General features: G+C 58.6%; 110 protein-coding genes, 1 tRNA gene and 2 riboswitches (2 of these 113 cut by a window edge). Of the genes, 58 read left to right on the forward strand and 53 right to left on the reverse strand.

Features of this window, described 5'->3' with window-relative positions:
* The 5 genes in view from gspD to gspG are tightly spaced (at most 20 nt apart) and all read right to left on the reverse strand, a layout consistent with a single transcriptional unit that may run on beyond the window.
* Positions 1-1867, reverse strand: the 5' portion of a protein-coding gene (gspD, locus tag Z945_RS0101430; protein ID WP_025050341.1) for a type II secretion system secretin GspD. Its footprint begins 53 nt before the window's first position; only the first 1867 of its 1920 coding nucleotides appear in the window; its start codon is at positions 1865-1867; its stop codon lies beyond the left edge, outside the window.
* A 20-nt stretch (positions 1868-1887) separates the two neighbouring features.
* Positions 1888-2772 (reverse strand): type II secretion system protein N, encoded by an 885-nt coding sequence (locus tag Z945_RS0101435; protein WP_025050342.1) that lies wholly within the window; start codon positions 2770-2772, stop codon positions 1888-1890.
* A complete protein-coding gene (gene gspI, locus Z945_RS0101440) occupies positions 2769-3146 on the reverse strand; it encodes a type II secretion system minor pseudopilin GspI (RefSeq protein ID WP_025050343.1) in 378 nt (125 codons plus the stop codon). The genes Z945_RS0101435 and gspI overlap by 4 nt, the downstream gene beginning before the upstream one ends.
* Positions 3143-3613, reverse strand: coding sequence for a prepilin-type N-terminal cleavage/methylation domain-containing protein (locus Z945_RS19930; RefSeq protein ID WP_025050344.1), 471 nt, complete (start codon positions 3611-3613; stop codon positions 3143-3145). Before Z945_RS19930 ends, gspI begins: the two co-directional genes overlap by 4 nt.
* Positions 3606-4085, reverse strand: coding sequence for a type II secretion system major pseudopilin GspG (gspG, locus tag Z945_RS0101450; RefSeq protein ID WP_025050345.1), 480 nt, complete (start codon positions 4083-4085; stop codon positions 3606-3608). The genes Z945_RS19930 and gspG overlap by 8 nt, the downstream gene beginning before the upstream one ends.
* Positions 4086-4188: 103 nt before the next feature.
* On the opposite strand from gspG, the gene gspL reads away from it, so the two are divergent.
* From gspL to Z945_RS0101470, 4 genes are read left to right on the forward strand one after another with little or no spacing between them, the layout of a single operon-like run.
* On the forward strand, positions 4189-5337 hold the full coding sequence (gene gspL / locus Z945_RS0101455; protein WP_152541016.1) for a type II secretion system protein GspL: 1149 nt from the start codon (positions 4189-4191) through the stop codon (positions 5335-5337).
* Entirely contained in the window at positions 5334-5792 is a 459-nt protein-coding gene (gspM, locus tag Z945_RS0101460; RefSeq protein WP_025050347.1) for a type II secretion system protein GspM, read from the forward strand. The genes gspL and gspM overlap by 4 nt, the downstream gene beginning before the upstream one ends.
* Entirely contained in the window at positions 5789-7267 is a 1479-nt protein-coding gene (locus Z945_RS0101465) for a GspE/PulE family protein (protein ID WP_025050348.1), read from the forward strand. The genes gspM and Z945_RS0101465 overlap by 4 nt, the downstream gene beginning before the upstream one ends.
* A gap of 2 nt (positions 7268-7269) precedes the next feature.
* On the forward strand, positions 7270-8478 hold the full coding sequence (locus Z945_RS0101470; RefSeq protein WP_025050349.1) for a type II secretion system F family protein: 1209 nt from the start codon (positions 7270-7272) through the stop codon (positions 8476-8478).
* Here the strand turns inward: Z945_RS0101470 and Z945_RS0101475 are convergent, their stop codons facing one another.
* Entirely contained in the window at positions 8479-9147 is a 669-nt protein-coding gene (locus Z945_RS0101475) for a hypothetical protein (RefSeq protein ID WP_025050350.1), read from the reverse strand.
* Here Z945_RS0101475 and Z945_RS0101480 point away from each other — a divergent pair.
* The 3 genes from Z945_RS0101480 to Z945_RS0101490 are packed head-to-tail and all read left to right on the forward strand — an operon-like array spanning position 9126 to position 11646.
* Positions 9126-10241: an ABC transporter substrate-binding protein gene (locus tag Z945_RS0101480; RefSeq protein WP_161634068.1), complete on the forward strand. Its 1116-nt coding sequence runs from the start codon at positions 9126-9128 to the stop codon at positions 10239-10241. The two genes, Z945_RS0101475 and Z945_RS0101480, sit on opposite strands and share 22 nt — an antisense overlap.
* Positions 10238-10789, forward strand: coding sequence for a prepilin-type N-terminal cleavage/methylation domain-containing protein (locus Z945_RS19935; protein ID WP_025050352.1), 552 nt, complete (start codon positions 10238-10240; stop codon positions 10787-10789). Before Z945_RS0101480 ends, Z945_RS19935 begins: the two co-directional genes overlap by 4 nt.
* On the forward strand, positions 10786-11646 hold the full coding sequence (locus Z945_RS0101490) for a type II secretion system minor pseudopilin (protein ID WP_025050353.1): 861 nt from the start codon (positions 10786-10788) through the stop codon (positions 11644-11646). Before Z945_RS19935 ends, Z945_RS0101490 begins: the two co-directional genes overlap by 4 nt.
* A 51-nt stretch (positions 11647-11697) precedes the next feature.
* Here Z945_RS0101490 and Z945_RS0101495 read toward each other — a convergent pair whose 3' ends face one another.
* A complete protein-coding gene (locus Z945_RS0101495) occupies positions 11698-11916 on the reverse strand; it encodes a hypothetical protein (RefSeq protein WP_025050354.1) in 219 nt (72 codons plus the stop codon).
* Between the two features lie 12 nt (positions 11917-11928).
* The gene (locus Z945_RS0101500) at positions 11929-13515 is read right to left on the reverse strand and encodes a DUF4331 domain-containing protein (RefSeq protein WP_241434448.1); all 1587 of its coding nucleotides are present in this window, start codon (positions 13513-13515) and stop codon (positions 11929-11931) included.
* Between the two features lie 113 nt (positions 13516-13628).
* On the opposite strand from Z945_RS0101500, the gene Z945_RS0101505 reads away from it, so the two are divergent.
* The 10 genes from Z945_RS0101505 to Z945_RS20425 all read left to right on the forward strand — a co-directional run bounded on the left by Z945_RS0101505 (position 13629) and on the right by Z945_RS20425 (position 22005).
* The gene (locus tag Z945_RS0101505) at positions 13629-14087 is read left to right on the forward strand and encodes a prepilin peptidase (RefSeq protein ID WP_025050356.1); all 459 of its coding nucleotides are present in this window, start codon (positions 13629-13631) and stop codon (positions 14085-14087) included.
* 751 nt (positions 14088-14838) lie between these two features.
* The gene (locus tag Z945_RS0101510; protein ID WP_025050357.1) at positions 14839-15774 is read left to right on the forward strand and encodes a class II glutamine amidotransferase; all 936 of its coding nucleotides are present in this window, start codon (positions 14839-14841) and stop codon (positions 15772-15774) included.
* Positions 15775-15832: 58 nt separating this feature from the next.
* Positions 15833-16417 carry a poly-gamma-glutamate hydrolase family protein gene (locus tag Z945_RS0101515; RefSeq protein WP_025050358.1) on the forward strand — a complete coding sequence of 195 codons (585 nt, stop codon included), beginning with the start codon at positions 15833-15835 and terminating at the stop codon, positions 16415-16417.
* Between the two features lie 424 nt (positions 16418-16841).
* Complete coding sequence (locus tag Z945_RS0101520) at positions 16842-17408, forward strand: hypothetical protein (RefSeq protein ID WP_152541020.1); 567 nt, start codon at positions 16842-16844, stop codon at positions 17406-17408.
* A complete protein-coding gene (locus Z945_RS0101525) occupies positions 17405-18076 on the forward strand; it encodes an ABC transporter ATP-binding protein (protein WP_025050360.1) in 672 nt (223 codons plus the stop codon). Before Z945_RS0101520 ends, Z945_RS0101525 begins: the two co-directional genes overlap by 4 nt.
* Positions 18073-19230 (forward strand): ABC transporter permease, encoded by a 1158-nt coding sequence (locus Z945_RS0101530; protein ID WP_025050361.1) that lies wholly within the window; start codon positions 18073-18075, stop codon positions 19228-19230. The genes Z945_RS0101525 and Z945_RS0101530 overlap by 4 nt, the downstream gene beginning before the upstream one ends.
* A gap of 24 nt (positions 19231-19254) precedes the next feature.
* On the forward strand, positions 19255-20025 hold the full coding sequence (locus Z945_RS0101535; RefSeq protein ID WP_025050362.1) for a DUF4198 domain-containing protein: 771 nt from the start codon (positions 19255-19257) through the stop codon (positions 20023-20025).
* Positions 20022-20357 (forward strand): hypothetical protein, encoded by a 336-nt coding sequence (locus Z945_RS0101540; RefSeq protein WP_025050363.1) that lies wholly within the window; start codon positions 20022-20024, stop codon positions 20355-20357. Before Z945_RS0101535 ends, Z945_RS0101540 begins: the two co-directional genes overlap by 4 nt.
* Before the next feature lie 3 nt (positions 20358-20360).
* Positions 20361-21272 (forward strand): metal ABC transporter substrate-binding protein, encoded by a 912-nt coding sequence (locus Z945_RS0101545; RefSeq protein WP_025050364.1) that lies wholly within the window; start codon positions 20361-20363, stop codon positions 21270-21272.
* Between the two features lie 400 nt (positions 21273-21672).
* Positions 21673-22005: a hypothetical protein gene (locus tag Z945_RS20425; RefSeq protein WP_152541021.1), complete on the forward strand. Its 333-nt coding sequence runs from the start codon at positions 21673-21675 to the stop codon at positions 22003-22005.
* Between the two features lie 525 nt (positions 22006-22530).
* On the opposite strand, the gene Z945_RS20985 is transcribed toward Z945_RS20425, so the two are convergent.
* The 5 genes from Z945_RS20985 to Z945_RS0101570 all read right to left on the reverse strand — a co-directional run bounded on the left by Z945_RS20985 (position 22531) and on the right by Z945_RS0101570 (position 26979).
* The gene (locus tag Z945_RS20985) at positions 22531-22917 is read right to left on the reverse strand and encodes a PfkB family carbohydrate kinase (RefSeq protein WP_338152097.1); all 387 of its coding nucleotides are present in this window, start codon (positions 22915-22917) and stop codon (positions 22531-22533) included.
* A 447-nt stretch (positions 22918-23364) separates the two neighbouring features.
* On the reverse strand, positions 23365-23997 hold the full coding sequence (locus tag Z945_RS0101555; protein ID WP_025050365.1) for an AAA family ATPase: 633 nt from the start codon (positions 23995-23997) through the stop codon (positions 23365-23367).
* A gap of 32 nt (positions 23998-24029) precedes the next feature.
* On the reverse strand, positions 24030-24794 hold the full coding sequence (locus Z945_RS0101560; RefSeq protein ID WP_025050366.1) for an ATP-binding cassette domain-containing protein: 765 nt from the start codon (positions 24792-24794) through the stop codon (positions 24030-24032).
* Positions 24794-25855 carry an ABC transporter permease gene (locus Z945_RS0101565; RefSeq protein WP_025050367.1) on the reverse strand — a complete coding sequence of 354 codons (1062 nt, stop codon included), beginning with the start codon at positions 25853-25855 and terminating at the stop codon, positions 24794-24796. The genes Z945_RS0101560 and Z945_RS0101565 overlap by 1 nt, the downstream gene beginning before the upstream one ends.
* 104 nt (positions 25856-25959) lie before the next feature.
* On the reverse strand, positions 25960-26979 hold the full coding sequence (locus Z945_RS0101570) for a sugar ABC transporter substrate-binding protein (protein ID WP_025050368.1): 1020 nt from the start codon (positions 26977-26979) through the stop codon (positions 25960-25962).
* Between the two features lie 165 nt (positions 26980-27144).
* On the opposite strand from Z945_RS0101570, the gene Z945_RS0101575 reads away from it, so the two are divergent.
* The 4 genes from Z945_RS0101575 to Z945_RS0101595 all read left to right on the forward strand — a co-directional run bounded on the left by Z945_RS0101575 (position 27145) and on the right by Z945_RS0101595 (position 31231).
* Positions 27145-28332 (forward strand): ROK family transcriptional regulator, encoded by a 1188-nt coding sequence (locus Z945_RS0101575; RefSeq protein WP_025050369.1) that lies wholly within the window; start codon positions 27145-27147, stop codon positions 28330-28332.
* A 19-nt stretch (positions 28333-28351) separates the two neighbouring features.
* Entirely contained in the window at positions 28352-29041 is a 690-nt protein-coding gene (locus Z945_RS0101580) for a D-lyxose/D-mannose family sugar isomerase (RefSeq protein ID WP_025050370.1), read from the forward strand.
* 541 nt (positions 29042-29582) lie between these two features.
* Positions 29583-30653 carry a TniQ family protein gene (locus tag Z945_RS0101590; RefSeq protein WP_277618908.1) on the forward strand — a complete coding sequence of 357 codons (1071 nt, stop codon included), beginning with the start codon at positions 29583-29585 and terminating at the stop codon, positions 30651-30653.
* Positions 30629-31231, forward strand: a complete 603-nt coding sequence (locus Z945_RS0101595) for a hypothetical protein (protein WP_025050373.1) — start codon at positions 30629-30631, stop codon at positions 31229-31231. The genes Z945_RS0101590 and Z945_RS0101595 overlap by 25 nt, the downstream gene beginning before the upstream one ends.
* 70 nt (positions 31232-31301) lie before the next feature.
* Here Z945_RS0101595 and Z945_RS0101600 read toward each other — a convergent pair whose 3' ends face one another.
* The 3 genes from Z945_RS0101600 to Z945_RS0101615 all read right to left on the reverse strand — a co-directional run bounded on the left by Z945_RS0101600 (position 31302) and on the right by Z945_RS0101615 (position 33213).
* Positions 31302-32405 carry an AAA family ATPase gene (locus Z945_RS0101600; protein ID WP_025050374.1) on the reverse strand — a complete coding sequence of 368 codons (1104 nt, stop codon included), beginning with the start codon at positions 32403-32405 and terminating at the stop codon, positions 31302-31304.
* Between the two features lie 314 nt (positions 32406-32719).
* Positions 32720-32796 (reverse strand) — tRNA-Arg (locus Z945_RS0101610).
* A 105-nt stretch (positions 32797-32901) separates the two neighbouring features.
* On the reverse strand, positions 32902-33213 hold the full coding sequence (locus Z945_RS0101615) for an ETC complex I subunit (RefSeq protein WP_025050376.1): 312 nt from the start codon (positions 33211-33213) through the stop codon (positions 32902-32904).
* A 155-nt stretch (positions 33214-33368) separates the two neighbouring features.
* Between Z945_RS0101615 and Z945_RS0101620 the strand changes: the two genes are divergently transcribed.
* From Z945_RS0101620 to Z945_RS0101635, 4 genes are all read left to right on the forward strand, one after another.
* Positions 33369-33653 (forward strand): hypothetical protein, encoded by a 285-nt coding sequence (locus Z945_RS0101620; protein ID WP_025050377.1) that lies wholly within the window; start codon positions 33369-33371, stop codon positions 33651-33653.
* A 108-nt stretch (positions 33654-33761) separates the two neighbouring features.
* Entirely contained in the window at positions 33762-35966 is a 2205-nt protein-coding gene (gene uvrB / locus Z945_RS0101625) for an excinuclease ABC subunit UvrB (protein ID WP_025050378.1), read from the forward strand.
* 229 nt (positions 35967-36195) lie between these two features.
* Positions 36196-36381 (forward strand): PLDc N-terminal domain-containing protein, encoded by a 186-nt coding sequence (locus tag Z945_RS0101630; protein WP_025050379.1) that lies wholly within the window; start codon positions 36196-36198, stop codon positions 36379-36381.
* Positions 36382-36528: 147 nt separating this feature from the next.
* The gene (locus Z945_RS0101635) at positions 36529-37200 is read left to right on the forward strand and encodes a hypothetical protein (protein WP_152541023.1); all 672 of its coding nucleotides are present in this window, start codon (positions 36529-36531) and stop codon (positions 37198-37200) included.
* A 38-nt stretch (positions 37201-37238) separates the two neighbouring features.
* Here Z945_RS0101635 and Z945_RS0101640 read toward each other — a convergent pair whose 3' ends face one another.
* From Z945_RS0101640 to Z945_RS0101650, 3 genes are all read right to left on the reverse strand, one after another.
* A complete protein-coding gene (locus Z945_RS0101640) occupies positions 37239-39527 on the reverse strand; it encodes a right-handed parallel beta-helix repeat-containing protein (protein WP_025050381.1) in 2289 nt (762 codons plus the stop codon).
* A gap of 222 nt (positions 39528-39749) precedes the next feature.
* A complete protein-coding gene (locus tag Z945_RS0101645) occupies positions 39750-40163 on the reverse strand; it encodes a DUF4864 domain-containing protein (protein WP_025050382.1) in 414 nt (137 codons plus the stop codon).
* A 60-nt stretch (positions 40164-40223) separates the two neighbouring features.
* Complete coding sequence (locus tag Z945_RS0101650) at positions 40224-41804, reverse strand: lysine--tRNA ligase (protein WP_025050383.1); 1581 nt, start codon at positions 41802-41804, stop codon at positions 40224-40226.
* A gap of 121 nt (positions 41805-41925) precedes the next feature.
* Between Z945_RS0101650 and Z945_RS0101655 the strand changes: the two genes are divergently transcribed.
* Positions 41926-42348, forward strand: coding sequence for a tellurite resistance TerB family protein (locus Z945_RS0101655; RefSeq protein WP_025050384.1), 423 nt, complete (start codon positions 41926-41928; stop codon positions 42346-42348).
* Here the strand turns inward: Z945_RS0101655 and dacB are convergent.
* Positions 42345-43847 (reverse strand): D-alanyl-D-alanine carboxypeptidase/D-alanyl-D-alanine endopeptidase, encoded by a 1503-nt coding sequence (dacB, locus tag Z945_RS0101660; RefSeq protein ID WP_025050385.1) that lies wholly within the window; start codon positions 43845-43847, stop codon positions 42345-42347. The two genes, Z945_RS0101655 and dacB, sit on opposite strands and share 4 nt — an antisense overlap.
* Before the next feature lie 88 nt (positions 43848-43935).
* On the opposite strand from dacB, the gene Z945_RS0101665 reads away from it, so the two are divergent.
* Positions 43936-44760 carry a DMT family transporter gene (locus tag Z945_RS0101665; RefSeq protein WP_025050386.1) on the forward strand — a complete coding sequence of 275 codons (825 nt, stop codon included), beginning with the start codon at positions 43936-43938 and terminating at the stop codon, positions 44758-44760.
* Here the strand turns inward: Z945_RS0101665 and Z945_RS0101670 are convergent.
* Entirely contained in the window at positions 44743-45354 is a 612-nt protein-coding gene (locus tag Z945_RS0101670; RefSeq protein ID WP_025050387.1) for a nicotinate-nucleotide adenylyltransferase, read from the reverse strand. The two genes, Z945_RS0101665 and Z945_RS0101670, sit on opposite strands and share 18 nt — an antisense overlap.
* Before the next feature lie 219 nt (positions 45355-45573).
* On the opposite strand from Z945_RS0101670, the gene ettA reads away from it, so the two are divergent.
* The 3 genes from ettA (at position 45574) to Z945_RS0101690 (ending at position 48941) form a co-directional block, all read left to right on the forward strand.
* Positions 45574-47229, forward strand: a complete 1656-nt coding sequence (ettA, locus tag Z945_RS0101675) for an energy-dependent translational throttle protein EttA (protein WP_025050388.1) — start codon at positions 45574-45576, stop codon at positions 47227-47229.
* 803 nt (positions 47230-48032) lie between these two features.
* Positions 48033-48239, forward strand: a complete 207-nt coding sequence (locus Z945_RS0101685; RefSeq protein WP_007117950.1) for a cold-shock protein — start codon at positions 48033-48035, stop codon at positions 48237-48239.
* Between the two features lie 150 nt (positions 48240-48389).
* Positions 48390-48941, forward strand: a complete 552-nt coding sequence (locus tag Z945_RS0101690) for a L,D-transpeptidase (RefSeq protein WP_025050389.1) — start codon at positions 48390-48392, stop codon at positions 48939-48941.
* A gap of 87 nt (positions 48942-49028) precedes the next feature.
* Here the strand turns inward: Z945_RS0101690 and Z945_RS0101695 are convergent, their stop codons facing one another.
* The 8 genes from Z945_RS0101695 to Z945_RS0101730 all read right to left on the reverse strand — a co-directional run bounded on the left by Z945_RS0101695 (position 49029) and on the right by Z945_RS0101730 (position 57303).
* Positions 49029-50186 carry a hypothetical protein gene (locus Z945_RS0101695; protein WP_025050390.1) on the reverse strand — a complete coding sequence of 386 codons (1158 nt, stop codon included), beginning with the start codon at positions 50184-50186 and terminating at the stop codon, positions 49029-49031.
* Positions 50187-50426: 240 nt separating this feature from the next.
* The gene (locus Z945_RS0101700; RefSeq protein WP_025050391.1) at positions 50427-51419 is read right to left on the reverse strand and encodes an ABC transporter substrate-binding protein; all 993 of its coding nucleotides are present in this window, start codon (positions 51417-51419) and stop codon (positions 50427-50429) included.
* Between the two features lie 70 nt (positions 51420-51489).
* Positions 51490-52332 carry an ABC transporter permease gene (locus Z945_RS0101705; RefSeq protein WP_025050392.1) on the reverse strand — a complete coding sequence of 281 codons (843 nt, stop codon included), beginning with the start codon at positions 52330-52332 and terminating at the stop codon, positions 51490-51492.
* Positions 52329-53249 carry an ABC transporter permease gene (locus Z945_RS0101710; RefSeq protein ID WP_025050393.1) on the reverse strand — a complete coding sequence of 307 codons (921 nt, stop codon included), beginning with the start codon at positions 53247-53249 and terminating at the stop codon, positions 52329-52331. Before Z945_RS0101710 ends, Z945_RS0101705 begins: the two co-directional genes overlap by 4 nt.
* 63 nt (positions 53250-53312) lie before the next feature.
* Positions 53313-54131, reverse strand: coding sequence for an ABC transporter ATP-binding protein (locus Z945_RS0101715; RefSeq protein ID WP_025050394.1), 819 nt, complete (start codon positions 54129-54131; stop codon positions 53313-53315).
* Entirely contained in the window at positions 54131-55591 is a 1461-nt protein-coding gene (hydA, locus tag Z945_RS0101720; protein WP_025050395.1) for a dihydropyrimidinase, read from the reverse strand. Before hydA ends, Z945_RS0101715 begins: the two co-directional genes overlap by 1 nt.
* An 82-nt stretch (positions 55592-55673) precedes the next feature.
* Positions 55674-55997 carry a hypothetical protein gene (locus tag Z945_RS0101725; protein WP_152541025.1) on the reverse strand — a complete coding sequence of 108 codons (324 nt, stop codon included), beginning with the start codon at positions 55995-55997 and terminating at the stop codon, positions 55674-55676.
* 55 nt (positions 55998-56052) lie between these two features.
* Positions 56053-57303: a Zn-dependent hydrolase gene (locus Z945_RS0101730; protein WP_025050397.1), complete on the reverse strand. Its 1251-nt coding sequence runs from the start codon at positions 57301-57303 to the stop codon at positions 56053-56055.
* A 155-nt stretch (positions 57304-57458) separates the two neighbouring features.
* On the opposite strand from Z945_RS0101730, the gene Z945_RS0101735 reads away from it, so the two are divergent.
* Complete coding sequence (locus Z945_RS0101735) at positions 57459-58079, forward strand: TetR family transcriptional regulator C-terminal domain-containing protein (RefSeq protein ID WP_025050398.1); 621 nt, start codon at positions 57459-57461, stop codon at positions 58077-58079.
* A gap of 112 nt (positions 58080-58191) precedes the next feature.
* Entirely contained in the window at positions 58192-58692 is a 501-nt protein-coding gene (locus Z945_RS0101740; protein WP_025050399.1) for a hypothetical protein, read from the forward strand.
* A 2-nt stretch (positions 58693-58694) separates the two neighbouring features.
* Here the strand turns inward: Z945_RS0101740 and preA are convergent, their stop codons facing one another.
* Genes preA through Z945_RS0101755 form a run of 3 tightly spaced genes read right to left on the reverse strand, consistent with a single transcriptional unit; the run spans position 58695 to position 61712 of the window.
* The gene (gene preA, locus Z945_RS0101745; protein WP_025050400.1) at positions 58695-59999 is read right to left on the reverse strand and encodes an NAD-dependent dihydropyrimidine dehydrogenase subunit PreA; all 1305 of its coding nucleotides are present in this window, start codon (positions 59997-59999) and stop codon (positions 58695-58697) included.
* 11 nt (positions 60000-60010) lie between these two features.
* The gene (locus tag Z945_RS0101750) at positions 60011-60355 is read right to left on the reverse strand and encodes a DUF1428 domain-containing protein (protein WP_241434449.1); all 345 of its coding nucleotides are present in this window, start codon (positions 60353-60355) and stop codon (positions 60011-60013) included.
* A gap of 25 nt (positions 60356-60380) precedes the next feature.
* Complete coding sequence (locus Z945_RS0101755) at positions 60381-61712, reverse strand: NAD(P)-dependent oxidoreductase (RefSeq protein ID WP_025050402.1); 1332 nt, start codon at positions 61710-61712, stop codon at positions 60381-60383.
* A gap of 282 nt (positions 61713-61994) precedes the next feature.
* Here Z945_RS0101755 and Z945_RS0101760 point away from each other — a divergent pair, with 282 nt between their 5' ends.
* Positions 61995-62201 (forward strand): cold-shock protein, encoded by a 207-nt coding sequence (locus tag Z945_RS0101760; protein ID WP_025050403.1) that lies wholly within the window; start codon positions 61995-61997, stop codon positions 62199-62201.
* A gap of 30 nt (positions 62202-62231) precedes the next feature.
* Here the strand turns inward: Z945_RS0101760 and Z945_RS0101765 are convergent, their stop codons facing one another.
* The gene (locus Z945_RS0101765) at positions 62232-62894 is read right to left on the reverse strand and encodes an arylesterase (RefSeq protein WP_025050404.1); all 663 of its coding nucleotides are present in this window, start codon (positions 62892-62894) and stop codon (positions 62232-62234) included.
* Positions 62895-62942: 48 nt separating this feature from the next.
* Between Z945_RS0101765 and Z945_RS0101770 the strand changes: the two genes are divergently transcribed.
* From Z945_RS0101770 to Z945_RS0101780, 3 genes are read left to right on the forward strand one after another with little or no spacing between them, the layout of a single operon-like run.
* Positions 62943-63611 carry an ABC transporter ATP-binding protein gene (locus Z945_RS0101770; RefSeq protein ID WP_025050405.1) on the forward strand — a complete coding sequence of 223 codons (669 nt, stop codon included), beginning with the start codon at positions 62943-62945 and terminating at the stop codon, positions 63609-63611.
* On the forward strand, positions 63608-66124 hold the full coding sequence (locus tag Z945_RS0101775) for an ABC transporter permease (protein WP_025050406.1): 2517 nt from the start codon (positions 63608-63610) through the stop codon (positions 66122-66124). Before Z945_RS0101770 ends, Z945_RS0101775 begins: the two co-directional genes overlap by 4 nt.
* Positions 66125-66141: 17 nt before the next feature.
* Entirely contained in the window at positions 66142-67035 is an 894-nt protein-coding gene (locus Z945_RS0101780; RefSeq protein ID WP_025050407.1) for an inositol monophosphatase family protein, read from the forward strand.
* 47 nt (positions 67036-67082) lie between these two features.
* Here Z945_RS0101780 and gcvP read toward each other — a convergent pair whose 3' ends face one another.
* From gcvP to gcvT, 3 genes are all read right to left on the reverse strand, one after another.
* A complete protein-coding gene (gcvP, locus tag Z945_RS0101785; RefSeq protein ID WP_025050408.1) occupies positions 67083-69929 on the reverse strand; it encodes an aminomethyl-transferring glycine dehydrogenase in 2847 nt (948 codons plus the stop codon).
* A 63-nt stretch (positions 69930-69992) separates the two neighbouring features.
* Entirely contained in the window at positions 69993-70352 is a 360-nt protein-coding gene (gcvH, locus tag Z945_RS0101790) for a glycine cleavage system protein GcvH (protein ID WP_025050409.1), read from the reverse strand.
* Positions 70353-70371: 19 nt separating this feature from the next.
* Entirely contained in the window at positions 70372-71496 is a 1125-nt protein-coding gene (gcvT, locus tag Z945_RS0101795) for a glycine cleavage system aminomethyltransferase GcvT (protein ID WP_025050410.1), read from the reverse strand.
* A gap of 68 nt (positions 71497-71564) precedes the next feature.
* A riboswitch (glycine riboswitch) is annotated at positions 71565-71643 on the reverse strand.
* Positions 71644-71732, reverse strand: a riboswitch (glycine riboswitch). It abuts the riboswitch before it with no gap.
* A 93-nt stretch (positions 71733-71825) separates the two neighbouring features.
* Here gcvT and Z945_RS0101800 point away from each other — a divergent pair.
* Positions 71826-72380: a gamma-glutamylcyclotransferase family protein gene (locus Z945_RS0101800; protein ID WP_025050411.1), complete on the forward strand. Its 555-nt coding sequence runs from the start codon at positions 71826-71828 to the stop codon at positions 72378-72380.
* Here Z945_RS0101800 and Z945_RS0101805 read toward each other — a convergent pair.
* Both Z945_RS0101805 and gltX read right to left on the reverse strand, forming a co-directional pair.
* Positions 72360-73754: an MATE family efflux transporter gene (locus Z945_RS0101805; RefSeq protein WP_025050412.1), complete on the reverse strand. Its 1395-nt coding sequence runs from the start codon at positions 73752-73754 to the stop codon at positions 72360-72362. The genes Z945_RS0101800 and Z945_RS0101805 overlap by 21 nt on opposite strands.
* A 110-nt stretch (positions 73755-73864) precedes the next feature.
* A complete protein-coding gene (gene gltX / locus Z945_RS0101810; RefSeq protein WP_025050413.1) occupies positions 73865-75196 on the reverse strand; it encodes a glutamate--tRNA ligase in 1332 nt (443 codons plus the stop codon).
* Between the two features lie 234 nt (positions 75197-75430).
* On the opposite strand from gltX, the gene Z945_RS0101815 reads away from it, so the two are divergent.
* Positions 75431-76357, forward strand: coding sequence for an MBL fold metallo-hydrolase (locus Z945_RS0101815; RefSeq protein ID WP_025050414.1), 927 nt, complete (start codon positions 75431-75433; stop codon positions 76355-76357).
* 123 nt (positions 76358-76480) lie between these two features.
* Here the strand turns inward: Z945_RS0101815 and Z945_RS0101820 are convergent, their stop codons facing one another.
* The gene (locus Z945_RS0101820) at positions 76481-77869 is read right to left on the reverse strand and encodes an MORN repeat-containing protein (protein WP_025050415.1); all 1389 of its coding nucleotides are present in this window, start codon (positions 77867-77869) and stop codon (positions 76481-76483) included.
* A 267-nt stretch (positions 77870-78136) separates the two neighbouring features.
* On the opposite strand from Z945_RS0101820, the gene Z945_RS0101825 reads away from it, so the two are divergent.
* The 5 genes from Z945_RS0101825 (at position 78137) to Z945_RS0101850 (ending at position 83213) form a co-directional block, all read left to right on the forward strand.
* Complete coding sequence (locus Z945_RS0101825; RefSeq protein ID WP_025050416.1) at positions 78137-79795, forward strand: NAD+ synthase; 1659 nt, start codon at positions 78137-78139, stop codon at positions 79793-79795.
* 155 nt (positions 79796-79950) lie between these two features.
* Entirely contained in the window at positions 79951-80469 is a 519-nt protein-coding gene (locus Z945_RS0101830; protein WP_025050417.1) for a hypothetical protein, read from the forward strand.
* A 76-nt stretch (positions 80470-80545) separates the two neighbouring features.
* Positions 80546-81346 carry a CE1 family esterase gene (locus Z945_RS0101835; RefSeq protein ID WP_025050418.1) on the forward strand — a complete coding sequence of 267 codons (801 nt, stop codon included), beginning with the start codon at positions 80546-80548 and terminating at the stop codon, positions 81344-81346.
* A 125-nt stretch (positions 81347-81471) separates the two neighbouring features.
* Positions 81472-81888 carry an acyl-CoA thioesterase gene (locus Z945_RS0101840; RefSeq protein WP_025050419.1) on the forward strand — a complete coding sequence of 139 codons (417 nt, stop codon included), beginning with the start codon at positions 81472-81474 and terminating at the stop codon, positions 81886-81888.
* Between the two features lie 188 nt (positions 81889-82076).
* Complete coding sequence (locus Z945_RS0101850) at positions 82077-83213, forward strand: aromatic ring-hydroxylating oxygenase subunit alpha (protein ID WP_025050420.1); 1137 nt, start codon at positions 82077-82079, stop codon at positions 83211-83213.
* Between the two features lie 34 nt (positions 83214-83247).
* Here the strand turns inward: Z945_RS0101850 and Z945_RS0101855 are convergent, their stop codons facing one another.
* Positions 83248-84774, reverse strand: a complete 1527-nt coding sequence (locus tag Z945_RS0101855) for a cryptochrome/photolyase family protein (RefSeq protein ID WP_025050421.1) — start codon at positions 84772-84774, stop codon at positions 83248-83250.
* A complete protein-coding gene (locus tag Z945_RS0101860; RefSeq protein ID WP_025050422.1) occupies positions 84771-85436 on the reverse strand; it encodes an SDR family NAD(P)-dependent oxidoreductase in 666 nt (221 codons plus the stop codon). The genes Z945_RS0101855 and Z945_RS0101860 overlap by 4 nt, the downstream gene beginning before the upstream one ends.
* Positions 85437-85725: 289 nt before the next feature.
* On the opposite strand from Z945_RS0101860, the gene Z945_RS0101865 reads away from it, so the two are divergent.
* Positions 85726-87294, forward strand: a complete 1569-nt coding sequence (locus Z945_RS0101865; protein ID WP_025050423.1) for a 2-isopropylmalate synthase — start codon at positions 85726-85728, stop codon at positions 87292-87294.
* Between the two features lie 32 nt (positions 87295-87326).
* On the opposite strand, the gene Z945_RS0101870 is transcribed toward Z945_RS0101865, so the two are convergent.
* Positions 87327-87911, reverse strand: coding sequence for a VOC family protein (locus Z945_RS0101870; protein WP_025050424.1), 585 nt, complete (start codon positions 87909-87911; stop codon positions 87327-87329).
* 171 nt (positions 87912-88082) lie between these two features.
* On the opposite strand from Z945_RS0101870, the gene Z945_RS0101875 reads away from it, so the two are divergent.
* Genes Z945_RS0101875 through Z945_RS0101900 form a run of 6 tightly spaced genes read left to right on the forward strand, consistent with a single transcriptional unit; the run spans position 88083 to position 94639 of the window.
* Positions 88083-89129 carry a rod shape-determining protein gene (locus tag Z945_RS0101875; protein ID WP_025050425.1) on the forward strand — a complete coding sequence of 349 codons (1047 nt, stop codon included), beginning with the start codon at positions 88083-88085 and terminating at the stop codon, positions 89127-89129.
* Positions 89130-89178: 49 nt separating this feature from the next.
* On the forward strand, positions 89179-90075 hold the full coding sequence (mreC, locus tag Z945_RS0101880; RefSeq protein ID WP_025050426.1) for a rod shape-determining protein MreC: 897 nt from the start codon (positions 89179-89181) through the stop codon (positions 90073-90075).
* Positions 90072-90611: a hypothetical protein gene (locus Z945_RS0101885; RefSeq protein WP_025050427.1), complete on the forward strand. Its 540-nt coding sequence runs from the start codon at positions 90072-90074 to the stop codon at positions 90609-90611. Before mreC ends, Z945_RS0101885 begins: the two co-directional genes overlap by 4 nt.
* Before the next feature lie 12 nt (positions 90612-90623).
* Positions 90624-92567, forward strand: coding sequence for a penicillin-binding protein 2 (gene mrdA, locus Z945_RS0101890; RefSeq protein ID WP_025050428.1), 1944 nt, complete (start codon positions 90624-90626; stop codon positions 92565-92567).
* Positions 92564-93703: a rod shape-determining protein RodA gene (gene rodA, locus Z945_RS0101895; protein WP_025050429.1), complete on the forward strand. Its 1140-nt coding sequence runs from the start codon at positions 92564-92566 to the stop codon at positions 93701-93703. Before mrdA ends, rodA begins: the two co-directional genes overlap by 4 nt.
* A gap of 3 nt (positions 93704-93706) precedes the next feature.
* Complete coding sequence (locus Z945_RS0101900) at positions 93707-94639, forward strand: 2-hydroxyacid dehydrogenase (RefSeq protein WP_025050430.1); 933 nt, start codon at positions 93707-93709, stop codon at positions 94637-94639.
* 97 nt (positions 94640-94736) lie between these two features.
* On the opposite strand, the gene Z945_RS0101905 is transcribed toward Z945_RS0101900, so the two are convergent.
* The 5 genes from Z945_RS0101905 to Z945_RS0101925 all read right to left on the reverse strand — a co-directional run bounded on the left by Z945_RS0101905 (position 94737) and on the right by Z945_RS0101925 (position 100479).
* Complete coding sequence (locus Z945_RS0101905) at positions 94737-96749, reverse strand: M3 family metallopeptidase (protein WP_025050431.1); 2013 nt, start codon at positions 96747-96749, stop codon at positions 94737-94739.
* Positions 96750-96819: 70 nt separating this feature from the next.
* Positions 96820-97863, reverse strand: a complete 1044-nt coding sequence (locus tag Z945_RS0101910) for a HesA/MoeB/ThiF family protein (RefSeq protein WP_025050432.1) — start codon at positions 97861-97863, stop codon at positions 96820-96822.
* Positions 97863-98315, reverse strand: coding sequence for a dUTP diphosphatase (dut, locus tag Z945_RS0101915; protein ID WP_025050433.1), 453 nt, complete (start codon positions 98313-98315; stop codon positions 97863-97865). The genes Z945_RS0101910 and dut overlap by 1 nt, the downstream gene beginning before the upstream one ends.
* The gene (gene coaBC, locus Z945_RS0101920) at positions 98312-99511 is read right to left on the reverse strand and encodes a bifunctional phosphopantothenoylcysteine decarboxylase/phosphopantothenate--cysteine ligase CoaBC (protein ID WP_025050434.1); all 1200 of its coding nucleotides are present in this window, start codon (positions 99509-99511) and stop codon (positions 98312-98314) included. The genes dut and coaBC overlap by 4 nt, the downstream gene beginning before the upstream one ends.
* A gap of 89 nt (positions 99512-99600) precedes the next feature.
* A complete protein-coding gene (locus tag Z945_RS0101925) occupies positions 99601-100479 on the reverse strand; it encodes an RNA polymerase factor sigma-32 (protein ID WP_025050435.1) in 879 nt (292 codons plus the stop codon).
* A 99-nt stretch (positions 100480-100578) separates the two neighbouring features.
* Here Z945_RS0101925 and cobU point away from each other — a divergent pair, with 99 nt between their 5' ends.
* From cobU to Z945_RS0101945, 4 genes are all read left to right on the forward strand, one after another.
* Positions 100579-101097, forward strand: coding sequence for a bifunctional adenosylcobinamide kinase/adenosylcobinamide-phosphate guanylyltransferase (gene cobU, locus Z945_RS0101930; RefSeq protein ID WP_338152098.1), 519 nt, complete (start codon positions 100579-100581; stop codon positions 101095-101097).
* The gene (locus Z945_RS0101935) at positions 101094-101675 is read left to right on the forward strand and encodes a histidine phosphatase family protein (RefSeq protein WP_025050437.1); all 582 of its coding nucleotides are present in this window, start codon (positions 101094-101096) and stop codon (positions 101673-101675) included. The genes cobU and Z945_RS0101935 overlap by 4 nt, the downstream gene beginning before the upstream one ends.
* A gap of 60 nt (positions 101676-101735) precedes the next feature.
* Positions 101736-102419 carry a glutathione S-transferase gene (locus tag Z945_RS0101940; protein WP_025050438.1) on the forward strand — a complete coding sequence of 228 codons (684 nt, stop codon included), beginning with the start codon at positions 101736-101738 and terminating at the stop codon, positions 102417-102419.
* 80 nt (positions 102420-102499) lie between these two features.
* Positions 102500-104014, forward strand: a complete 1515-nt coding sequence (locus Z945_RS0101945) for a YifB family Mg chelatase-like AAA ATPase (RefSeq protein ID WP_025050439.1) — start codon at positions 102500-102502, stop codon at positions 104012-104014.
* Here Z945_RS0101945 and Z945_RS0101950 read toward each other — a convergent pair.
* The 4 genes from Z945_RS0101950 to rsmI are packed head-to-tail and all read right to left on the reverse strand — an operon-like array spanning position 103980 to position 107136.
* Positions 103980-104906, reverse strand: a complete 927-nt coding sequence (locus Z945_RS0101950) for an alpha/beta hydrolase (protein WP_025050440.1) — start codon at positions 104904-104906, stop codon at positions 103980-103982. The genes Z945_RS0101945 and Z945_RS0101950 overlap by 35 nt on opposite strands.
* The gene (gene gshB, locus Z945_RS0101955; RefSeq protein ID WP_025050441.1) at positions 104906-105838 is read right to left on the reverse strand and encodes a glutathione synthase; all 933 of its coding nucleotides are present in this window, start codon (positions 105836-105838) and stop codon (positions 104906-104908) included. Before gshB ends, Z945_RS0101950 begins: the two co-directional genes overlap by 1 nt.
* Before the next feature lie 58 nt (positions 105839-105896).
* A complete protein-coding gene (locus Z945_RS0101960; protein ID WP_025050442.1) occupies positions 105897-106277 on the reverse strand; it encodes a YraN family protein in 381 nt (126 codons plus the stop codon).
* Positions 106261-107136, reverse strand: a complete 876-nt coding sequence (gene rsmI / locus Z945_RS0101965) for a 16S rRNA (cytidine(1402)-2'-O)-methyltransferase (RefSeq protein WP_025050443.1) — start codon at positions 107134-107136, stop codon at positions 106261-106263. The genes Z945_RS0101960 and rsmI overlap by 17 nt, the downstream gene beginning before the upstream one ends.
* An 89-nt stretch (positions 107137-107225) precedes the next feature.
* Here rsmI and Z945_RS0101970 point away from each other — a divergent pair, with 89 nt between their 5' ends.
* Both Z945_RS0101970 and Z945_RS0101975 read left to right on the forward strand, forming a co-directional pair.
* On the forward strand, positions 107226-108410 hold the full coding sequence (locus Z945_RS0101970; protein ID WP_025050444.1) for a penicillin-binding protein activator: 1185 nt from the start codon (positions 107226-107228) through the stop codon (positions 108408-108410).
* 2 nt (positions 108411-108412) lie between these two features.
* The gene (locus Z945_RS0101975; RefSeq protein WP_152541026.1) at positions 108413-111196 is read left to right on the forward strand and encodes a [protein-PII] uridylyltransferase; all 2784 of its coding nucleotides are present in this window, start codon (positions 108413-108415) and stop codon (positions 111194-111196) included.
* 20 nt (positions 111197-111216) lie between these two features.
* Here the strand turns inward: Z945_RS0101975 and Z945_RS0101980 are convergent, their stop codons facing one another.
* The gene (locus Z945_RS0101980) at positions 111217-112275 is read right to left on the reverse strand and encodes a sodium-dependent bicarbonate transport family permease (RefSeq protein ID WP_025050446.1); all 1059 of its coding nucleotides are present in this window, start codon (positions 112273-112275) and stop codon (positions 111217-111219) included.
* A gap of 98 nt (positions 112276-112373) precedes the next feature.
* Here Z945_RS0101980 and Z945_RS0101985 point away from each other — a divergent pair, with 98 nt between their 5' ends.
* Positions 112374-113237, forward strand: a complete 864-nt coding sequence (locus tag Z945_RS0101985) for a LysR family transcriptional regulator (RefSeq protein WP_025050447.1) — start codon at positions 112374-112376, stop codon at positions 113235-113237.
* A gap of 64 nt (positions 113238-113301) precedes the next feature.
* Positions 113302-114843 carry a murein biosynthesis integral membrane protein MurJ gene (gene murJ / locus Z945_RS0101990; RefSeq protein ID WP_025050448.1) on the forward strand — a complete coding sequence of 514 codons (1542 nt, stop codon included), beginning with the start codon at positions 113302-113304 and terminating at the stop codon, positions 114841-114843.
* 55 nt (positions 114844-114898) lie between these two features.
* Here murJ and Z945_RS0101995 read toward each other — a convergent pair whose 3' ends face one another.
* Positions 114899-115343 carry the 3' portion of a rhomboid family intramembrane serine protease gene (locus Z945_RS0101995; protein WP_025050449.1) on the reverse strand. The gene runs 242 nt beyond the window's last position, so only the last 445 of its 687 coding nucleotides appear in the window; its start codon lies beyond the right edge, outside the window; it ends in the stop codon at positions 114899-114901.

Raw genomic sequence — 115343 nt, forward strand, 5'->3', positions numbered from 1 at the left:
GCAGATTGCGTGGTGGCTCGGACGCGTCTGCCTTGCGTAGGCGTTTGAACTGACGTTGTGCAACGGCCTTGGCTTTGTGCTGCGTGTCGATGACGGTGGGCCGCAGAAACACAAATAGCGTGCGCCGCGTCTGATCCTTGCTGCGCGAACGGAAGAGCCCGCCGATGATCGGCGCATCGCCCAAGCCCGGTACTTTGCCCTGAACAGAGCGGTTGTCATCGGTGATCAAGCCGCCCAGTACTACTGTTCCACCGTCTTGCGCCTGCACCGTCGTCTCGATGACGCGGCGATTGGTGATCAGATCGGCGGCACCTTCGATATTGGCATTCACAAGACTTGATACCTCTTGCGCGATTTCAAGCCGCACTACCCCATTCTTTGTCACACGAGGCAAAACTTGCATTGTGATGCCCACATCGCGCCTTTCAATGGTGGTAAAAGGGGTTGCTGTGTTGCCGTCTGTCGCAAATGACCCAGTGCGGAAAGGCACGTTTTGGCCCACAACGATGGTTGCAGCCTTGTTATCGGTCGTGGTGATCGACGGGGTGGACAGCAGATTAGCCTGCGTTGACTGAGATAGCGCCTGCACAAGTATGCCGAAGTTATCGACCGCACCGCCCAGCGTCAGACCGCTAGCCAGACCCGATGCCTGATTGACACCCAACGCCGCCAGCACATTGCCCAGCGACGCACCACCGTTGCTGAAGCTCGTGGCAGCGATGCCGCCTTGAGGGATCTGATCGGCGATGCCCAGCTGCACGCCCAGTCGCTCCGCCACTTCGCCTGACACCTCGACAATTGCCGCTTCGATCATCACCTGACGCGGACGTTGATCCAATGCTGCGATCAGGCTGGAAGCCTCGGCAATCTGGCTGTTTGTGCCACGGATCACAATGGAATTCGTCTCGGTGGAGGCCTGTACGGAAACTTCTGGCGCAACCTCGGGTGCCAAGCGCGCTTGCCCGTCTACATCTTCGGCCACGGGGTTGGTGATGTCCGTTCCGCCTTGCAGGGTATTGGCAACGATTTCGGCCACAACCTCGGCATCGGCAAATTCGAGCGCGTAAATGTGGGTGCGTTTCTGAACCTGCGGTGAGGTGCGCGGGGCCACATCCAGATCACGGGCGAGTTGCCTGATCTGGCTGATGTCTCTTTCGTTCCCGCGTACCAATAGAACGTTTGACGCGGCATCGACGGAAATACGCGCGCCGGTGCCCGAAGTGCCAAGCACTTCTGTCATGGCCTGTGCCACGGTCTGGGCGTCGGCAAATGCAAATCGGATAACCTCCGTGCGTTGTTCTTCTGGCAAGTCAAAGGTACGCGCAATGTTTACGATGCGGTCCACATTTGCCTGCGTATCGGTGATAATGATTGAGTTTGGGTCGCTTAATGCTTCGATAAACCCGGTTTGTGCCACAAGCGGGCGCAGCACGCGTACCGCTTCGGCGGATGGGAGACGATCAAGTGGCACCAGCTTGGTTATGACGTCCTGATCACCGGCGCGGCCACCCGGCGGTGTCGTGCCTGCTTTGGCCACGGATTCGGCTTCCGGCACGATTTCCCAAATGACGCCGGTCTCAACAGCCACGAAACCACGCACGCGCAGCATGGATTGAAAAAGCGACCAGACACCCGCCTGTGTCAGGGGTCTGGCGGAAATGACGGTTACACTGCCTGACAAGCTGGGATTGATTACCAGCGTGCGTTCGGTGATCTCGGACACCTGTTCGGCCAGAACAGAAATTTCGGTATTGCGCAAATTGATAGTGAAAGCGGCGTCGCTGTCATCGAGGGCGGCGTTCTGCGCCATCAACGCTGAGGGCAGCGAAAAAAGAAAAATCAGCGCAATGCCGACAAGTTTGCTCATGCGGTGCCCTGCCATGCTCGTTACCTCAGTGGGAAGGTCAGCAATAGTGCCTTCCCCTCCCGTACCACTTCCAACCGCGCGATGCCCGACGCTGCCACCTCATCGTAGAGCAGGCGGTCACCATCCAGATCGCCAAGTGTCTGCCCGTTCAACCGCGTTACCACATCACCGGCGCGTAGCCCAGCCAAAGTCACACCGATGTTGGGGTCTTGTTTGACCCTGTATCCGTTTTCCACCAGTTCCACGCCCACTCTGTCCATCGCAGCCTGCGGGTTCTGGGTGATCCGGTCACGCCAGAAAGAGATATACTCCTCTGTCGTCTCGGGCGGTGGTGCATCACGCAGGTCGATGGAGCCTTGGCCGGGTACAATCGCAGCGGCAAGCCGGGCAAAAGCATCGTCGGGGTTTTCCGCCACGGTCGAGTTGGTCTGTGCTACCGCGGTAGTGTCTGCATTCTCCACCCCGTCAAACCCGACAATCACCAAACCGTCTGCGGATCTCAGTGTGACTGTATCGGTATTGATCGCCACCAGTTCTGCCGCATCAACCGGATCACCCAGACGGTAGACCGCCGTTTGGCCGCCCACCAGCACGAATGCGCGGGACGCGGAAGGGTCCGGGTCCACCAAGACGCCACGCAGCGTTGCGCTGATCTGGCTGCGGGCTTGCGTATCGCGTGCAGCCTCTGGCGCGGCGGCCCGTCCGAAGGGCGCAAGAGCGATGATGGCACCTGTGACGCGTGGGGCGATGTCTGGCCGTTCAATGGCAAGGGGCGGCAACGAGTGTGGAAGCACCGATGTATGGCCCTGCGTATGCCAGATCAGTTGCGCAGCGGCAAAGATCAGCGACGCGAGCAGTGCCAGTATAACCACCGCCGTCAGCATCCAAAGCCGTGCGGCGGTCATTGGGTCGTCTCCGTCAGCGTGGTGTACCCTGTCAACGAGACAAGCTCTGCATCCGGCCCCTCCGCGGCATCGGCCACACGCGCGGTGACTGCACTCAGTCCGGTGTCAGGCAGCCCTCGCGCCTCCAGCCTGACGGCCCAATCGATCCCCATGGCGCTGCGCCAGCGCGGAGCAACGTCAAGGCCCAGCGTCGTGGCGGCAAGCGCGTTTTCAGCAACCCACCGCGCGACAATCCTGTCTGCCAACATGCGCGACGCGCTCGCGTGGCGTTCCACCGCTGTCAGCAGTGTCATGGCACCCACCGACAAGACCGTCAGCGCCACCAGCGTTTCGATCAGCGTAAAGCCCGCATCCCTGTTGCGGTGTGCATTCATGGCATCACGCGCGCCCGCGCGCCGTCAAAAACCACCTCTTGTTGGCGCGTGCCGTTGCCCAGCCGCAATATCTGCGAACCCGTGGCCATGGGCATCAAATCAGCGGTGATGGATATCTCTCCATCACGCCTGCCATTTTGGTCACTCAAGGTGATGCCATCTTCCAATGCGTGCCGCCCGGCTAGTGGCAGCAGCGTTGGCGGCATCCATGCCGCGCCGTCCCACCGTTCAAACCCGTAGGCCCCGTCACGCCAATCCATCCGAAGCGGCTCTCCCGTGGTCAGGCTGCGCTCGGCGGCGAGGTTCAGGCGCACGCTGAGCAAATCAGCCTCCTGCGTCACAGCGCGCGGCGGTGCGTCGCCCGGCAAGGCCAGCGTGACAATCCCTGCGGCAATGGCGATCAGCACCAAGACGATCAACGTCTCGATTAGGGTCACACCACTGTCGCTGTGCCGAGTATCAGCCATTGCTGGCCTGCGCTGTGCCGTGGGTGATGTCCGCATTCACCCCTTCGCCTCCCGGCTGTCCGTCTGCACCCAGTGTGGTCAGGTCAAACGGCCCCGTCTCTCCGGGCGAACGATATACATAAGGTGCGCCCCATGGATCTTGCGGCATGACACCAAGATAACCACCACTGGCCCAGTTCACCGGTTCTGGCGGCAGGGTGGGGCGCTGAACAAGTGCGGAAAGCCCCTGCCCCGTGCTGGGATAGGTGCGGTTGTCCAGACGGTAGATTTCCAGCGCACCTGCGATGGTCCGAAGATCGGTTTTGGCAACGGTAACCCGTGCCTCATCGGGGCGACCGATGACGTTTGGCACCACCATGGCTGCAACAACCGCAATGATTACCAGAACCACCATCATTTCGATCAGCGTCACACCCGCCTCTGCATCGCGGCAGGCGTGTAGGTGACGCGGTTTTGTATTTTTACGCTTCATGAAACTCAACTCCTAGTCGGACCGTGTGTTTTGTGCGACCTTAAACACAGCAGGAGAAAACAGCCACTTAAGTGTGACCCAGATCAAGCGCCAGAGCAAGTCCGTGAATCGCGAAAATATCGCTTCAAATCAAAAGAATAAGCCATCCGGTGCTGCGCAGGCACCGGCACCTCAAGACGTGGGAAGCGGGTCGAAGAGCGGCGCTGATTTCACGATTTTCGATGCACTGATCCCGAATGGGATGCAGGATGCGATCACGATCATCCCCGCCGAATTGGTTGCCCTGCACAGGCTGACACTGCCGATGCGCAGCGCACGCCGGAAAGCTGCCGCACTTCCTTTCGCCATCGAAGGGGAACTGGGCGACGGTCTCGAGGGGACACATGTGGCTCTATGCGGTCAGGTGGGAGGGACAGGCGGCACCCTAGCAGCTGCGGTTTCGACTGAGGTGATGGAGAACATCATCGCGCATGAACCGGGTGCGAGATGCGTTCCCGAGCAGCTTCTCCTCAGGTGCCCCGATGCCAGCGACAGCGCCTCTGCACGTTGGGTCGTCTTTACTCAATCGGGCCGCGCGTTGGTCCGCGCCTCGGACGGAACGGGTTTTGCCGCACGCAGTGATATGCTGCCGACCCTGTGGCAGATCGCCGGGCAACCCAGTGTCGACAGCTATGGCACGGTTTTGCCAGATGGTGTTCCTGCGCAGCACATGCCTGACGCTTTGCCTCCGCTGACCGATCCCGCTCAATTACCGGACCTAAGGCAGGGAAAGCTCCGCCCGGAACTCGGGCTTGGCAAACCTCTCAAATGGCTCGCTGCCGCCTGCGTTCTGGGTATCGTCTGCCACCTTGGCATCGCTGCCGCCGACGCGCGCGCGCAGCGCGGCATCGCCGATGATCTGCAAAAGGTGGCGGAGGCCGCCCTTACCCCCAGGTTGCCAGATGCCACGGCAGAACAGCCTCCCGCCCTGATCCAGCGCCAGCTTGCGGCCCATAACCAGCCTCAGCGCGGATCGGGCTTTGTGCCGCTGATGAACCGCGTCTCGACCGCGCTTGCAGGTCTGCCTGATGCCGTGCAGTTCCGTCAACTCAGCTGGTCATCGGACGCCCTGCGCATCACGATTGAGACCACTGATCTGGACGCTCTTCAGCGTGCCGAGGCGATGCTGGGCGACGCTGGATTGCGTGTCTCGAGCGGGTCGGCGACGGCCGAGGCCGGGGCCGCCCGCGCTGATCTGACGGTGCGGCCATGAAGGTGCTTGCGTCCCTTACCCCGCGCGAACGGGTTCTGATCCTTGGCGGCGGTACACTGCTGCTGGTCTTCGCTGTGTGGTTCTATGTCTGGCAACCGATTGCCGCAGCACAGAATGTGCAAACAGAGCGCATCGCGCGCTATCTGTCGGTGATCGATCTTGCGGGCCAGATGGGTGACCCGGTGACACAGGTCGCTGCAACCTCCGCACCTGACACGCCCCTTGCGCAGCGGATCACGCGGAGCGGCGAAGCGGCTGGCATCGCGCTGGCACGGCTCGACCCCGAAGGCCGGCGCCTGCGCGTCACGGTGGCCGAGGCACCCTATGCTGATCTGATTGGATGGATCGCAACGCTTGAAGCCGAAAGCGGCGTGCGTGCCCTTTCGGTCGAGATGTCGCGGCTGACGGGGCCCGGCATGGTTTCCCTGCGGATGACAGTGGAGGATGCTGTATGACGGCGCTCAGTTATAGTTTTGCGAAGGCCAATGGGGTGCTGATTGAAACGGATGGGGAGGCCGCGCCGCTTTGCCGCCATCTGCCGGGCGCAAAGCTGCCCGCGCTGCTCGAAGCGCAGCGCGTCGCAGGGGGGCAGATGCAATTTGAACCCATTGATCCCGACGCTTTCGATCAAGCGCTTTCTGCCACCTACCGTGACAGCGCCTCTCAAGCCGCGAGCATGGCGGACGACGACAGCGACGACCTGAGTGCTCTTGCCGAAACCGCAGCCTCCGTTGATGACTTGCTGGACCAGAAAGACGATGCTCCGGTGGTGCGTTTGATCAACGCGCTGTTGCTGGAGGCCGTCAAGGACGGCGCGTCGGACATTCATATCGAGGTGGAGGAAAAGCGCCTTGTCGTTCGGTTCCGCGTGGACGGCGTGCTGCGCGAAGTTCTGACCCCGCGACGGGCGTTGGCCGCACAGCTGTCCAGCCGGCTCAAGGTGATGGGCAAGCTTGATATCGCAGAAAAACGTCTGCCGCAGGACGGGCGCGTCAGCCTGCGGGTTGGAAGTTACGAACTGGATGTGCGCATCTCAACCCTGCCGTCGCAATTTGGCGAACGTGTCGTGCTGCGTCTGCTGGACCGGGGACAGACCCAAACAGGAATTGACAATTTGGGCCTTTCCGAGCGCGATCGCGGGGTTTTCGAGGGGATCATTCACGCGCCAGAGGGGCTGGTGCTGGTCACCGGACCTACCGGATCGGGCAAGACGACATCGCTTTATGCTGCACTCCACGCGCTGAATGACCGGGAAAGGAACATCCTTACGGTCGAAGACCCCATTGAATATTCGATGGAAGGTGTGGGCCAGATACAGGTGAATGCCAAGACCGACATGACCTTTGCGCGTGGGTTGCGTGCCATTCTGCGGCAGGACCCGGACGTGATCATGGTGGGCGAAATACGCGACGGCGAAACGGCCCGCATCGCTGTGGAAAGCGCGATGACAGGGCATCTTGTTTTGTCCACGCTGCACACGAACACGGCCATTGGCGCGGTGTCGCGGTTGATCGACATGGGTGTTGAACGCTACCTTCTGGCCCCGATGCTGCGCGGGTTGGTCGCACAACGCCTGGTCCGCAAGCTGTGTCCCGACTGCCGCACGGAACGGGCACTGACACCGGCGGAGGCCGCTATGCTGTCAGGTGCAATGACGCCGGGAATGCAGGTTTTCGACGCAGTTGGATGTGACACCTGTGCCGATACCGGCTATCGCGGGCGGCTGCCGATTTACGAAATCATCGCAATGACCGCGAAGCTGGAGACGATGATCCACGAGGGCGCGTCGGAGGCCGATTTGTCAGCGGAAGCCCGCGCCTCTGCACCCAGCATCCTGAAGGATGGCGTGGCAAAAATCCAAGCTGGTCTGACAACCGTATCCGAAGTCGCCCGCGCGGTGCGCGAGGATGCCGCGGTCGAAGGGGGCTGAGGATGCCCGCATTCCAATATCAGGCGGTCGATCCGTCCGGCAAGAAAACCAAGGGGTTGCTGGAAGCGGCCAGCGCCGCCGCCGCCCGCGCCGAGTTGCGCGCGCGCGATCTTCTGCCCTTGTCTGTGGAGGCGACGCGGCAGCGTGCAGGTGCATCGCGCGGCGTGGGATCGCATCGGCTGTCCTTCAAGAAACAGGTGTTGGTGACGCGGCAACTGGCAACGCTCGTGGGGGCGCAGGTGCGGATCGAGGATGCGCTCAAGATCGTGACGGAACAGATGTCGGGCACCCGCGACGTGTCGCTTTTGCTGAACCTGCGCAGTGCCATCGTGGATGGGCGCAGTTTTGCCGAGGCTTTGGAGGACGTGCCGGGGTCTTTCGACGAATACTACCGCGCCTCCGTGCGGGCGGCAGAAAGCGCGGGTAAGCTGCCGGAGGTTCTGGAGCATCTGGCACTCCATATCGAGGATCGCGCCCGCAATCGGCAAAGCCTGCAACTGGCGCTGATATACCCGGCACTTCTAGCACTGGTGTCCGTCGGCGTGATAGTCGCACTGCTGACCTTCGTCGTACCCGACATCGTGCGCGTCTTCACAGCACGCGGTGCCGACCTGCCAGGGCTGACGCGTGGTCTGATCGCCGTGTCGGACTGGATGACACGTTGGGGATTGATGGTGGGTGGCGCTTTGGCGCTTGGGCTTCTCGCCGGGCTTGCCCTGCTGCGCCAACCCGCTTTGCGGCTACAATGGGACGGCTGGCTTATCCGCGCGCCGCTGATTGGCCCACTGGTGTTGCGCATGAACGCGGCGCAATTTTCGGGCACGCTGGCCACGCTGGTGCAATCAGGTGTGCCGCTGGCCGAAGCGCTGCGCGCAGCATCGGGCACTGTTCCCAACCGGTTCATGCGCAAGCGCGTGGGCGAGATCACACAGGCCGTACAGGACGGGGCGGCATTGTCGCGCGCGGTGACGGCGGCGAAGGTATTTCCGCCGATGCTGATCGCCATGATCGCAAGTGGTGAGGCAAGCGGCAAGCTGGGCGAAAGTTTGAACAAGGCCGCGATAGATCAAGCGGCAGGATTGAAAGCGACGGTCAGCACGATTGTCGCGCTGGTCGAACCGGCAGTTCTGTTGGTGATGGGAGGCGTCGTGATGCTTTTGGTGATGGCGATACTGATGCCGATCGTGGGGTTGAATGGTCTGGCGGGGTGATCAGAACGGCAGTTGCAAAGTGATCGGGCCACCACGCGGCAGGGCCGTAAAAATCTCTGCCGCAGTGGGCTCAATGGCAATGTCGATGATCCTGTCGCGGCCCAAGCGTATCCGCGCCATGGGAGGTTGGCCATCGCTTGAAAGTGTCGCGAGCCCATCTTTGCCGACCTGTGACAGGTTAATCTGCAAAGACGGTATGTTCGCCTGCCGCGTGCCTTCCGTGCAAATCCCCGCCGGTGTGGCGACGTTGCCGCCTGCGGCCGCATCGCGCCAGCCCCAGCGAAGCGATACGTCCCGCACCGTCGCTGACATTTCACAGGTCCACGCACCGGGAATCAGCCGCGCCAGCCCAGGACCTGCGCGGCCCGAAAGGTCGACTACAGCAAAACCGCGAAGCCCCGCAGATGCCCAACCGGTCAGCCGCGTATCTCCTCCTTCAAGCACCGTATCGCTACGGAGATGAGGCAAAGGCAGCATCAGCAAACGGCTATCCCAGCGCAGCGCATAGCCGCCTTCGAGCAAAGCGCGCCCATCGCCTACAGAGCCTTGCACCGCAAGCACCGCTGGCGGCATGTCTATGTTTCGGGTAAGCAAGCTTATCGGTACACGCAGGGCCAATGTGCCGGCCAGCAACAGCAGGATCGCCAATGTCACAGCCAGTAAAACCATCCAAAGCCCGACCCGTAGAGCCGTCGCACGGCCTGTCACGGCGGCGGGTGCTGGCGGGGGCCTCTGCTGCATCCTTGGTCTCGCTTTCTGCGGGTTGCGGGGAGCTTGTGCTGCCCGGTTCAGGGTCGGGGTCCACTACGGGCGGGCCGCGCCGGTCGGCGGTGCTGTTGCCGCTATCGGGGCAATCGGCAGAACTAGGCCAGAGATTGCGCACCGCCGCAACCCTCGGCGGCGGTCCCGGCATCGGAATCGAGATTATCGACAGCGGATCAACGGCTGAAAGCGCCGTGGCGGCAGCTACCGCAGCGGTGGCGGCGGGGGCCGAAATGCTGGTCGGTCCGGTGTTCAGCGCCCAGACCGAAGCGGTCAGTCAAGCGGTGCGCGTGCCGATCGTGAGCCTGTCGAACAACGCAAGCCTTGCGGGGCGGCGCACCTTTGTGTTTGGCGTCACCCCTGCTCAATCCGCGCAGGCGATCCTTTCAATTGCAGCACAGCGCGGGCTGGGAGACGTGGCTACGGTCGTCCCCCCCGGAACATTCGGCGCTCAATCGGCGGCTGCCGCAGAACGTGTAGGAACAGCTCTAGGTCTGCGCGTGCGGCCCACGCTGGTGCGCTCAAGCGCCGAGGGACTCGTGGCAGCTTTGCAAGCCAGCGGGCCGCTGCCGAAAGCGGTCTATCTGCCCGCCGCCGATGCGACCCTCGCGGGATTTGCAGAAGCTTTACGGGGTCAGGGCGTCCAGCTTCTGGGCTCAACCCAGTGGTCCTCACTTGACCTTTCGGGCCGACCTGCGTTCCGCGATGCGTGGTTCGCGGCACCCGATCCGCTGCGCTTTGCCGCCTTTGACGAGACCTACAGCCAAGTAGCCGGATCACCCGGTGGGATCATCACCGGTCTGGCCTTCGACGGAGTGGAGCTTTTGCGCATCCTGGGACAAGCCGGCCAGCTTTCCGTAAGAGGTCTGACACGCGACAATGGATTTACCGGCGTTGTCGGTCCCTACCGGTTCCTGCGCTCGGGTCTGTGCGAACGCGGGCTTGGCGTGTTGAAGGTTGGCGCAGGAGAGTTCAGCCTGATCGGCAGCACATCCGTATGAGCCAGCCGCAGCGTGCCGGGGATGCGGGCGTCAGCCTAATTGAAGTCCTGGTATCACTGGCCATCTTCGCGGTGATTGGCGTGGCCGGTTTGGCCGTTCTTAACACCGTTTCACGCACGGGCGAACGCACGGAAGGGCGGCTAGAGCGGCTCGCCGACATAGACCGAAGCTTTGTGATCCTGCGCCGTGATCTGATGCAGATGCGTGGGCTGACTGCGACATTGGAGGCAGGGGCCCTGCGGTTCCTGCGCCCGGTGGAGGGTACAGCCGTCGAAATCACTTATCTGACAAATGAGGATGTTTTACTGCGGCGCATTGATCGGGTGGGGACTGATAATGTGGATCAGCATCTGCTCGACGATGTTGCCTCAGCTGAGTGGAAGTTGATGGATCGATCGGGCCGCTGGTATGGCACTTGGCCCCCCGCCAGCGCGACAGACGCGGTGCGGCCACACGCTGCTGAACTGGTGCTGAACGTGCGGGCGGACGGGGGCCGGACAGAATTTATCACCCGCCTTTTCCCGCTGGCCGCAGGACAGGGCCGATGAGTGGCCGCACGCAGGACAGCGGCGTTGTGCTTGTCAATGTACTGGTGTTGCTGGCGATTGCGGGCGGCTTGATGGTGCTGCTGATCTCAGGGCAGGAACGCACACTGGATCGGATTTCGGCGTCCAGCGATGCCGCCATCGCCGAACAGATCGCGCTTGGGGCCGAAGCATCGGTGGTGGATGCCTTGCGCCGCGATATGGATACTGCGCCAGAGACGGATCATCTGAACGAACCTTGGGCGCTCAGCGTCGTGCAGCAGGAAACGCAGCTTCCGACAGGGCGGTTTTCGGTCGCTGTTGAGGATTTGCAGGCGAAATTCGATATCAATCAACTGGGTGATTTATCGGCGGGCACGCAGGCCTTCGGCACGCGGCTGATGACAGCACTTGATCAGCCGCCGGGTACGGTGAACCAGATCGTGCGCATCCTTCAGGCCGTGGGCCGCATCTCTGCGCTTGAGGATTTAACGGATTACGGTGTGGCAACGGAAACTGTCGCAGCTCTCGCACCGCATGTGACGGCGCTGCCTGTGCCGGGTACGGTGAACCTCAATTCGGTCGAGCCATTTCTGTTGTCAGTGATGATGCAGAACCCAAGCCAATCCGCGCAATTGCTGCGCCTGCGCGAAGGGCGCGTAATGCTGTCTTTGGACATGTTGCAGGGTGTTGGTGCGCTGCGCCCGCAAAATAGCGGATTTACCTCAAACGTGTACCGGGTAGATATTCTGGCTGAGGCGGGCAGTGCCAGCATAGCCTTGCGAACGGTACTGGTCCGGCGCAATGCAGCGGGGATCAAGGCCGTGGACGTACTGGAACGGCAACTCCGACCGTCCGCGAATTTGCCCCCCGAAAAGTAGAAAGCCCCCGACACGCGGGGGCTTTCTGGTCTTTTTCGTGTCAGCCGGCGTTCAGGGATTGAACGGGTCGGCTGTGCTATTGACCGAGATGTTGATGCTTTGCGCATCTACCGGCTCGGCGTTGGCGTCCGCATCGAACATGGCGCGGAATGCCGCCCCGAATGTGTCGATGCCTGTCGCTTCCTCGCCGCCCGCATTGTCTGAGTCGTCGCATGCGGCGATCAGAAGGACGCTGGTCATCAAGGCTGCTGTTGTAAACTTCAGTTTCATGAATGCTCCCGTTTAGTTGGTTGCGCCGGGCAGTGGCGTGTTCAGGTAGGGGAACGCGTTCTGCAACTCGGCTGCGGAGATCGGCGCACCATCGATGAAGGGCGCATTGCCAACCGGTGCGTCTTCAGGTGCACACAGACCAAGGTTCACTAGATCGGTGTCCGTGTCTTCCACAGCGCCTTCGATGCCAAGCTCGGCACCCAATGGAACTGGGTGACAAAGAGCACCCATAACAACGCGCAAGGCGATGTCGACCGTGTCGTCACCCGGACGGCGTCCATTTGGGAAACCTGCAAGGTCTTCTGCGACAACACCAAATGGGCTTTGCGCATCACGCGGTGTCACCGGAATGGCTGTGTTCAGGCGCATCATTTCTGAAGGCGTCACGGTTGCCAGTTGGTTCACACCCGGGAAACCGGTGAGGAATGCAGTAACAAGATCCTGACGCGGCAGGTTTGATGGCGCGATATTGCTTGTCGCACCCAAAGCGTCGCGGAACAGGATGTCAATCAGTGCAGGCAAAGTCGGGTTGGTCACATAGGTGGCCAATGCGCTGTCCTGTGTTGGTTCTGCTGCGTTAAAGAGATCCTTGTCCGGAAGGCCGATCACGACTTCGTTCACCAGTGGGTTGGACAAACGCGACTGCTGCACAAACGCACCACCGTAAACGGAGGTAGACGCGTATGTAGGCGAGGGATCTTCGACTTCGCCCTGTGGCAGGCTGGCCGTTGTCCATGCGCCGATCACGCCGTTGCCATCACCCGTGACACAGGAAATCGGCACTTCAAGCGCCAGTGATGTCACGTTGAACCGGTCCACAAGATCGTCGTTGGAACGGTCGTTTTCGATCGAGCCTTCCAGCGGTACGAGATTCACAAGGTCAAAAATTTCGCCAAGATTGACGGCAAAGGCTTCGGCACGCTGGCCGACAAACACCTTGCCGGGTGCTTCGCAGCCGGGGATCGAAACGTCGTGGATCAGGCTGTTTGCATAACCCTCGTAATCCGGCAGTGTCTTGGTGCCGACATAGTCAAGCGGTTTGGTAAAGCTGGTGTTGCCACCGTCGCCTGTGACCATTGAGGCTTCACCCGAACGGCGATCACCCATGATCTTCTTCAGCGTGTAGCTTTCCATTTCGTTCAGCGGATCATCGGCGGCACCAGTGATTGGGCCAGCCGTCCGTAGCGGGATCGCGACGGTTGCATCACCGATTTCCAGCGCAATGCCCGCACCGTCCATTGCGAGAGTATTCTCGAAATCGAACTGGAACGTGACGTCTTCAACCGCGTCACCGTCATTGTCGATGTGGATCTCGTAGATCGCATCGGGGTCCATCGTGAAATAATTCGGACCGCCGTAGGGGGCCTGCAATGGAATATAATTGGCGATGAAAGTAACGTAGTCTTCACGCCCCGGCTCGTAACTGCGGAACATGTAAAAATCTGTTGCGTCCACTTTAGGCTGCTCGGTGATCCCCGGTGCCTCGCGGTGGGACGAAGCCCCCGCAGTGGAGGCGACGAGGGCGGCAACACTGGCCGTCATCGCGAATTTTGTAGCTGTCTTGGTAAATGGCATCCGTTTCTCCTGATTAGATGGCATGCCGGTCCTCCCGGATTATGCCTGTTCGGCTCGCTTTTATAATTCAAGCACTGGTACTCACGGATTGGTTTCGGCAAAGTTTCAAAGCATTTGAAAATTAGGAGGGTTGGCACATGCCGGAGCTGTTGTGGTTCGTTTCGACTTGCGTTCTCGCAGCAGTATTGGTGCGGCTCTCATGGATCGACATCCAAACACAGCGCTTGCCTGATCGTTTCACCTTTCCTCTGATCGCCGCGGGGCTGGCCTTTGCGGCTGTAGGGGGCTGGTCAACCTTGGTCACTTCGATCATCGGCGGCACGGTCGGTTTCGCCTTGCTCGCCCTTCTTGGACAATATTATTTCAGTCGCAAAGGCCGCGAAGGGTTGGGACTGGGAGATGCCAAACTCTTTGCCGCTGCGGGCACGTGGTTGGGCTGGCCCGCGCTGCCTGTCACGATGTTAATCGCAGCGACCAGCGCGCTTGTTTTCGTATTAATCACTCGGCGCACCGCGACCCAGGTTCCGTTTGGACCGTGGTTGTCTTTGGGGTTTTTCGCCGTGTGGCTCGCTCAGTTTGTCGGGTGGGTCAACTGAGAGCTAATTGACGGAGTGCCAACTCGGAACCAAGACACCAGCGGAAGTTACGCGTAACATGCCCTCGATCGGTACTTCAAAGCCGGTGGTACCCGTCATGCCAAAAATCGGTAAGAAGGATCACAGCCTTGGTTTCAAGATTGATGCTTTACCGGTTGTCTTCAGACTTCCCGCATTATTCGCGAGTTTGACCGGCGCGCGAGTGGGCGCTTCCAGCGCAAATTGAAAGGTACCGCCAATTGGGGCATCGTGGATCGCGTGAGCATAAATCAGTGTTCCGACTGCGCTGCGATGAAATATGTACTGAAATCGCGAACAGGTGCTGTGTCAGCAAAGTACGAAAAACGAATATCGGCAAAGTCCGCCTTTCGATAGGATTGACACTGTGCGGCGATGGCCAAGTCCGGATGTAATGTCATTGAGGCGGGTCCAATTACTGCATCGGCACCTTTAGCTGCAATGCGGCGACTAGCATGCCGCGGTTGCAAAGTAATCCTCCGTCAGAGAGTATGCAAAATTCGAGGTCGATTTTGTCCGCATCTGTTGAGTTCACACACGATGCACCGATAGGCGGGGCGTGTTTAGGGTGCCGTTCGTGGAATACGTGGCGAAGTTTGCTGGGGAGCCCATATTGCGTGGCGCTGCACCAGTGGGCAAAATCTGATGCGCGCGGAAAGCGACTTTGCAAGGTTCGTGTCCAGTGCGTCACGGACCTGTTCGGGTTACGTTCAACTGAGAGGTTAGTAATATTATGTGCCGTGTCTTTGCTTATATTGGGCCGGAAATACCGCTCGCGAGTTTGCTCTTGGAACCGAAGAACAGCTTGGTCAATCAGAGCCTGGACCCTGAGCTTCATCCACATCTTCAGTTGGCCGGTTGGGGATTTGGAGCCTGGAGCGAACACCTTCTGAAACCAGAGGATCCATTGCTCTATCGCAGGCCTAAGGCGGCGTTCTATGACGACAACGCCACAGGCATCATTCCAAGCCTACAAGGCAGCACTCTGCTGGCTCACGTGCGCGCATCGGGATACGATTCCGGCGTTGTCCAAACCGACGAAAATTGTCACCCGTTTTCCTTCGACGAAACGCCTTGGATTATAGCCCAGAACGGTGCCTTGCCGAACTGGAGGCTGCTGCAAAGGGAATTGCTGGCCCACTGCAATGATCGCTATCTCGAACAGATGCGCGGCACAACTGACACGGAATTTCTTTATACATTGCTTTTGTCGTTGCTAAAGGGAGATAGCGACGAAGACGTCAAGCAGGGGTTCGAAAAACTGCTTGAGGTCATACTTGAGGCGATGCGCAAGCTCGATCTGGTCGCGCTTACGAAACTGAAAATTGCTTTGGTCGGGCAGGACCGGATCATCGGCGTCAATTATGGCTGCGGCCACAAGGGCGAAACGGACGTGACCGGGGACTGGAAGAAACTACGCGAGGAGGACATGTCTCTCTCGATGTTGCTGGAGCCGATGTACCTTCTTACTGGCAAGAACTTCCAGAATTACGAGAGTTCTTACGAAGTCGATGTGTGCCCGGAAGGCGAGGCGACATCCGCCATTTTCGCGTCCGAGCCCCTGACCGACGATGGTGACGAATGGCTGAACATCGAATTCGGTGAAATCGTGGCGCTCCAAAATAAGGGCGGTTTCATTTCGAAAAAGGTAAGCAGGTTGAATGTGTGAATTGGCAGTTCCGCCGCGAGATGCAGTCCGCCTTTCAATAAGAGCAGGACAATGATGTATGGCTGATCGTTTCCAAAATTTTGAAGAACTGGCCGCCGTGTCACAGCTCGACGTCGACTACAAAATACGGTGCGAAGATCGCGGCTCATCTGTAGTGATCCTCGCGCCACACGGCGGCACCATAGAGCCTGAAACCGCAGAAATAGCTGAGGCGATTGCGGGAGCCGACTTGTCATTTTATACGTTCGAGGCACTGGCAGTCGGGGCCCATGGCGACTTCCACATTACCTCCCACCGCTTCGATGAACCCCTTGCCCTCGACCTTGTCGGTAGGACATACACCGCAGTTGCGATCCACGGACGAAAAGATGACGGAACTGATGCCGTATGGATGGGTGGCCGGGCGACCGATCTGCGGGATACCATAGCTGCATCGCTGCGAGCGGCCGGTTTCAAGGCTGAACCAAACAAGACGCTGCCGGGCGAACATGAATTCAACATCTGCAACCGGACGCGTTCCGGCAAAGGGGTACAACTTGAGCTTTCACGATCGTTCCGTAGCAGGCTCGCGGTCGAACAGACTGTCCTGCAAGATTTCTGCACGGCCATCCGAAACGCCATCCGAGTGGCGCGCGCTGATTGAAGAGAAACAACCGTCCGGAGCCGGGTCACGCGCGCCTTTTGGTCCGCACAGTTCACGCAAGCGAACGACTGTAGCGGGCCGCCAGCCGACGCATACAAGAGTTGCGGAAATGGCAGCTTTGTCTCTCGACTTAATTTTAAAGCCCGCGCGCAGCGAATGCTGCGCTGCATCCGATGACTGCTTCGAGCTCAAAGTTTCAGATGCTGCGCCGCGCTTGCACGTCCGCTAACGCGAAAAATACGAAACCCTTGAACAAAAGGGCAAGTTCGGAACGGGGATTTTTGGAGGCGTCAACGGATGGGGTTTGGGCCTGTGTCGAAAAGGAACACTTTTGGGCACCCAGCTCCGCTTGAATTACCCAAAGGCCAATGTGAAACTATATCTAATCATTGTACGTTCTTAATTGTGAACGACGGAGTGGAACTTGAGTAGTAGATTGAAATTGGGGCTTTTTTTAATCGGGGCGATCATTGCGGCTGCCCTGTTAGCCGTCGTCATTTTCCTGCGGCCCGGTGAGGCGCGTACGTATGCCACTCCGGGTTTTGAAAACATGACCGCGCATGAGCTTTCCAGTAAATCCTATCAGGTCGTGCCAGAAATGTTATCCGTCGTATATCTCGCCTTTGGAGAGACTAATGAGGTAGTAATCTACGACAAACTGGCTGAAGTCTCCGCCGAAGATGCTCTCGAAACGCTCTATCTGGAACGCGTCGGCGCGATGGTCGGTGGCGGTCTGGATGAAGCAGACCAGACCCTGCACGCGATGGAACTGACGAGCCTGTCATCGTGGCAATCAGGCAATACCGTTACGATGGATGTAAAATGGCATGTCGTCGGTACTGTCGGGCACGCCACCCATCTGCATGTGCGCGGCAACACCTATTCGGCAAACCTGACTGTTGAGCCAGTAGGCGGTGCGTGGCGGATGACAGCGTTTGTTCTTACAGATGTAGACCGCAGCGATGCAGGTACAATGGTAGCGGCAGAATGATCGAAATATCTGATTTATCATTTGCCTATCCGGGCGGCGATTTCCGACTGACGATCCCGTCTTTACGTTTGGACGCAGGTGAAAAAGTCGCCGTGGTCGGACCCAGCGGCACCGGCAAGACGACGCTTTTGAACTTGATTGCGGGGATAACCGTGCCAGACAACGGCACTGTGCATCTGGGCGAAACAGAAATTTCTAAGCTGGGGGATTCAGCCCGCCGTGCGGTGCGTGCATCACAGATCGGCTTTGTCTTTCAAGACTTTGCACTTCTGGACTATCTGAACGCACGCGAAAATATTCTTTATCCCTATCGCATCACATCCGGCGCGAAGCTGGACGGCGCGGCCCGCACTCGCGCCGCAAATCTGGCAACATCCTGCGGGCTTGGTGACAAACTGGATCGTCATCCTGGCGCACTCAGCCAAGGCGAACAACAACGTGTCGCCCTATGCCGTGCGCTGGTGATGCGACCGAAACTGATTTTAGCAGACGAGGCGACCGGTAACTTAGACCCGGAAAATAAATCTGCCATTCTCGATCTGCTATTTGAACGGACCGCAGAACATGGGGCGTCCTTACTGGCCGTCACCCACGATCACGATCTGTTGCCACGCTTTGACAGGATTATCGACTTTGCCGCGTTCCGGCAAAAAGAGGTGGCGCTTTGAACGCATTCCATCTTGCCTTCGCGTATCTGCGGTTCAACTGGATCAGGTCATTGGTGCTTGTTCTTGTCACGGCACTGATCCTTGCGGTGCCGATCATCAGTCAAGTGCTGTTGAACGGATCACGCGCCGCTTTGACTGACCGGGCTGACGCAACACCGCTGGTTTTGGGCAGTCGCGGCAGCCAGCTCGATCTAGTGATGAACGCGCTTTATTTTTCTGAAGACCGCGCAGAACCTGTGACTATGGCCGTGACGGATACGGTCTGGAACACGGGGCTGGGCCTGCCGATCCCAATGAACACGGCGTTCGAGACGAACGGCTCACGTATTATCGGCACCTCTTTGGATTACTTTGATTTTCGCGGGCTGGAGGTTGCGGACGGACGCGGCATTGCCGTTTTGGGCGAGGCTGTGCTGGGCGCGGATGTGGCTGCACGTCTTGCTCTTGGTCCTGGCGACACGGTCGTGTCATCACCGGAAAACCTGTTTGATCTTGACGGGGTATACCCACTTGAACTGAACGTCGTTGGTGTGTTTGCCCCAACTGGAACGCCGGACGACGAGGCGGTGTTCGTCGATATAAAAACTTCATGGGTGATTTCAGGCATCGGACACGGCCATGATGGTGTCATGGCGACAGGGGCGGAAGGCGAAGACATCGTTGCAGCGGCCAGTATTCTTGAGTTCAACCGGATTACGGACGAAAACATCGACAGCTTTCATTTCCACGGCGACCCCGCGAGCTATCCGGTGTCAGCCATCATCCTTGTGCCCAGTGATGAACGGGCGGGGACGATCCTGCGTGGGCGCTACCTCGACCCTGAAAACCCCGTTCAGGTGATCGTTCCTAAAGACGTGGTTGGCGATCTCGTAGACCGTATTTTCCGCATCAAAACACTGCTCGATGCTGTGTCATTAATCATTGGAACGGCGGCGCTGGCTGCCATCGGACTTGCGATTTTTCTATCCTATCGCCTTCGCGCGCGGGAAATGCAGACTGCATTCAAGCTCGGGGCGAGGCGCGGCATGATTGTGCGCCTTCTGGCTGCCGAGACATTCATATTACTGAGCATTGCCGGAGTCATATCTTTAGGCATCGTCCTTGCCGTGCAATCGCGCGGCGATACCATTGTGGCCTGGCTACTGGCGACATGATCTCAACCTCACAGGGAGACTTCAATGAAAAAGACTTTTGCGACCGTACTTACACTTGCCGCCCTCACCGGCACGACAGCACTTGCCCACTATGGAATGATCATCCCATCTGACAGCATGATCAGCCAAGAAGATGGCCGGTCTGTCGGTCTGACCCTGTCGTTCTCGCACCCGTTTGAGGGCAACGGTATGGTTCTGGACGCCCCAGTGTCGTTCAGCGTGACCCACGAGGGTGAAACAACCGACCTGATGGGTGATCTTGCGGACACCGAAGTAATGGGCCAGCCCGCTTTCATGCTGGATTATCCGCTGGAACGACCCGGCACCTATGTCTTCGCGATGGAGCCCCAGCCATATTGGGAACCGGTCGAGGACAGCTTCATAATTCATTACACTAAAACCTACGTGAGCGCGTTTGGCGATGATGAAGGCTGGGATGCTGAACTGGGACTGCGCACCGAAATCGTGCCGCTGTCCAAGCCATTTGGCCTTTGGGAAGGCAACGTATTCCAAGGCGTTGTGATGCTTGATGGCGCGGCCGTGCCGAGGGCGGAGGTCGAAGTTGAATATTATAATGAAGATATGTCCGCGACAGCGCCCAGCGATCTGATGATCACCCAAACGATCAAGGCAGATGCAAATGGCGTGTTCACATATGCGGCCCCATCTGACGGTTGGTGGGGCTTCGCCGCACTTAACACTGCCCCGGAAACGATGGACTACGAAGGCAAGGACAAAGCTGTCGAACTGGGGGCCGTCATCTGGGTGAACTTCGAGGAATGGACCGGCGAATGAGAACTCTAATTATCGCTTTGGCGGTAATCGGGTGGGCCACAGCGAGCGTGGCCCATCAACTTATCGTTTTCGCCTTTGTGGAAGATGGCGCTGTAATTGTTGAAACGAAATTCTCCACTGGAAAAATTCCAATTTCTGGTGAAGTACGCATTTTTGACGCCGAAAACACATTGTTGCTGACCTTACCATTGGAAAAAGATGGGACAGTGCGCTTTCCCCTCGATCCCGACGCATCAACGCAAGGTCTGTCCATTGAAGTTGAAACCAGTGAAGGGCATGACAATTACTGGGTTCTCACGCCTGACGACATTGAACGTGGCACGGAGAACTGAACGATGAACCTATTCAATCCCAACCGGCGGGCAATGTCCTTACTGTTGCTGTCCATTGCCACCGCGCCGTTCGCAGGTCCGGCTTTAGCACAAGACAGAGCAGTCATCGCGACCGTCAATTATCCGTTGGCCTATTTTGCTGAACGGTTGGTCGGCGACACTGCCGATGTTCTGTTTCCCGTCCCTGCAGGCGTTGATCCATCGTTTTGGCGTCCCGGTATTGTTGAAATTTCTGCCATGCAGGCAGCGGATGTAATTGCATTTAATGGCGCAGGGTTTGCGACATGGACAACCAAAGTGTCGTTATCCCGATCCCGGATTGTGGATACCTCTGCCGGTTTTTCCGACCACTATATCTCGACCGAGACGATCACACACTCGCACGGGGAAGACGGCGCACATTCCCACACAGGCACCGCAAACTACTTTTGGCTGGATTTCTCTCTCGCCGCGCGTCAGGCAGAAACCCTGGCCGCAGGATTGATCCGCCGCATGCCAGACGCAGAGGCCAGCATCACCTTGAACCTTGAAGCTCTGACCAACGACCTTGCAGCACTTGATGCATCGGCCAAAGACCTGAACGCACTTGTCGCGGGTGCAGCGGCCATCTCGTCCCACCCAAGATACCAGTATTTCGGGCGTGCTTATGGTCTGGATATTACGCCGATGGAATGGGACGCAAACGAAGCTGTGACCGAAGAGCAATGGAAAAACCTTGAAGCCGTCGTAGCCGAGACGGGAGCGAAGCTGTTCATTTGGGAGGCAACTCCTGCGCCAGAAGCAAGGGCCCGCATCAAAGATATGGGTTTGGTGGACATAGTCTTCCCGCCTCTCTCCAACCGACCAGCGTCGGGTGATTTTCTGAATGGGATGATCACGTCAGTTGAACAGGTCAAAAAGATCATTTTGGAATAGACTTCAAAACCACTTTTTGTCGAACGGTTCGCCGAACCCGACGTTGGCGCTCCTGCAGCGAAGGTCCGAAAAGTCCGCGAAGCTGTCATCGTCGCGTCGCGCGGCTAATGGCTGCTGTGAGCCCACCTTTCCGGATGCTGCACGTTGCGCTAATGTCGGGCTTTGAAGTTACGACTAACCCCAAGCTATCAATCTTTCGAAATCAACTGGAAAGCTCAATACATGTCAAACGAAGACACTGAAATTTCGGAACTTACCGAAATTTTTCGGTCACTGGGTGCTCAGGAGCTAGGCCAGTTCTTAAGCTCAAGAGAAAAAACCTCAGCTTCATAGGTTCCTTTTCCTGCGGCAAGCGTGGGCTCAAGTCGTCGACGAAGCAGATGATAGCTGGATTGAAAGAGTGATTGAAGCCGCAAATCGTAATCCGGCGGAGCCGTTTTCCGGCCAAGGTCAAGCGATAGAACGCATGTTGTCACTGGGCGTCAGCCGTTCTGACATTGTAGATTTGGTTCGCAGTTCGCAAGTCGAAGCGATCTCCCGGCTTTGCTACTTTTTAGATGACCCATCGTTGTGCAATGAAGAGAATGAGCGCGTCCGATCTGTGGGTTGGGCTCTTGTTGTAACGAATGAAGACTTTGAGCCGACCGACAAAGTCATTGGTGGCCTGCATGAATCAGTTTTGGAGACAGACCCAACTGGTCGAGAAATGCGGCCTCGAAAAAAACTCCAATAAGACAGATCAACGATGCGTGGTCGCCGGTTTTCTTTTTGCATCGGTCATGGAGAGCGGACACCGTTGCATTGGAGACGAAATACGGCTTTGTGCCGCAGTGCGGTCATCTGGACGCCCTGAAATGCTGCGGTCTCGACCAAAGTCTGCAATGTGGACTGCGGCCTCAGCAATTCGGCGGTGAGGTGAACGGCAGGTTTGGACCGCTCGTGTCGATCGACATAAGGGCGGGGTGCGGACGTTCGCTGCGAGTTTAAAGCTCACCGTCAATCCAGTAGAAATCGGGGTGTCTGAACCGATGGCGCACTTTGGCCAACAGTGGAAAATGAACCATTTCAGCAACCGCTTGGCCTTGTCGATGGACTTCTCCTAAAATTGAATTTCTTGTAAAAGGAACGCTTTGGTCGAGGTAGCTGCAGCAGTACACGGCAAAAGGCACTCTCAGTCGACTTCACTCCGCCAAGGTGGATCTGCTCCCGCGCGGGATACCGTGATCCCCGCTATATTCGCGCCAAACCTGATCGCGCGCTACAGCGTGCGGGCCGATATGTTCGAAATACCTGCTTCAATCAGATTTCCGGTCCCGTAAAGGTTTGCAAGAACGCCCGCATTGAACGTATCACCCGCGCTTACAGTGTCCACAACCTCCGCGCGGGTTGCAGATACATGAACTTCAGTTCCTGTATTGAGATAGCCGATTGCACCCTCTCCGCCGCACGTCTTGATCACCGCTGCAGGTCTCATTGCAAGTACAACGCTTGCTTTGCTTTTCAACGTTGAAGGTCCTGAAAACAGCCATTCAAGGTCATCATCAGAAACCTTGATAAGGCCCGCAAGGGCCATGGCGGTCTCAAGGCGCGACCGACAAGCTGCAACATCCTTGACAAATCCTGGTCGTATATTCGGATCGATCATGACCGGGCGGCGGGGTCCTTCGTTTTCGAGAAGCGAGATATAGGCATTGCCACCCGGTTAACAAGCCAGGCTGATCCCCCCAAGTAAAGAGCCCTCACGCCTGCGTGCAGCTGTGGGATCTCCTCGGGTTCCAACATGTGCCCCGCTAAGTTTTCGTCGAAGAAGGTATAGGTCGCGTGCCCGTCTACGAGATGTACAAAGGCCAAGGTTGTTGGACGATTGGACGTGATGATTTAAGACGTATCTACTTGGCTGGCAGTAAGTTCTACCGCAAGTGGTTGACCAAACATATCTGTCGAAAGGCCGGTCGAAATTCCGAGCCGACCCAATGCGATCGCCGCGTTGAATATGGCCCCGCTGACATGAAGAATGAACCCCTTCGAACCCGCTACTGTCGGGGCGGGGATCATATCAATCAAAGCTTCACCGCAGCATAAAATCATAGGATCATTCGTTCTGGATGATAGCCGACGGAGCAGCTGGCGATGCCATCAGGATTTGGTCACCAGCGATGACGACATCGCATGGCAAACTGTTTTCATGCACTAATTTCGCATTTGGCAGATCGCTATCGTTCGTTTTTTTTGCTGCCTCTACTTGGCTTAGGCCGTGATCCGCCCAACGTTGCAGCAAACGCCGCCGTAATACCTGGAGCTCGACATCGATACTGATGGAAAGGTCCCACAGGCGGGCAAGCTCCTGCCAGTGGGGCTGATCCAGCATTAGATAGTTACCTTCTACAATTATCGTCTCGGTGGCCGGTTGAATTGCCCCCGCACCTGCGATGGACAGGTCGCGGGATCGGTCGAAGGTGGGAAATATAACGTCATCCTCTGTTCTGAGCCTTCGGACCAGATGCAGAAAACCCGCAACATCAAAGGTGTCAGGCGCACCTTTGCAGTGCAACATCCTGCGATCAGACAGAAGGTTATTGTCCAGATGAAAACCATCCATTGGAATGACCTGTATGTGCTGGTCCCTCTTGGCAAGAGCCTCTGCCAGTGTTGATTTTCCACTTGCAGGAGCGCCGACCAAGGCGACCAAACGCCGCTTGCCGGTAAATGGCGCGGCGTTGATCATCTCGTGCAGATCTGTATGTAGGGCCACCTGTTTTATGCCGCTTCAGGAATGGCGGCACCCGTCATATATGCTACTGCGTCCGACATTGAATGGTCCTTTGGGTCAATAAGGCAAAGCCGTTTGCCAAGACGGTGCACATGGATGCGGTCTGCTACTTCAAAGACGTGCGGCATGTTGTGGCTGATCAAGATAATTGGAATGCCGCGGCTTTTGACTTCGAGGATGAGCTCAAGGACCTTGCGGCTCTCTTTGACGCCAAGGGCGGCCGTCGGTTCATCAAGAATAATGACCTTGGAGCCAAAAGCCGCCGCGCGTGCGACAGCCACGCCCTGACGCTGCCCCCCTGACAGTGTTTCCACAGCCTGATTGATGTTCTGGATTGTCATCAGGCCAAGCTCGGACAGCTTTTCGCGGGCGACTTCTTCCATGCGTTTGCGGTCAAGCTGGCGCAAGACAGTCCCTAGAAAACCGGGTTTGCGCAGTTCTCTCCCCATGAACATGTTGTCCGCAATGGAAAGCGCGGGCGACATGGCCAGTGTTTGGTAAACTGTTTCAATGCCTGCGTTGCGCGCATCGATCGGCGTGCGGAAATGGATTTCTTTGCCTTCCAAAGTGACAGTCCCCGCATCGGGGATGACGGCACCGGAGATCGCCTTGATCAACGAGCTTTTGCCAGCACCGTTGTCACCGATGATAGCAAGAATCTCACCCGGCATCAGATCGAAATCGCAATGATCGAGTGCAGTAACCTTGCCGTAGCGTTTGACCAGTCCACGGGCTTTCAACATCGGTTCCATCAGGCTGCTACCTTTCTAATCCATTGGTCCACTGCGACCGCGGCGATGATCAGCACGCCGATCAAGAGATATGTCCATTGTGCGTCAGCGCCTGCAAGGCGGAGCCCCAGTGTAAAGACCCCGACGATCAAAGCACCGAAGAATGTACCCAAGATCGAGCCGCGGCCCCCGAAGAGAGATATGCCGCCGATCACGACCGCCGTGATGCTCTCAATATTCAGCAGCTGACCGGAGGTGGGAGAGACCGACCCTATCCGCCCGATCAAGGCCCATCCCGCAAAGGCGCAAATCAGGCCCGCGATGGCGTAAACCGATATGATCGTTTTCTTCACATCTACTCCCGACAGCTCCGCTGCATCGGGATCGTCACCGACGGCGTAGACATGCCTGCCCCAGGCAGTGTGCTTCAGCGCATAGGCGAGCAGGATAACCAGAACCAACAGGAAGATTACGCCGAGCGTGAAGATCGCACCGCCCACATTGAATTTGGTGCCCAGAAGTTGAAGCAAGGGCGCCTCTGTAGCGATTTCCTGACTGCGGATTGTCTCATTTTGGGAATAGAGGAAGTTAGCTGCAAGCACGATCTGCCACATACCGAGCGTTACAATAAAAGGAGGTAGCTTCATCACTGCGACGAGCCAGCCATTAATCGTCCCGATCAAAGTACCGAAGGCAAGACCGCAAGCGACGGCGATTTCAGGTGGCAAGCCATAGCGGAAGGTGAATTGCCCCATGACCACGGAAGAGATGACGGCAATCGCACCGACGCTCAGATCAATGCCGGCGGTTAAAATGACAAGGCTTTGCGCAGCGGCAACAATGCCGACGATCTGGACCTGCTGCAAAATGAGAGTCAGAGCGAAGGGAGAAAAGAATTTAGACCCCAGTAACAGCCCAAAGACGATAATTGAGGCCACAAGAACGATCAATGGCACCAAGGCGGGTGTCACATGTAAAGCGTGATGTATCTTTCCAACAATCCCCGAAGAGGTTTCGTCGAAACGCGCGACATCGGTGGCGCTGTTCGAGGCCGCCGCCTCATAATTATCTCCGGTGGACATTGCCCGCTCCCGTTAGGTTGACTGTGCTGTGAGGCCTCGCGTGCGAGGGTGTTGCCGGGCGAGGATACCCACCCGGCAGCGTTCGTGCATAGGACTGCTGAGGGTTAACCCCAGCACAGTTCCTTGCCTTCAGCGACGCTGATGCTGTCAACGCCATCCACTGCTTTGTCGGTCACAAGCGCTACGCCGGTGTCAAAGAAATCTTTGCCTTCGGTTGCCTGAGGTTTCGTGCCGTCCTTAGCAAACGCGGCAATCGCCTCGATCCCTTTGGATGCCATCAACAGCGGATACTGCTGCGATGTGGCACCAATAACGCCATCCTCAATGTTCTGGACACCGGGGCACCCGCCATCGACGGAAACGATCAGCACATCGTTCTCACGACCGATGTCTTTCAGCGCTTCATAGGCACCCGCTGCGGCAGGTTCGTTGATTGTGTAAACAACGTTGATGTCCTGATCCTGCGCCAGAAGGTTCTCCATCGCCTTGCGGCCACCTTCTTCGTTACCGGCTGTTACGTCGTTGCCCACAATACGCGGATCGGTTTCATCGCCCCATTTGCTTGCATCACCAAGGTCGATACCAAAGCCTTGCAAGAAACCCTGATCGCGCAGAACGCCAACGGTCGGCTGGCTGACGGCAAGGTCAAGCATAGCAATTTTCGCGTTCGCGGCATCATCACCCAAAGAAGCGGCAGCCCATTGACCGATTAACTCACCTGCAAGGAAGTTGTCGGTTGCAAAGGTCATGTCGGCGGCATCAATCGGATCGAGCGGTGTATCAAGTGCTATCACAAGGATACCTGCATCGCGGGCCTGCTGCACGGCCGGTACGATAGAGGATGTGTCAGATGGCGTCAAAAGGATGCCTTTCGCGCCATTGGCAATGCAAGTTTCAATCGCGGCCACCTGTGTCTCATGGTCACCGTCAATTTTGCCGGCATATGTGTTCAGCTCCATCTCAAGCTCTTCTGCCTTAGCCTGAGCGCCTTCGCGCATCTTGACAAAGAAGGGGTTTGTGTCGGTTTTCGTAATCAGGCAGGCCGATACCGAATGCGCATCAGCCGATGCCGTGCTCGTCATTGCGATCAGACCAAGCGCGGTCCCTGCGATAAGTTTTTTCATCATTTTCTCCTCCCAGAAAGATTTGATCAACGTCACGAATCGCAGCGTTGCCATGGTGTCAAAATTTACAAAAACTCGAGGTCTGTCAATTAATAAATCATGTTGACTTATTAATTGGATCATACGAGAGTCTGCCGATATAGTTGCAAGGTGTGAGTGCAGTTGATGAACCAGGTTAACGCCATAGGCGCGGGTGGGCGCCCACATCACGAACCGCATCTCAACCCGAACGAGCGCGCTATTCTATCCCTTCTGCAACGCAATGGATCGATGCCAGGCAGTGATCTGGCTCGGCAGACCGGGCTGTCCGCCCAAACGATTTCGGTCATCCTGCGAAAGCTGAAGAGCAACGGTTTGACGCAACAAGGTAAGCCGGTGCGCGGAAAAGTCGGCAAGCCTTCGGTTCCGATCACGCTTGATCCGCTTGGGGCACTCTCTGTCGGGTGCAAACTGGGGCGCCGTAGCTGTGATCTGATCGTTATGGATTTTTGCGGCAAGAAGCTGTTCGAGCGCAACCTGACCTACGATATTGCGATTCCACAGACCGTTTTCACCTTTCTTGAGGAAAGCTTTGCGGATGCTCTTGGAGAAATTGGTGCGAAAGCTGCGGAACGACTATGCGGTTTCGGCATCGCAGCCCCTTTCGAAATCTGGAAATGGGGTGCCTCGGACGGCAATACGCCCGAAGAGTTCCTCTCTTGGAAGGATTTGTCATTCGAACGTGAAATTGCCCGGTTCACCGATCTGCCGGTCTTCATGCTGAACGACGCGACAAGCGCATGCTGGGCCGAGCAGCTTTATGGCGGGGGACGGCAATTCAATGATTATGCCTATTTCTTCGTCTCGACCTTTATCGGGGGCGGTATCGTCCTGAACCAGTCCGTGTACGAAGGCACCAGAGGCAATGCCGGGGCGTTCGCCCCTCTACGCGTCGGGGACCGCGCCGGCCGAACGCAACAACTGCTCGATGTAGCATCTGTTCATGTTCTTGAGACCGCGCTTGCCAAGTCAGGAAAAGACTACCGCGACCTCTGGAAAATCCCGCAGGACTGGTCTGGTTTTGAGGATGAGGTCAAAGATTGGATCGACGGGGCGGCACACGCAATCGCACAAGCATGCATGTCGGCCTGCGCTGTCATCGACTTTGAAGCGGTCATTATCGATGGTGCGCTTCCGAGAGATGTGCGCAAAAGGCTGGTCGAAGCCGTTCGCGCAAAACTTTTGAACGAAGACAGCCGCGGTTTGCTCGTGCCGGACGTAGCCGAGGGCGTTATCGGCGGCGGTGCGCGTGCGCTCGGCGCTGCCTGCGATCCGATATACAACCAGTTTTTCGTAACATCGCAGCTCGTCTGACTGACAGGGAATATTCGGTATGAAGCGGTCTGAGATAAATAGACTTCTCGAAGACGCAGGCGAGATGTTTGAACGGTACGGTTTTAGCCTACCGCCCTTTGCGCATTGGAGCCCGACCGATTTTGTCGCGCATCAAAGTAGTGCCGCGCATCTGATCCAATCACGCTGCGGCTGGGATGTCACAGATTACGGTGCTGGGCGTTTTTACGAAATGGGTTTGGTTCTGTTCACATTACGCAATGGTGTTTTAAGTGACCTGAATGCCGGTCAGGGTATGTGCTATGCCGAGAAACTTCTGATATCGCGGCAGGACCAACTTTCTCCAATGCACACGCACATTATCAAAGCCGAAGATATCATCAATCGCGGAGGCGGTACTTTGGTGGTTGAGCTCTTTGGCTCGGACGCCAAAGGAGGCTTGGACCTTCACGGCGGTGGCAACGTGATGTGCGACGGCCTATTGTTTCCCTTCAAAGCAGGCGACAAGCTTAAGCTTGCACCGGGCGAGAGCATCACGTTACGCCCCGGCGACTGGCACGCGTTTTGGGCCGAAGGCGCAGATGTGTTGATCGGCGAAGTCAGCACCGTCAACGATGACGAGAGCGACAATATATTCTATGAACCAATCACGCGCTTTTCCCAGATTGCAGAGGATGCAGAGCCAGAGCGGCTTTTGGTAAGTGACTACGCTACCCATTTTCTCGCATAGTCTACTGAACACGATCAATCTCTGCTGCTCGCCTATCTTGAAGCGAGTTGCTGCTACTTGCTTTGAGCGAGTGACTTAGTATGGGACCGTCACCGAACGTGAACACGAATGTGCTAATTTAATTGGGCGGTCGCAGCACACTTATAAAAAAGTGATCGGACACGTCCTGATAACAAAAGTCTTATGGTCGTTAGATGGGCCAGTTTTCGTATTTTTCACTCGTCGTGGCCATCCTAAGAACTTGGCCGCACCGCAGCGTACCGATCTGTAGATGAATGACCGCTATGGGCCGTAAGTGCCAGACCATCGACACATAGTTGCACTTCATCCATATATACGCATTCTCCTCCAAATTATCCCGTGTGCTGCAGCCGATGAAACCACTTCCACTTAGACCCACGTTGCCCCATCGCGAAACAATGCCGTCATTTGTTTCACGGATGGCCGCGATGAACCGTGTCGGCGTCGCGGATTTCTGCTTTGACATGGGTTTTTTTCCATCAAGAGGATAATCAATCTTGAACCCGAGGCCGTAGGGCGTATCGCGCAACTCGCAGGGCTGGATACAGCGGCCTACTCCAGCCTACTTTCATGGACCGGCGAACGATCAGGTAATGTCCGGATGGGCTTTAGAAATGAGACCTTCGTCTCCCGAGCGCTGAAAAATCCAAAGATGAGAGGCTGTCCTGTTTGCCTGAGAGAGGACGCACAAACCAGTACAGGGGCGCCCTTGGAGGAAATGGCGATGCGAGGGGATTGGCAACTGCGCGAGGTTTCTATCTGCGTGAAGCATCAACATCCTTTGGTAGTTCTTTGGGAAAGAACAAGCCCGACGGAGCGCTTCAATATAAGCACTCGGCTGGGTAATATTTTGCCGCAATTGCTTGACGGCAGTTTTGAAATGCCGCCGATCATACCATCGGCATATGACATTTGGCTTGATAAGAGGCTTGAGGACGGCAGTGATGCATCTTGGCTGGCCGAGTACTCAATTTATGCAGCATCAACGTTCTGTCGGCTATTGGGCGCTGAGCTTTTGCGGCTGCCGGAAAACGCTGGCTTTGATTCCCATGATCGGATCAGAGCGGCTCAGTCTGCTGGGTTTGATGTGGCAATCGGGGGCGAAACCTCGATTAATTACGCACTTGATGAACTTGCTGCCCACGCGTCTTCGCACAACGACCTACCTAACAAAGCATTCGGGGGTTTATACAAAGCCCTTGCGAGACCATATCTTCACGAAGAGTGCTTTGACGCGTTTCGTCGTATTCTTTGGGAACGTATCGTGGCGATTTGGCCCGTTGCTGCTGACGAAGTGATCCTTGGGCACTCTTTGCCAGAACGTAGGCTGCATTCGTTGCAATCCGCTGTTAAGGAAACTGGCCTTGGTACATTCCTGTTGGATCAGTTTCTGATTGAGGCAGGTGCATATAGCAAAGAAGACGATAGGTCAGCGCCCCGCAAAACGTTTGACGTCAACAAGTACGCGTCCTTACTCGCCGAAGTGCCCGACCTTGTTGGTCCAATAGAAATGAGCAAGGCGATGGGTGCGACGCTTAAACAACTCAAGAGGCTTGCGGAAGATGGTTGCTTGTCCCCAGGACAGAAATAGCTACCATCAAGGCACCTTGGCGTCTGGAAGATGGCGTCAGCCTTATCAACGAGCTGAATGCCAAGGTCATAGTGATTTCCGTGACCGATTGTGATTGGGAACTCATTCAGAAGGCCAGATCACGCACGCAGATAAGCGTTGGGACGATCATCCAGTGTATCCGCGAAGGCGCACTGCGGATTTCATCAAGAGAAGGAATGCAGGGGTATAAGAATTTCTGCGTCAACAAAAAAGAAGTCGATCAGCTGGTCGCAGATAATTCGGAGGGTTTAAAAAAGAAGCCCCAGTATCCTGACGGCGTTGTGAGTACGGCATCTGCGTTTGGACGTTCCATTGGGATGAGAGAGAACGAAGCATTTATAAGGTTGGTGCGCGCAGGACATACGCCTGCAAGTCATGTCGATATCTCGACGGCTGGCAAAAAAAGATTTTATGTAACAGAGGACGATATTGCCGCGTTTCATCGAGATTATCTCACCCAAAATACGATGGCAGTTGAGTTTAACGGGTTCTGGCGAACACTTATTGCGCGACTGCAGGCAGCAGGGGTGAAACCGTTTACCTCAGGAAGAGAATAGTACGGTCACCTATACCTGCGTGCCGATGTGGAAGAGTTATTCCGCAATCCGTGATTGTTGAGATGACTCTCTAATGTAGCAGTGGCCGAGTATAAGCAATTTCTGCTCGCGTGATCATTCGCTTGACAGTCCTAAGGCTCGGCCCTCCGATACTTCTCTGACAAGACATAATGATCTCTTCGATACCTGCGATCGCTTCATCAGGAAGATCGTGTGCTCTACCCAGGCGCCATGCAAAGCCAACAAGGTGCTGCTTTGAAACTGGTGGCAGGTTCAGCGGTGGGCAGCGACTTAGAAGGGGCTCGGGAAGGCCATGCAAGCTATTGGCGGTCAGGACCCAACCGACCCATGAGAGATCAAACTGGACGCGATAGTAGGGGCATTGCCAGGTCTTCGCTGTCATGCTTTCCAGTAGGGGCAAAAGTGCATCGGTCAGGCTGAACCGAAGCCCCTTCCGTGAACTTACTTCACCGGCCTTTTCCACTTCGTCGACAACCATGATCGGGTTGGCACATTTCTCTCTGAGGATCGTCTCGATGACCTTACCAGGCCCGGCACTACCCCAACCACGCTGAGTGCCAACCAAAGCGAAGCTGCCAGGCTCACCCGTAGCCTCGACAACCGTCGTCGGCACTTCGAGCAGCTTCCCCAACCTTCGCGCCCAGTGTGACTTTCCGATACCGGGTGGGCCGAGGAGGAGAAGCGGCGCGAATTTGAATCCGGGCCGACCCTCACGCACGGATTGCCGCATTGCGTGCCAGATGTGCTCGGTGGCGGGGCTCATCCAAGGCATGTCCTCGTGCAAAGTTGCAGCAAGGACATCAGCATCGTGTTCGGTAGAAACTCTCGAAACCGTCGCGCCGCTCTGCACTCTGCGAAGGGCATTGCGCTCATTGGTGCTCAGGTGCTGCATCCCTGTCGCCGCTTCCTGCCGTTCAACATATGTCATAGCGAGCCGTACGATCTTCATCTTGTCTTGCATTGAGAGGGAGTTCGCAGAAAGGTCGAACGTTTCCTCCGGTCCGCCTTCAGCAATCCTATCAACCTGTTGAGCAACGAATCGCTGCTCACGAAAGCCTCTTAGAAATTGGGCAAATCTACGCTCGAGATCGGCAACTGTAGGTGTTTTGTCGAAGACGCGAATATTCGCAATTGGGATGTTTGATTTCAGCATAACGGATTCCTTTCAGATCCCGGCGCACAGCTTTGCCATGCAGCGGCTGCCTGACCAGAGGCCTGACATTGGGTTTGATATGAAAGGCTCCGGAGCCTTTGAACAGACGGTGAACGAATGGTTGGGGGCGAGCCAACAGGGCGAGAACGCATTTGTGAGAGGATGCAGAGGAAGCTTCGCCTCGCAGCTTTGCTTCCTAAATATCTGATTTTAATCAGCCAATTTAGTGCTTCAGATCAGCGCATCAATAAAACCGTCTTTTGTCCGAAAGACGGTCTTTGGATGTCCAACGTCGCTACAGTCAACTATTCCACTGGCGATCCCGGAAGGACTCGAACCCTCAACATCCTGATTAGAAGTCAGGTGCTCTATCCAGTTGAGCTACGGGACCGCTGCGCAGTCTTGTCTCGCAAATTGCGGTGGTGTGCAAGACCGTCGGGAGCAGTTGACACATTGTGCCGTCGACGAAATCTTTGGCACCGCATCTGGCCAGATCTCAGTGCGTCCAGGCACCGCGTCGACCGGTTGCGAAGTTGTCGCCGTAGCCGCCGGGGCGCACGTTTGGTTTGCGTTTGTGCGGCGTCTGTATTTGCACGTCAATGCCATGATCACGAGCGTATTCGACGGCCGCTTCTTTGGTCTCGAAAGTCAGCCGGACCTGCGCTTGGGTGTCGGAAGATGACGTCCAGCCCATCAACGGGTCGACTTCGCGTGCCTCTGTTGGCGTGAATTCAAGCAGCCAATGGTTGGTTTTGGCAGTGCCCGAGGACATGGCCGTCCGGGAGGGTTGAAAAATGCGTGCGCGCATGAAGAGCCTCGTTCGCTGAAAGTGGGTCTCTTATCCGCCAAATGGCAGGTCGGGGCAAGGGGCACCGGCCCGCCAAGGGTTTACCAATTCAGCAGCAACCCTTGCTTTATGCTGCGGCGCAGCATAATTATGATGTTTATTAGTGGAGCATCGCGATGCAACCTTACGATTTGTTTAAGTTACAACTAAACCTGACAACGCTGATGATGGAAACGCAGACCGTCATGGCGTTGCGTGTCATGGGAATGAGCGGTGTGATTCCCGCGCATCGTGGAGAGAATGACCGCATGGTAAGCGAAAAGGGCCCGGCCATGGCCAAGGCCTTCCATGCGGCGACCAAGGCCGCCTTCGCAGGCGCACGGCCCGATCAGGTGTTGAGTGCCGCGATGGTACCTGTGAGCAAACGGGTCAGTGCAAATCGCAAGCGCCTGTCCAAATAAACCGGATTTCCTCCTGATCCTGTCGGTTTCTGGCTGCAATCCGCGCTGCTCCCTTGAACACCGTGCAAAAAGCGACAACTTGGTACTCTGACAGCCAAGGAATGCCCAATGCCCTACGCCCAGACAGATCGATCTGATGTTATGCCGATATTGGCCAATCCGGCACCCGACGTGCGCAATCGGGAAAAGCTGGAAGGCGGCAAGACATTCGTTCTGAAAACAGAGTTCGAAGCAGCGGGAGACCAACCCACTGCGATTGAGGAGCTGTCTGCTGGTGTGCGTGACGGGGACCGGGATCAGGTGCTATTGGGGGCGACAGGCACCGGTAAGACTTTCACGATGGCAAAAGTCATCGAAGAGACCCAGCGGCCGGCCATCATTCTGGCGCCGAACAAGACACTGGCCGCGCAGCTTTACGGCGAATTCAAAGGGTTCTTCCCGGACAATGCCGTGGAATACTTCGTCAGCTACTACGATTACTATCAGCCCGAAGCCTATGTGGCGCGGTCCGATACCTTTATCGAGAAAGAATCGCAGATCAACGAACAGATTGACCGCATGCGCCATTCGGCCACCCGGGCGCTGTTGGAACGGGACGATGTGATCATTGTGGCGTCGGTATCGTGCATCTATGGCATCGGCTCGGTCGAGACCTATGGTGCGATGACGCAGGATCTGACGGCAGGTAAAAGCTATGACCAGCGACAGGTAATCGCCGATTTGGTGGCTCAGCAGTACAAGCGCAACGACGCCGCGTTTTTCCGGGGGTGCTTTCGGGTACGGGGCGACAGTTTGGAAATCTTTCCCGCTCACTTGGATGACCGCGCATGGCGGCTGTCGTTCTTTGGCGAGGAATTGGAAAGCATAACAGAATTCGATCCGCTGACGGGTGAGAAGACCGGCAGTTTCGACAAGATCCGCGTCTATGCCAACAGCCACTATGTCACGCCGAAACCCACGATGGGGCAGGCCATCATCGGCATCAAGAAAGAATTGCGCACGCGGTTGGACCAGTTGGTCGGTGACGGCAAACTGCTGGAAGCACAGCGGCTGGAACAGCGCACGAACTTCGATCTCGAGATGCTGGAGGCGACTGGCGTTTGCAACGGGATCGAGAACTATTCACGCTATCTGACAGGCCGTGCGCCCGGAGAGCCGCCGCCCACTTTGTTCGAATTTATCCCTGACAATGCGATTGTCTTTGCAGATGAATCCCACGTCTCCGTGCCCCAGATCGGCGGCATGTACAAAGGCGACTACCGGCGCAAATTCACGCTGGCAGAGCACGGGTTCCGCCTGCCCTCTTGTATGGACAACCGCCCATTGAAGTTCGAGGAATGGGATGCGATGCGCCCGCAGTCAATCTTCGTCTCTGCCACACCCGCCGCATGGGAGATTGAGCAAACAGGCGGTGTCTTCACCGAACAGATCATCCGCCCCACTGGCCTGATTGATCCGCAGATCGAGATTCGTCCTGTCGAGATGCAGGTTGATGATTTGCTCGACGAAGTGCGCAAAGTGGCCGCCGATGGCTACCGCACGCTGTGTACGACACTGACCAAACGCATGGCCGAAGATCTGACGGAGTATATGCACGAACAGGGCATTCGTGTCCGGTATATGCACTCCGACATCGACACGATTGAACGTATCGAAATCCTGCGCGACCTGCGCTTGGGTGCGTTCGATGTGCTGATCGGGATTAACCTGCTGAGAGAGGGGCTCGATATTCCCGAATGTGGACTTGTCGCCATTCTGGACGCCGACAAAGAAGGGTTCCTTCGGTCCGAGACCTCGCTGATCCAGACCATTGGCCGCGCGGCGCGCAACGCCGAGGGTCGTGTGATCATGTACGCCGACCGCATCACCGGCTCGATGGAGCGGGCGATAGGAGAGACGGAGCGCCGTCGTGCCAAGCAACTGGCCTATAATGAAGAACACGGCATCACGCCGATGACCGTGAAGAAGAACGTCGAGGATATTCTGGCCGGGCTTTACAAGGGCGACGTGGATATGAACCGCGTGACAACGCAGATTGATGACAAGCTGGCCGGTTCCAACATGCAGGCGGTTCTGGACGGCCTGCGCACCGACATGCGCAAAGCCGCCGAGAACCTCGAGTTTGAGGAAGCCGCACGGCTACGCGACGAGCTGAAGCGGCTCGAAGCCGTTGATCTTGCGATTGCCGATGATCCGATGGCGCGGCAGTACGCGGTGGACAAGGCTGTAGACGATGCCAAGAAAGCCTCTGGCCGCAGCACAATGGGTCGGGGCGGTATGCGAGGCGGAGTGAAGCGCAAGAAAGGGCGGTAGCCTTCAAGATGCGTTTGCAACGCGGGTCTTACTCATAATTTCAGCTCGTTAGCACACCGGTGAACCTTTTCTTCGTTCGCGCATCTTCGCTGAATGTCTCCGTCTTACGCGTGGTTTTGCAGGTTCTGTCTTGTGATCTCGTTTGAAGAGGAAAGCACATTCTGGGAACCAAAATGTCGCACCTTCGTTGATACCCCAGAAAAGTTAATTCATGAACGAGGAAACAAAAATGGAATATGGCATTCTTGGTCTGATCATCCTGATCGCAGACATTTACGCAATCTATCAGGTACTTACATCCGGCAGCTCGACACTGTCCAAAATCTTGTGGTCTCTGGCCATTATCGTACTGCCTGTACTTGGTCTTCTCATCTGGCTGATCGCCGGCCCACGCGGAGGCTCCGTCCGCGTCTAACCTCTAATATTTACGGAACGATCAAAGCCCGAAGCTCTTCGCTTCGGGTTTTTTCATTGCGACAGTTTCGTCACAGATTCTTACAACCTGAACAATACATAATCCGACATCAGACCACCTGTGGTAATCACCTCTCACGGAGGTGCCATGCAGATATCACTTACAACTCTCTTGATTGCAGTTTCATTCACAGCGTCCATGGCGCAGGCCGGCGCGTGGCTGCGCGATAAAGGCACGGGATTTGTGTCTCTATCCTTTGGAGCAACGCAGTTTTCCGAAACAACCAATGCCTTCTATCTCGAATATGGTCTGACCGAAGGAACAACGGTCGGATTGGACGTCAGCACCTTCACCAACAGCGAAAACGTACGCAACGGCTTCGGCAACCTTTTCGTCCGCCGCAGTCTTGGGTCCGTTGATGGACCCCACCGATTTGCTTACGAAGTCGGCGTCGGAGGTTTGTGGGGCAACGAGATGCAACTGCCAACAGTCAAGACGAGCGTCTCCTGGGGACGTGGCTTGTCCGTCTCAGATCGCAGTGGCTGGATCAATTTGGATGGCGCATTTATCTACGAGCCTACCTTGGGCGAGCATATCACCAAATTTGACGGAACAATCGGCATGAACTTTACCGATGTCACGACCGGATTGCTCGAGGTCACTGTTTCGCAGCAGAATGACGATACCTACGGTGCCGTGGAACCCTCTGTGCTGATCACGCCGAGAAACAGCTCTTTCCGGTTCAAGGTGGGTGCGCAGATTCCGATCGAAGAACAGGACAAGTCCGCTTTAAAACTCGGTGTCTGGCACACGTTCTAGAGTGCCCCGCTTCCCTGAAAGGAGCGAGGCAATATTGCTTAGCGGCTGTCCATCCGTACCGTCGCCAAGATCCGCCCGCGGACCGCACCGGGCCAAACCACCTGAATCTGATCGCGATCCGGTCCACGCGAGGTATCTACATAAGGCATGTTGTACTGACGTACGTTGCTCGCGTTGCGGATCGGACCAAGCGCCATGACGCTGTCGACCTGTACCGCTTGTCCACCGAAGGGCAACTCATCTGCCGCATCAATCACCCATGCATCATCCTCTGTGGACTGGGTATAGTCGATGGTCGCCGGGTTCGAGGGCTGGATCGTCACCCCAAGGTACGAATTCCCCTCCATCATCACATTCTTGCACCGCGTCATATCCAGATCGGCAAAGGTCGTGTCCACCCTGTCTACCCTGTCGATAAAGCCGTTCAAACTGCGATACCGATTGCCGATAATCGACACGCCATTCAGGAAGTGCCCTGCCCCGTGTGGTTTGACCACGATATAGCTGAACCACGGGGCCACATCGCCGGACAGGAACATGTTATCCACCACACTCAGCGCGCTGAAAGAGAAACCCGATGTGAAGGCGGGATTGGGGTCGTGCTCGTTCGTCCATTCGATAAAACAATTGTCGATGTAATTGTTGGAAATCACCGTACCGACGCTGTTGCTCGCCAGAATGATCCCCCCCGACCGAACGCCGTTGGTTACCCCATCCCCTTGGAAAAAGTGGTTGCCGGTAAAGATGTTGTTTGACCCGCCCAGCAGACCAAAGTGCCGGAACCGTGTGGCACGGTTGTTGCGGATCTTGGCATCGTTCTGGTTCACGTTGAACCCGATGCTGCGGCGGGCAGGCACATCCAGCGCATCTTCGGCTGACAGGAACTGGTTGCGGTCCAGCATCATGCCCTGGCAGCCCGTCCCGACTGATGTGATGCCACGATCCGACGGACGGCTGATGAAACAGTCCCGCACATGAAAGGTGATCCCGCCGCGCGCCAGCATGATGGCCGAGCAGCGGTCGTTGCACTGAAACTCAATGTCAGCCATCACAAACTTGCTCAGCAAGTTGAACCCGCTGAAATCAATCAGGTATTTGAACCGCCGGAAGGTAAAGTTCTGCCGCCCTTCCGCATCGTACAATGGCTTGTTCAGCGTGATCTCCTGCCGGGCAAGGTTCTTGTCGCGAACGTAAACCTCGCGACCTACGCCTGTGCCCTCCACCAATGACCCAATCGGAATGCTTGCCACATTGTTGACCGAGGTCAGCGTCCGCGCATCATCAGCGGAATAGGTTGCGGCAGAGGTATAGACTTCGGTGTCCCAAGCGGACCCTGCCGCGGCTTCCAGTTGTCCGTTGCGAATGACGCGGCGCGTTGCATAAGAGTTCGTCCCGGGTACCGTCAGTTGCATGTCCAACGGTTCGGTGATGTTCACTTTGCGCCCGCCCATGTCTAACGCGTCGTGGTCGGCGTTGTTCAACAGCGCCTGAAAGGCCTTCTTGAACGCCAGTTCCTCATCCTCGAACGCCTCGATATAGGTGGGCAGGTCAAAGTTTCGCCGCAGCAGCAGGACCGCCGTACCCGGCATCACCACCCTGCCCTCGAATTTCACAGGCGTGTCGATGGTGATGTTGTTTTGCAAACGAAACACCCCCGATGGCACATAAACGGTCCGCCCGTTCGCCGCCGCGTTGGCGGCTTCAAAGGCCGCGGTGTTGTCTGTCGTCCCGTTGCCGATGGCCCCATAATCAACCACATCCACGGTCGAAATCATGTCGCGCAGAAAGACCGATGTGACATCTTCGATCTGGATGTCATCAACCCGGATGATCCCCCCATTCGGCCCAACCAGATCGATGCCGAAATGTCCGTAAATCGGCTCTGTCCCCCAGACCAGATCCACCCCGCCCCGCAGTCCAGAACCGACGATCGCGCTGATCTCGACCACCTCGCCATAGCTCTCCAGCGTTGTGAATGTCGAAAACTCTGGCAGACCGTTGACGCGACTTCCATTACCCCGCGCCGGATACCCGCCGATACGCACCGACGGCAGGTTGCCACTGATTGCTTTCACGCGGGCCGAAATGCGTAAGTAGCATCCCGGTTGCAGAGGCGTTTCACCCATGAACCGTAGCTTTTGTGTGTTCTGCGTCTTCAGCAGTTCCAGTGAGCCCGAAAAATCCGGGTCGGCGGCCACGAACAACCCGTTGGTCGCATTCTCATAGGTATCCGATCCAGGCGTGCCATCCCCGCTCGACCAAACATCCAACCCAGCGGCAAAGGGTGTCGGCATCAGTACCACGCCATCGGTTATCGCTTTGTTCATCAAATATCCCTTTCTGCGAGAATGCGCAGCGCAAGCGCCAAAGCATTTCGTCTGATTGCCCAAACCCCGACAGGTGCCGGATTAAGGACAGGGAAATAAACGCAAGGTGTTAATCGCGACCAAGGCGAGCGTACGCACAGCTTTGCAACACCACATGCCGTAGACGTACAAAAGCCCGGCATAAAAACCGGGCTTTGGTCATTCGTTCAAATGATTAAAGGCTCAGGCCGTGGCTCCTGGAGCATCCAGAATTTGAACCCCGCCGATACGCCACCCCGCCTCGGTCTGTTGCATCCGGTACAGCAGCACATGGGTAAAACCCTTCTGATCCGTGATCTGCACCTTTTGCCACATGGAGCCTTCGTATTCTTTCAGCTCAAGATAGGTGACTTCAGCAGGCCGCCAGACCATCGGGTAGCCGCTTGTCACCATTCTCTCGAAATTCTCCGGGCTTTGGAAAAGCCGCTGCAGCGTCGGCGTGGCGTAGGTAAAGGCCTGTTCAAAATTATCGGCCTTGAAAGCATCAAGCTGACCGTTGATCGTGCTTTCAATCTCTGTCTGTTGCGCAGCAGCCCCTGTGGTGAGCATGACCGACAGGATGATCCCGCCCAACATTCCTACGATAGCTTTCAACATGATCTCGCTCCTGCACTGCCTTGATCTATGGTAAGTCACGGCAGCTTCAGGGCAAGAGTTTCACGCCGCCAGAAGTTTTCCGGCCAGTGCATCATCGATCAGCGCGACAGTCTCCTCGACACCATAAAGCGCGATGAACCCGCCGAACCGCGGACCTTGGCTTGCACCCAACAGGACTTCATACAGTGCAGTGAACCAGTCGCGCAGCGGATCAAACCGTTCTTTCCCAACGGCAAACACCATCGTCTGCAAAGCTTCCGCGTCCAACCCGCCATCCCAGACCTTGAGGTTGTCGCGCAGTTCCTCCAGCGCCTCACGCTCCAGATCGCTGGGTGCGCGGAACACCTTATGCGGCTTCACAAAGTCGTTGTAATAGCGCACCGCATGGCCCGCAGCCGCATCCATGCCGGGGTTCTGCTCCGCGGATGCCTCGGGCGCATAGCGCTGGATAAAGCCCCAAAGCTTCGATTTGTCCTCCGCTGACGATACAGATGCCAGGTTCAACAACATCGAAAACGGCACAACCATATCCGACTTCGGCACATCACCACCGTGGATATGCCAGACCGGATTGTTCAACCGGCCCTTGGCATCTTGCCCCTCATAAGCCCGCAACTGCTGGTGATATTCATCCACCGCCTTGGGGATCACATCGAAATGCATCCGCTTTGCCGTCTTGGGCTTAAGAAACATGAAGTACGACAGCGATTCAGTGCTCGCATAAGTCAGCCATTGGTCAATCGAGATCCCGTTGCCCGACGACTTTGAAATTTTCTGACCGTTCTCGTCCAGAAAAAGCTCATAGCTAAAGTGGTTCGGCTTCTTGCCGCCCAAAATTTCGCAAATCCGGTCATAGATCGCCGTGTTTGTTGCGTGCTCCTTGCCGTACATCTCGAAATCGACATCCAGCGCAGCCCAGCGCGCACCGAAATCGGGCTTCCACTGCAGCTTCACATTGCCGCCTGTCACCGGCAGGGTCCATTCCTTGCCGTCTTCGTCATCAAACGTCACGGTGTGGTTTTCCGCATCCACATGTTTCATCGGCACATAAAGAACGCGTCCCGTTTCGGGATGGATCGGCAAAAAGATCGAATACGTCTGCTGGCGTTCTTCGCGCAGGCTCTTCAGCATCACTGCCATTACGTCGTCATAGCGCTCGCAGGCCCGCTTCAATATCTCGTCAAATTCGCCCGCACGGTAGAACTCGCGCGCCGAATAAAACTCGTATTCAAATCCAAAGGTATCCAAAAACCGGCGCAGCATCGCGTTGTTATGATGACCAAAGCTCTCGAACTCGCCAAAAGGGTCCGGCACGGATGTCAGCGGCTTGTGCATATGCTCGGCCAGCATCTCTTGCTGCGGGACGTTCCCGGGCACTTTGCGCATGCCGTCCAGATCGTCGGAAAAACACACCAGCTTGGTCGGAATATCCGAGATCTCCTCAAACGCCCGCTTGATCATCGTGGTGCGCAACACCTCACCGAACGTGCCGATGTGCGGCAAACCAGAGGGGCCATACCCAGTCTCGAACAGCACAAAACCCTTTTCGGGCGGCGCTTTTGCATAGCGTTTGAGAACCGCGCGGGCTTCTTCAAAAGGCCAGGCCTTGCTGCTCATCGCGGCGTCGCGGGTCTCAGACATCATGCTCATCCATTGTTCGGCCATTCTGCGCCCCATGCGCTCAGGCTGGCGTGTACCTATTGCGTCCCCTAGGGTGCGTCAATATTCTGCACCGCAACAATTCCGCGCAAAGGACAGACCCATGAACGACGCTCCCTCCCTTTCGCTCAGCGCACAGGATTGTCTCGTCGCTGTCATGGTTGCTGTTTCCGCCTCGGACGGGGACATCGGCACAGTCGAGCTGATCAAGATTCAGTCCGCTGTGACCACGTTGCCGGTCTTTGTGGAATATGATGTCGATCGCCTCAGCCTTATCAGCAAAACGGTCTTGGACCTTTTCGAACAAGAGGACGGGCTGGACGCGCTCTTTGGCCTGATCCGCGAAGCCCTGCCGGACCGGTTATTTGAAACCGCATATGCGCTTGCCTGCGATGTAGCCGCTGCAGACGGCACATTGGACGAGGGCGAACTGCGCCTGCTCGAAGAGATCCGCTACGAGCTTGAAATCGACCGCCTGCATGCAGCCGCCATTGAGCGTGGTGCGCGGGCGCGGCATATCCACTAGGCTTTTGCGCGCCCGTACAACGCGTCCCAGCGCTCGATCAAAGCCTGCTGTACCCGCTTTGCCTTTCGATTCCATTCGCGTCCGCCACGTGGCCCTTCACGCTCCGCGCGGCTGATCTTGGCCCGCTCCGCCGGATCGGCGGTAAAAATTGCAAACACCATCTCCCGTCCGTCCTGCGCGGTAATGTAACCTGCCAGCGTTGAGACGAAATTCAATGTGCCGGTCTTGGCATCAACCCAGATGGTCTGCTCTTTTACTGGCTTCCCCTTGCTGTCGCGAAACCCGAACTCTCTGAGGATACTGCGGAATCCGCTGTCCCGCACGGCAAGCAGGGCGCGCGCCATATCAAGCGCCGTTAACCGTGAGGCATCACCCAGTCCCGAATGGTCCACAAGCGCCGGTGCTGTCATGTCCAATGCCCCCGCCGCCCAGCGGTTCATCTCTGCCGCCGACGCCTGCAGGTCGGTGACAGGCCCCAGCCTTTCTTGCGTAGCTGCCAGCCCCACCATTTCCGCCGTCAGATTGGTCGAGAACCGCAGCATGTCGCGCAGAATCTGACGCAGCGGGGCGCTTTGATGGCTCAGGATGACCTCGTGCTCGGGAAAGGTATCGATCATCTGGGGTTTGCCCAACCTGATGCCATTGGCCCCCGCCATCGTGGCAAAGACCTCACCCGCATAAAGCCCCGGCTTGCGCACCGGCAGCCACCGCGCACCCCCACGCCCCAAGGCACCTTTGGCAACGGTCCATTGGTCACGCCCGCCCCGATCACGGTAGGTATAAACCGGCGCTGCCCGATCCTCGATCCGCATGGCGGCAAAGGTCACATCGGGGCGGTATTTCTCGGACCGTCCATCCATGGTAACGCTATAATTCCCGTTGGCGCGCTTCCATTCGAAATGAACCCTGTTGAAGTTCAAAGCGATCCCCGTCACTGCGGGATTGTACCCCACATGGTCGGGTTGCGCGGGATCAATCCGCTGCAAGACCGGCAGGCCCGCTTCGAAAACTTTCAGACCACCTTTGACAGAGACAATCCCCGCTTCTTTCATCCTGCTCGCCATCTGCGCCAGCGTATCAGTGTCCAGTGTCGGATCACCACCACCAATCAAAAGGATGTCGCCCTGCACCTCGCCTTCGACGATGCCACCCGTTGCAGCGATCTGTGTCTCGAACTGATGCGCAGCACCCAACGCATCCAGCGCATAAAGTGCTGTAATCGCCTTGGTCACACTGGCAGGTGGTGTCGCTGTCTGTTCGTTCTCGCATTCCAGCCAACTGCCCGTTTCCGCATCCGCAAGCGCGAAGGACACGCGACCGGACAACCTCTGCTCCTTGATGATTTCCGCCGCCGTCGGAATTGCCTTGATATGGAAATCCGGCGCACGCAGCATTGGCCGCAGCGAAGCCGTGGGCGGCGCAGCCGAAACGGCCTGACCCAGCCCGGCAAATGCGGCGGCAGAACCCAAAAAAGCGCGGCGAGAATATCGTATGTTCATGCGGCCAAGTTAAACCGCACAAGCCCACATTGCACAAGCAGGGCGCGATCACATTTTCATCGCCAAGGGTGCATGCTAAGGCCGAATGATGTTTCGCGCAGTCCTTATCATGTTCGTCGCCATGTCGCTGATCCCTGCGGGTGATAGCGCGGGAAAGCTACTGACCACGACCCAAGGTGTCACACCGGTCTTTGTCGCTTGGTCACGCTTTGTGCTTGGGGCGCTCTTGGTCCTCCCCTTCCTGCCTGCCGGCACTTGGGCGCTTATGCGCGATTGGCGCATTTGGGTGCGGGCGGGTGCTTTGGCCTGCGGGATCACCTCGATCCAGACGGCACTGCAAACAGCAGATGTGGCAACCGTGTTCGCCGCTTTCTTTATCGGGCCGATGTTCTCTTATGTGCTGGCCGCGATATTCCTGCGCGAACCTGTCACGCCATTGCGCTCCTTGCTCATCCTTGCGGGGTTCGGCGGGGTCTTTATGGTGGTCCGTCCCGGCATCAATGTAGAACCCGGTGTCCTTTGGGCCGTTGCAGCGGGGCTGTTCTATGGCGCGTTTCTGACAATGTCGCGGTGGTTGACCGGCGCAGGCTCACCGATTGCGCTCATTTTCAGTCAACTGTCGCTCAGCGCGCTGTTTCTGCTGCCCTTCGGCCTGCTCAACCTGCCTGTGATGTCGGCCAGTGTATCCGCTCTGACGCTCACATCGGCAGCCTGTTCCATGCTAGGCAACCTCCTGTTGCTCTATGCCTACCGCCTTGCCCCTGCGACAAAGATCGCACCTCTGGTCTATTTCCAGCTGATCGCGGCGGTGGTGCTGGGCTGGGCTGTCTTTGGCGATTTGCCTGATACATGGACATGGGCAGGCCTTGCGGTGATCGTTGCCGCTGGCCTCGCTTCAACCCGCCTCCGCTGACCAATCGCCCCGCGCCCGGATCGCCGTCGAAGACGCTGAATTCATCGGGACATTTACAAAACACCACGCCGGTGCCTCCGCCCGCGCCAACAGATGACCAAAGCGTCCCGGTATCCGGTAGGGCGCATACAGCGCTGCTGCGCGACTGAGCCGCGCCGAGATACGTTGTCCGGGCCGGGCCAGCACGCCGATGGGCACGCTTTGCATGATACCGCGCCAGTCCTGCCATTGATGGAACTGCGCCATGTTATCGGCCCCCATCAGCCAGACAAACCGCACCTGAGGGTAGAGGTTTTGCAATCGCGCCACCGTCTGCGCGGTATACCGCGTCCCGATCCGCGCCTCGATGTCCGTTACGGTCACCCGCGGGTGCTGCATCACCTGCCGTGCCCATGCGACCCGATCACCCAGCGGAGCGGGACCGCGTGATTTCAGCGGGTTGCCGGGGCTGACCAACCACCACACTCTGTCCAGCCCAAAGCGTTTCATCGCCTCGCGCGTGATATGCGCGTGCCCTTCATGGGCCGGATCAAAAGACCCTCCCAGCAAGCCCACCGTTTGACCCGCAGCAGCATATGGAAACTGATGGCGCATTAATACCGCCCCCGACCTGATACAGGGGCGGAAAAGACGGGTATCCGGCACCATTGTCAACGCAGCTTAGCCCGGTTTGGCAGGGCAACTGATCAGGCGCCCCCCCTTCGAAATGCAGATCGGCCCGCCTACCCGCACCACCGCAGGTCTGCGTTGATCTTGCCGCATCCCCGCGATATTGCGTCTGGCAACCTCATTTGATCAGACAGGAGTCCTCCCATGGCGGCCTATCAGTACGTTTACCACATGTCCGGCGTCTCCAAGACCTATCCCGGCGGCAAGAAAACCTTTGAAAACATCCACCTGAACTTCCTTCCGGGCGTGAAAATCGGTGTGGTCGGCGTGAACGGCGCGGGTAAATCCACCCTGCTGAAAATCATGGCCGGTCTGGACAAGGACTTCAGCGGTGAAGCATGGGCAGCCGAAGGTGCAAAGGTTGGCTATCTGCCGCAGGAACCCAAGCTCGACCCGGAGCTTTCTGTCCGCGAAAACGTCATGCTGGGCGTGGCCGACAAAAAGGCGATCCTCGATCGCTACAACGAACTCGCCATGAACTACTCGGACGAGACCGCCGACGAGATGGCCAAGCTGCAAGACGACATCGACGCGCAGAACCTCTGGGATCTCGACAGCCAAATCGACGTGAGCATGGAAGCCCTGCGCTGCCCGCCCGACGATGCCGATGTCACATCCCTGTCAGGCGGTGAAGCCCGCCGCGTCGCGCTGTGCAAGCTTCTGCTCGAAGCGCCCGACATGCTGCTGCTCGATGAACCGACCAACCACCTGGACGCTGAAACCATCGCCTGGCTGCAACAGCACCTGATGGACTACAAAGGCACAATCCTGATCGTCACCCACGACCGCTACTTCCTCGATGACATCACCAGCTGGATCCTTGAGCTGGATCGTGGAAAGGGCGTCCCCTACGAAGGCAACTATTCCGACTGGCTGGAGCAAAAGGCTAAGCGGCTGGAGCAGGAAGCCCGCGAGGACAAATCCAAGCAGAAGACGCTGGAGCGCGAACTGGAATGGATGCGCCAGGGTGCCAAGGCCCGTCAGGCCAAATCCAAAGCCCGCATCAACGCCTATAACGAGATGGCCGAATCCTCCGAGCGCGAAAAGCTGTCCCGCGCCCAGATCGTCATTCCCAACGGCCCGCGCCTTGGCAACAAGGTGATCGAGGTCGAGGGTCTGAAAAAAGCAATGGGCGACAAGCTCTTGGTCGAAGGGCTCGAATTCTCCCTGCCCCCCGGTGGCATCGTCGGCGTGATCGGCCCCAACGGCGCGGGTAAATCAACGCTGTTCAAGATGCTGACAGGACAGGAAAAACCCGACGCAGGCTCCATCGAATACGGCGATACGGTTGATCTGAGCTACGTCGACCAATCGCGCGACGATCTGGCCGATGACGATACCGTCTGGCAGGCGATCACGGGCGGCGCGGAACTGATCAAACTGGGCGACGCCGAAGTCAACTCCCGCGCCTACTGCTCGTCCTTCAACTTCAAAGGCGGCGACCAGCAAAAGAAAGTCGGCCTGCTCTCAGGCGGCGAACGCAACCGCGTGCACATGGCGCGCTTGTTGAAAGAGGGCGGCAACGTGCTGCTGCTCGATGAACCGACCAACGATCTGGACGTGGAGACGCTGCGGGCCTTGGAAGACGCTCTGGTCGATTTCGCAGGCTGCGCCGTGGTGATCTCGCACGACCGCTTCTTCCTCGACCGGATTTGTACACATATCCTTGCGTTTGAGGGCGAGGCACATGTGGAGTGGTTCGAGGGGAACTTTGAAGACTATGAGGAAGACAAGAAGCGGCGGTTGGGGGCGGATGCGCTTGAGCCTAAGCGGTTAAAACATAAGAAGTTTGTACGTTGAAGGGCTAGCCCTTCAACGGGTGCGAGGCAGCGCTTGCTTGCAAGCGCGTTCGCACTCGGTTGTTATCGAGTGCGAACGATGATCGTCCCGGCAATAGGAGCATAAGAAATACCATTATGGAGCGAGATAAGCCGTTTTGCGATGGCCGTAAGTACAAAAGTTCGACAGCAACACGCAGCACACATTGAAAAGCAAATCATGTGCCCCCATTTCTAGGATATGAGGAGGAGGTGCTCACACCACCGAAAGGACCAGTGATTTTGTTGCTGGCACCCTGTAGTCTTCAAGCGCTTAGCGGCGCTATGTCGAAACCTTCGCGGGAACTAGGCTAAGGCAGACCTACTGCGGGACGCTTTAGGTATCTGTCGATCGGATGCTCCAAGTGATCATAGGAGTAACCAGACTGCTATAAAGGGCAGTATAATCCACTGAGCCAATGCAATGGCTCGACCGGTCGGGCGTCGCTCAGGACTTTTGTCATGCGATTTCTTACCAAATTGAAAGGGCGAGTGACTTATCGTGACGTAGTCGCGACTTTGGCACTCTTGCTGATGCTCATCGACATGCTTCTTTGACATCGGGCGGTCTTCGGGCCGCCCTTTCACTTCAAGCCACTAACAAGCAACCATCCGCCCACCGGCACCCACACCCCTTGCGCGAATCCCCCGCCCGTGCCATATCCGCCCTTGCAGACGTTATTCGACCTCGACCCACTGACTCCCTAATACGGCGCCACGGACGACACTAGACCGACCACGCCAAGCTATCGCACTCCGCGGATGGCAACTATTAGGAGACATGACATGGCCACAGGCACAGTCAAATGGTTCAACACAACAAAAGGCTTCGGCTTTATCGCACCAGACGGCGGCAGCAAGGACGTATTCGTTCACATTTCCGCTGTTGAGCGCGCAGGCCTCACCGGTCTGGCCGACAACCAGAAAGTGACGTTCGACATCGAAGCAGGCCGTGACGGCCGCGAGTCGGCAACGAACATCGCACTGGCATAAGCCTTCGACGGGCCGCTAAGGCGACCCAGTCACAAGAATTTGACCGACCCATCTGCAACGGTGGGTCGGTTTTTTGTTTCCACGGGGTTGATAATCAGCCTTCCCTTGGGACAATGAAACCTCTGCACACCCCAATCATGGAGCCGCCCCATGCGCCGCCGCACATTCCTTGCCAGCACTCTGGCCACCGCCGCCCTGCCACAGGTGCTGTCTGCCTCAACAGCCGCCTATGACCCGACACCGCAAGAGGTGCGCATCAAGTCCACCTACCAGCCCGGTCAGCTTCTGGTTTTGCCCAGCAGCCATTACCTCTATTTCGTGACCGCGCCCGGCACTGCCATGCGCTATGGCGTTGGTGTCGGCAAAGCCGGTCTGGAATTCACCGGCACCGCGACCATCGCCGTGAAGAAAGAATGGCCCACATGGCGCCCCACGGACGAGATGATCGAGCGCGAGCCGGAGAGCTACAAGCGTTTCATCGGCAATACCGAAGCCCAGCCCGGCGGCCCCGGTAACCCGCTCGGCGCGCGTGCGCTTTATCTCTTCCAGAACGGCAAGGACACATACTTCCGTATCCACGGCACAACCGCGCCCAGCACCATCGGTCGCTCGGTGTCGAACGGCTGTATCCGTATGATCAACGATCACGTTATTGATCTGTATAACCGCGTGCCGGTTGGAACAGTCGTCACGGTTCTGTAAGGCTTAACGCCAGAGACTACAAAAGCCGCCCCATTCGGGCGGCTTTTTCGTTTCCACGGTCAGGATTCCACTCGCTGAACAGCGACCCTAAATCCAGCTGTCATAAACGTTCGCCGCGATACCATTGGCTTGCATGAACGCGCCCAGATCAGCTTCGGACTGATAGTTCGCGTACCGGATATTCCCGTCCGCATGCATATAGGCATGCAGCACTGCTGTTGCGTCCTTCAGTCCGAAATAGACTTCCTGAAATCCGTCCGCGTCATAGTCGCCAGCCCCCAGAACCGATCCGAGGTTGCCCGTTGCGATGTCATTGGCAAACCGCGTCTGGCTGTCATTTGGCCCACCCGCGATGACCTGCCCCAATGCGACCAGCGGATCTTCGTAGGTGCCGACAACTCGGGTATCGCCACCGGTGCTGTTGGCGCTGAAATCAATGGTACCGTCTTCGGTGATGCCCAATGTCGCCCATCGGCCCAGTACTTCATTGATCATCACCACCTCAATGTCACCATCCCCCTGTATATCAGAGCGGCCGATCTCGACCCAATCCTCCACCGCACCCAGCGCATTGCCGCCAAAATCGACAAGGTTCGCGAGAGCCGCAGCACTAAAGGCCGAGGCAAGATCAAAAATGGTGCCGCTTGTTTCGCCGCCAGTTCCGCCTTCTGAACCACCCCCATTGTCGCTCCCCCCCGTATCTGAGCCAAAGGCTACGGAAAGGGAGTATTCCATGGGTACCAGGCCCGGCACCTCAATCTCGTCGGTCGCAAGCTCAGGTATATCGGGCATGTTGGGCAAGTTGCCAAACCCGCCGAGGGAAGTCGTGTTGTCATAGTCATACCCGACCGCAGCAATCGAAAACACGGCGTCGGCCCCCGGCGTAATGTCCAGAGTGATAGGCGAAGGGGTGCCCAATCCGACTAAAAAATTATCCTCGAGCAGCGCTTCGAAAAAGGGGTCGCTGCCGGTGGCATAGGTAATCTCCTCCGCAGTCTCGAAACCGGAGATCGGGATAAAGGCGATGAATTGCAGATACTCAGACAGGTTACTGAGGTCTGTTGTCATCGAGAACGAAAAGCTCAGAGACGCGACGCTGCCGCTCGTGGTGACGCGGAACACGTCAATCGGATCTTGCGTGAGGCTTGTGATGTCATATGTAGAAAGCGTGGCGGAGCCCGCACCTGTGATCGCACCAAGGTTCTGGGCGGTGTCCGGCGCATTATCACTGATGCTGAGCGTCATAATTTAGTTTTCCCCGACAAATTTGCATGTGTTCAATCTCTAAATATTCAGCGAAGCCGCTGTGTCAGGCAAGATTTATTTTGCGAGAATGGAATGGAAACGTGGGTCCGGCGTTTCAGGAATTGTCTTCGAACGATCTGACCGCTTCCAGCGTTTTTATCCCCGGTTCCGGGCTGGAGAAAGACCGCAACAAAAAAGGGCCGGCGCAGTGCACCGGCCCTTCGTCACTCTGTGGGTCGTTTAGTTCAGCGCCTTATCCGTGATCGCTGATGTCCAAGCCCCTTCTGGCTGCTTGGAAATCACCGGATCAGAACCACCGGCAAGCAATGTATCCACTGTCCGCTGATAATCCGCTTCGACCAGAGCACCGTCCGACCCTGCGGTCAGCTTTGCAATCTCGCCCATCATGCGGACCTGAGCGGCCTCGGTCTGGGCACCGGTTTCATCGTTGTCGAGTACGATGCCTGCGGCTTCTTCCGCGTTCTCTTCCGCGTACTTCCACCCCTTCATGGAGGCGCGCACAAAGCGGACCATTTTGTCTTCAAACGCCGGGTCCGACAGGTTTTCTTCCAGTACATAAATGCCGTCTTCAAGCGTGGCGACGCCCTGCTCTTCGTACTTGAAAGTCACCAACTCGTCGGGGTTCACACCCGCATCCAGAACCTGGCCGTATTCGTTATACGTCATGGTCGAGATGCAATCGGCCTCGCGCTGCAAAAGCGGATCGACGTTGAAACCCTGCTTGAGCACTGTCACGCCATCGTCGCCTCCGTCAGTTGAGATGCCTTCCTGAGACATCCAGGACAGGAAGGGGTACTCGTTGCCGAAGAACCAAACGCCGATTGTTTTGCCTTTGAAATCCTGTGGTCCGGTAATGCCCGTGTCTTTCCAGCAGGTCAGCATCAGCCCGGACGTCTTGAATGGCTGGGCAATGTTCACGACGGGCAGGCCCTTTTCGCGTGCCGCCAGTGCTGACGGCATCCAGTTCAGCATGGCATCGGCCCCGCCGCCTGCCAGCACCTGTGGTGGCGCGATGTCAGGACCACCGGCGAGGATGGTCACATCCAGACCTTCCTCCTCGTAGAACCCTTTATCCTTGGCCACGTAATAGCCCGCAAACTGTGCTTGCGTAACCCACTGTAACTGCAGCGTTACTTCGTTCGCTTCATCTGCAAAGGCAGGCACGCCGCCCGCTCCGGCAGCAAACGCCGCTGCCATCATCATTTTCTTCATCATCTTGTCGTCTCCCCTTATTGGTTGTCGTATCGCCCCGCTCAGCGAGGTCTTGGTTATCTCTGCATGTCTAGCGTTGCGACGGATGCCAGAACGTCACCCGCTTTTCGATCAGTACCATAGCGCCATAAAACGCACTGCCCGCGAGGGCCGCAATCACAATCTCGGCCCAGACCATGTCGAGCGCAAGCTGGCCAAAGCTGGTTGAGATACGAAAGCCCATACCAACAGTCGGAGAGCCGAAAAATTCAGCAACAATCGCGCCGATCAGCGCGAGTGTTGTCGCGATTTTTAGCCCGTTGAAGATGAATGGCATGGCTGCTGGCAACCGCAGCTTCATAAGCGTTGGCCAGTAGCCCGCCCCATAGGTCCGCATCAGGTCGCGCTGCATCGAGCCCGTATCGCGCAGCCCGGCGACCGTGTTCACAAGGATCGGGAAATATACCATGACCGCCACCACCGCAGCTTTGCTTTCCCAATCACTGCCGAACCATTTTACGAAGATAGGTGCAATGCCGACAATCGGGAGGGCCGCCATGAAACTGCCCACCGGCAGGATGCCCCGTGTCAGGAAATCCGACCGATCCGCGAGGATCGCCGTGCCAAGCGCCGCCAGCCCCCCGATCAGGTAGCCTGTCATCGCGCCTTTCACGATCGTCTGCTCGAAGTCGGCCCAGAGCCGGGGACCCTCCGAAGCCAATCGCCCCAGAATGGCGGAGGGGGCAGGCAGCAGAACCGGATTGACCTCGAAGCCGCGCACCAGCATTTCCCAAACCACCACAATGGTCAGTCCGAATATCGCAGGGATCAACACCTTGACGGCTGGCTTGTCTGATGCAGGACCATTGGCCAACCGCACGTTCACCCACCATCCCAACGCCCATAGGACTGCTGCTGCAACTGCCAACATCATGCCGCCTGCATCCCCATCCGTTTCAATGTCATCCGCTCAATCAAACTGAACAACCCCACCAACGCCGCCGCTGTCAGCGCCGCGGCAAACAAGGCCGCCCATGAGACAAGCGGCTGGCCATATTGGTCCCCAACCAGCATCCGCGCACCGAAGCCCGCCTTGGCCCCTGTCGGCAACTCGGCCACGATGGTCCCGATCAAAGAGGCCGCAATCCCGATCTTAAGCGAGGCGAAAAGATAGGGCATCGACGCAGGCAACCGCAGTGCCCAGAACCCCTGCGTGTTCGACGCATGATAGGTCCGCAACAGATCAAGCTGCATCGCATCCGGGCTGCGCAACCCCTTTACCATGCCCACGACGACAGGAAAGAATGACAGATAGGCCGCGATCAGCGATTTCGGAAACAACCCCTGCACGCCCATCGACCCGAGCACCACGATCACCATAGGGGCCAACGCCAGAATAGGTATGGTCTGGCTGACAATCGCCCAAGGCATCACGCTGCGGTCCATTACGCGTGAATAGACAATGCCAACTGCCAGCAAGATACCCAGCCCGGTCCCGATGAAAAAACCCAGCAGCGTGGGTGCCAATGTCACCCACCCATGGTAAATCAACGACCGTTTCGAGGTGATCTTCTTGTCGATGATCGTCGCATACATCTCGCCTGCAACCTGTTGCGGCGCGGGCAAAGTCGGCCGTACAAAGGAATAGGTCAGCGGCACCAGATGCAGGTTGCGCAGCGCAAGCCCTGTCCCGCTATACTCCTGCCGTGCGGCAGGTGCGTCCGGCGTCACCTTCAACCCATCCCGCTGCGCCTGGTCCGCCACCAGATGCATGTTCATCGGCACCACGGCGACCAGCCAAAACAGCAAAATTGCACCGATCACAGTCAGAACTGGCAGGATCGATTTCAAAACCACACCCCCGGCTTCACCCTTTTCCAAATACCCGACACGCCGCAGCCAGCGCTCACCACATCACTCATCCTGATGTCCCGCCCGCAACCCTTCGCGCACCCGGTGCGCTATCTCCAGAAACTCCGGCGTGTCGCGAATGTCCAAGGGCCGCTCCTTGGGCAGCGGGCTTTCAATTACATCTGTAATCCGCCCCGGACGGGGACTCATCACCACAATCTTGGTGCTCAGATACACCGCCTCCGGGATCGAATGAGTGACAAAAGCAATCGTCTTTTCCGTCCGCGCCCAAAGCTTGAGTAACTGCTCGTTCAGATGATCCCGCACAATCTCATCCAGCGCCCCGAAGGGTTCGTCCATGAGCAGAATATCCGCATCAAAACTCAGCGCCCGCGCGATGCTCGCCCGCTGCTGCATCCCGCCTGAAAGCTGCCAGGGAAACTTCCGCTCGAACCCGGCTAGATCCACCAACTCTAGGACCCGCTCCACACGCTTGGCCTGCTCCGCCTTGGGTATCCCCATGATCTCAAGCGGCAGCCGGATGTTCCCGCCAATCGTACGCCACGGATAGAGCCCGGCCGCCTGAAACACATAGCCATAAGCGCGGTTCTTTCGCGCTTCCTCCGGGCTGACACCGTTTACGGTGACCGTCCCTCCCGTGGGCTGCTCCAGGTCCGCCATTACGCGCAGGAACGTTGTTTTCCCACATCCCGAAGGGCCGATGAATGAAACAAAATCGCCTTGCTCTATCTCGAGGTTCACATCCCGAAGCGCATGGACCGGACCATCGTTGGTCTGAAAGGTAAGGTTCAAACCCTGCGCCGAAATCACACTGGCCGCGCGATGGGTGTCCTCAATTGCCTGAACCTTCTGTACTTGCATCAAATCCCCGCCGGAATGTTCAACGGATCACGCTTGATCATCTTCGGGCTCGTCAAGGCCTTCCACTTACTCAACGCCACATTCGCCGACGGAAACGCCGGACGCGGAATGAACTTGCCCCGCCCCGGTTGAGGTTGGCTGTTCTGACCCCATGCCCAGATCACATCGCCGCGCGACAGCGTATACCGCGCATTTGCCGTCACTTCGAACCCTTCGAAAACATTGTAATCGAGGATAGAATGATGGTTCGCGGGCGAAATGGTCTTGGTGATCTTCGGATCCCAGACAACGATATCCGCATCTGCCCCCTCTACAATCGCACCCTTGCGCGGATAGATATTCAGGATCTTCGCCACATTGGTCGAGGTCGCCGCAACAAATTCGTTCGGCGTCAGGCGGCCCGTCTCAACACCCTCGGTCCAAAGCACGGAAAGCCGCTCTTCCAACCCGTTCGAGCCGTTCGGAATGATCCGGAAATCATCGCGCCCCGCGCGCTTCTGCTCGGTATTAAATGCCGCATGGTCCGTCGCCACAACTTGCAAAGACCCCGCCTGCAACCCGGCCCACAGACTGTCCTGATGGTCCTTTGACCGGAACGGGGGTGACATCACGCGCCGTGCCGCGTGATCCCAATTCTTGTTGAAATACTCGCTCTCATCGAGCGTCAAAAACTGGATCAGCGGCTCACCATATACCCGCATCCCCTTCTGACGTGCCCGCCGGATCGCCTCATGCGTCTGCTCGCAAGATACATGCACGATATAGAGCGGCACGCCTGCCGTATCCGCAATCGTAATCGCCCGATTTGCCGCCTCGCCTTCAAGCTCCGGCGGACGGCTATAGGCATGCCCCTCCGGTCCGGTAATCCCCTGATCGAAATACTTCTGCTGTAACTCGGCGACCAGATCACCGTTTTCCGCATGCACCATCGGCAGCGCACCCAGTTCAGCACAGCGCTTGAACGACGCAAACATTTCGTCGTCCTCAATCATCAAGGCACCTTTGTAAGCCATGAAGTGCTTGAAGGAATTCACCCCCATTTCCACGGCGTCTTTCATCTCGTTGAATACGTTCTCGTCCCACCCCGTGATGGCCATGTGATAGCCAACATCCGAACAAATCTGCGGCGCGGACTTGCGATGCCATTCGTTGATCGCGTTCTTGATCGACCCATCTGCCCCCGGAAGACAAAAATCCACCACCATCGTCGTCCCGCCACAAGCCGCAGCCCAGGTGCCGGTCTCGAATGTCTCCGCCGCGGTGGTGCCCATAAACGGCATCTCAAGATGGGTATGCGGGTCAATCCCGCCAGGGATCACATAGGCCCCTTCCGCATCGATATACTCATCACCCTTCAGGTCTTCGCCGATCTGTACGATCTTCTCGCCCTCGATCAGCACATCCGCTTTCCAGGTCCGGTCCGCCGTACAAACCTGCCCGCCCTTGATCACCTTGCTCATCACATTGCTCCCATCTTCTTTCTCTTTTTGGCCTTATATCCCGCGGGGTCTGGGGCAGAGCCCCAGTCAACATCCGCAGCCGTCACACCGATCCGAAACATCCCAGCGCCGGCCCATGCACGCCAATATCCAACGGTCCGAAATCGCTCTCTACGCAAAGCGAAAAATATCCCGCCGTGGGCAAATAAACCACCCGGTAGGTCCTGTCTCCCCGCGAGACAGACCAGCACCGCTGGGTGATTCCGCCGGAAAAGTTTACCTCCACTTCCCGGGGCTTGCGCCGGATCGCCTCAAAATCTGCGGCCGTCCGCCGTGTCACGCGATCATCCGATCCAAGCGCCTCGCTGATCTCCGCATCCAGCAAAGCGTCAATGCGTTCACCAATAGAAAGCGCCGGCTTGATCATGCGCCACCCGGAAATTTCAAAAATTTCCGTGCCGCTTTCTTCACAAGAAAACGTCTCACCCGACAACCTCTGCTGTCTCTACCACCGCGTGCAACAGAACATCAGTCCCTGCCATCGCCCAGTCTTTGGAAATCTCTTCGGCCTCGTTATGCGACAAGCCATCAACACAGGGGCACATCACCATCGCCGTCGGTGCCACGCGATTAATCCAACATGCATCATGCCCGGCACCGGAGATCAGGTTCATGTGGCTATACCCTAACCGCTCTGCTGCCGCGCGGACAGCACCAACGCACCCTTCGTCAAAGGCGACAGGGTCAAATCCGCCAACCTTTTCAAATGCAACCTCAAGCCCCATGTCATCGGCAACCTTCTGACCTTCAACGCGCAACCGCGCTTCCATGTCTTCGATCACACTCAGGTCGGGCGAGCGGAAATCGACCGTAAAGACCACCTTGCCGGGGATCACGTTGCGCGAGTTCGGGTAGACGTCGATATGGCCCGCAGCGCCCACCGCATGCGGCGCATGGCTCCAGGCGATTTCATCCACCTTGTCCAAAATCCGCGCCATGCCCAGCCCTGCATTCTTGCGCATCGGCATCGGCGTTGATCCGGTATGACTGTCCTTGCCCATGACTGTGACCTGAGTCCAACTCAACCCCTGACCGTGCGTGACCACGCCAATGTCTTTACTCTCAGCTTCCAAGATTGGGCCTTGCTCAATGTGCAGCTCAAAAAACGCGTGCATCTTGCGTGCGCCCACTTCTTCCTCGCCCCGCCAGCCAATGCGCTTCAACTCATCGCCAAAGGTTTTGCCCTGCGCATCCTCAATGCCATAGGCCCAGTCCTGCGTATGGATGCCTGCAAAGACACCCGACGACAGCATTGCAGGCGCATAACGCGTGCCTTCCTCGTTCGTGAAATTTGTCACCACAATTGGATGCTTGGTCTTGATGCCCAGATCATTCAGCGTGCGGATAATCTCCAATCCGCCCAGCACTCCCAGCACGCCATCGTATTTGCCGCCCGTCGGCTGCGTATCAAGATGCGAGCCCACATAGACCGGCAATGCATCAGGGTCCGTACCCTCGCGGCGGGCGAACATATTGCCCATCTGATCCAGACCCATGCTGCACCCCGCAGCCTCGCACCAGCTTTGAAACAGGGCACGGCCCTCTGCATCTTCATCGGTCAGCGTTTGCCGGTTGTTGCCACCCGCCACACCGGGACCGATCTTGGCCATCTCCATCAAACTGTCCCACAGACGATCCGGGTTGATCTTCAGGTTCTCTCCGGGTGCGGACATCGGCTGGCTCCTTCTGGCGGGCTTCGGGCGTAAATTTTTACCATTTGGTAAAGCCACGATTGCGGTTAGGCTGGTCTCTGTCAAGAACTGCTTTTATCACAAGCGCAGAGGCCTGCACACCTGCCTGCAAATCAGGCAAACCATCGGAGAACCGCTTGTCAGACGCATCCGCCAAGAAACCCAGTCGCATTCAAAAACGTAACCGACGCCTGATCCTTGATGCAGCACTCGAAGTCTTTTCCCGCCAAGGCTTCCGCGGCGCGACGCTTGACGAAATCGCGGCAGAGGCGGGGCTCAGCAAACCTAACATTCTGTATTATTTCAGCGGCAAGGAAGACATTCATGTGACATTGCTCAGCAAACTCATGGAAACATGGCTTGATCCTCTGGTCGAGATGAACGCCGATGGCGATCCTGCCACGGAAATCCTTGCTTATGTGCAGCGCAAACTGGACATGGCCCGCGATCTGCCGCGTGAAAGCCGTTTGTTTGCAGGTGAAATCCTGCAAGGGGCACCGCGCATCGGGCCGGAACTTACCGGACATCTTAAACCGCTTTTTGACGAAAAATGTGCGTTGATTTCCGATTGGGTTGCCCAAAAAAGGTTGCCACAGCTTGATCCGCAACACCTGATCTTTTCGATCTGGGCTACCACCCAGCATTATGCGGATTTTGAAACGCAGGTCGATGTGCTGCTGGGCGATACGCAAAGCACCCACGCCCAGGCCTCTGATCATTTGCAGGCGATGTTCGGTGCCTTGCTCAAACAGAAATGACGCACAGCCGTTAACTGTCTTCTAAAATGCGGCTTCGGCGTTAACCTCTGGTTCACGCCCTTTCAATATCCCAAGAGAGGGTGGCGGGCTCCAACACATGAATGGAGCAGAGATGAGTACGATATTACTGACTAATCCCTTCGCGCCGCTACAGCCGCCCTCAAACTCCGGTGGGCAAGCCCCGGCGGGGGCAGAGACATCACCACCTTCGGGCACGGCACCGACAGCGGTTCAACCTTTCACCCAAAGCGGCACAGATAACCAAAGCGGTTCGCCGACATCCTATTCCGGCACGGGTGCCGGGGCGGGCGGCGCTGCCGCTCAGCAAAAGCCTGCTGGGAAGTCCGGGCTGGTTACGCCAACCGATGCAGATCCATCATCAGTTGTTTCGGCGCAGGTGGCCGAACAGGCGGAGGCGGAGCAGGATGTCTTCAGCCAAACAGCCATTAGCCGGATGGAAGCGCGACGCGATGCGGCGTCTGTCAAGGATGGCACTTCCGAAGATGCAGAGCCAGAGCCTCCACTGGAGCTTCCCAAATCGGAAACAGCACGGGAATTGCCTGATCCGCTGCCAACATCGCCTTTCCTGAAACGGAATGAAACGGCCGCCTGACCTTACTCTGCCGCCCGCGCAGATGGGTTGTTTGGATGCGTTGTCCAGTTGGCATACTCTGGCTGGACAACCCGCCCCGTCCGCGGATCGGTCGCGCCGGGAGCCATCGCTTCCATCGAGATGCAATTTTCGACGGGGCAGACATTCACACACAGGTTACAGGCGACACATTCCTCGTCGATCACGCTAAAGGTACGGTCGTCGGACATGGCAATCGCCTGATGGCTGGTGTCTTCGCATGCCGCAAAACAGCGCCCGCATGAGATGCATAGATCCTGATCAATCACCGCCTTAGCGACATAATTCAGGTTCAGGTACTGCCAATCTGTGACATTCGGCACAGCGGCACCGCAGAAATCCTGAATGCTTGTGTGACCTTTCTCGTCCATCCATTCTGACAACCCGCTGATCATCTCCTGCACGATCTTAAAGCCATAGGTCATCGCCGCCGTGCAGACCTGCACGTTGCCGCACCCAAGTGTGATGAATTCCGCTGCATCCCGCCATGTCGTTACGCCACCGATGCCCGAGATTGGCATCCCCCGTGTTTCAGCATCGCGCGCGATCTCTGATACCATCGACATCGCGATGGGTTTGACCGCCGGGCCGCAATAGCCGCCATGCGATCCTTTGCCATCAATCGACGGTTCGGGTGACATGGAATCAAGGTCGACCGAGGTGATTGAATTGATCGTGTTGATCAGGCTTACCGCGTCAGCACCACCGCGCTTGGCTGCTGCTGCAGGCTTGCGAATGTCCGTGATATTCGGTGTCAGTTTCACAATGACGGGCTTGGAATAATACTGCTTGCACCAGCGCGTGACCATTTCGATATATTCGGGCACTTGCCCCACAGCAGCCCCCATACCCCGTTCGGACATGCCATGCGGACAGCCGAAGTTCAGCTCAATGCCATCCGCGCCTGTGTCCTCGACCAGCGGCAGGATGGCCTTCCAAGCCTCTTCCTCGCAGGGCACCATGATAGACACGATGATCGCCCGGTCAGGATAATCTGCCTTGACCCGTTTGATCTCTTCCAGATTGGTGTGCAGATCCCGGTCCGTGATCAGCTCGATGTTGTTCAAGCCCAACAGCCTGCGATCCGCGCCATAAATTGCGCCGTACCGTGGCCCGTTCACGTTCACCACCGGCGGCCCTTCAGAGCCGAGCGTTTTCCAGACCACGCCGCCCCAGCCTGCCTCGAAAGCACGGCGAACGTTGTATTCTTTGTCCGTTGGCGGCGCAGAGGCCAGCCAGAACGGGTTTGGGGATGTGATCCCGATGAAGTTGGTTGTCAGATCAGCCATTTCAGGGGCTCCTACGCGTCCACAAGGGTTTCAAACCCGCCAAAAATCATGCGTTTGCCGTCAAACGGCATTTCCATATCGGCCATGCGCGGATCTTGCATGGCCTTGTCCATATTGGCATGGGCGGTTTCCTTGTCCGGCCATTCCTGCCAGCCGGTGACAATCGTCTCGCCCTCTTTGGCCGCGACTGCCATGGGATAGGAGGTAACCTCGCCCGGCAGAATGAAATCGCCCCAACATTCCACCACCCGAAGCGCTCCGTGCTCTTTGAACACCTGTGCTGCTAATAGGCTATGTGTCTGATAGGCCTCTTTTTTGTTGGTTGGTACTGCGGCCACAAAGCTCATTACATACATCAAATCGCTCCTTTATAGCGGCGGTTCATCCCGCAGCGCCCGTCAACATCGCATGAATATCTATCGCCGCATCGCGCCCTTCGGCCACCGCTGTCACGGTCAGGTCGTCGCCGCCGCTGGCGCAATCGCCCCCGGCCCAGATGCCTTGGACACTGGTGCGCCCGGCGCTGTCCACTTTGATCTTGTTCACCGCCAGCTCCGGCAAATCACCGTCAACCAACCGCTGTCCAATCGCGCGGAACACCTGATCTGCGGGCAACCGCAAAATCTGGCCAGTGCCTTTCATCGCATCGTCGACATATTCAAATTCCATCTCGCGCACAGCACCATTGCCATGCACCGCCACGGGGACCGCGTGGGTGACGATCCGCACCCCTTTGCTTGCTGCGAGATCCTGTTCAAACACACTTGCATTCATCCGGTCGCGTCCGCGCCGGTAGACCAGCGTCACATTGAGCGCACCCAGCAGTTTCGCTTGCACCGCCGCATCGACTGCCGTCATACCGCCGCCGATCACAACCACGTCGCGCCCGATGGGCACTGCAGCGACGTCCGAGGCCTGACGCAGATCAGCGATGAAATCGACAGCATCCGTCACGCCGCTTTTGTCTTCGCCTTCGGTTCCCAGTGCGTTCACCGCACCTAGCCCCATGCCAAGAAAGACCGCATCATAATCCGTCTGCAGCTGCGCCAAAGTCATATCTCTGCCCAGCGCGGCGTTGTACTGCATCTTGATCCCGCCGATCTGCAGCAACCATTCCACTTCGGCCTGCGCAAAACCGCCCGTGGTTTTGTAGGTCGCGATGCCGAATTCGTTGAGCCCGCCGGGTTTGTCCGCAGCTTCCAATACCACCACATCATTGCCGAGCATCGCCAGCCGGTGCGCACAAGCCAGACCCGCTGGCCCCGCGCCGACGACGGCAACAGTTTTGCCAGTGGCCGCCGCACGGGAGAACGGATGCACACCCTGTTCTTGCAAATGATCCGTTGCATAGCGCTGAAGCTGGCCGATCAGCACGGGTTTGCCCTCGGCCACTTCGCGCACACAGACCTCTTCGCACAGCGTTTCTGTCGGACAGACCCGCGCGCACATGCCGCCCATGATGTTCTGGCTCAGGATCGTTTTGGCCGCCGCATCGGGCGTGCCTGTCGCGATCTGACGAATAAACAGCGGGATGTCGATATCCGTGGGACAGGCGGTGATGCAGGGGGCGTCGTGGCAAAAGTAGCAACGATCAGCGGCGACCAAAGCCTCATGCGGTTCAAGCCGGGGATGCAAATCTGCAAACTGCGTATCATAGCTTTCCGGGTCTAACCGGCCCGCCGAAATGCCCGGCTGAAAAACGTCTGATCCCATGTCGCTGGCCCTTTGCTGACTTGCTATAGTGAAACGCTCTCACGGTTTCATTTTTTTATCAACTGGTAAAATTATTTCAAATTCGTGAAATTTTGGGCGCTTTTGCTTCGGTATTGGGCGGCACGGCGCAGAATCAGTTGATTTTCAGATTGAATAGCCGGCTGAATAAAATTGCCTTGCAATTCATCTTGAGCCGACCTGCCCCTCAGGTGCGCCTTCGGCCAGGATCGCGGCAGGTAGGGGTGACGCAAGACGCGGCCACCTGATCAAGGGAGAGTGATCATGGCGACTGGAACAGTAAAATGGTTCAACACCACCAAAGGCTACGGCTTTATCGCGCCGGATGGCGGCGGTAATGACATATTCGTGCATATCTCGGCGGTGGAGCGTGCTGGTTTGACGGGTTTGGCGGATAACCAGAAAATCAGTTACGATCTGGAAGCCGGGCGTGATGGGCGCCAAAGCGCGGGGAATATCGCACTGGCCTAGGGCCATGTGGCGCAGGCATGGCGTCCGGGATCAGTCGCCTGCCGCTTTGATCAGCTCAAGCACCGATGGTCCCATTCGGCCCACGATCAGCGCCACCCCTTCGGCATTGGGGTGGACGCCATCTGCCTGAAAATAGTCGCGCAGCTGCGATAGGTCAGCGGTTTCGCCCTCTTCTGTCAGCCCGGCAAAAAAACTGCTGAAAAGCAAACTGTCGAACTCGGCTGCGAGGTCTGGATAGATCGCATCGAACTGCGTTTTATAGTCCGCGCCGTAATTGCCCGGTGCTTCCATGCCCACCAGCAACACCTCGACATCTGCGTCCTGCGCCGCCGTAAGAATACCGCTGATATTTGACCGCGCCTGCGCTGCTGGCAACCCGCGCAACAGGTCATTGCCGCCCAGCGCCACGATCATCGCATCCACTTCGGGCGTCAGCGTCCAGCCCACACGTGCCAGCCCACCGGCTGTGGTATCGCCCGACACGCCCGCGTTGATAAGCTGCACATCCGCGCCCTGCGCATCCAGCCAGGCCTGCAATTGCGGCACAAAACCTTCTTCCGCAGGCAGTCCGTAGCCCTGCGTCAGGCTGTCACCCAAAGCTGCGATCACCACCTCATCAGCCTGCGCTGCACTGGCCAAACTCGAAACCGCTCCGGCCAAAGTTAAAACAATAGACATCACTACCTTGCGCATCCCGTCTGTCACTCCATATGCAAAGGAACCCCAAAACAAGGCGCACCAATGTCTGATCCGATCTTTCACCTTTCAGATGTAGTGCTTTCGCTCAAGGGCAATGCCGGACCCGTCGATATCTTGCGCGGCATATCATTGGATGTGCAAGCCGGCGAAACGATTGCCCTTACCGGACCCTCCGGTTCGGGCAAATCATCCCTCCTGATGGTGATGGGCGGGCTCGAAATGGCCACGGGCGGCACCGTCATGGCCTTGGGCGAGAACCTGACTACGCTTTCAGAAGACGGTCTGTCGCGTTTCCGTCGGGGCCGCATGGGCATCGTGTTCCAGTCCTTTCACCTGATCCCGACAATGACAGCGCTGGAAAACGTCGCCACCCCGCTTGAGCTTGCAGGCGACGCCGATGCCTTCGACAAGGCCGAAGCTGCCCTAGGCACCGTCGGTCTGGGCCACCGCACCGGTCATTACCCAGCGCAGATGTCGGGCGGCGAACAACAACGGGTCGCGCTCGCCCGCGCTCTGGCCCCTGAACCTGCGATCCTCTTGGCGGACGAACCCACCGGCAACCTCGATTCCGTGAACGGGCAGGCAATCATGGACCTGCTGTTTTTACTACGCGATGCCCATGGCTCTACTCTGGTACTGGTGACCCATGACCCCAAATTGGCGGAGCGTTGTGACCGTTCCGTCTCTCTCGCGGATGGCAAGCTGGTATGAGCCTCAAACTCGCTGCCCGTTTTGCCCGCCGCGAAATGCGCGGCGGTCTGCGCGGCTTTCGCCTTTTTCTGGCCTGCCTTGCGCTGGGTGTCGCTGCGATCGCCGCTGTCGGTTCAGTCCGCGCCGCCATCGAGGCGGGGTTGGAGCGCGAAGGTGCGGCCTTGCTGGGCGGCGCTGCGGAGCTTGATTTCACTTACCGCTTCGCCACCGAAGAGGAGCGCGCATGGATGCAGGACCGCGCCCCCCGTGTGTCCGAGATTGTCGAATTCCGTTCGATGGCCGTGGTCGGGGATGACCGTGCGCTGACCCAAATCAAAGGGGTCGATGACCTTTACCCGCTGGTCGGGCAAATGTCCTTGTCGCCCGATATGACGCTGGATCAGGCGCTGGGCGAAACGGACGGCACCCCCGGTGCTGTGATGGAACGGGCGCTGTCGGACAGGTTGGGCCTTATGCCCGGCGACCGCTTCAAACTGGGCACCAAGGAATTTACGCTGACCGCGCTCATCCTGCGCGAACCGGATTCCGCCGCCAGCGGCTTTGCACTGGGACCACGAACGCTGGTGCGCAGCCATGCTCTGGATGAATCAGGCCTGTTGGGGCCGGGCACGTTGTTCAACAGCAAATACCGGCTGGATCTGCCGCCGCAAACCGACCTCGATGCGCTTGGGCAAGAGGCCCGCGATGCCTTTACCAACAGCGGGATGCGCTGGACGGATGCCCGCAACGGCGCACCCGGCGTTGCACAATTTGTTAATCGTCTAAGCGCCTTTCTGGTACTGGTCGGCCTGTCCGGCCTTGCCGTGGGCGGCGTTGGTGTATCTGCTGCGGTGCGGTCCTATCTGAACGGCAAGACCGAGGTCATCGCCACCCTGCGCGCGCTTGGTGCGGACCGGGCAACTATCTTTCAAACCTACTTTATCCAGATCGGCGCATTGTCCCTGCTGGGCGTCACCATCGGCCTGCTCCTCGGCGCATTGGTGCCCTTGTTGCTGTCCCCCATCATCGCGGCTCGCCTGCCCTTGCCTACATCCTTCTCCATCTTTCCCGCCCCCCTGTTCGAGGCGGCGATCTACGGCATGCTCACGGCGCTTGCCTTCACCCTCTGGCCCCTTGCCCGCAGCGAAGACGTACGGGCTGCGACCCTGTTCCGCGATGCGTGGTCCGGTGCGAAACGCTTGCCCGGCACAAAATATCTGGTGGTGACAGTTCTGTTGGCAGGTGCCTTGGTGGCTCTTGCGGGTTGGTTCAACGGATCTTGGTGGCTGACGCTTTGGACCCTGGGCGGCATCGCGGGTGCCTTGGCGATCCTCGCACTCGCCGCTGCTATGATCCGTGCCCTTGCCCGTCCCTTGGCGCGCACCGCGCGGGGGCATCCCCGAATGCGCTGGGCGCTGGCCGCAATTTCCGGCAGCGGTGAAGGCGCAGGCGCGGTTGTGCTGTCCTTGGGCCTCGGGCTTTCCGTGCTGGCCGCCGTTGGGCAGATCGACGGCAACCTGCGCAACGCAATCTCGGGCAATCTGCCCGATGTGGCACCATCGTATTTCTTTGTGGACATCCAGAAGGACCAGATGCCCGGCTATACCGAGCGGCTGGAAAACGATCCTGCCGTCAGCCGGATCGACAGCGCCCCGATGCTGCGCGGCGTGGTCACGCAGATCAACGGCCAACCTGCTGATGAGGTTGCGGGTGATCATTGGGTGGTGCGTGGTGATCGGGGCGTTACCTATGCCGCCCGCCCGGATGCAGAGACCCGCATCACTGCAGGCGAATGGTGGCCCGAGGATTATACCGGCCCACCCCTGATCAGCTTTGCCGCTGAAGAGGCCGAGGAAATGGGCCTGTCGCTGGGCGACACACTCACCCTGAACGTGCTGGGCCGCGACATCACTGGCACCATCACTTCGTTCCGCGAGGTTGATTTTTCGACCGCCGGGATCGGGTTCATCCTTACCATGAACCCTTCCGCCCTCGAAGGCGCGCCGCATACCTATATTTCCACCGTCTATGCCGAGGAAGAAGCAGAGGCAGCGATCCTCCGTGATCTAGCCAGCGCCTATCCCAACATCACCGCCATCCGGGTCCGCGATGCCATTGAACGTGTCTCGGACGTGCTGGCCGGATTGGCTGCCGCCACATCCTACGGCGCTTTGGCAACCCTGTTGACCGGTTTCATCGTCCTGATCGGTGCCGCCGCCGCAGGTGCAGATGCACGAACCTTCGAGGCCGCCGTGCTGAAGACGCTGGGTGCCTCGCGCTGCCAGATCGCCATCAGCTTTGTGCTACGGGCCGTTTTGCTGGGGCTGTTCGCCGGTGCCGTGGCCCTTTTGGCGGGAATCGTCGGCGGTTGGGCAGTCAGCACGTTCGTCATGGAAACCGATTTCACGGTGATCTGGTCTTCGGCCATCATGATCATTTTGGGCGGGGTCGCCGCGACCGTCTTGGCAGGGCTGGGTTTTGCCAGTAAATCCCTCAATGCCCGCCCCGCTCAGGTGCTGCGCGCCCGCGAATAGCCAAAGGAACTGCCGCCATGACCGATAATTTGCCCGCCACCCTGCCCAGCCCGGTCAGCGCCGCCCAGCAGCAGCACATCGTCAACATCGTCCGCCGTGCTGCCAAGGCCGAAGTAATGCCCCGTTTTCGCGGCCTGTCCAGCGCCGACATCCAAAGCAAATCACGCCCCGACGATCTTGTGACCGCCGCAGATACCGCCGTCGAGGCGATGATCACCCGCGCCCTGAACATTGCCTTTCCCACCGCACTTGTGGTGGGGGAAGAAGCTGTCTCGGACAAGCCGGAACTGCTCAACCAGATCGCGGAAGCGCCTCTGGCGCTCATCATTGACCCCATCGATGGAACCTGGAATTTCGCGCACAACATCGCGGTTTTCGGCATCATCCTGGCCGCCACCCAATTCGGCAAGCCTGTCTTCGGCATGATCTACGATCCCGTCGCGGACGATTGGGCCATCTCGGATGATATATCTTCTCCGCGTCTGGAACGCGCGAATGGCAACCAAACGCCGCTCAAGGCCAGCATGGGCAAACCGCTCGAAGCGTTGTCCGGTCACGTACCGCTTCACAGCTTCGCGGATGCCGTTCAGCACAGGGTTGCCGCCTGCCTTCCGACCTTCAAGACAACGGACACCCCGCGCTGTTCGGCACATGAGTACCGGATGATCGCGCAGGGCCATTCCGATTTCCTGCTAACCGCCGCGTTGAACCCTTGGGACCACGCCGCCGGTGCGTTGATCTGTGAACGAGCCGGGTGCCATGTGGAGATGCTGGATGGCGGGTCATATACGGCAGCGCGCCACAGCGGTCATCTGCTGATCGCGCCGGACCGCACAACGTGGAACCGGTTGAAAAAGGTGTTCGATTTCCTGCTGAATGACACGACAGGTGGAATTGCAGCCGCCAGTTGACATGGCAAAGGGTGGCGTTTCCCTCCACCCCCTTCCAAACCGCCGTTTTACTCCGCCGCGTCCAGATATTCCTCCAACGGCGGGCAGGTGCAGATCAGGTTGCGATCCCCATGCACGTTGTCCACGCGGTTCACCGGAGGCCAGTATTTGTCAATCCGGTAGGCACCGGGCGGGAAGCATCCCTGCTCGCGGCTATAGGGCCGCTCGCCCCATTCCAGCACCAGATCCTCGACCGTGTGCGGCGCGTTTTTCAGCGGGTTGTTCTCGCGCGGCATGTCGCCTGTCTCAATCGCCGTGATCTCGTCGCGGATGGCGAGCATCGCGTCACAGAACCGGTCCAACTCTGCTTTGGTCTCGCTCTCTGTCGGTTCCACCATCAAGGTGCCGGAAACGGGCCAGGACATTGTCGGGGCGTGAAACCCGCAATCGACCAACCGCTTGGCGATGTCTTCAACCGTGACGCCCGCGCTCTCCTCAAAGGGGCGCACATCCAGGACACATTCATGGGCAATGCGCCCTGTCGGCCCTTTGTAAAGCACCTTGTAGGCGCTCCCTAACCGCTTGGCGATGTAGTTGGCGTTCAGGATTGCGACACGTGTGGCCTGCGTCAGTCCTTCGCCCCCCATCATCAGGCAGTAGGACCACGAAATCGGCAACAATGATGGCGAACCGTAAGGTGCTGCCGATACCGCATTACCGCCCGCGTTCGGATCGCCCGGCAAATGCGGGATCAGGTGTTCCTTGACGCCAATCGGCCCCATGCCGGGACCGCCGCCGCCATGTGGAATGCAGAACGTCTTGTGCAAATTCAGGTGGCTGACATCACCGCCCAGATCGCCCGGACGGCTAAGACCGACCATCGCGTTCATATTGGCCCCGTCGATATAGACCTGACCGCCGTGGTCGTGGGTGATCTTGGTCACTTCGGTCACGGTTTCCTCGAACACGCCATGGGTCGAAGGATAGGTGATCATGCAACCAGCAAGGTTATCGCCCGCCGCTTCGGCCTTGGTGCGGAAATCGTCCAGATCAATGTCGCCATTGTCTGCCGTTTTGACCACAACCACTTTCCAGCCGACCATCTGCGCGGACGCCGGGTTCGTACCATGCGCCGACATCGGGATCAGACAGATATTGCGATGATCCTCTCCATTTGCGCGGTGGTAGCCCGCGATGCTCAGCAAGCCAGCGTATTCGCCCTGCGCGCCCGAATTGGGTTGCATCGAAATCGCGTCATAGCCGGTGATATCGCACAGTTTGGCCGACAGATCGTCGATCATCTGAGTATATCCCGCCGCCTGATCCTTCGGCACAAAGGGATGGATTTGCGAAAACTCGCGCCAGCTCACCGGCATCATTTCCGCCGCCGAATTCAGCTTCATCGTGCAAGACCCCAGCGGGATCATCGCCCGGTCCAGCGCCAGATCACGGTCCGCCAGACGGCGCATATAGCGCATCATCTCGGTCTCGGCGCGGTTCATGTGGAAAATCGGGTGGGTCAGGTATTTTGTCGTCCGCACCAGTTTTTCGGGCATGTGGTAGTGCGGCGTGTAATCCTTGTCCGCACGGTCGATGCCAAATGCACGCCAGACCGCTTCGATGGTGGCCGGTTTGGAGCGTTCGTCGAGCGTGATACCTACGCGGGTGTCGCCGACCTTGCGCAGGTTGATCCCCTCGTCCACCGCCCGCTGCATGACCGCCGCCTGCAAGGGGCCGACCTCGACCGTAATTGTGTCAAAATATGTGGCCGGACGCACATCAAAGCCCGCCGTTTTCAACCCTTCGACCAGTCGCGCTGTTTTGCGGTGAATGCGCTGTGCGATGGCCTTCAGCCCTTCGGGCCCGTGGAACACAGCGTACATTGACGCCATCACAGCCAGCAAAGCCTGCGCGGTGCAGACGTTGCTGGTGGCCTTTTCGCGGCGGATGTGTTGCTCGCGGGTCTGTAGCGACAGGCGGTAGGCGCGGTTGCCATGCGCATCAATCGACACGCCAACAATCCGGCCGGGCATGGACCGTTTATAGGCATCTTTGCAGGCCATATAGGCCGCATGCGGCCCCCCGTATCCTTCGGGCACACCGAACCGCTGGGTGCTGCCCACGGCAATATCGGCCCCCATCTCGCCCGGTTCCTTAAGCAGCGTCAGCGCCATCGGGTCCGCCGTGATAATCCCGATGCCCTTGTGTTCATGCAACGCCGCAATCGGGTCCGTAAAGTCACGCACATGGCCATAGGTGCCCGGATACTGAAAGATCGCACCAAAGACCGCAGCGGCGTCCATATCCTTGGGATCGCCAACAATCACTTCGATCCCCAGCGGCGCGGCCCGTGTCTTCATCACCGCGACGTTTTGCGGATGGCAATCCTGGTCCACGAAGAATGCCGTCATCTTTGATTTAGACACCCGCTGCGCCATCGTCATCGCCTCGGCGCAGGCGGTCGCTTCGTCCAGCAAGGATGCGTTGGCCACTTCCAGACCCGTCAGATCGGACACCATCGTTTGAAAGTTCAGCAAAGCCTCTAGTCGCCCTTGCGAAATCTCGGGCTGATAAGGCGTATAGGCCGTGTACCACGCCGGGTTTTCGAGAATGTTCCGCTGGATCGCGGGCGGCGTGACCGTCCCGTGATAGCCCTGCCCGATGAGGCTGGTCAGCACCTTGTTCTTGCCAGCAACCACGCGCATGTGCTCCAGCACCTCACGCTCACTCATGGCGCGGCCAAACTCGAGCGTACCGTCCATCCGAATGCCCTTGGGCAGCGTGTCGTCCATCAGATCAGCCAGCGATTTGGCCTCCACAACCTTCAGCATATCCGACATTTCCGCAGGCGATGGCCCGATATGACGGCGGTTGGCAAAGTCATACGGCAGATATTCGGTTGGCTTGAAGGTCATGATACACTCTTGCTGTTGTGAATTGGAAAGGTCCCCGCCAGCGGTGCAGGCGGGGCTTTGGTCCTATCCGATGAACTTGAGATAGGCGGCTTCGGTCATGAATTCGTCCATCTGCGACGGATCGCTGACCTTCATCTTGAAGAACCATGCCTCGCCCTGCGGATCATCGTTCACCATACCGGGGTTCTCGGCCAGCGCGCTATTCACTTCCGTGATCTCGCCATCGACCGGGGCCAGAATATCCGACGCCGCCTTGACGCTTTCAATCACGACAACCTCGTCATCCTTGCTGACAGTCGTGCCCTCTTCGGGCAGTTCCACAAACACCACATCGCCCAATTGTTCAGCCGCATGGATGGTGATGCCCACTACCATTTCGCCGTCTTCGTCGCGCAGCCATTCGTGTTCTTCGGTAAATTTCATCTTTGGTTTCCCCGTTTGATTATCTTTTGAAGTTTGCCGCGACAAAGGGCAGCTTTGCAACGCTCAAAGGCAATCTCTTGCCCCGGACCTCGCCCCAGAGCGTCGTGCCAATGGCACTGTGGTCGCTGTCAACATAGCCCATCGCCACCGGCGCCCCCACGCTGGGGCCAAAGCCGCCAGATGTGATCTGCCCGACCTGACTACCGTCCTCGGCCGCGTCAAAAAGTGCGACACCCTCGCGCATCGGCGCACGCCCTTCGGGCAGCAAGCCAACCCGTTTACGCGACGCACCGTCACTTAGTTGAGCAAGGATCACCTCCGCCCCCGGAAAACCCCCCGCCCGATCACCACCGGCACGGCGTACCTTCTGAATGGCCCAATTCAACGCACCCTCGACCGGTGTGGTGCTGGCGTCAATGTCATGTCCGTAAAGGCACAGCCCCGCCTCCAGCCGCAGTGAATCGCGGGCCCCAAGGCCAATCGGCTCGACCGCATCCAGTGCCAGCAAGGTTTCGACCAAACCCTCAGCCTCATCATTTGCGACCGAAATCTCGAATCCGTCTTCGCCCGTATAGCCTGAACGCGAGGCCCAAACGGCCGCTCCGCCCAAGGTCAGATCACGCACATCCATGAACCGCATCCCGGCCGCGGTCGGGTCCAGCCCTGCAAGCACTGCTTCGGCGCTTGGTCCCTGTACGGCGATCAACGCCCTGTCGGTCAGCTCTGTCACCGTCACCTCAGGCTCCAAGACGGCACGCAACCGTGCCACATCTGCTGCCTTACAGGCCGCGTTGACGACAACAAACAAATCGTCGCCGCGCCGGGCAAACATCAGATCATCCTCGATCCCGCCTGTATCATTGGTGAAAAATCCATAGCGCTGCCGCCCGTCTTCCAGCCCAAGCACATCCATCGGCACCAGCCGCTCGAACGCTGTTGCAACAGCCTCCCAGGATGCGCCCGACAAGATGACCTGCCCCATATGGCTCACATCAAACAGCCCTGCCGCCGCGCGGCAATGCAGGTGCTCTTTCATCACGCCCATGGGATATTGAACCGGCATGGAATAGCCCGCAAAGGGCACCATTCTGGCCCCAATCCGCAGATGTGTTTCGTAAAGTGGCGTCTGTAAAAGATCATCCATCGCGGTCTTCCCCCCAAACCGGATGTCACGCGACAAACGGCACCATGAAACCGCCCCCTGCGGTTCCTGATGCCCCCTCTGTCCTGACGCCTGAGATCGTTATCCCTTCGGCGGATGCACGCGGCATCACTCTCCAGAGTGTCGTGTCGTCAGATCGCGGTCCCTGTGCCTGAGAGTTTCCGGGGCGGTTGCTCCTTCGGCATCGGCTGCTACGCCGATTCTCCCGTGATCTGTAAGTTATCTAGAGCGGGTCGTGCCGCTTGGTCAAGCAGACTTGTACCTCATGCGCTCTCGTGCTTTGTGTCGCGCACAAAATATTGGCAGATCCTATGACACCCTACTTTTTCGGCTACGGCAGCCTCGTGAACCGCAGCACCCATGCCTACCCCGACACGCATCCGGCGCAATTGCGCGGCTGGCGGCGGGCTTGGGTCCGTTCTGCCCCCTTTGATCGCGTCTTCCTCAGTGTGAACCCCGACCCTGACACAACGATACATGGCCTGATTGCCGCTGTACCCGGGGATGACTGGTCCGCACTCGACGCGCGCGAAACCGGCTATGCGCGGTTGAATTCCGGCGACGCGGTGATCCATCCGCTGGTGCCGACGCCTCCGATTGCGCATTACGCCGTGCCCGTGACCGAACAGGGTGCGATCAGCCGCAACTCCATCATCCTCAGCTATCTCGATGTGGTTGTTCAGGGCTTTCTGCGCGAATTTGGCGAAGCTGGCGTGCAGGGGTTTTTCGACACAACAGATGGCTGGGACACCCCCATCATAAATGACCGCGTCGCGCCCCAATATCCCCGCCATCAGGTGCTCAGCCCCGATGAAACAGCGCTGGTCGATCATCACCTCGCCCGGTTATCGGCGCGCGTGGAATAGGGTCATCAAGCGTCCTTCGCGCCCGAATATTTCCTGACGCGGCACAATGTCGGAGCCACTTGCGCGGTCGATGACGCGTAATGCCAGCACCCATGCCACTGTCCCAAAGACAGCACCCGCCAAAGATTGCCCGATCAGCACACCCTGCGCGCCGCCAAGCCAGGATCCGATCATGACCAGAGGGATCAAGGCCACTGCATTGCGCCCCCAGTTTGTGAAGGTCGAATAGAACGGCTTGCCCAGATTGTTGAACGCTGCATTGGCCACGAACAGCACACCGGGAAAGAAGAACGCCAGCGACAGCGGTCCGCAGAACAGATAGATCAACTCGCGCGTCAAACCCTGTGCGCTAAAGAGATCGGCAATCGCCCCCCGCGCCAGAAACAGCACAGCAGAGACCGATATAATCACCAACCCCACGAACAGAATGCCCGCGTTGAAACTGCGTCTCACGCGGTCCATATCACCGGCCCCGAAATTCTGCCCGATGATCGGCCCCACCGCCCCCGACAGCGCGAAAACCACGCCAAATGCTACGGGTATAAGCCGTCCGACAATGGCCATTCCCGCCACCGCCTCTTCGCCATAGCCCGCCATTGCACGGGTGACAAAGGCCTGCCCGACAGGCGTCGCGACCTGCGCAAGAATAGTTGGTATCGCAATGGCCAGGATCGGGCCCAGATCACGCAGCATGCCGGTCAGACGGGGCCGCGCCACCCCTTGATACACCGTGATCAGCGGCCAAAGCGCCATACCGCAAATCACCAACCGCGCCGCAACGGAGGAGATAGCCGCACCAGTCAGCTCCAAATCCAGACCGAAGATCAAGATCGGGTCCAGCACCGCATTCACAACGCCGCCCGCGATGGTCGCCATCATCGCCCGCCGCGCATCACCATGGGCACGCAACACTGCGCTGCCCATCATGCCGACAATCAAAAAAGGCATCGACGGCACAATGATCTGCAAGAAATGCACCGCCAACGAGGCCGTTTCTCCGGTCGCACCCAGAAGCGCTACCAGCCCGGACAGCGACAGCCACACAATCGTCGACAAGCAAACGGCAATGACAAAGCCGTACGCCAGCGCATGGGTGGTCCGCTCTCGCGCCAGCTCTGCGTCATCCGCGCCCAGAGCCCGCGCCACCAGGGCGCCCGCCGCGATGCCCAGCCCGATGCCGAAGGACGCTGTAAAAAACAAGATCGCGCCCGCATAGCCAATGGCCGCGGCCAACTCCGCCTTGCCCAACATCGAGATGAAGATCATGTCCACGAAATCGACGATAAATACCGCCATCAAGCCGATCGACGCAGTCAGCGACATCACTGTCACATGGCCGAACAGATTGCCTCTCAGAAATTTCGCTTCAGCCATCTGCTTCCCCCCCACCACAAACGCAAAGGGGGCCAGCCCGCGCCAACCCCCTGCTTCACCCTTTTACAAATACCCGCCACTACACCTGCTGCGGGACTGCCATCCGCGCTTCACCCGCGCGCCTTCACAACTTGCAAAAGCGGCATCACGGCGGCCATCTCGGGTCCGTGTTCCTGACCCGTCAGCGCCAGACGCAAAGGCCGGAACAAGCCGCGCCCCTTGCGCCCAGTTGCTTCTTTAACCGATGCGGTCCATGTGCCCCATGTGTTTTCGTCAAATGGCATCTCGGGCAGCATCGCCATCGCTTGGGCGACGAACTCTTTGTCCTCGGCATCAATCACCGGCTCTGCACCGTCGCGGAACATCGCCCACCAAGGGCCAAGATCGTGCAGCGTCTCGATGTTTTCCCGCGTCACCGACCAGAATTGGGCGGCCTGATCGGCAGGCACACCCAGATCATTGATCTGTGGTTGCACATCCTCCAGTGACCGCGTTTGCAGATAGCGGCCCGTGAGCGGAAACAGGTCTTTCACGTCGAACTTTGTCGGTGCCGCGCCAAAACTGTCGATGTCGAACCCGTCGATCAGCTCGGCCATATCCGTGCGCAGGTCGACCGTATCCGAAGAGCCCAGCCGCGCCATCAGGCTGAGAAGCGCGAACGGTTCGATCCCCTGCTCGCGCAAATCGCGCAGCGCCAGCACACCCAAGCGCTTCGACAGCGCCTCGCCCTGCGGACCTGTCAGCAGTGAATGATGCGCAAAGGACGGGTGGTCATGCTCCAGCGCCTGCATGATCTGGATCTGCGTCGCGGTATTCGTCACATGATCAGAGCCGCGCACAACATGGGTCACGCCCATGTCGGTATCGTCCACCACCGAGGCCAGCGTATACAGAATTTGCCCGTCGCCCCGGATCAACACAGGGTCCGACACAGAAGCCGCATCAATCGAGATATCGCCCAGGATGCCGTCGGACCATTCGATCCGCTGCTGATCCAGTTTGAACCGCCAGACCCCCGCGCCGCGCTCTGCGCGCAGGGCGTCCTTCTCTGCATCAGACAGATTTAGCGCCGCACGGTCATAGACCGGCGGTTTGCCCATGTTCAGCTGCTTCTTGCGCTTGAGGTCAAGCTCGGTTGGCGTCTCGAAGGCTTCATAGAAGCGCCCCTTTTCGCGCAGCTCATCCGCCGCCGCGTGATAACGGTCCAGCCGCTCCGACTGCCGCTCGACCCGGTCCCAATGCAGGCCCAGCCACGTCAGGTCTTGCTTGATGCCGTCGACGTATTCTTCCTTGGACCTTTCGGGATCGGTATCGTCAATCCGCAGAATAAAGGTGCCGCCAGCCTTACGGGCTATCAGGTAGTTCATCAGCGCCGTGCGCAAATTGCCCACATGGATATATCCGGTGGGGGAAGGGGCAAAACGTGTGATTGTCTGGGACATGTGGTCAACTCCTCGTGGTGCTGTGGACCTGTCATAAGGCACTGACAATGTCCAGTAACGGCCCGTCCCGAGATACATATGTCGGGACGTTGAAAATATCCCGCAGCACATACCAAACCATTAACCCTAAAACCGCCCCGCACAAGGCATCTGCCTGTTTGCACAGCCTGCCTGCCTTGGCGTCGAGGATTGTTGCGCTACTTCCCTTTCAGGATCAACATGGAAGGAAAACAAATGACAACCGGACCAAATCTCTCCCGCCGCGCCGCACTTGCCGGCGCCGCCGCATTGCCACTTGCCGCAGGCCTTGCAGGCACCGCCCGCGCTTCCGCGCCGATGGCGGGAATGGGCATGTCACCCTTCCAACGCGTGACCCTTGGCGGTTTCGATGTGACCACGATCCTTGCTGGCACCGCCGCCCGGCCCGATCCGCATACGATCTTTGGTCTGAACGTCGATGACGAAACGTTCGCCGATGTCTCCGCTGCGGCGAAGCTGCCGACCGATCAAGCGCAATTTTTCTTTACGCCTACTGTGATCAACACTGGGGCCGAGCTCGTTTTGTTCGATACAGGCCTGAACGCCGAAGGCACCACCGCTGCGCTTGAGGCTGCGGGATACGCACCCGACCAGATCGACATCGTTGTGCTGACGCATATGCACGGCGACCACATCGGCGGTCTGATGGCGGGTGATGCGCCAACCTTTCCCAACGCGCGTTATGTGACCGGTCAGGTAGAATTCGACGCATGGTCCAAAATGGACAACGAAGGGTTCAATACCAAGGTCAAACCACTGGCCGAACAGATGACATTCCTTGAGGATGGCGGCAGCGTCGCCTCCGGCATCACGGCGATGGCGGCCTTTGGACATACGCCGGGTCACATGGCCTATATGATTGAAAGCGATGGCAGTCAGCTGGTGTTGGGCGCGGATTTCGCCAATCACTACGTCTGGTCACTGGCGCATCCCGATTGGGAAGTCTCATTCGACATGGACAAGGAAACCGCAGCAAAGACCCGACGCCGCATGCTGGACATGCTGGCCGCCGACGGCACGCCGTTTGTAGGTTATCACATGCCATGGCCTGCTTTTGGCTACGTCGAAAAAGCGGGCGAGAATTTCGCCTATGTGCCGCATACCTACCAGCTGCTGCTGTAAATCGACGCCGACATCGAACGAAAGCCGGGCGAAACTTTTTGCTCGGCTTTACTGTGACTACAGCCTTTATGAATTTCGTGCGCTGGACTTAGCGATTTTCAGCTCTGACTGCACCTACTCGGCTCAGCCACCCTCTTGCAGCGCTCCATTTTCCCAGTCTCCGCTGGCTTCCTCGCCGGTGGCATATTTCATCGTGCCGACACCCTGCCGCTTGCCCGCCACGAAGCTCCCTTCATAGACGTCACCATTGGCATAGGTCGCTGTGCCCTCGCCCTCGATCTCGCCGTCCGCCCAAGCACCTTCATACTTGAAACCGGACGCCATGGTGATGGTTCCGGCACCGTGGCGCAGGCCGCCGCGGAATTCCCCGGCATAGACCGTGCCATCAGGATAAGTCGCTGTGCCCATGCCCTCGCGCTGGCCATCTTTCCAGGCACCCTCGTAGCGATAGCCGTCGGCATAGGTCATCACCCCTTGGCCGTCGTTGCGGGCATTCACGAAATCGCCTTCGTAAACGATGCCATTGGGATAGGTAGCGCGGCCCTTGCCCTCGATCACGCCCGCTTTCCAGTCCCCTTCATAGGTTGATCCATCGGGGTAGGTGATCTTGCCCGTGCCATCGGCCAGATCATCGCGGAAATTACCAGCATAGATTGATCCATCGGGATAGGTCACCTGACCCTCGCCCTCGATCTGTCCGCCAACCCAGGACCCGGTGTAAACATAGCCATCGGTGCCGGTGAACGTGCCCTGCCCATCGCGACGGTCGTCCTTGAAATCACCCTCGTAGACATCACCGTTTTCATAGACCACACGGCCTTTGCCCTCGCGGCGCCCGGCCACAAGCTGGCCCTCATAGACATCGCCATTGGGCTGGGTCAGCGTACCGCTGCCGTCGATCTGGCCGCCGGTCCATTCGCCCACATAGATCAGCCCGTCCGGCATGGTCAGCGTACCGCTGCCCGCGCGTTCACCCGCCATGATCTCGCCTTCGTACACGGCACCGTCAGGATAGGTGATCGTGCCGACACCCTGTTTCACACCATCGACCCAATCGCCTTTGTATTCATAGCCACCCGGGCTTTGCATCACACCCTTGCCGTCATGCTGCGCATTGCGAAAGGTGCCTTCATAGCGGACCCCGTTGGCATAAAGCGCAATGCCCTGTCCGGTGATCGCGCCCGCCTGCCATTCACCCTCATAGGTGCCGCCATCGGCAAATGTGATCTTGCCAAAGCCATCGGGTTTCCCGCGCTCAAAATTGCCCTCATAGACGGACCCATTAGGAAAACGTGCAACGCCTTCGCCCTTGATTTCACCCGCGACCCATTGGCCGGAATACTCATAGCCATTGGGCAGCTTATAAGTGCCCTGCCCGTCCTGAAGCCCATCCTTGAAGGTGCCCTCATAGACACCGCCATCGTCATATTGCTTGGTCAGCACGTCACCGTTTTGCGCCGCCAAAGGCAGGGGCAGCAGGGTCAGACACAAAAGTAGAGCGCGAAATGGCATGGGGCGAACCTCTTGAAAACAGGCGGCAGGGCCGTTGGCCTGTAGCCTATGCAATGGGTTCAAAGGGGGCAATGTCTTTTCAAACCGTTGGCTTTGCTGCGCTGATCTGTGTGAAATCGCGCTGACTAGAGACGTTTCGTGCAGTACCTACTTCTACATCAGAAGCCTGATTTACGTGCCCGCTTGCGGCAATTCAGCAAATACCCTTTCCCCTCAGGTCTGATCTGCTACATCCCTGCGGGACAAACCGCATAAGGGCCGCACAACATGGCAGACCGTTTCCGCATTACTTTGGGCCAGTTGAACCCGACCGTCGGCGATCTGGCAGGCAATGCCGCCCTCGCGCTACAGGCCTGGGAGCAAGGCAAGGCCGATGGCGCTGATCTGGTTGCCCTGCCCGAGATGTTCATCGCCGGCTACAACGCGCAGGATCTGGTGATGAAACGCGCCTTCCAGCTTGATGTGATGACCCATATCGAAGCATTGGCCGCAGAATGTGCGGATGGCCCCGCGCTGGCGATCGGTGCGCCCTGGGCCGAAGGGGCGCAGCTGTTCAACGCCTATCTGATCCTAAAGAACGGCAAAATTGCCAGCCGCACCCTGAAACATGAGCTGCCGAACGAAACGGTCTTTGACGAGGTGCGTATCTTTGACAGCGGTCCTTTGGGCGGTCCCTATGCCGTGGGCAACACCCGCATCGGCAGCCCGATCTGCGAGGACGCCTGGCATCCCGATGTTGCCGAGACACTGGCCGAAACCGGTGCCGAATTCCTGCTCGTGCCCAATGGTTCGCCCTACTACCGGGGCAAGATGGAAACCCGCATGAACATGATGGTCGCGCGGGTCGTCGAGACAGGCCTGCCCCTGATCTACCTCAACATGGTCGGCGGTCAGGATGATCAGGTGTTCGACGGTGCATCCTTTGCACTGAACCCCGGTGGGAAGCTGGCGCTGAAACTGCCTGCGTTCGATGCGGCCACAGTGAGCATTGATCTGGAACGCACACCCGACGGCTGGCGCGTGACCGAGGGCGAGGTCGCCATATTCCCCGATGACTATGAGGCCGATTATCGCGTCATGGTACAGGGTCTGCGTGACTACATGGGCAAGACCGGTTTCAAGAAAGTGCTGCTGGGCCTGTCTGGCGGGATCGACAGTGCCATTGTCGCCACCATCGCCGTTGATGCGCTGGGTGCGGAAAACGTGCGCTGTGTGATGCTGCCGTCCGAATATACCTCGCAAGCCTCGCTGGATGATGCCGAAGAAATCGCCAGGAACCTCGGGTGTCATTACGACTATGTCCCGATCAAGGAAGGCCGCCAGGCGATCACCAATACTTTGGCCCCCCTGTTCGCCGACCGCGATGCGGACCTGACCGAAGAAAACATCCAGTCGCGCCTGCGGGGGCTTTTGCTGATGGCGCTCTCGAATAAGTTCGGTGAGATGCTGCTGACCACGGGCAACAAATCCGAAGTCGCGGTGGGATATGCGACGATCTATGGCGACATGGCGGGCGGCTATAACCCCATCAAAGACATGTACAAAACCCGCGTGTTTGAAACCTGCCGCTGGCGCAATACCAATCACCGGGATTGGATGATGGGACCAGCGGGCGCGGTGATACCTGAAAACATCATCACCAAACCGCCGACTGCCGAGCTGCGCGAGGATCAAAAGGACAGCGACAGCCTGCCCGACTATCCTGATCTTGACGCGATGCTCGAGATTTTGGTCGATCAGGACGGCTCGATCGAGGATTGCGTGGCAGCAGGCTTTGACCGCGCCACGGCAAAGAAGGTCGAGCACCTGATCTATATCTCCGAGTACAAACGCTTCCAGTCCGCCCCCGGTCCGCGTCTGACCAAAGGGGCCTTCTGGCTTGATCGCCGCTACCCCATCGTGAACCGCTGGCGGGATCCAAGCTAAGCCTGACTGTCTGTCCTTGCGAGGACAGACGCTGGATACCGCAGTGCGCATGATGCCGCGTTGCCCCTGTTTAGTACAGTTCGCGCCAAAACCACGGCACATTCCTGTGGCACCCGTTCCGCTACCTGAACCGGCAGCCGGGCGTCAAAAGGCTTATGACTGACACCATCATTGTCCAAATCCGCCCGCGACGGGCCATGGCAATTGGCGTTTGCACAGGCCTCGTGGCCGCAATCTGGCTGATGATCTGTTTCTGGCTATTCGTTTTTCACGCGAACGGCCTGACATGGGCGGGGTTTCTCTCCACTCTCGTCGGCGCGGTTTTCGCGGGTCTCGCCTGTCTTAATATTGGCATCGCGTTCAAAAAGCCTGCAGCTTTGCGGATGGACGCGCATGGCATTTCGGGCTTTTACGCAGACCCGGCAACTTGGCACGAAATCGAAAAGATCGACACAATTACTGATGCGAAAGGGCGCAGGTTCCTTGGCTTTGGCTTGCTCGACGCCGTCGCATTCCGCGACCATCAAACCCCTTGGCGGCGTTTCGTGTGCTGGGCAAACGGTCGCCACAGCGGCCTGCACATCATAATCTCCGAAGCGCTGTTGCGCGATGCAACTGCCGAGGGTCTCGCCGCGCAGGCAAAGCGCCTGCACCAACAGGCGGCCACGCGATGAATGCCAACGGCTAGAAACCACCAAACGCACGATCACGTGACTTGAGCCTGCCCTGCTGAAGCGCCAAAGATCGGGTATGCGTTTTCTCCTTGCCCTCTTCCTCTTGGCGGCCTCGCCCGTGGTGGCCTGCGGGCCTGATACGGATTGTCCTGTCGGCGACCGGATCTACCGGATTGTCATGCCCGACGGCCATGACGGCACGACACCCGCACCCGCCTTGATCTGGTCTCACGGTTATCGCGGGTCCGCCGCGGGCGTCATGCGCAACGGCTCCCTGCGCAAAATGCTATCTGACGCGGGTTTTGCCCTGATCGCCGCTCAAGGCGTGAATGGATCGTGGAACCTGCCTTACGGGCCCCGCACCTTTGACAGCGACGGATCAGCCGAGTTCGCCTATTTCGACGCGGTGATTGCAGATGCCACCGCACGGCACGCCATCGACCCGGACCGGATCATCGCCGCCGGTTTTTCTGCGGGCGGTATGATGGTCTGGAACCTTGCCTGCTCTCACCCCGGAAAATTCGCGGGCTTCATCCCGGTTTCCGGCACATTCTGGCTGAGACCTCCCGACATATGCAAAACGCCTGTGTCGAGCATTGTGCACATCCATGGAGACGCGGACACAACTGTGCCGCTGAAAGGACGCGCGATTGGCAGGACCAGACAGGGAGAGGTGGACCAGGCCCTTGCGATGTACGCAGCTTTTGGGGAGTTCGGCCCGCCAACCACCGAAACAACTGGCCCGCTGACCTGCGATGTGCAGACCAATCCACAAAGCGACGTTCTGCACTTTTGTCTTTTCGAGGGAGGTCATTCGTTTCGCACAGAGTACCTTGGCTATGCTATCGACACGCTTCGGAGCGTGAACCAGTTCTGATCACCCAGCGCCGCCTGCTGACAAACGCCGTTTCAGCACAGATGCCCGGCAACCTCCGCCCCTCTACCCAAAGCGGGCCATATCCGCTACACATGCGGACCCGACCAGCAACCAGAGCTTTGTTCATGACCAAGACTTTCACAACCACCCGCGAATTACGCTTTGGCGATTGCGATATCTCCGGCACCGCATATTTCCCCGCCTATCTGGATATCCTGAATGGCGTGAACGAAGAGTTTTGGGCACATCTGGGGTATCCTTGGCATGAAATCATCTGGAAGGAACGCTGGGGCACGCCCACGGTCCATCTGAGCTGCGATTTCTCTGTCCCGTCCCTGTTTGGCCAGACGCTGACTTTTGATTTACAGGTTGTCCGCGTGGGCCGGTCCTCTGTCACCCTCAAACACGAGATCAGCTGTGAAGGCGAAAAACGATGGAGCAGCACACAGGTTTTGGCGGCGTCTGATCTGGACAAGCACACCTCCGTGCCCTGGCCCGACGCAGTGAAAAAGACGCTGGATGCGTGGCTGGTCCAGGACTGAGCCTGCTTAATCCCATGACCTCCGCTGATAAGGATCAGGCTAATGAGGGCTACGAAAGCGATTTCTTTAACTGCCGCTGATCTCCTGCAAATTGTGTCTGTGACGGCGGCCAAATTTGACGCAGGCACAGGTGGCGGCACCCGCCCGTGATCTTTGCCTAACGCCCGATCACTGCGAGAGGACAGCCGATGAAAGACGCAGCCGACGAGCTTTTGGAGAATGTGGCACTGCCGTTTGAACAGGCGCGGGCGATGCCGCCATCGGTCTATACCTCCGAGGCGTTTCTGGCCCGCGAGATCTCTGCGATTTTCGCCCAAGACTGGTTCTGCGCCGGACGCGCCGACGCATTGGCCAAACCGGGGGATTACATCAGCCTTGACCTTGCCGACCAGCCGATCATCGTTTTGCGCGACAAGGACGGTGCCTTGCGCGCCATGTCGAACGTCTGCCGCCACCGCATGTCCACCTTGCTCGAAGGGCGCGGCAACACCCGTAGCATCGTCTGTCCCTATCACGCCTGGACCTACAATCTGGACGGATCCCTGCGCGGCGCGCCCGCAATGGATCAGAACAAGGGCTTCTGCAAATCGGACTACAGCCTGCCCACGATCCGGTGTGAGGAATGGCTCGGCTGGGTCTTTGTCACCCTGAACCCCGACATCCCGCCCGTGGCGCAGCAACTGGCCAAGGTCGAAGATATGGTCAGCGATTATGACATGACCAACTACACCGAAACCTTCTTTGAGACCCACGTCTGGGACACGAACTGGAAGGTGCTGGCCGAGAATTTCATGGAAAGCTATCACCTGCCGGTCTGCCATGCAGGCACCATCGGCGGTCTGTCCAAACTGGACGAAATGATATGCCCGCCCGGTGAAGAAACCTTCAACTACCACACGATCCTGAAGGACGATTCACTCCGTATCGCGATGGCCCACCCCAGCAACACGCGCATGGAAGGCGAGCGGCGGCGCACGACCTTTCTCCTCGCGATCTATCCCAGCCTGCTGATCACGCTGACGCCGGGCTACTTCTGGTATCTGTCGTTGCACCCACAGGGCGTCGGTCAGGTCCGGATCGGTTTTGGCGGCGGCATGTCTGACGACTACGCAGGTGACGAAGACGCTCAGGCCAATTTCGAGCGGCTGAAGGCGTTGTTGGATGACGTGAACGTCGAAGACCGGGGATGCACGGAAAAGGTCTATCGCGGGCTGCGGTCACAGGCGGCAGCGCCGGGGCACCTGTCGCATCTGGAACGGCCCAACTACGATTTCGCGCAGTACATCAATGCCCGCGTACAAGGGGAAGTGGACAAGCGGGGCTGATCCCCTCGGTCCTCCATGCCGTTGCGCGTGCGGTCTAAACCACCTCGCCCGCGTCCAGCTTTTCCAACCACGCCTCCGCGTCTTTCAACACGGTCTCCCGGCGATCTTCATCCATGCGGTCCCATGTCCGGTACATATTACCCATCCGCGCATTGTTCGAAAACCTCTCGCGGTGGCGATCCAGAAAATGCCAGTACAGCAGGTTGAACGGGCAGGCCCCCTCGCCGGTCTTCACGCTGACCTTGTACTGGCAACCCTTGCAGTAATCCGACATGCGGTTGATGTAAGCCCCTGAGGACACATAGGGTTTCGAAGCCACGATCCCTCCATCTGCGAACTGCGTCATCCCGATGGTATTGGCCGTCATCACCCATTCAAACGCATCCGTATAAACCGACATGTACCATTCATGCACCTGCTGCGGGTTCATTCCTGCGAGCAGGGCAAAGTTGCCCGTGATCATCAGCCGCTGGATGTGGTGGGCGTAGGCGTGCTTTTCGGTCTGGTCGATGGTCTGTGAGATACAGTTCATCTTGGTCTCAGCACCCCAGTAGAACCCGGGCAAATCGCGGTCGTGCTTAAGCACATTGCGCTCGGAATAATCCGGTCCCTCCAGAAAATAGATGCCCCGAATATACTCGCGCCAGCCGATGATCTGGCGGATGAACCCTTCGGCGGCGTTGATCGGCACATCGCCGTCTTTCCACGCCTGCTCTACCGCGCGGCACACCTCAAGGGGGTCCAGCAAGCCGATATTCATATAGGGCGACAGCACCGCGTGATAGAGAAACGCCTCTCCCTCCAGCATTGCGTCCTGAAAATCCCCGAAATTCGGCAGCGCGTTTCTGACGAAATATTCGAGTGCCTCCAGCGCCTGCTCGCGTGTCGTGGCAAAGGGAAAGGGCCGCACGGACCCGAAATTATCTCCGAACCGCGCCTCGACCATCTCAAGGACCTCCTCCACGGTTTCGTCCGCCTCGAAATTCAGCGGCCCGTCCAGCGTCACCTCACCCTTTACCGGCTTGCGGTTCTCGTGATCGTAGTTCCATTTACCGCCCGCCGGATCGTCGCCCTCCATCAATAGGTCGGTCTTGCGTCGCATTTCGCGGTAGAAATATTCCATCCGCAGCGCCTTGCGCCCCTCGGCCCAATCCTCGAACTCCTTATGCGACGCGATAAAGCGATCATCGTTCAGGATATGCGTCTTGACCGGCGCGTATTTCAGCTTGTCGATCAGCCGCCATTCGCCCGGCTCGGTGCAGATGACGCCTGCCGCTCCCGTCTCCTCGGCGCGGCGCAACAGCTCACCTACAATAGAACCCGCGTTCTCGTTATCGGTCAGTTTGGTATAGCGTACATCCCAACCGTCCTCGCGCAACTCCTGCGCAAACTTGCGCATCGCGGCAAAGATCAGCGCGATCTTTTTGGGGTGATGCGGCACATACTCCGCCTCTTCCAACACCTCAGCCATGACAACGACATCACCGTCCTTGTCCGCCTTTTGCAGCGCGGACAAATTATGTGACAGCTGGTCGCCCAACACCAGAACAAGACGAGTCACCACTGCACCGCCTTGCCTGCCCAGTCAAAGAACTGGCCGGTGTCTTCTGTGGTTAGCCCATCCATCACCCGCAGCAAATTCTCTGCGGCCTCTTCGGGCGCCACTGCCGGATGGCGGCCCAAATACTTCTCGGTGAAAGGCGTGGCTACCGTACCAGGATGCAGCGCCACGCAAACCGACTTCTTGTGCGTCCGCGCCAGTTCAATCGCGGCGGTATGCACCACCTGATTGACCGCCGCCTTGGCGCTGCGATAGCTGATCCAGCCCCCGATCTTGTTATCCCCGATGGACCCCACCCGCGCCGACAAAACCGCAAGCACGCCGCGCCCGTCGCGGGGCAAAAGATCATGCGCATGCGACAGCACCAACGCCGGACCGATGGTGTTCAGCGCGAATTGATCCATCATCGCCTGCGCCTCGATCGCCTTGATGGTTTTCTCCGGTTCCGCCCCGTCTATCTCAAGCGCGCCCGTGGCAATGACGATCCTGTCAAATGGGCCTTCAAGCTGACCCAGATGCCGGGCCACACTGTCCGCATCGGTAATGTCAAACCCGTCTGCACTGCGCGACAGGCGGGTTACGGTCTCGCCCTTGGCAGCACAGGCATCGGCCAATGCCGACCCGATCCCGCCAGAGGCACCTATGATCAATGTCTTTTTCATCTCATGCGACCTAGCGGGCCGCGCCGCCGCTTCAACGCAAAAGAATCGCAACCCGAAAGCGCGAGCACGACAAAGCGCAAACTTCCTCTTCCCATTTCAAATCACTTGCCTATAAATGTCGCCATGACACGCACTGCCCATATCACTGCTTTGCCGCTGATTTCTGCGGCCCCTCTGCGTGCATCCCTGCTGCTGCTAATCCGCCTCTGAGCGTGCCATCCCGGCGCGTCCGCTCAGAGGGCAGATCACCGCGCCACGGATTACCAAGCAGAAACGAAAGAGCCTCAACATGACCGATACAACCACACAAGACCGCGTCTTGATCTTTGACACGACACTGCGCGATGGCGAACAAAGCCCCGGCGCCACCATGACCCACGCCGAAAAGCTGGAAATTGCCGGACTGCTCGACGAAATGGGCGTTGATATTATCGAAGCCGGTTTTCCCATCGCGTCCGAGGGGGATTTTGCCGCCGTCAGCGAGATCGCCAAGAACAGCAAGAACTCCGTGATCTGCGGGTTGTCTCGGGCACAACTGGGCGACATTGATCGCTGTTGGGAAGCGGTGAAACATGCCGCACAGCCGCGCATTCACACCTTTATCGGCACCTCGCCCCTGCACCGCGCCATTCCCAACCTCACGATGGATGAAATGGCCGAGCGGATCGACCAGACCGTTAGCCACGCGCGTAATCTGTGTGACAACGTGCAATGGTCCCCGATGGACGCCACGCGCACAGAGCTTGATTACCTTTACCGCGTGGTCGAGATCGCCATCAAAGCGGGGGCGACCACGATCAACATCCCCGATACGGTGGGCTATACCGCCCCGCGCGAAAGTGCGGATTTGATCCGCAAGCTGCTGGAAAATGTGCCGGGCGCGGATGAGATCATCTTTGCCACCCATTGCCACAACGATCTGGGCATGGCGACGGCGAACTCTTTGGCGGCGGTCGAAGCCGGGGCACGTCAGATCGAATGTACCATCAACGGATTGGGCGAACGCGCGGGCAACACGGCATTGGAAGAAGTCGTGATGGCCCTGCGCGTGCGCAACGACATCATGCCCTATCAAACGGGCATCGACGCAACCAAGATCATGAACATCTCGCGCCGTGTCTCGACAGTATCGGGCTTCCCGGTGCAACCCAACAAGGCCATCGTCGGCAAAAACGCCTTTGCGCATGAAAGCGGTATCCATCAGGACGGTATGCTGAAAAACGCCGAGACCTTCGAGATCATGCGCCCCGAAGACGTGGGCCTGTCCGAGACAAACATCGTCATGGGCAAACACTCCGGCCGCGCCGCGCTGCGCTCGAAACTCGAAGACCTCGGGTTCGAGTTAGGGGACAACCAGCTCAAGGATGTCTTTGTGCGGTTCAAGGAGCTGGCCGACCGCAAAAAGGAAATCTACGAAGACGACCTGATTGCACTGATGCGCACCACCACGGACCCGGAGGAAGACCGCGTTCGTCTGGTTTCAATGCATGTGGTCTGCGGCACCGAAGGGCCAAATCAGGCCAGGATGACGCTGACTGTCGATGGCGCCGAACAGACCACAGAACAAACCGGCGACGGCCCCGTCGATGCGGCGTTCAACTGCGTCAAGGCAATCGTGCCCCACACCGCCCGCTTGCAGCTCTATCAGGTGCATGCGGTCACCGAAGGTACAGATGCGCAGGCGACAGTATCGGTGCGCATGGAAGAAGACGGGCGTATCGTTACCGGACAAGCGGCAGACACCGACACGGTCGTCTCCTCCACCCGCGCCTATATCCACGCCCTGAACCGCCTGCTGGTGCGCCGCGAGAAGGGCGGCACCGACAAGCGCGAAGTCAGCTACAAAGACGTAAGCTAAAAACAGAGAGGGGTGGGCGCTTTGCCTACCCCCTATTCATACGGATTCTTCGGCCCACGATCATCGCTCAATGATTTTTGCGAGCGTTCCACGATCAGCAGTACCGCATCTGCCAGGTGCTCGCGCTCAATCGCTTTGGCCCCCCGCGAAACCCGCAGCTTGTGGGCTTCCAGCATGACTTCGGCGTGGCTCGACCCGCGTGGCGGGATAAAGGTGTAGCAGGCCAGTTCGATCAACAGGCCCAGCGGATCCTTGAAATAGATCGAATGCATGAAGCCGCGATCCTTGACCCCGGAATTCCCGATGCCCCGTTTTTTCAGCCGATCCAAAATCTGATCGAACATGGCGCGATCCACCTCAAACGCGATGTGATGCACACAGCCGGGATCCATCGGGGTACGGCTATGAACGGGCTTGCGGTTCTCGTTCGAAAAGATCGTAATCAACCGCCCGTCACCGGGATCAAAGTACAAATGCCCTTCGTCCTCATCATCCAAATTGGGTTGGTCAAAGATGAACGGCATGCCCAGCAAGCCTTCCCAGAAGTCGATGCTGGACTGCCGGTCCGCGCCTGTCAAAGTGATATGATGGACGCCAAGGGTTTGGATTTTCTTCATGTTCTGCTTTCCTCCTACCATGCTTTGACCCTCAACCTAGGGCGCGAGCGGCAACCTGCCCAGTGTCGCCAAAGACCCCCTTTCGCATGGGTTTTCCCATGCCTATAAGGGCGCAAAGCCTGCATCGGGAGAGTCGCGGGCCATAGTTTTATAATTAAGGTGCTTGGGCGAATGAACCTCTTTGGAAACCTCAGTGGGCTATTTTCATCTGATATGGCAATCGACTTGGGCACCGCGAACACCCTCGTCTATGTCAAAGGGCGCGGTATCGTTCTGTCTGAACCCTCTGTGGTAGCCTATCACATCAAGGACGGTGTGAAAAAGGTGCTTGCCGTAGGCGAAGATGCCAAGCTGATGCTCGGCCGCACCCCGGGTTCCATTGAGGCGATCCGCCCGATGCGTGAAGGTGTGATTGCGGACTTTGACACCGCCGAAGAGATGATCAAACATTTCATCCGCAAGGTGCACAAACGCTCGACCTTTTCCAAGCCCAAGATCATCGTCTGCGTGCCCCACGGTGCGACCCCGGTTGAAAAGCGTGCGATCCGCCAGTCGGTACTGAGTGCAGGTGCGCGGCGTGCCGGCCTGATTGCCGAACCCATCGCAGCGGCGATTGGTGCGGGGATGCCGATCACCGATCCCACCGGCAATATGGTTGTCGACATCGGTGGTGGTACGACCGAAGTCGCGGTCCTGTCGCTGGGCGATATCGTTTATGCCCGTTCCGTGCGCGTCGGTGGTGACCGTATGGACGAGGCGATCATCAGCTACCTGCGCCGCCAGCAGAACCTGTTGGTGGGTGAAACCACGGCAGAGCGGATTAAAACTTCCATCGGCACGGCCCGCATGCCCGACGACGGGCGCGGCACCTCGATGCAGATCCGCGGGCGCGACCTGCTGAATGGTGTCCCAAAAGAGATCGAGGTGACGCAGGCCCAGATCGCCGAAGCCCTCGCCGAACCTGTGCAGCAGATTTGCGAAGCGGTGATGACCGCGCTTGAGACAACACCTCCGGACCTTGCCGCAGATATTGTCGATCGCGGCGTCATGTTGACGGGTGGCGGGGCGTTGCTGGGCGATCTGGATCTGGCGCTGCGCGAACAGACCGGCCTTGCAATCTCTGTCGCGGATGAGCCGTTGAACTGCGTTGCATTGGGTACCGGCAAGGCGCTGGAATACGAAAAACAACTGCGCCACGCCATCGACTACGACAGCTGATCTTTGCTAGGCTGAGGCAGGCCCGGCACCGGGCAGGAGCGCATCGGACATGGCAAGCGACCGTTCAAATTTAAACGATTATACCGCTCCCCTCCGGCGCTTGCTTCTGGTTGTCCTGATCCTTGTTCTGGGGACCATCTTTTTGCTCTGGCGCATCGACAGCCCGCGTGTCGAACGCTTTCGCGCCCAGATCACGGATCAGCTAATGCCCAACCTAGACTGGGCCATGGCGCCGGTAACGGGCACGGTCAATCTGCTGCGGGATTTCCAGTCCTATCGCCGCCTCGCCGAACAGAACGGAGAGTTGCGCAGCGAATTGCGCCAGATGCAGGCGTGGAAAGAAGCGGCCTTGCAACTGGAACAGGAAAACGCCCGGTTGCTGGACCTGAACAAGGTGCGGCTTGATCCACGGCTGACCTTTATCACCGGGGTCGTCATCGCCGATTCCGGCTCGCCTTTCCGGCAGTCGGTGCTGCTGAATGTTGGTGCGCGCGATGGTTTGGTCGATGGATGGGCCACGATGGATGGCATCGGTCTGGTCGGCCGCATTTCCGGCGTGGCCGAGAATACCGCCCGTGTGATCCTGCTGACGGACGCCACCAGCCGTATTCCCGCGACGATCCAGCCCTCCGGGCAGCGCGCCATCGTGACGGGGGACAACACCATCGCACCCCCGATTGATTTTCTTGAAAACCCCGATCTGGTGCGTCCCGGTGACCGGGTGATCAGCTCGGGTGATGGCGGGGTCTTTCCGGCCGGTTTGCTGATTGGCCAGATCGCCGCTGACCCCGGTGGCCGTCTGCGGGTCCGTCTGGCGGCAGATTACGAGCGGCTCGAATTCCTGCGGGTGCTGCGCCACTACGGGACCGAAAACGTAACCGACACCGCGCGGATCATCACCGAAGACGGGCCACTGGACGATGCCGAAACGGTGGTCTCCGAATGAATGACCTGTCGCTCACCCGCCTGTGGCTGATGCGTGGCGCTTTCTTGCTGCTGACGCTTGTGATTCTGTTCTTCCACCTGCTGCCGCTGGATACGACACCCAGCCGCTGGGCCGGGCCGGATATTCTGCTGTGCTTTGCGCTGGCATGGAGCCTTCGGCGGCCGGAGTATGTTCCTCCGCTGGTGCTTGCGCTGGCCTTTCTCTGTACCGACCTGCTGCTGCAACGTCCGCCGGGGCTTTGGGCGATGCTGGCGCTGATTGGATGCGAAAACCTTAAATCGCGCGGGCGTTCGCTGCGGGATTCCAATTTTGCGGCGGAATGGATCGCTGCGGGGTTGATCATCATCGGTATCAGTATCGGTTACCGGATCATTCTGGCGCTTGTGCTGGTCGATCTGCCCAGCCTCACGCTCAGCCTTTCCGAATTGGGCACAACCCTGCTAATCTACCCCGCAGTGGTCGCTGTGACGCATTTCCTTATGGGCGTGCGCAAGGCAGCACCGGGTGATCTGGATGCACTGGGCCAGCGGGTCTGAGGGAGCCGAAAGATGAGACGCAATCGCGCTGAAAACGATGCCAACCATGCCAAGCTTACGCGGCGGGCCGCCCTGCTGGGCGGTGCGCAGCTGTTGTTCATGGGGGGGCTGGCCGCGCGCATGCGGTATTTGCAGGTCGATCAGGCCGACCAGTTTCGTCTGCTGGCCGAGGAAAACCGCATCAATATTCGTTTGATCCCGCCTGCCCGCGGGGAAATCTTTGACCGCAACGGCACGCGGCTGGCCGAAAACGTACCGTCCTACCGGATTGTTATGGTCCGGGAGGACGCAGGCGATGTGGATGCGGTGATGGCCCGTCTCAGTCAGGTGATCGACATCGAGCTTGAGACCTATGAGCGCGCGCTGGAAGAGCTTAAGCGCTCTGCCCCCTTCCTGCCGGTTACCATCGTCGAAGGTGTTAGCTGGGACGAGGTCAGCAAGGTTAGCGTCAACGCGCCTGCCCTGCCCGGCGTTACACCCGAGGTTGGCCTGACACGGGTCTATCCACGCGGATCGGACTTTGCCCATGTGGTCGGGCGTGTGGGCCGCGTGAGCCAGAAAGACCTTGATGCACTGGAAAACCCGGATCAAGTGCTACGCATTCCGCGCTTTCAGATTGGCAAAATCAATGTCGAGGCACGGGCGGAAGATATGCTGCGCGGTAGTGCCGGCACCAAACAGGTCGAGGTGAACGCCACCGGTCGCGAAATGCGTGAGCTGGCCCGTCGCGAAGGACAATCCGGCGCTGACCTGCAATTGACCGTCGACGCCAAGTTGCAAGGCTATGTTCAGGCCCGTCTGGGAGGTGAAAGCGCCGCCGTGGTGGTGATGGATTGCGAAAACGGCGATCTGGCCGCGATCTCTTCGGCTCCCAGCTATGATCCGAACCTCTTTATTGGTGGGATCTCATCCAAGGATTATGACCCGCTGCTGAACTCTATCTACCGCCCCCTGGTCAACAAGACCGTGCAGGGGGCCTATCCGCCCGGCTCTACCTTCAAGATGCTGACGGCGATGGCCGCCCTTGAGGACGGGCTGATCGGCCCGGATGAAACCGTTTATTGCCCCGGTCACCTCGAGGTTGCAGGGCGTAGGTTTCACTGCTGGAAACGTGCGGGCCACGGCTGGGTCGATCTGGAAAACTCGCTCAAGCAATCCTGCGATGTCTACTATTACGATCTGGCGCTGAAAGTCGGCATCGAGAAAATTTCGGCGATGGCCAACCGCTTTGGGCTGGGCATCCGGCATGATCTGGCACTGTCTTCCGTGAATACCGGGCTAACACCGACCAAAGCCTGGAAAAAAAGTGCGCGTGGCGCGGATTGGGTGATCGGCGACACGGTGAACGCCTCCATCGGGCAAGGTTTCATGCTGGCTTCGCCCCTGCAACTGGCGGTGATGTCTGCGCGCCTTGCCACCGGACGCGAGGTGACGCCCCGCCTGATCAAATCGGTGGACGGGGTCGAACAGCCTTTGGGTATCGGCGCTGATCTGAACATGAATGAAAACAATCTGCGCAAAATGCGCCGCGCGATGTACGAGGTGGTGAACGACCGGCGCGGCACGGCATACCGCAGCCGCATCATCGCCGATGAATGGCGCATGGCGGGCAAGACCGGCACCAGCCAGGTGCGTAACATCACCGCCGCAGAACGCGCCCGTGGTGTGACCCGCAACGCCGATCTGCCGTGGGAACGGCGCGACCACGCGCTTTTCGTGGCCTTCGCGCCCTATGACAAACCGCGCTATGCTGTGTCTGTATTGGTGGAACATGGCGGCGGCGGATCGACCGCTGCGGCCCCCATCGCCCGCGACGTCCTGTTGCAAGCGCTGGCAGGTGGAGAGCCACCACTTGACGCCTATCCCACCGGCGACCGCGCCCGCATCAAAAGCCAGCAAGAGCGCCTGCGTGATGTCCAGCCTCAAGCCGCGATCAAGGGGAACGATCAGGCATGAGCTATCTTGAGTATACGGTCAAATCGGTCCCCACCGGTTTCCGCAAGATCCTGCATCTGAACTGGCCTTTGGCGGTGCTGCTGGCGTCGGTTTGCGGCGTCGGGTTCCTGATGCTCTATTCCGTGGCCGGTGGTTCCTACACCCCGTGGGCCGAACCACAGATGAAGCGTTTTGCAGCAGGCCTTGTGCTGATGGTCGGCGTGGCGATGGTGCCGATCTGGTTGTGGCGCAACCTATCCGGCGTTGCTTATGGCACGGCGCTGGTGCTGCTGGTGGCGGTTGCTTTCGTCGGCGACGAACGCAAGGGGTCCCAGCGCTGGCTTGATCTGGGGTTCATTGATCTGCAACCCTCCGAGCTGATGAAAATCACCCTGGTGATGTTCCTGGCGGCCTATTACGACTGGTTGCCGGCGCGGCGTGTGTCGCGACCCTTCTGGGTGCTCTTGCCTCTGGGCATTATCTTTTTGCCAACTGCGCTGGTGCTGGAACAACCCGATCTTGGTACCTCAATCCTGTTGCTGGCCGCTGGCGGGGGCATGATGTTTCTCGCAGGGGTCCACTGGGCCTATTTCGCCGCCGTTATCGCTAGCGCCGTAGGGCTGGTGACGGCCGTGTTCCAGTCACGCGGCACCCCTTGGCAATTGTTGAACAATTATCAGTATCGACGCATCGACACCTTTCTCGATCCCGCCGCCGACCCGCTGGGGGCGGGCTATCACATCACCCAGTCCAAGATCGCGCTGGGCTCTGGCGGCTGGACCGGGCGCGGCTTTATGCAGGGCACGCAATCAAGGCTGAACTTTCTGCCGGAAAAGCATACGGACTTTATTTTCACCACATTGGCCGAAGAATTCGGCTTTGTCGGTGCGATATCGCTCTTAAGCCTTTATGCCCTGATCATCGTCTTCTGCGTGGTCACCGCGATTATGAACAAGGATCGCTTCTCGTCGCTTCTCACCCTCGGCATCGCGCTAAACTTCTTTTTGTTCTTTGCCGTCAACATGTCGATGGTGATGGGCCTTGCGCCCGTCGTCGGCGTGCCGCTGCCACTTGTCAGCTATGGCGGTTCCGCCATGCTGGTTCTGATGCTGGCCTTTGGCCTCGTCCAATCTGCCCACGTCCATAGACCAAGGTAACCCATGACCCTGAACATTCTCTTCGCCGCCAAGCCTGAACGCTGGGCGACCTATGAAACGCCCCTGCGCGATGCTCTGGCAGATGCCGGCATCGAGGCCGAGCTCGCGCTGACACTCCCACCCGAGGAGGTCGATTATATCGTCTATGCCCCCAACAGCGATCTGCAGGATTTTCGGCCCTATACGCGGGCCAAGGCGGTCCTGAACCTTTGGGCCGGCGTCGAGGCGGTGACGGGCAACGAGACACTGACAATCCCCTTGGCCCGGATGGTCGACCCCGGCCTTACACGGGGCATGGTGGAGTGGGTCACCGGCCACGTCATGCGCTATCACCTTGGGATCGACATAGATATCGAGCGTCGCGATGCGGAGTGGGAGCCCCGCACGCCGCCGCTGGCGTCTGAACGCAGTGTTGTCATTCTGGGCCTTGGCGCGTTGGGTGCGGCCTGCGCCGAAATGCTGACGTCCATCGGCTTCAATGTGACCGGCTGGTCGCGCAGCCCCAAGACCGTCGAGGGTGTCACCTGTCTTCACGGCGACGATGGCCTGAAAGAGGCATTGAGCCGTGCGGAAATCGCGGTGTTGCTGCTTCCTGATACGCCCGCGACCCAGAATACACTGAACGTAGAGACCATTGCGTTGATGCCTGAGGGTGCGCGGATCATCAATCCTGGCCGTGGGCCGCTGATCGACGATGAGGCCTTACTCGCGGCCCTCGACAGCGGGCAGATCGCCCATGCCACGCTCGATGTGTTCCGGGTGGAGCCCCTGCCCTCGGACGATCCCTATTGGACCGACCCAAAGGTCACCGTTACGCCCCATCTTGCTGCTGAAACCCGCCCGGTGTCAGCCGCGCGGGTGATCGTCGAGAATATCCGGCGCGGCGAAGCGGGTGAACCCTTTATCAACCTAGTGGACCGGGATCTGGGGTACTGAAACGATACGGGGGATAAAGGTAAATCAAAGGTTTACGCCCCCGTAAGCCATTGGAGCCACTCGCGCTTGAGCGGCTGTCCCCGAAGGGACAGCGCCGTTATGCGGCCAGACCGCGCCCTTTAAGCAAGGCCTCTACTCCCGGCAAACGGCCCCGGAACGCGGTATAAAGCTCTGCCGCGTCCCGCGATCCACCGCTCGAAAGGATGTGCTCTTCCAGCGCGGCGGCGCGGTCTGCATCAAACGGGTTACCGACTTCTTCAAACGCCTCAAAGGCGTCCGCATCCATCACTTCGGACCACATATAGCTGTAGTAGCCACTGGAATATCCGTCACCCGAGAACACATGCGCGAACTGCGGTGTCGCGTGGCGCATGCGGATCGCGGCGGGCATGCCCAGCGCCTCCAACACCTCGGCCTGTTTCGCCATCGGATCAGCAGGGGCCGCGCCATCGTGGAACGCCAGATCAACAAGGGCCGATGCGACGTATTCGACGGTCTGGAACCCCATGTCGAAAGTCGAGGCACCCAGTACCTTGTCCAGCATCTCTGGCGGCATGGCTTCGCCCGTTTTGGCATGGGTGGCGAATTCGCCCAGCACTTCGGGCACCTCGAGCCAGTGTTCATAAAGCTGGCTGGGCAGTTCCACAAAGTCGCGCGCAACGGAGGTACCGGACACGCTTTCATAGGTCACATCAGATAACATCTGGTGCAGCGCATGGCCGAATTCATGAAACAACGTCCGCGCATCATCGTAGGACAAAAGCGACGGATCGGATTTGGCAAAGTTGCAGACGTTGATGACCACGGGCGTCTGCGCCTGCGGGAATTTCGCCTGCGATCGCATGGCCGAACACCATGCGCCAGAACGTTTGGACCCACGGGCGAAATAATCCCCGATAAACACGGCGATATGTTTGCCATTGCGTGTCACGTCCCAAGCGCGGCAGTCGTCATGGTACAGCGGCACATCCAGGGGCGCGAATTCCAGCCCGAACAGGCGGTTGGCGCAGGCAAAAGACGCCTCGATCATCCGGTCCAACTGAAAATATGGCTTCAGCGCCGCCTCATCCAGATCATGCTCCGCCGCGCGGCGTTTCTCGGCGTAGTAGCGCCAATCCCACGGCTCCAGATCGCCGTTGATGCCATCGCTGTGCATCATCGCGGTCAGCTTGTCCGCATCCGCGTTGGCTTGCGCCTTGGCTGGCTCCCAAACCTGCATCAGCAGATCGCGCACGGCGGCGGGGGTCTTGGCCATTTCAGTCTCAAGCTTGTAGTCGGCAAAGTTCGCGTAGCCCAACAGCTGTGCCCGCTCTTCGCGCAGAGCCAGCGTTTCGGCGGCGATGGCGCGGTTGTCCGTTTCGCCACCGTTGGCGCCGCGTGCCTCCCATGCGCGGAACGCCTTTTCGCGCAGATCGCGACGGGGCGAGAATTGCAGGAAGGGCACGATCAGCGAACGTGACAGAGTGACCACCGGGCCGCCCGCATCCTTCTCCGCACCCGCAGCACGAGCCGCGTCGACCACGAAATCTGGCAGGCCTTCGAGGTCTTCTTCAGAGAGTGTCATGAACCAGCTGCGTTCATCGGACAGGAGGTTTTGTGTGAATTGCGTTCCCAGCACTGCGAGGCGTGCTTTGATTTCTTTCATCCGCGTTTCTTCGGCTCCGCTGAGTGCCGCCCCTGCCCGCACAAAACCGCGATGGGTCAGCATCAGCACGCGGGCTTGCTCGTCCGTCAGTGTCAGGCTGTCGCGCTCGTCCCAGATAGCGGCGACGCGGGCAAACAGTGCTTTGTTGCCCGAGATTTCAGAGAAATGCGCGGCCAGTTTGGGGGAAAATGCACGCTGCAAGTCTTCGCGCACCGGGTTGCTATCGGCCCCGGCGATAGTGAAAAACACGCCAAGTACCTTATCGAGCGCATGGCCCGCAGCTTCCAGCGCCTCTACCGTATTGGCAAACGTAGGCGCGTCGGGGTTGGCGGCGATCGCATCAATCTCGGCATTATGGGCGGTCAGCGCCTCCTCCAGCGCGGGGGCGAAATGCGCGTCTTCGATTTGGTCGAATGGTGCGATGGCAAAGGGGGTGGGCCAGATGGCCAGCAATGGGTTTGTCATGGGAAATCTCCTTTGCGCTCAAGCTAGGGGCGCGATGTGTCGGTTACAATCGGACGGGCAATGAAAGTGATCAGGCGCTGCCACAGGTCGGGCAATCTGCGCGGCGGGCGATCTGGATGGTGCGGTTCTCGCCATAAAGTGCATCGTAGATCAGCAATTGTCCCCGCGCGGGTGTGCCTGCACCGGTGATCAGTTTGATCGCCTCAACTGCCATCATCGAGCCTACAACGCCGGGCAAAGGCCCGATCACGCCCGCCTCGGCGCAACTGGGCGCAAGATGGGCGGAGGGTGCCTCCGGGAAGATGCACTGGTAACAGGGCGCGCCCTTCGCCGGGTCAAAGACCGACATCTGCCCTTCCCACTGGCTGAGCGCACCGGACACCAGCGGTTTGCCCGCCGCGACGCAGGCGGCGTTGACCAGATAGCGGGTATCGAAATTGTCGGTGCCGTCCAGCACCAGATCATAGTCACCGATCAGGTCGGCAGCGATGTCTCCGGTCAGGCGGCGGTGGTAGGGGCGAACGGTCACAAATGGGTTCTGTGCTTCCATGTGGGCCTGGGCAGAGAATACCTTGGGCGTGCCGATGTCGGCGTCCGCATGGATGACTTGCCGTTGCAGGTTGGCGTTTTCGACCTTGTCGTCGTCGATTACGCCAATGGTGCCGACCCCAGCTGCCGCCAGATATTGCAGCACGGGCGCACCAAGACCGCCCGCGCCCACCACCAGAACCGATGCATCCTTGAGCGCCCTTTGCCCGCCGCCGCCAACCTCGCGCAAAATGATGTGGCGGGCGTAGCGATTGAGTTCGGTGTCGGAAAAGGCGGCGGATTTTGGCGCTGAATCAGCAGTTTGCGCAACGAGCGCCTTTGACCTCAACATCACCAACACTTGGCGGTAGATCAGGAAAAGGGCGATAAATCCGCCCAAGATCAGCCAGGCTGCAGCGCTGCCACCGGTCGCCACGCGCAGTGGGTTGGTTTCTGGGAAAGCCACCTGAATGCCCAGTACTGCGATATACAAAAGGCCCAGAAACGTCGCGCGCGCCTCACGCGGGGCGTTCATCCAGCCACCGCCAAACCAGATGGCAGCAGCCAACAGCAGTACAAGTATCATCACGCCACTCCGGTAGAACCAAATCCGCCTTCAGCCCGCTCTGTGGGATCGAGCCTGTCGGTGAGCGTAAAGCTAGCCTGCGTGACCGGCGCTGCAACCATCTGTGCGATGCGCATGCCGTGTGTGACCTCGAACGGAGCCTCGCCCGCGTTCAACACGATCACCCCCACAACACCGCGATAGTCGCTGTCGATGGTGCCGGGGCTGTTGGGCAGCATAATTCCGTGCTTAAGCGCCAGACCCGAACGCGGGCGGATCTGAACCTCGAACCCTTGGGTAATTTGCATATGCAGGCCCGTTGAAATCAGCGCCCGCGCCATTGGAAGGATCGTTACGGGGCCATTCGGCAGATTGGCCCGCAGGTCCGCTCCGGCGGCACCGGCACTTTCATATCGAGGCAAGCCCAGCTTGGTATCGGCCCCATCGGCCCAGATGCATTTGATCGGGGTCATGCGTCGCCAATGACTTGCGCGATGCGTCCGGCCAGCTTGACCGCGACTTCATCTTTGCCCATGCGCGGCCAGTCTTCTGCCCCTTCGTCCGTGATCAGGGTAACGGCATTTTCGCTGCCCCCCATGATACCGGTGCCGGGTGAAACATCGTTGGCGACGATCCAGTCGCAGCCCTTGCGCGTGCGCTTGGCCGTCGCGTGGGCCAGCACATCATTTGTCTCAGCGGCAAAGCCCACAACCAGCGGGGGGCGATCCTGTGCCAGATGGCTGATCGTTTTCAGGATATCGGGATTTTCGGCGAAGCTGAGCTGGGGCAAGCCGTCTTTGGATTTCTTGAGCTTTTGATCATGCGCCCCTTCAACGCGCCAGTCGGCCACCGCGGCGGCAAAGACGGCCGCATCGACAGGTAAGGCACCCGTGGCCGCTTCCAACATCTGTTGCGCAGTCTGGATGCGCATCACTTCGACCCCATGGGGCGGCGGCACATCGGCAGGGCCAGTGACAAACACTACATGCGCACCCAGTGCGGCCAAAGCACGGGCAATCGCGGCCCCCTGCGCACCAGAGGAGCGGTTCGCGATATAGCGGACCGGATCAATCGGCTCATGCGTGGGGCCGGAGGTCACCAGAATGCGTTTGCCGGTGAGCGGCCCTTCGGAGAACTGCGCCTCGACTGCGGCGACGACCTCCATCGGTTCGGACATGCGACCGGGGCCGAATTCGCCACATGCCATGTCGCCGTCATTCGGACCAACGGTGAGGATGCCATCCGACTTCAGGGTCGCCAGATTGCGCTGGGTTGCGGCGTGGGCCCACATGCGCACGTTCATCGCGGGGACGATCATCACCGGGGTGTCAGTGGCAAGCATTAGTGTCGATGCCAGATCATTGGCATGGCCTTGCGCCATCTTGGCCATCAGATCAGCAGTCGCCGGGGCAACAACCACCAGATCGGCGACGCGGCTTAGCTGGATATGCCCCATCTCGGCCTCATCCCCCAGGTCGAACAAGTCGCTGAACACCTTTTTACCCGCCAGCGCAGAAACCGATAGCGGGGTCAAAAATTCAGCGCCTGCGCGGGTCAGAACCGGTGTCACTTCGGCGCCGCGTTCGCGCAAGCGGCGGATCAGGTCAAGCGATTTGAACGCAGCAATGCCGCCGCCGATGATCAAAAGAATATGTTTGCCCGACAGCATAAAGCGCCCTTTGGTTACACGGTATCTACCGGACCATAGGGCGCTTGGGATGCTTGATCCAGCCCTGACGCGGGCCGGTGTCTAGGCAGTTAGTTCAGGAACTGCAGCACTTCGCGTGACTGACCTTCCAAAGACTTGCGCATCTTCACAAAGGCCGCGGCTTCCAACTGGCGCACGCGCTCTTTCGACAGGCTCAACTCTTCACCAAGGCTTTCAAGTGTCCGTGGCTGATCACGCAGCTTGCGCTCGCGGACGATGAATTGCTCGCGGTCGTTCAGTTCTTGCATGGAGGACAGAAGCCAGGCACGCAGTTGTTCCGTGTCATGACTGTCTTCAACCTGTTCGGCGGCCTGTGCGGAATCGTCAACCAAGGCGTCGATCCATTCGCGGCCTTCATCCTCAGAGGACTGCGTGGCGTTGAGAGAATAATCGGAGCCTGACAGACGGCCCTCCATCATCTCGACATCGTGCAACGGCACGCCGATCTCGGTCGAGATCATCTGGCGCAGCTGGTGCCGATCCAATGTTTCGCCAGCGGCAGAGGCTTCACGCTCCAACCGGGCCTGGACGCGGCGCATGTTGAAAAACAGGGACTTTTGCGAAGATGTGGACCCTGTCCGCACCATCGACCAGTTCCGCATCACATGGTCCTGAATGCTCGCCTTGATCCACCAGACAGCGTAAGTGGAGAACCGTACGCCCCGATCAGGGTCGAACTTGTCAGCCGCTTTCATGAGGCCAAGACCCGCCTCCTGGATCAGATCGTTCATCGGCGCGCCGTAGCGCTTGAATTTGCCGGCCATCGAAATTGCCAGACGCATGTAAGCTGTGATCAGGCGGTGCAGGGCCGCTTCGTCGCGTTCATCACGCCAAGCGTATGCAAGCTTGAGTTCAGTTTCCGCATCAAGTAGCTCGGCTTTCATCGCCGTGCGGGTGAGTGAGAATTCGCGTGCTGTTTGCAGTGTCATCTTCAATTTTCCCTGAACTTGCAGTACGTCTTGTGACACACCTTTGATTTAAGTACGCACAAGGTGCTTTTTGGGTTCCGAGAAAAAATGAAAAATAACGTGCCAAGATCCTCTTTTGTGCTCGGGGGCGCTGCATCGGGGAAATCGGGCTGGGCCGAAGAATTGGCGGAAAGCTTCGGCTTGCCAATCACTTACATCGCCACCAGCCAAATTTTTGATGCCGAGATGTCGGCAAGAGTAAAAATCCACAAAAAACGTCGCGATGACCGGTGGACCACCGTAGAAGAGCCGCTTGATCTGGCGTCAGCGCTTGACAAACTGACGGCGCAGCAGGTGGCTTTCATCGACTGCGCCACCATGTGGCTGAGCAATCATCTGATCGCGCAAAGTGATATTGCAGATGTGCAGGACGCGCTCGTTTCGGCGCTTCATCGCTGTGCTGCCCCGTGGATCATCGTGTCAAACGAGGTGGGCAGTGGCATCGTGCCCGACAACGCGCTGGCGCGGCAGTTCCGCGAGGCGCAAGGCAGGCTGAACATAGCGCTGGCGGCAGAAGCGGGCTTGGCCGTGCAAGTGGTGGCGGGCCTGCCGGTGGTTTTGAAAGGACAGCTTCCATGACAATCTGGCACTGGGTCCGGCATGGTCCGACCCACGAGAAAACCTTTGTCGGCTGGCGCGATGTTCCCGCAGATTTGTCCGATCACGATCAAATTGCCCGTCTAAGCGCTCATTTGCCCGACGATGCACTGTTGATCTCGTCCGACTTGCAACGATGCACTGCGACAGCGGATGTGCTAGAGCACGGCGACCGTCGCCGCCTGCCGCATCGTGCCGACCTGCGCGAAATTCATTTTGGCATTTGGGACGGCATGCACTTCAAGGACATTGCCGCCCGCGATCCCGAACTTTCCCGCGCCTATTGGGAAACGCCTGGTGATGTTGTGGCCCCCGAAGGCGAAAGCTGGAACCAGACCGCCGCGCGGGTAAATGCCGCCGTCGACACGATGAACGCCGCCCACCCGCAGGCCGAGATCATTGCCGTGGCACATTTCGGTGTGATTCTGACGCAGGTGCAAAGGGCGCTTGGCGTCACACCTTACAAAGCGATGTCTCACAAGATCGATAATCTTTCGGTGACAACAATGGTGCATGAGGTCGGTGCGTGGCGTGTAGATACGATCAATCACCTTCCGTGATCGGGTGACGAGCAAAGTTGCATTTGCCGCACTGCACGCAGCGCGGCTAGGTTCTTTTTCATGACATATGACCTTTATATCGGCGATCGCACCTTCTCCAGCTGGTCCTTACGGGGCTGGCTGATGTTGGAAAAATTCAACCTGCCTTATAAGGCACATCTTGTTGGCCTTTACGGCGGGACAATGGCGGCTGATCTGGCGGCACTTGCCCCAGCCCGGTTGGTGCCGGTTTTGCGCACGCCGGAAGGGACCGTGGTGGGTGAAAGCCTTGCGATGGCAGAAACACTGGCCGAACGGCATCCCGAGGCTGGCATGTGGCCGAAAGACGCAGCAGCGCGTGCCACGGCGCGCTGGCTTTGCGCCGAGATATGCGCCGGGTTTTCCACGCTGCGCGGCAGCTGCCCGATGCAGTTACAGCATGTGAATGAAGGATTTGCCGTCAGCGCCGAGCTGCAAAAGGACATTGACCGGCTCGAAACCCTTTGGGCACATGCTGGCGCAGTGCGGACTGAAAACGGCCTTTGGCTTTTTGGTGGCTACAGCCTTGCCGATGCGTTCTATGCCCCGGTCGCAGCGCGTATCATTGGCTATGATTTGCCGGTCAGCGCAACTGCACGGGCGTATTGTGAAACGACTATTTCTGATCCCGCTTTCAAAGCATGGCGCGCAGAGGGGCTTGAAGTGGTTTATGATCCGTTTCCTTACGACTTTGGCGGGGCGACCCGCGAATGGCCGTCTTCCTGATCTCAAGTCCGGCTTGCATTAACTTTTCTTAAACAATCCCTGCCTACCCATTAACCAAGTGGTAAGTGGAGAAAGCAAGGATGGTATCCTGCGCCTATACGGTGGCATTCCAAGGGGTCGAGGCGCGGATGGTCGAGGTGCAATGCGCCGTGACCGCAGGCCTGCCGAGTTTTTCCATCGTCGGCCTGCCGGACAAAGCTGTGTCGGAAGCGCGGGACCGGGTGCGCACGGCACTGACCTCCATGGCGATTGCACTGCCGTCGAAACGGATCACGATCAACCTCAGCCCGGCGGACCTGCCAAAGGAAGGCAGCCACTTTGATTTACCGATTGCCTTCGCCCTGTTGGCCGCGCTCGACATCCTGCCAGATGATGTAACCCGCAGCGTAGTCGCATTAGGCGAGCTATCACTGGACGGGACATTGGTGCCTGTGGTCGGCGCTTTACCCGCCGCGATGGCTGCCGCCGCGCAGGATCGCAGCCTGCTCTGCCCGCAAGGCTCGGGGGCCGAAGCGGCCTGGGTCGGGGCCACGCAAGTGATCGCCGCTGCCTCTTTGGGCGATGTGGTGCGCCATTACACGGGGCAGACGCCGTTGGCCCCCGCAACACCGGGCGAGGTCACGCTGGATCCCACAGGCCGCGACCTGCGCGAGGTCAAGGGACAGGAACGCGCCAAACGCGCCCTCGAAATCGCCGCCGCAGGTCGGCACCACCTGATGTTTGTCGGCACGCCGGGGTCCGGCAAGAGCATGCTCGCGGCCCGCCTGCCCACAATCTTGCCGCCGCTCACTCCGACCGAAGCGCTTGAAACCTCTATGATCCATTCGCTGGCCGGACTGCTGGACGAAGGCGGTATCAGCCGGGCGCGTCCGTTTCGCGAACCGCATCACACCGCCTCAATGGCTGCGATCATCGGGGGGGGCCGGCAAGCCAAACCGGGAGAGGTGAGCCTTGCGCACAACGGCGTGCTGTTCATGGACGAATTCCCGGAATTCCCGCGCACCGTGTTGGAAACGCTGCGCCAACCGATCGAGACGGGCGAAGTGATGATCGCGCGGGCGAATGCCCATGTGAAATATCCATGTAAATTCATGCTGGTGGCCGCTGCGAACCCCTGCAAATGCGGCTATCTGCCTGATCCTGCGCGGGCCTGTGCGCGGGTGCCGCAATGTGGCGAAGACTATATGGGGCGCATCTCAGGCCCGCTGATGGACCGGTTCGACCTGCGCGTTGATGTGCCGCCGGTGGCCTTTACCGACCTTGATCTGCCGGCCAGCGGTGCCGGCTCGGCGCAGGTCGCCGCGCGGGTGGCCGAGGCGCGCGCGGTGCAATTGGCGCGGTTCGACGGGCGTTCGGGGCTCAGCGTCAATGCGGACGCGCAGGGCGATGTGCTGGAGGAAATCGCAACCCCGGATGCCGATGCCCGCGATCTGTTGAACCGCGTGGCAGAGCGATTTCATCTGTCTGCACGGGGCTATCACAGGGTGATCCGGGTCGCGCGAACCATCGCCGACCTGGATGGATCGGAAGACGTGCGCAAACCCCACATCGCAGAAGCGGTCAGCTTTCGGGTGGCGAGCCCAGTTCATGAGTGATCCAGCCCGCAAGCTCGTCAAGACTGGCTCGCGCTTCGGGCAATATGTTGTGAAACAACGGCCAGACATGGGGCAAATCATGCTTCTCCGCGTATTGAACGCGCCGGCCAGCCGCTTGCAGGACAGACACCATCCGCCGCGCATCATCGCGCAGGATCTCTGTATCCCCGGCCGTGATCCAGACAGGCGGCGCATCTGAAAAATCGCCACGGAGCGGGCTGATCAAAGGGCTGTCCGGCGCTTGGCCTGCAAGATACATTTGCGTCATCTCATGAGCGCGGGTGGCGGGCAGAACCGCTTCTTTATTGGCATTCTCGACCAGACTGTCGCCGCTGAACGTCATATCGGTCAAAGGGGAAAAGCAGAAAACTCCCGCTGGCAAATCGGCTTTCTCGTGGATCAATCGGGCCAGCAGCGACAAGGCCAATGCGCCACCAGCACTGTCCCCGCCGATGATAATTTGTCCAGGTTCAACACCGCTGCGCAGCAAACTGCCCCAGGCTGTCCACATATCGTCGATGGCAGCGGGATAAGGCGCTTCGGGCGCGCGGCGGTAGCGCGGCAAAATGGCTCTGGCACCGGTGCGCCGGCAAAGTTGCGCCAGCATCGCTGCATGTGTGCGCGGAGACCCGAAAACGAACCCGCCGCCGTGGGCATAAAGGATAACGGTATCACTGCTCAACTGGCGCGGTACAACTTCCAACACCTCCACCCGGCGTTGGTCCTGTTCCATGACCTGCCACTGCATCTGCGTCCCGCGTGGCGGATGAAACAAAAGCCGCGCGTTCAGTTCCAGCCTACGGCGCAGCGCGTCCGCACCCTTGGCGCGCGCCATCATCGGCTTTTCGACACCACGCAGCCAGCGGTTCAGAAGGCGGGCACGCAAGCTCATCAGAGTTTACCTTCGATGGCCTCCCAGATGCGCCCGGCGATGTTCACATCATTAAAACGCTCCAATTCCTGAATGCCAGTAGGGGAGGTGACATTGATTTCTGTCAGGTAGTCACCAATGACGTCAATGCCGACAAAGACCTGCCCTTTTTCCTTGAGCAGCGGCCCGATGGCGGCGCAAATCTCCTGATCCCGTTCAGTCAGGCCGACCTTTTCGGGACGACCGCCCACATGCATGTTCGAACGGGTTTCCCCTTCGGCAGGGACGCGGTTGATGGCACCCACGGCCTCGCCGTCCACCAGAATGACGCGCTTGTCGCCCTTGGAGACAGCCGGCAGAAATTTCTGCACGATCAGTGGCTCGCGGGAGAAACCGGTGAAAAGTTCGTGGAGCGAGGTCAGGTTGCGGTCGTTGGCATCAAGGCGGAAAACACCGGCACCGCCATTTCCGTAAAGGGGTTTGAGTATGACATCGCCATGTTTGGCCTTGAACGCCTTGATGGTATCCAGATCGCGCGCGATTGTGGTCGGCGGGGTCAGATCGGGGAAGTCAAGTACCATCAGTTTTTCGGGATAATTCCGCACCCAGAACGGATCATTCACAACAAGCGCCTGGTCCTTCAGCCGGTCCAGCAAATGTGTCGACGTGATGTAATGCATGTCGAAAGGCGGATCTTGCCGCAGCCAGATCACATCGAAATCTGCCAAATTTACTTCGCGTTCATCACCAAGCTGCGCATGATCGCCCTGCACGCGCTGGACCGAGAAATCATGGCCGCGGGCAGTTATGCGGCCTTCCTGATAGGCGAGCTTGTCAGGAGAATAAAAGAACAGGCTATGCCCACGAAGCTGTGCTTCTTCGGCAAGCCGAAAGCTGCTGTCCGCGTTGATGTTTACGTCCCCGATCGGGTCCATCTGAAAGGCAATTTTCATGGGCGTTTCCTTGCTGCTTGTCTCTTAGATGGCGCAGCAGGGTGCCAGGTGCAATGGGTCAGCCGTGACCGAAAGCGTTTTCAATGATCTGCATGTCGCCTGTTCCATCGACCAAGGCGACGTCGAAACGGACATTTGTCAGACTGCCAAGAGGCTGCGTGCCAAGAAATTCTTCAGCCGAGGCATAGATCCGCTGCATCTGCCGTGGAGAGAGGCTTTCCGCCGCGCGCGCAATGCTGCGGCTTTGTTTTACTTCGACAAATACCAGACCCGTTCCGTCCTGCAGGATGAGGTCGATCTCGCCGCCAGAACCCCGCCAACGTCGGCGTGCAACAGCAAAGCCGCGCCGCTCGTAATCTTGAGCAATACGGTGTTCTGCCGCCAAACCCGCGTGAAAAGCCGTGCGTCCCCGGTGATGCCGGTCATTCGGTTTTGTCATCCTCATTCTTCCCCAATGCCAATGCCCGTTGATAAACCTGTCTGCGCGGTAGATCATGGGCCTGTGCCACCATATCGGCGGCGTCACGCACCGACATTTCCGTAAGGGCGCGGCGCAGGGACGAATCTATGTCGGCTTCCTTAACAATCTCTGAATGGCTGCGGTCAACAAGGACCACAATTTCGCCTTTAGGCGTTTGATTGGCGTAAACCTCGGCCAGTTCGGCCAATGTGCCACGGCGCACTTCTTCGAACTTCTTGGTCAATTCGCGGCAAACGGCGGCCTCTCGGGCCTCTCCAAGCACCTTGGCTGCGTCTCGCAGCATGGCCGCCAACCGTTTGGGTGATTCGTAAAACACCAAAGTGCCTGCCGCAGCACCCAGTTTCTCCAATGCAGCACAGCGGGCCGCTTTGGCATTCGGCAAAAAGCCTGCAAAAAAGAACGCGTCCGTGGGCAGGCCTCCAATGGCCAGTGCCGTCAGTACGGCGGATGGTCCCGGTGCGCAGGTTACAGGGATCTCTTCGCGCGCGGCTAGACGGCCCAGTTCGAACCCCGGATCAGCGATCAAAGGCATGCCGGCCTCAGACGCATAGGCCACCGATTGCCCGTCTTTTACCGCCGCAACCAACCGTTGTGCGATGGCATCACCGCTATGATCATGCAGGGCTACGATACGCCGGTTGCCCAGCGGCACGCCATGGATATCCATCAATTTGCGCAAGGACCGCGTATCCTCGGCCGCCAGCACATCTGCCGAAGCAAGGGTATCCAGTGCCCGCAGCGTGATATCGCGGGCTGTGCCTATAGGCACACCCACAAAGTATAATCCTGCCGAGAGCGGCACCATTTGATAATTCACGCTGGACCCGCCTTTCGCACCCTCTATGATTATAACCGAGTGATCGGGTGCCCTGACATCCGATAAACCACCTGGGGAGTGAGTTACAGATGATTGCTATTTTCGATGCTGGCCGCAAGAAGCTGCGGTTGTTGCTTTTGCCTTTTGTTCTGATGGCGATCACTGCCTGTGATCCGGCGGCCCTGGGCGGGCTGTCATCCACCGGCGGGCCAAAGATTGATGCGAACGCGGCTGTGCCCGTGGCCCTTCTGGTGCCGCGTGGCGGGTCGCAAAGCGACAATCTGCTGGCGGCAAACCTGGAAAACGCCGCGCGGATGGCGATCCGTGATCTGGACGGTGTCAAAATCGATCTTCGCGTTTATGGCACGGGCGGCAATGCCGCAACCGCTGCAACAATGGCCTCGCAGGCTGTCAGCGAAGGGGCAAAAATCATTCTTGGTCCGGTCTACGGCGAAGCCGCGAACAGCGCAGGCGTGGCTGTGGCCTCTTCGGGCGTGAACGTCCTGGCTTTCTCGAACAACCCTACTATTGCCGGCGGGAACGTCTTTGTCCTAGGGCCAACCTTCGCCAATACAGCCAACCGGCTGGTGAACTATGGCAAGCGCAACGGCAAGGACAAGATCGTCATCCTGCATGCGAATGACGTGGCCGGCCAACTGGGACGCAATGCCATCCAGCAAGCAATTTCGGCCAATGGTGCCACGCTCGCAGGATCGGTCGACTATGCGCTGAGTCAGGAATCTGTCGTGGCCGCAGTGCCGCGTGTCAAAAGTCTGGTCGACAGCAGCGGGGCCAATGCGGTCTTTATGACCACGTCCTCCGCCAGCGCGCTGCCGTTGTTTGCGGAAATGCTGCCCAGCGCAGGTGTACGCCCCTCCTCCACGCAATATATCGGCCTGACCCGCTGGGACATTCCTGCACAGACGCTTTCCTTGCCCGGCGTGCAGGGCGGTTGGTTTGCTTTGCCTGATCCCGGTGCCAGCGCTGCCTTTGGCTCAAAGTACCGCGCCGCATACGGGAAGGAACCGCATCCCTTGGCTGGCCTCGCTTTTGACGGGATCGCGGCCATCGGGGCGCTGGTCAAGTCGCGCAAGTCCGATGCCTTGACCGGCGGCGCATTGACACAAGGGGCGGGCTTTCGCGGTGCCTCCGGCGTTTTCCGTCTGCGTCGGGACGGCACCAACGAACGGGGCCTTGCTGTGGCGACAATCCGCAACAACAGTGTGGTCGTACTTGAAGGCGCGCCTCAGGCCTTTGGCGGCGCCGGCTTCTGATCTTGGGCAAAGCCGCAGTATTGAACCCGACATCAGGCGTGGCTGAAGAGCCTCGCCTGATTTGTGCGCCAGAGGAGATATTTGACGCTCCCGTTATTGCGCAAAAGATTACTGACGCCATCGGTGATCTGCCACCGGCAGAGGCGCGCACGGCCGTGGTCGACATCCTCCGCGACGCCCAGCGAATCGGACGCGATGCTATTGCAACGGCGTTTGCCGCGAAGCCCTTTGATGCGGGCGGCATGACGCGGGCTTATACCTATCTGACAGATCACCTGGTACGCACCACATTGGATTTCGCCGCACAAAAGCTGCACCCGAAGCCGAACCCGACAGAGGGTGAGCGGCTGGCCGTTATTGGCGTGGGGGGCTATGGCCGGGGCGAAATGGCGCCCTTTTCGGATGTCGATCTGCTGTTTCTTATCCCGTACAAAGCCACCGCCTGGTCCGAGAGCGTTGTCGAAAGCATGCTCTACATGCTTTGGGATCTGAAGCTGAAGGTCGGGCATTCCACACGGACGATCAAGGATTGCATTCGTCTGGGTGCCGAGGATTTCACCATCCAGACCGCTATGCTGGAACACCGGCTAATCACCGGCGATGCGGCGCTGGCGCAGGATCTGCGCGAGGCGCTTGATGCAAACCTTTTTTCCGGCACCGGCACTGATTTCATCGAAGCCAAACTGGACGAGCGCGATCGCCGACACGTCAAGCAGGGCCAACGCTATGTGGTCGAGCCGAATGTGAAAGAAGGCAAAGGCGGGCTGCGCGACCTTCATTCGCTGTTCTGGATTGCCAAATACATCTACAAGGTCAACCGCGCCGCCGAGCTGGTCGATCGTGGAGTCTTTCGTGCCGATGAGTTCGAGACCTTTCGCGCGGCTCAGTCGTTTTTGTGGGCGGTGCGCGGGCATCTGCATCTGCTATCCAACCGGGCAACTGAACAGCTGGCATTCGACATGCAGGTGCAGGTGGCGCAGGCGATGGGCTACAAAGACACCGCCGGGCGTCGGGGTGTTGAGGTTTTCATGCAGGCCTACTTTCGCCACGCCACCGCTGTGGGCGACCTGACCCGCATTTTCCTGACCGGGCTAGAGGCCATTCATCTAAAACCGGAACCCCTGTTGGAGCGGATCTTTCGCCGCCGGCCACGGGTGAAAGCCGGCTACGAGGTGGTGCACAATCGCCTGGCTATCGTCGATGACACGGCGTTTCTTGACGACAAGCTGAACCTGCTGCGTATCTTCGAGGAAGCCTTGCGGACGGGCATGTTGATCCACCCCAATGCGATGCGTCTGATCAAGGCCAACCTGCATCTGATCGACAATGAGGTGCGGACTGCACCCGAAGCACGGCGTATTTTCTATGACCTGTTGCTGAAACACGGCAACCCAGAACGCGCTTTGCGTCGCATGAATGAATTGAACATGCTGTCTGCGTTCATTCCCGAATTCGAACCCATCGTCGCGATGATGCAGTTCAATATGTACCACAGCTATACGGTGGACGAGCACACGATCCAGACCATCGCCAATCTTGCGATGATCGAGAAACACGAGCTTGAGGAAGAGCTGCCTGTCGCCTCTTCGATCCTCAGTCGCGGCGTGAACCGCAAGATTCTCTATACGGCACTGCTGCTGCATGACATCGGCAAGGGCCGGTCGGAGGATCATTCGATCCTCGGGGCCAAGATTGTGCGGGCCGTGGCACCGCGACTGGGGCTGAAGCAGGAAGAAGTTGATACGGTGGAATGGCTTGTGCGCTATCACCTGCTGATGTCCGATATGGCGCAAAAGCGCGATATTGCCGATCCGCGCACAGTGCGCGACTTTGCCAAAGCGGTGCAAACGGTCAAGCGGCTTGACCTGCTCTGTGTCCTGACCGTCTGCGACATTCGCGGGGTTGGGCCGAACACCTGGAACAACTGGAAAGCGGCGCTGATCCGCGGGCTTTATCGTCAGACCAAGCGGGCGCTGGAAACCGGTCTGGAAGACCTGAACCGCGCCAACCGGGGGGCTGAAGCCAAGAAGGCGCTGCGCGAGGCGCTGTCGGACTGGCCACGCAAGGCACTGACGACAGAGACCGGACGCCATTACGACCCTTATTGGCAGGGTTTGCATGTGACGGCGCATGTCGCATTCGCCGAACTACTGCGCGACATCGGCACCGAGGATGTGCGGATTGATCTGCACCCTGATGAGGACCGCGATGCCACGCGGGCCTGTTTTGTCATGCCGGACCATCATGGCATCTTCGCCCGACTTGCAGGGGCGCTGGCCCTGGTGGGGGCAAACGTCGTTGATGCCCGCAGCTATACGACCAAAGACGGCTATGTCACCGATGCTTTCTGGATACAGGATTTTGAAGGCAACGCCTTTGAAGCCTCCAAGCTGCCCCGGATGCGTTCGATGATCATCAAGACCCTGCGTGGCGAGGTGATCGCCCGTGACGCGCTGAAATCCCGCGACAAGGTCAAGAAACGCGAACGCGCATTCAGGGTGCCGACGCATATCACATTCGATAACGATGGATCGGAGATCTACACGATCATCGAAGTGGATACCCGCGACCGTCCTGGCCTGCTTTATGATCTGACGCGCAGTCTGGCCGACAGCAATGTCTATATCGCCAATGCCGTCATCGCGACCTATGGCGAACAGGTGGTCGATACCTTCTACGTCAAGGATATGTTCGGCCTGAAATACTATACGGAAAGTAAACAGCGGACGCTCGAAAAGCGTCTGCGACAGGCGATTGCTGATGGGGTAGAACGGGCAGCAGAATGACCGCTGCCCGTCTTTGGATGCTAGAGGCCAATGAACAGATCAGCCAAGGCAATCCACAAAGGAATGCTCAGGATCGCAACAGGCGTGCCCAATCCTGTTGAGGCCCCGACATAGGCCGAAGGGTTGGCCTCTGGCAGAGCACCGCGCATGGTGGGCGGGCCGGAGATGTCCGAACTGGACGCCGCCATCACAGACAAAAGCACCACGCCACCAGCGGAGAAGCCGGTCAGATGATGCGCCAACAGTCCCGCACTAAACCCGAGTAAACCATGGATTAAAGGTGCGCCAAGACCGTAAAGCACATAGGCCCCGGCCACTTTGCGCAACTCTGACAGCCGCGACCAAGCCTCCATGCCCATCACCAGCATCAGGATGGACAGCAGACCTTTGAACAGCGGCTCGTAAAAGCTGTGGTAGACTGTCTCGGGCCGCCCCAGTACGCCGATGACGATGCCCAGTACCAGCGCCGAGATTGCTGGACTTTGGAAGGTATCGCGTGAGATATCCCTGATGATCTGCCCGTCAAAGCTTGCACTTGTGCCTGACGTGCCGCCTCCTATCATCATTGTGCCGTCAGAAGATGTCGAGACGGTCTTGCGGGCCACCGATATCCGCGCCAGCACAATCGCCGTGACCAATGCCGCGATATCCATGAAGGGATACAGCGCGCCGATAAAACCCTCATAGGCGATCTGCTCCGCGTCGAGCATCGCCATGCCCGCAGCCAGCGTCGATGCCGAAACCGCGCCGAATACACCTGCTGTCGCCATTCCGTCCATCTGTGACACACCACGCCACCGCGCCAGAGTGCCAGAGCCGATCAGGACGATCCCGATGCCGACCGTTGCGGCCAGGATTGCGGGCACGGCAAGTGCGACCAGATCCGCTTCGCGTACCGAAATGCCGGCACCCAAACCAACCTTGAGCAAGAGGACCATGACGACAAATTTATAAACCGGCGTCGGAACCTCCAGTTTGCTGCCGCAGGCGGCCAGCATCATGCCCCCGATCAAGAACGCCAGCGTTGGCTTTTGCACCTGCGCCACCACGGTGCCAATAACGTCCCAGACTATTTCCATCGCCTCATTCCCCTGTTTGCAGTCCAGCGGGGTATGTCGGAGGTAGCGGAAGAATAAAAATATATCTTTATTGCGGTTACGTTCTATAAAGTAGAACGATGGACAATCTGAACTATCATCACCTGCGTTATTTTCGCGAGGTTGCCCATGATGGCAACCTGACCCGCACTGCTGAGCGCTTGAACCTATCACAATCGGCACTGTCGGCGCAGATCAAGACGTTGGAGGCGCGGCTGGGCCATCCGCTTTTTGACCGGATCGAGCGGCGTCTTGTGCTGACGGAGGTGGGACGGATCGCATTGGATCATGCCGACCGTATCTTTGGCACCGGGGCGGAGCTTCTTGCCACATTGGCGCAGGCTGGCGAAACCGCAACTCCCTTGCGCATTGGCGCATTGTCGACGCTGTCACGTAACTTCCAACTGCGGTTCATCGCACCATTGCTCGCGAACCCTGATGTCACATTGACCCTGCGCTCTGGCAGCGCGGCAGAGCTTTTTGACCATCTGACCTCGCTCGCGCTTGACGTGGTGTTGACGACCGACCGCCCCACAGCCGCTCAGGGTCCTGACCTGATTGCACGCCGTATTGACGAGCAGGCAGTGGGGCTGCACGGCCACCCCGACCGGATGCGGCACGACAGTCTTGAGGCGCTTCTGACGCATGAGCCGTTGATCGTTCCGGCCGGCGGTTCCATCCGCAGTGATTTCGACAGCCTGACCGAACATCTGGGAATCACACCGCAGATCAAGGCCGAGGTTGATGACATGGCGATGGTGCGCCTGCTGACCCGCGCCGATGCCGGCGTTGCCCTTGCCCCCGCCATCGTATTGGAAGGCGAGATCGCCCAAGGGATGCTCCAAACCGCGCTCTTTGATCTGCCTCTGGTCGAAAGCTTCTATGCGGTCACGCCGCGCCGCAGCTTTCCGCACCGGGCCTTGGCGGGCCTGCTCGCACCGTGATCCAGATTGCGCGGCCCTGCGCTCCGCGCTAGGACTGGCCGCAACGCCAAGCAGAAAGCACCCCATGAAACCCATCCGCCTGATGTCCGGCTTTTTCACCGTGGGTGTCTGGACCCTGCTTAGCCGCGTGTTGGGGTTTGCACGCGAGGCGATGCTGATCGGGCTGATCGGCCCCGGCCCGGTGATGGACGCCTTCGTCGCCGCCTTCCGCTTGCCCAATATGTTCCGCCGCTTTTTCGCCGAAGGTGCGTTCAACGCGGCTTTCGTGCCCATGTTCTCCAAAAAGTTCGAGGGTGAAGAGGGGGCCGGGGCTTTCGCGCAGGATGCGTTCAACGGACTGGCGTTAGTTGTCTTGATTCTCGTGGCGCTGGGAATGATCTTCATGCCCGGTTTCGTCTGGCTGACCGCCGAGGGTTTTGCAGGCGACGCGCGTTTTGACATGACTGTGGGCTATGGCCGCATCGTCTTTCCCTACATCCTGTGCATGTCACTTGCCGCGCTGTTTTCCGGCATTCTGAACGCCACGGGCCGCTTTGCAGTTGCGGCCGCGGCCCCCGTTTTGCTGAATATCTTCGTGATTGCTGCAATGCTGGCAGGTGCCTTTCTGGGCGGCGCGGTGATCGACTGGCTGGTCTGGTCTATCCCCGTTGCAGGCGTAGCGCAGCTGGCGCTGACTTGGCGCGCTGCGGCACAGGCGGGCTTTGCCCTACGGCCTGCTCTGCCGCGCTGGACACCCGAGATGAAAGCGATGATCGTCATCGCCCTGCCCGCTGCGATGGCATCGGGCGTGATGCAGATCAATCTGGTGGTCGGCCAACTGGTGGCCAGCCAGTATGACAAGGCTGTCTCATGGCTCTTTGCCGCGGACCGGCTGTACCAGCTCCCTTTGGGTGTTGTCGGGATCGCCGTGGGCATCGTGCTGTTGCCTGACCTGTCGCGGCGCCTGCGAGCGGGTGATGATACGGGCGCACGCTTTGCGCTTAGCCGTGCGGGCGAAATCTCGCTGGCGCTTACGATTCCGTCTGCCGTGGCGCTGATGGTGGTGCCGCAGACACTGGTCTCGGTGCTTTTTGAACGGGGCGCGTCTACGGTCGATGACACCGCTGCCATCGCTGCCGCCGTCGCGGTCTACGGCCTTGGCCTGCCTGCTTTTGTGCTACAGAAGGTAATGCAGCCGGTCTACTTTGCCCGCGAAAACACCCGCCGCCCGTTTCATTATGCCATCGTGGCCATGGTGGTGAATGTGGTGCTGGCCGTTGGTCTTGCGCCATTCGTCGGCTGGATTGCACCCGCCATCGCCACCACGGTCGCAGGCTGGACGATGGTCGCCTGCCTCGCTCTGGGTGCGCGCCAGTATGGCACCGCCGTGCGCTTTGATGACCGTTTCCGCAAACGCATCTGGCGCATCGTCGCGGCGGCCCTGGTCATGGGAGTTGCACTGAAGTTCGGCAATGCAGCGCTTGAGACTTTGCTGAACACGCCCTGGTGGCGTGGCTTGGGCCTCATCCTCCTGATCGCGCTTGGTGCCGTCAGCTTCTTCGGCGCAGCACAGGCGTTCGGCGGTCTTTACCTGTCAGAGGTCAAAGCGTCCCTGCGCCGCAAGTAAAGCACGCGCCTCTGCTTCACCCTTTTCCAAATACCCGACACACCGCCAGCTTCGCCTAACGCCGTCTGAGACTGTCGCGCACCCGTGCCCATTCGCCGGGCGCAAATAGAAAACACAGACCGAAGCCTACGAAAAAGCCGATCAGCTCGGCCACCCATTGGGTGCCAACCTCAAAGAAGATGCCCCAGATCAGCTGGATGCCCATCAGGAACGCGATCAGGGAGAAGGCACGGTATTGCTGCGCACCCGTGCCTGCCAACTGCCGCCACATCACAAAAGAATAGCCGCCAATCAGACCGTAGACATTGGGGTAGGCCCCGACCAACCAGGAGGGATCGTTCAGGAGAGCCGCATAGAGCACTGCACCCAGAACCCCGGACACAACAAAGATCACACCAAAGACCACCGGGCCCATCGCTTCGGCCACCAGCTTGCCCAGCGCCAAAAGCAGAACCATCGCAAAAAGTGCGTGGGTGAACCCCAAATGGATGAACGGATAG

Origin of the sequence: Sulfitobacter noctilucae (genome assembly GCF_000622365.1) — a bacterium.
GTDB classification, from domain to species: Bacteria; Pseudomonadota; Alphaproteobacteria; order Rhodobacterales; family Rhodobacteraceae; genus Sulfitobacter; species Sulfitobacter noctilucae.

Coding starts and splice junctions, on each gene's coding strand:
- Z945_RS0101435 (WP_025050342.1), bottom strand. CDS start 2,772: ATGACCGCCGCACGGCTTTGGATGCTGACGGCGGTGGTTATACTGGCA.
- gspI (WP_025050343.1), bottom strand. CDS start 3,146: ATGAATGCACACCGCAACAGGGATGCGGGCTTTACGCTGATCGAAACG.
- Z945_RS19930 (WP_025050344.1), bottom strand. CDS start 3,613: ATGGCTGATACTCGGCACAGCGACAGTGGTGTGACCCTAATCGAGACG.
- gspG (WP_025050345.1), bottom strand. CDS start 4,085: ATGAAGCGTAAAAATACAAAACCGCGTCACCTACACGCCTGCCGCGAT.
- gspM (WP_025050347.1), top strand. CDS start 5,334: ATGAAGGTGCTTGCGTCCCTTACCCCGCGCGAACGGGTTCTGATCCTT.
- Z945_RS0101465 (WP_025050348.1), top strand. CDS start 5,789: ATGACGGCGCTCAGTTATAGTTTTGCGAAGGCCAATGGGGTGCTGATT.
- Z945_RS0101470 (WP_025050349.1), top strand. CDS start 7,270: ATGCCCGCATTCCAATATCAGGCGGTCGATCCGTCCGGCAAGAAAACC.
- Z945_RS0101480 (WP_161634068.1), top strand. CDS start 9,126: ATGTCACAGCCAGTAAAACCATCCAAAGCCCGACCCGTAGAGCCGTCG.
- Z945_RS0101475 (WP_025050350.1), bottom strand. CDS start 9,147: ATGGTTTTACTGGCTGTGACATTGGCGATCCTGCTGTTGCTGGCCGGC.
- Z945_RS19935 (WP_025050352.1), top strand. CDS start 10,238: ATGAGCCAGCCGCAGCGTGCCGGGGATGCGGGCGTCAGCCTAATTGAA.
- Z945_RS0101490 (WP_025050353.1), top strand. CDS start 10,786: ATGAGTGGCCGCACGCAGGACAGCGGCGTTGTGCTTGTCAATGTACTG.
- Z945_RS0101495 (WP_025050354.1), bottom strand. CDS start 11,916: ATGAAACTGAAGTTTACAACAGCAGCCTTGATGACCAGCGTCCTTCTG.
- Z945_RS0101500 (WP_241434448.1), bottom strand. CDS start 13,515: ATGCCATCTAATCAGGAGAAACGGATGCCATTTACCAAGACAGCTACA.
- Z945_RS0101505 (WP_025050356.1), top strand. CDS start 13,629: ATGCCGGAGCTGTTGTGGTTCGTTTCGACTTGCGTTCTCGCAGCAGTA.
- Z945_RS0101510 (WP_025050357.1), top strand. CDS start 14,839: ATGTGCCGTGTCTTTGCTTATATTGGGCCGGAAATACCGCTCGCGAGT.
- Z945_RS0101515 (WP_025050358.1), top strand. CDS start 15,833: ATGGCTGATCGTTTCCAAAATTTTGAAGAACTGGCCGCCGTGTCACAG.
- Z945_RS0101525 (WP_025050360.1), top strand. CDS start 17,405: ATGATCGAAATATCTGATTTATCATTTGCCTATCCGGGCGGCGATTTC.
- Z945_RS0101535 (WP_025050362.1), top strand. CDS start 19,255: ATGAAAAAGACTTTTGCGACCGTACTTACACTTGCCGCCCTCACCGGC.
- Z945_RS0101540 (WP_025050363.1), top strand. CDS start 20,022: ATGAGAACTCTAATTATCGCTTTGGCGGTAATCGGGTGGGCCACAGCG.
- Z945_RS0101545 (WP_025050364.1), top strand. CDS start 20,361: ATGAACCTATTCAATCCCAACCGGCGGGCAATGTCCTTACTGTTGCTG.
- Z945_RS20985 (WP_338152097.1), bottom strand. CDS start 22,917: ATGATCGATCCGAATATACGACCAGGATTTGTCAAGGATGTTGCAGCT.
- Z945_RS0101555 (WP_025050365.1), bottom strand. CDS start 23,997: ATGATCAACGCCGCGCCATTTACCGGCAAGCGGCGTTTGGTCGCCTTG.
- Z945_RS0101560 (WP_025050366.1), bottom strand. CDS start 24,794: ATGGAACCGATGTTGAAAGCCCGTGGACTGGTCAAACGCTACGGCAAG.
- Z945_RS0101565 (WP_025050367.1), bottom strand. CDS start 25,855: ATGTCCACCGGAGATAATTATGAGGCGGCGGCCTCGAACAGCGCCACC.
- Z945_RS0101570 (WP_025050368.1), bottom strand. CDS start 26,979: ATGAAAAAACTTATCGCAGGGACCGCGCTTGGTCTGATCGCAATGACG.
- Z945_RS0101575 (WP_025050369.1), top strand. CDS start 27,145: ATGAACCAGGTTAACGCCATAGGCGCGGGTGGGCGCCCACATCACGAA.
- Z945_RS0101580 (WP_025050370.1), top strand. CDS start 28,352: ATGAAGCGGTCTGAGATAAATAGACTTCTCGAAGACGCAGGCGAGATG.
- Z945_RS0101600 (WP_025050374.1), bottom strand. CDS start 32,405: ATGCTGAAATCAAACATCCCAATTGCGAATATTCGCGTCTTCGACAAA.
- Z945_RS0101615 (WP_025050376.1), bottom strand. CDS start 33,213: ATGCGCGCACGCATTTTTCAACCCTCCCGGACGGCCATGTCCTCGGGC.
- Z945_RS0101620 (WP_025050377.1), top strand. CDS start 33,369: ATGCAACCTTACGATTTGTTTAAGTTACAACTAAACCTGACAACGCTG.
- uvrB (WP_025050378.1), top strand. CDS start 33,762: ATGCCCTACGCCCAGACAGATCGATCTGATGTTATGCCGATATTGGCC.
- Z945_RS0101630 (WP_025050379.1), top strand. CDS start 36,196: ATGGAATATGGCATTCTTGGTCTGATCATCCTGATCGCAGACATTTAC.
- Z945_RS0101635 (WP_152541023.1), top strand. CDS start 36,529: ATGCAGATATCACTTACAACTCTCTTGATTGCAGTTTCATTCACAGCG.
- Z945_RS0101640 (WP_025050381.1), bottom strand. CDS start 39,527: ATGAACAAAGCGATAACCGATGGCGTGGTACTGATGCCGACACCCTTT.
- Z945_RS0101645 (WP_025050382.1), bottom strand. CDS start 40,163: ATGTTGAAAGCTATCGTAGGAATGTTGGGCGGGATCATCCTGTCGGTC.
- Z945_RS0101650 (WP_025050383.1), bottom strand. CDS start 41,804: ATGTCTGAGACCCGCGACGCCGCGATGAGCAGCAAGGCCTGGCCTTTT.
- Z945_RS0101655 (WP_025050384.1), top strand. CDS start 41,926: ATGAACGACGCTCCCTCCCTTTCGCTCAGCGCACAGGATTGTCTCGTC.
- dacB (WP_025050385.1), bottom strand. CDS start 43,847: ATGAACATACGATATTCTCGCCGCGCTTTTTTGGGTTCTGCCGCCGCA.
- Z945_RS0101665 (WP_025050386.1), top strand. CDS start 43,936: ATGTTTCGCGCAGTCCTTATCATGTTCGTCGCCATGTCGCTGATCCCT.
- Z945_RS0101670 (WP_025050387.1), bottom strand. CDS start 45,354: ATGCGCCATCAGTTTCCATATGCTGCTGCGGGTCAAACGGTGGGCTTG.
- ettA (WP_025050388.1), top strand. CDS start 45,574: ATGGCGGCCTATCAGTACGTTTACCACATGTCCGGCGTCTCCAAGACC.
- Z945_RS0101685 (WP_007117950.1), top strand. CDS start 48,033: ATGGCCACAGGCACAGTCAAATGGTTCAACACAACAAAAGGCTTCGGC.
- Z945_RS0101690 (WP_025050389.1), top strand. CDS start 48,390: ATGCGCCGCCGCACATTCCTTGCCAGCACTCTGGCCACCGCCGCCCTG.
- Z945_RS0101695 (WP_025050390.1), bottom strand. CDS start 50,186: ATGACGCTCAGCATCAGTGATAATGCGCCGGACACCGCCCAGAACCTT.
- Z945_RS0101700 (WP_025050391.1), bottom strand. CDS start 51,419: ATGAAGAAAATGATGATGGCAGCGGCGTTTGCTGCCGGAGCGGGCGGC.
- Z945_RS0101705 (WP_025050392.1), bottom strand. CDS start 52,332: ATGATGTTGGCAGTTGCAGCAGCAGTCCTATGGGCGTTGGGATGGTGG.
- Z945_RS0101715 (WP_025050394.1), bottom strand. CDS start 54,131: ATGCAAGTACAGAAGGTTCAGGCAATTGAGGACACCCATCGCGCGGCC.
- hydA (WP_025050395.1), bottom strand. CDS start 55,591: ATGAGCAAGGTGATCAAGGGCGGGCAGGTTTGTACGGCGGACCGGACC.
- Z945_RS0101725 (WP_152541025.1), bottom strand. CDS start 55,997: ATGATCAAGCCGGCGCTTTCTATTGGTGAACGCATTGACGCTTTGCTG.
- Z945_RS0101730 (WP_025050397.1), bottom strand. CDS start 57,303: ATGTCCGCACCCGGAGAGAACCTGAAGATCAACCCGGATCGTCTGTGG.
- Z945_RS0101740 (WP_025050399.1), top strand. CDS start 58,192: ATGAGTACGATATTACTGACTAATCCCTTCGCGCCGCTACAGCCGCCC.
- preA (WP_025050400.1), bottom strand. CDS start 59,999: ATGGCTGATCTGACAACCAACTTCATCGGGATCACATCCCCAAACCCG.
- Z945_RS0101750 (WP_241434449.1), bottom strand. CDS start 60,355: ATGTATGTAATGAGCTTTGTGGCCGCAGTACCAACCAACAAAAAAGAG.
- Z945_RS0101755 (WP_025050402.1), bottom strand. CDS start 61,712: ATGGGATCAGACGTTTTTCAGCCGGGCATTTCGGCGGGCCGGTTAGAC.
- Z945_RS0101760 (WP_025050403.1), top strand. CDS start 61,995: ATGGCGACTGGAACAGTAAAATGGTTCAACACCACCAAAGGCTACGGC.
- Z945_RS0101765 (WP_025050404.1), bottom strand. CDS start 62,894: ATGCGCAAGGTAGTGATGTCTATTGTTTTAACTTTGGCCGGAGCGGTT.
- Z945_RS0101770 (WP_025050405.1), top strand. CDS start 62,943: ATGTCTGATCCGATCTTTCACCTTTCAGATGTAGTGCTTTCGCTCAAG.
- Z945_RS0101775 (WP_025050406.1), top strand. CDS start 63,608: ATGAGCCTCAAACTCGCTGCCCGTTTTGCCCGCCGCGAAATGCGCGGC.
- Z945_RS0101780 (WP_025050407.1), top strand. CDS start 66,142: ATGACCGATAATTTGCCCGCCACCCTGCCCAGCCCGGTCAGCGCCGCC.
- gcvP (WP_025050408.1), bottom strand. CDS start 69,929: ATGACCTTCAAGCCAACCGAATATCTGCCGTATGACTTTGCCAACCGC.
- gcvH (WP_025050409.1), bottom strand. CDS start 70,352: ATGAAATTTACCGAAGAACACGAATGGCTGCGCGACGAAGACGGCGAA.
- gcvT (WP_025050410.1), bottom strand. CDS start 71,496: ATGGATGATCTTTTACAGACGCCACTTTACGAAACACATCTGCGGATT.
- Z945_RS0101800 (WP_025050411.1), top strand. CDS start 71,826: ATGACACCCTACTTTTTCGGCTACGGCAGCCTCGTGAACCGCAGCACC.
- Z945_RS0101805 (WP_025050412.1), bottom strand. CDS start 73,754: ATGGCTGAAGCGAAATTTCTGAGAGGCAATCTGTTCGGCCATGTGACA.
- gltX (WP_025050413.1), bottom strand. CDS start 75,196: ATGTCCCAGACAATCACACGTTTTGCCCCTTCCCCCACCGGATATATC.
- Z945_RS0101815 (WP_025050414.1), top strand. CDS start 75,431: ATGACAACCGGACCAAATCTCTCCCGCCGCGCCGCACTTGCCGGCGCC.
- Z945_RS0101820 (WP_025050415.1), bottom strand. CDS start 77,869: ATGCCATTTCGCGCTCTACTTTTGTGTCTGACCCTGCTGCCCCTGCCT.
- Z945_RS0101825 (WP_025050416.1), top strand. CDS start 78,137: ATGGCAGACCGTTTCCGCATTACTTTGGGCCAGTTGAACCCGACCGTC.
- Z945_RS0101830 (WP_025050417.1), top strand. CDS start 79,951: ATGACTGACACCATCATTGTCCAAATCCGCCCGCGACGGGCCATGGCA.
- Z945_RS0101835 (WP_025050418.1), top strand. CDS start 80,546: ATGCGTTTTCTCCTTGCCCTCTTCCTCTTGGCGGCCTCGCCCGTGGTG.
- Z945_RS0101840 (WP_025050419.1), top strand. CDS start 81,472: ATGACCAAGACTTTCACAACCACCCGCGAATTACGCTTTGGCGATTGC.
- Z945_RS0101850 (WP_025050420.1), top strand. CDS start 82,077: ATGAAAGACGCAGCCGACGAGCTTTTGGAGAATGTGGCACTGCCGTTT.
- Z945_RS0101860 (WP_025050422.1), bottom strand. CDS start 85,436: ATGAAAAAGACATTGATCATAGGTGCCTCTGGCGGGATCGGGTCGGCA.
- Z945_RS0101865 (WP_025050423.1), top strand. CDS start 85,726: ATGACCGATACAACCACACAAGACCGCGTCTTGATCTTTGACACGACA.
- Z945_RS0101870 (WP_025050424.1), bottom strand. CDS start 87,911: ATGAAGAAAATCCAAACCCTTGGCGTCCATCATATCACTTTGACAGGC.
- Z945_RS0101875 (WP_025050425.1), top strand. CDS start 88,083: ATGAACCTCTTTGGAAACCTCAGTGGGCTATTTTCATCTGATATGGCA.
- mreC (WP_025050426.1), top strand. CDS start 89,179: ATGGCAAGCGACCGTTCAAATTTAAACGATTATACCGCTCCCCTCCGG.
- Z945_RS0101885 (WP_025050427.1), top strand. CDS start 90,072: ATGAATGACCTGTCGCTCACCCGCCTGTGGCTGATGCGTGGCGCTTTC.
- mrdA (WP_025050428.1), top strand. CDS start 90,624: ATGAGACGCAATCGCGCTGAAAACGATGCCAACCATGCCAAGCTTACG.
- rodA (WP_025050429.1), top strand. CDS start 92,564: ATGAGCTATCTTGAGTATACGGTCAAATCGGTCCCCACCGGTTTCCGC.
- Z945_RS0101900 (WP_025050430.1), top strand. CDS start 93,707: ATGACCCTGAACATTCTCTTCGCCGCCAAGCCTGAACGCTGGGCGACC.
- Z945_RS0101905 (WP_025050431.1), bottom strand. CDS start 96,749: ATGACAAACCCATTGCTGGCCATCTGGCCCACCCCCTTTGCCATCGCA.
- Z945_RS0101910 (WP_025050432.1), bottom strand. CDS start 97,863: ATGATACTTGTACTGCTGTTGGCTGCTGCCATCTGGTTTGGCGGTGGC.
- dut (WP_025050433.1), bottom strand. CDS start 98,315: ATGACCCCGATCAAATGCATCTGGGCCGATGGGGCCGATACCAAGCTG.
- coaBC (WP_025050434.1), bottom strand. CDS start 99,511: ATGCTGTCGGGCAAACATATTCTTTTGATCATCGGCGGCGGCATTGCT.
- Z945_RS0101925 (WP_025050435.1), bottom strand. CDS start 100,479: ATGACACTGCAAACAGCACGCGAATTCTCACTCACCCGCACGGCGATG.
- Z945_RS0101935 (WP_025050437.1), top strand. CDS start 101,094: ATGACAATCTGGCACTGGGTCCGGCATGGTCCGACCCACGAGAAAACC.
- Z945_RS0101940 (WP_025050438.1), top strand. CDS start 101,736: ATGACATATGACCTTTATATCGGCGATCGCACCTTCTCCAGCTGGTCC.
- Z945_RS0101945 (WP_025050439.1), top strand. CDS start 102,500: ATGGTATCCTGCGCCTATACGGTGGCATTCCAAGGGGTCGAGGCGCGG.
- Z945_RS0101950 (WP_025050440.1), bottom strand. CDS start 104,906: ATGAGCTTGCGTGCCCGCCTTCTGAACCGCTGGCTGCGTGGTGTCGAA.
- gshB (WP_025050441.1), bottom strand. CDS start 105,838: ATGAAAATTGCCTTTCAGATGGACCCGATCGGGGACGTAAACATCAAC.
- Z945_RS0101960 (WP_025050442.1), bottom strand. CDS start 106,277: ATGACAAAACCGAATGACCGGCATCACCGGGGACGCACGGCTTTTCAC.
- Z945_RS0101970 (WP_025050444.1), top strand. CDS start 107,226: ATGATTGCTATTTTCGATGCTGGCCGCAAGAAGCTGCGGTTGTTGCTT.
- Z945_RS0101980 (WP_025050446.1), bottom strand. CDS start 112,275: ATGGAAATAGTCTGGGACGTTATTGGCACCGTGGTGGCGCAGGTGCAA.
- Z945_RS0101985 (WP_025050447.1), top strand. CDS start 112,374: ATGGACAATCTGAACTATCATCACCTGCGTTATTTTCGCGAGGTTGCC.
- murJ (WP_025050448.1), top strand. CDS start 113,302: ATGAAACCCATCCGCCTGATGTCCGGCTTTTTCACCGTGGGTGTCTGG.